This window comes from Pseudomonas sp. QC2, from assembly GCF_002859085.1.
GTDB lineage: Bacteria > Pseudomonadota > Gammaproteobacteria > Pseudomonadales > Pseudomonadaceae > Aquipseudomonas > Aquipseudomonas petroselini.
In genome coordinates this window covers 112,020-226,798 of sequence record NZ_PKKS01000024.1, presented here as the reverse complement: position 1 = coordinate 226,798, position 114,779 = coordinate 112,020, and the positions used below count along the sequence as shown (strand labels likewise).

The window sequence follows — 114,779 nt, the reverse complement described above, 5'->3', positions numbered from 1 at the left end:
AAGGCGCCCTTGCCTACCGCTGAGACCACAAAAACCTGTGGGAGCGGGCTTACCCGCGAAAGCGGTAGGTCAGTCAAAGAGGCTTTAACTTAACCACCGCATTCGCGAGCAAGCCCGCTCCCACAGTTGGATTGCTGTGTGCCTGAGCGTTATGCCGCGCTGAAGAGTTTGTGCGGGTCAATCACAAACTTCTTCGGCACACCCGCATCGAACTCGCCATACCCACGCGGGGCATCATCCAGGCTGATCACCTGCACGCCGACGATTTCGGCAATGTTGATACGGTCCCACATGATCGCCTGCATCAACTGGCGGTTGTACTTCATCACCGGAGTCTGCCCGGTGTGGAAGCTGTGGGATTTGGCCCAGCCCAGGCCGAAACGGATGCTCAGGCTGCCCATTTTCGCGGCGGCGTCCACAGCACCTGGGTCTTCGGTGACGTACAGGCCGGGGATGCCAATCTTGCCGGCCACGCGCACGACGCCCATCAGTGAGTTGAGCACCGTGGCCGGTGCCTCTGCCTTGACGCCGTCATGGCCGTGGCCGCGTGCTTCAAAGCCCACACAGTCAACAGCGCAGTCCACTTCCGGCTCGCCGAGCAGTGCGGCGATCTGTTCGTGCAGCGGCGTGTCTTGGGACAGGTCGGCAATTTCAAAGCCCTGGGCCTTGGCGTGAGCCAGGCGGATAGGGTTGACGTCGCCGATGATCACCACGGCAGCACCCAACAGGCGGGCGGAAGCCGCAGCGGCCAAGCCCACAGGGCCGGCACCGGCGATGTACACGGTGCTGCCAGGGCCAACGCCGGCAGTGACGGCGCCGTGGTAACCGGTCGGGAGGATGTCGGAGAGGCAGGTCAGGTCGCGGATTTTCTCCATGGCCTTGTCACGGTCCGGCAGTTTCAGCAGGTTGAAGTCGGCGTACGGCACCAGCACGTACTCGGCCTGGCCGCCGGTCCAGTCGCCCATGTCGACATAGCCGTAGGCGCCACCGGCACGCGCCGGGTTGACGGTGAGGCACACGCCGGTGTGTTGTTCTTTGCACGAGCGGCAACGGCCGCACGCCACGTTGAAAGGTACCGAAACCAGATCACCGATCTTCAGGTTTTCGACATCGCTGCCCTTCTCGATCACTTCACCGGTAATTTCATGACCGAGCACCAGGCCGGTCTGGGCAGTGGTACGGCCGCGCACCATGTGTTGGTCGGAGCCGCAGATGTTGGTGGAGACCACGCGCAGGATGACGCCGTGCTCAATCTTCCTGCCACGGGGGTCCTGCATTTTGGGATAGTCGATTTTCTGTACTTCGACCTTGCCGTTGCCGAGATACACGACACCACGATTACCAGACATGCTTTCACCTCGCTGTTGTTTTTATGGAACTGCGTTGCCCATTTGGGTGGGCAGCGCGTTTAAGTGCTCGGGTACAGATGCTGTTTTCTTGCGTTGTTTGTGAGGGCCTCATCGGGGGCAAGCCTCCTCCCACATTCGACCGCATTCCAAAGGCAGAACTTGGTCAACTGTGGGAGGGGGCTTGCCCCCGATTGGCGCCAGTCAGAGCACCACCGTCCGATTGGCGTTCAAAAACACCCGCCGCTCAATGTGATACCCCACCGCCCGGGCCAATGTCAGCCCTTCGATATCCCGCCCCTTGGCAATCAAATCCTCGGGATAGTGGCTGTGATCCACCACCTCCACACCTTGGGCGATGATCGGCCCTTCATCCAGATCGTTGTTGATGTAATGCGCCGTGGCGCCCACCAACTTCACCCCCTTGTTGTACGCCTGGTGGTACGGTTTGGCGCCCTTGAACCCCGGCAGCAACGAGTGGTGAATGTTGATCGCTTTGCCATCCAGCTTGCGGCACAGCTCCGGCGACAGCACTTGCATGTAGCGCGCAAGGATCACCAATTCGGCGCCGGTATCTTCCACCACTTGCCACACCTGACGCTCCTGGGACGGTTTGTCGTTGGGGTCGAGGGGGAAATGGTAGTAGGGAATCTGGTGCCAGTCGGCCAAAGGTTTCAAATCGGGGTGGTTGGACACTACCGCAACCACGTCCATCGACAGTTGGCCGATGCGCTGGCGGTACAGCAGGTCGTTCAGGCAGTGATCGGCCTTGGAGACCATGATCACCACTTTTGGCCGGTAGTTCGGCGCCGTCAGCTCGAAGATCATGCCAAAGGCTTCACCACGAGTGGCCAGGCCATCGCGGAAACCCTGCTCGTCAAAACCGTCGGGCTGGCGGAATTCCACGCGAATAAAAAATCGCCCGGAAAGCCGATCATCGAACGAATGGTGCTCGGTAACGTAGCAACCCTGCTCGAACAGATAGCGGGTGACCGCGTCCACCGTGCCGAGCACGCTGGGGCAATCGGCGGTCAAAATCCATGTATCGGGTGCGCGGCTCATGGGTGATTCCTCAGGCTTGGACGCTCAGGCCGAATTCAGCCGAGGCATCCTGCAGCCACAACCACCAGTAATCCGAGAAGCTGCGACGGATCACCAGCTCCCAGGTGTCTTCAGCCGTGTGGCGGATCACCAGTTGCGACTTGGCGAACACCGTGCCCACCGCCTTGCCCACCGGGAAGTTGTTGGGGTGCACGTCGTAGCTGGTGGATTTCATCAGCACATCGCGCACGTTCGGGCCACTGAGCTCAAGGATCTGCTGGCCGCCGCTGACGTTGACGATCTGGATATGCAGGTCGCCCAAGGCGGCACGCAGGTTTTGCTCGGCGGCGAATTCTTCACCGCTTGGCACGACCAGCAGCCACTCATCCGGGCCGAGCCATTGCAAGCTGGTTTCGCCTTTGACGATGACCTGCAGGGCGCCTGGAAGCTCAATACCGAGGGCTTTGTGTACGCCGGCGGCGAAGGCTGCATCGTGGCCATCGCCACGAAGGGTCAGGTGGCCAAGGAGTTTCTTTTCACGCACGGTCACGCCGGCGTTTTTGCGGCCCTTGCCGATCAGGCTGGCGAGGTCGGCATGGTGCAGCGACGACTCTGCTTTGGCGCCGGTGGTGGGGCGTTGTTGGTATACGTTGGCTGCTGTCATAGAGCACCTGTCCTGAATTCTATGGTGACTGTTCTGGCCTCATCGGGGGCAAGCCCCCTCCCACAGGGGAATGCATTTCAACATGTGGGAGGGGGCTTGCCCCCGATGCAGGCGACTCGGTCTATCAAATGTTCTGCCGTTCACCTTTCGGATCAAAGAACACCGAGGACACAATCTCCGCCTCGATCACGCTGCCATCCGCTTGCGGCGAGAACACCCGCTCACCGATGCGCTTCAAGCCGCCCTTCACCACCGCCATCGCAAACGAATAGCCGAGGGAGTTGTGGGCATAGCTCGAGGTGACGTGGCCGACCATCTTCATCGGGATCGTCTGCTTCGGATCGAACACCAACTGCGCGCCTTCCGGCAGCCACACGGTTGGGTCGATCGGCTTCAAGCCCACCAGTTGCTTACGCTCTTCACGCACGCAGTCTTCACGGTTCATCCCACGCCAGCCGATCCACGAGAACGGCTTGGTGCGGCCGACGCACCAGCCCATGTTCAGGTCGTCCGGGGTCATCGAGCCGTCGGTGTCCTGGCCGACGATGATGAAGCCCTTCTCGGCCCGCAGCACGTGCATGGTTTCGGTGCCGTACGGGGTCAGGTTGTACTTTTTGCCGGCCTCGACGATCTGTTCCAGCACGCCCATGGCATAGTCGGCCTGCACGTTGACTTCGTACGACAGCTCACCGGTAAACGAGATGCGGAACACTCGCGCCGGCACACCGCCGACCAGGCCTTCTTTCCAGGTCATGAACGGGAAGCCGTCCTTGTCCAGGTCGATGTCGGTGACCTCACTCAACAGCTTGCGGCTATTGGGGCCGGACAGGGTCATAGTCGCCCAGTGGTCGGTGACCGAGGTGAAGTACACCTTGAGGTCTGGCCATTCGGTCTGCTGGTAGATTTCCAGCCACTGCAGCACGCGGGCGGCGCCGCCGGTGGTAGTGGTCATCAGGAAGTGGTTGTCGGCGAGGCAGGCAGTGACGCCGTCGTCGAAGACCATGCCATCTTCTTTGCACATCAGGCCGTAGCGCGCCTTGCCCACGTCGAGCTTGGTCCAGGCGTTGCTGTAGATGCGGTTGAGGAACTCACGCGCGTCCGGGCCCTGGATGTCGATCTTGCCGAGGGTCGACGCGTCCAACAGGCCGACGCTGTCGCGCACGGCCAGGCATTCGCGTTTCACCGCGGCGTGCAGGTCTTCACCGTTGCGCGGGAAGTACCAAGGGCGTTTCCACTGGCCGACGTCTTCAAACTCGGCGCCGTTCTTGACGTGCCAGGCGTGCAGGGCGGTGTAGCGCACCGGTTCGAAGATGTGCCCACAGTGACGGCCCGCCACCGCGCCGAAGGTCACCGGCGTGTAGTTGGGGCGGAACATGGTGGTGCCCATCTGCGGGATGGTCACGTTCAGCGAGCGCGCAGCAATGGCCAGACCGTTAACGTTGCCCAGCTTGCCCTGGTCGGTGCCGAAGCCGAGCGCGGTGTAGCGCTTGACGTGCTCGACCGACTCGAAACCTTCGCGGGTCGCCAGTTCGATGGCGGCGGCGGTCACATCGTTTTGCAGGTCGACAAATTGCTTCGGTGCCCGTGCAGTCGGTTTGTCGTGCGGCACTTGGTACACCGCCAGCGTCGGCTCTTCCAGACGGCTCAAGGCTTTGGGCAGCGTGCCTTCCACCGGGGCGAAACCCGCTTCACTGGCCGCGCGCACGCCGCCTTCGAAACCATCGGCGAGCGAATCGCCGAGGCTATAGACGCCGTTGATACCGCCGACGCACACGCGTTTCTGCGGGGCTTCACCCGGTACGAAACCGAGGATGTCTTCACGCCAGGTCGGCTTGCCGCCAAGGTGCGAGGCCAGGTGGACCACCGGGCTGTAGCCGCCGGAGCTGGCCACCAGATCGCACTCCAGCCACTCGCCTGGGCTGGTGACTTTATGCGCTTTCACATCGATCGCGGCCACACGGGCAGCGGTGACGTGCTTGCTGCCACGGGCTTCGATCACGGCGCTGCCGGTGAGGATACGAATGCCTTTGGCGCGGGCTTCTTCAACCAGGGCGCCGCGTGGGTTGTGGCGCACATCAGCCACTGCCACCACTTGCAGGCCAGCGTCGAGCCAGTCCAGCGCAACGCGGTAGGCGTGGTCGTTGTTGGTCGACAACACCAGTTTCTTGCCCGGTGCTACACCGTAGCGGCGCACGTAAGTCGAGACTGCACCAGCGAGCATGTTGCCCGGCACATCGTTGTTGCCGTACACCAGCGGGCGCTCGCACGCGCCGGTCGCCAGCACCACACGCTTGGCGCGGACACGGTGGATACGCTGGCGCACCACGCCAATCGGCGCACGGTCACCGAGGTGGTCGGTAAGGCGTTCGTGAATGGTCAGGAAGTTGTGGTCGTGGTAGCCGTTGACGGTGGCGCGAGGCAACAGCACCACGTCCGGCAGCGCCTTGAGTTCCGCGATAACGCTGGCGACCCATTCCGCAGCCGGCTTGCCGTCGAGGCTTTCGCGCGAGTCCAGCAGCGAACCGCCGAACTCTTCCTGCTCATCGGCGAGGATCACGCGGGCACCGCTGCGCGCAGCCGCCAGGGCAGCGGCCAGGCCGGCGGGGCCTGCGCCCACCACCAGCACGTCGCAGTGACGGTTGAAGTTGTCGTAGGTGTCCGGATCGTTCTCGGTCGGCGAGCGGCCAAGGCCAGCCGCCTTGCGGATGTACTTCTCGTAGGTCATCCAGAACGATTGCGGGTACATGAAGGTTTTGTAGTAGAAACCCGGCGGCATCAGCTTGCCGCCGACCTTGCCGAGAATGCCCATCACGTCATTGTTGACGTTCGGCCAGCCATTGGTGCTGGTGGCGACCAGCCCCTGGTACAGCGCCTGTTGCGTGGCGCGCACGTTAGGGATTTGCGTGGCTTCGGTCGCACCGATCTGCAGCACGGCGTTCGGCTCTTCGGCGCCGGCGGCAAAGATGCCACGAGGGCGCGAGTACTTGAAGCTGCGGCCGATGATGTCGACGCCGTTGGCCAGCAGGGCTGCGGCCAGGGTGTCACCTTCAAAGCCTTTGTAGCTCTGGCCGTTGAAGGTAAACGTCAGGACTTTATTGCGGTCGATGCGGCCACCGTTGGACAGGCGATTGGTCTGGCTCATACCTTCTCTCCAGCAGCCTTGGCGGTGAATTGCGGCTTGGTGCCGATCTTGTAGGTTTCAAGAATTTCGTAGGTCAGGGTGTCGCGGGTCGCGTTGAAGTACTGGCGGCAACCGGCGGCGTGAATCCACAGCTCGTGGTGCAGGCCACGGGGGTTGTCGCGGAAGAACATGTAGTCGCCCCACTCTTCATCGGTGCAGGCGTTCGGGTCCAGCGGGCGCGGGATGTGCGCTTGGCCGGACGCGTGGAATTCCTCTTCGGAGCGCAGTTCGCCACAGTGAGGACAGAAGATATGCAACATAGGGAATTTCTCCTGTTAGTGGGCGACGGCCGCAGCGCCGTGTTCGTCGATCAACGCACCGTTGTGGAAACGGTCGATGGAGAATGGCGCGGCCAACGGGTGCATTTCGCCCTTGGCGAGGCTGGCGGCAAACACGTTGCCTGAGCCCGGCGTGGCCTTGAAGCCACCGGTGCCCCAACCGCAGTTGAAGAACATGTTCGGCACCGGGGTCTTGGAGATGATCGGGCACGCATCCGGCGTGGTGTCGACGATGCCGCCCCACTGGCGGTTCATGCGCACGCGGGACAGCACCGGGAACATCTCGACGATGGCCTGGATGGTGTGTTCGATCACCGGGTACGAGCCACGCTGGCCGTAGCCGTTGTAGCCGTCGATACCGGCGCCGATCACCAGGTCGCCCTTGTCGGACTGGCTGATGTAACCGTGCACGGCGTTGGACATGATCACGCTGTCGATAATCGGCTTGATCGGCTCCGACACCAACGCTTGCAGCGGGTGGGATTCGATCGGCAGACGGAACCCGGCGAGCGAAGCCATGTGCCCGGAGTTACCGGCGGTCACCACACCGACGCGCTTGGCGCCGATAAAGCCCTTGTTGGTTTCCACGCCGATGCACACGCCGTTTTCCTTGCGGAAGCCGATCACTTCGGTCTGCTGGATCAAGTCCACGCCGAGGGCGTCGGCGGCACGCGCAAAGCCCCACGCCACGGCATCGTGACGGGCGACGCCGCCGCGACGTTGTACGGTGGCGCCGAGTACCGGGTAGCGGGTGTTTTTCGAGCAATCGAGGTACGGGATCTCGTCGGCCACTTGCTTGGCGTTGAGCAGTTCGCCGTCCACGCCGTTGAGGCGGTTGGCGCTCACGCGGCGCTCGGAATCACGGATGTCCTGGAGGGTGTGGCACAGGTTGTAGACGCCACGCTGGGAGAACATCACGTTGTAGTTCAGGTCCTGGGACAGGCCTTCCCACAGTTTCATCGCGTGCTCGTACAGGTGGGCCGACTCGTCCCACAGGTAATTGGAGCGCACGATGGTGGTGTTGCGCGCGGTGTTACCGCCGCCCAGCCAGCCTTTCTCGACCACCGCCACGTTGGTGATGCCGTGTTCTTTTGCCAGGTAGTAGGCAGTCGCCAGACCATGCCCGCCGCCGCCGACGATGACCACGTCGTAAACCTTTTTAGGGGTCGGCGTGCGCCACATCTTCTGCCAGTTTTCGTGGTGGCTGAGTGAATGCTTGAAGAGGCCGAAGCCTGAGTAGCGTTGCATAGTCATTACTCCAAAACCGCGCTCAGCGATAAACCGGGAAATCAGCGCACAGGGCAGACACGTGCTTGGCCACGTTGGCCTCGACATCGGCATCACCGAGGTTGTCGAGGATGTCGCAGATCCAGCCGGCCAGTTCGATGCACTGCGGCACTTTGAAACCACGCGTGGTCACCGCCGGGGTGCCGATGCGCAGGCCCGAGGTCACGAACGGCGACTGCGGGTCATTCGGCACGGCGTTCTTGTTGACGGTGATGTGGGCGCGACCGAGGGCGGCGTCCGCCTCCTTGCCGGTGAGGCCCTGACGGATCAGGCTGACCAGGAACAGGTGGTTATCGGTGCCACCGGACACGACATCGTAGCCGCGCTTGATAAACACGCTGGCCATGGCCTGGGCGTTGTCGATCACTTGTTGCTGGTAGACCTTGAAGCCAGGCTCCTGGGCTTCCTTGAAGCACACGGCCTTGCCGGCGATGACGTGCATCAGCGGGCCGCCCTGGGCGCCAGGGAACACGGCAGCGTTGAGTTTCTTCTCGATTTCTTCGTTGGACTTGGCCAGGATCAGGCCGCCACGGGGACCGCGCAGGGTCTTGTGGGTGGTGGTGGTGACCACATCGGCGTACGGCAGCGGGTTCGGGTACAGGCCGGCGGCAACCAGGCCGGCAACGTGGGCCATGTCGACGAACAGCAGCGCACCGACCTTGTCGGCGATGGCGCGAAAGCGTGGGAAATCCAGGGTCTTGGAATAGGCAGAGAACCCCGCCACGACCATTTTCGGCTTGTGTTCGACGGCCAGGCGTTCGACTTCGTCGTAGTCGATCAGGCCGGTGTCGGTGTTGATGCCGTACTGCACGGCGTTGTACAGCTTGCCCGAGGACGACACCTTGGCGCCGTGGGTCAGGTGACCGCCATGGGCCAGGCTCATACCGAGGATGGTGTCACCGGCGTTCAGCAGCGCCAGGTACACCGCGCTGTTGGCGGAGGAGCCGGAGTGCGGCTGCACGTTGGCGTAATCGGCACCGAACAGCTGTTTGGCGCGCTCAATGGCCAGGGCCTCTACTTTGTCCACGTGCTCACAGCCACCGTAGTAGCGCTTGCCCGGATAGCCTTCGGCGTATTTGTTGGTGAGGCCGCTGCCTTGGGCTTCCATCACGCGTTTGCTGGTGTAGTTCTCTGACGCGATCAGCTCGATATGATCTTCCTGACGCTGCTCTTCGGCATTCATGGCCGCCAGCAGTGCGTCGTCATATCCCTGGATCTGGTCTTTTTTGCTGAACATCGCGTCTCTCCCAGCCTTTCGTATTGTTGAGGCCCATGCAGGGCCCTTTGATGCGATGGTAGGGCTGGTGCAGACAGGTCAAATGCCTACGGACGCCACGCAAAGGTGCGTTTACGACATGGCAGGAACAACGCGGAAAAAATGTGGGAGGGGGCTTGCCCCCGATAGCGGTGGATCAGCTTGCACATGCCGTGGCTGACACCACCCTATCGGGGGCAAGCCCCCTCCCACACCGCTTAGGCGATGATGTGACGGACGAGTAGCAGCAGCAGGAAATGCAGGGGATAGAGGGCATACGCCCAGCGGCGCATGGCCGGTGGCGAGGTGTTTTGGGTGTGTCGCAACAGGACCAGGCCGAGCAGCGGCGCAAGCAGGCAGGCGCTCAGTCCCATCAGCGCCACCGGCGTGCCGCTATCGAGCAAGATCTGCCATTGATTGGCAGCCACACACAGCAGCCCCGGCAACACGCTGAAATACCATGGCCGACGAAACACCCATAACATCGCCCACGGCAGCAATACACCGAAAAACCCGAACATAAGGTGTGTGGAAAATACAGCGCCGATCATGACGGCAATTACCGCCAATCCCCGATCAAAAAGCGTCTTCTGCTGCCATCCTCGGGCAACCAGTAACCCCAGCGCCAAGGTCGGCAACACATTCAACGTATCGGCATCGTCGATAAACATCCGATAGGGCACTTCGCTGATCACACTGAACAGCAGCAGCCATCCCAGGTAACGCCATTGGCCCGTGACAGGTGCGTTTCTCGCCCGATGCAAATTCGCCGCAATCGCCAGGCAAAACCACGGAAACGCCAAGCGGCCCGGCACATACAGGCCATCCAGGCTCAAACCGACATACCGCAGGTGGTCCAGCACCATGCTCACCAGCGCCAGCCACTTGAGCAGATCCAGAGCGCCATCACGGACGCGTCCGACAGGCATCGTTTCAGTACCGTGCATAATTCCCCAGTGACTTTGCATTTACAGTGCGTGCGCACCCGCGACAATCTTGGTTACAGTGCGCACCAACATCGACCACAGGAATGGGCCATGACCGACAAGAGCCAGCAATTCGCCAGTGACAACTATTCCGGTATCTGCCCGGAAGCCTGGGCCGCCATGGAACAAGCCAACCAGGGTCATCAGCGCGCCTACGGCGATGATGAATGGACCCACCGCGCCGCCGACGGTTTCCGCAATCTGTTCGAAACCGACTGCGAAGTGTTCTTCGCCTTCAACGGCACCGCCGCCAACTCCCTGGCGCTGTCCTCTTTGTGCCAGAGCTACCATAGCGTGATTTGCTCGGAAACCGCCCACGTCGAAACCGACGAATGCGGCGCGCCGGAGTTTTTCTCCAACGGCTCCAAGCTGCTCACCGCCCGCACCGAAAACGGCAAGCTGACCCCGGAATCGATCCGCGAGATCGCCCTCAAGCGCCAGGACATCCACTACCCGAAACCGCGCGTAGTCACCCTGACCCAGGCCACCGAAGTCGGCAGCGTGTACACCCCGGAAGAAATCCGCGCCATCAGCGTGACCTGCAAGGAACTGGGGCTGAACCTGCACATGGACGGCGCACGCTTCTCCAACGCCTGCGCGTTCCTCGGCTGCTCACCGGCGGACCTGACCTGGAAGGCCGGCGTGGATGTGTTGTGTTTTGGCGGCACCAAGAATGGCATGGCGGTGGGTGAAGCCATCTTGTTCTTCAACCACAAGCTCGCCGAAGACTTCGATTACCGCTGCAAACAGGCCGGCCAGCTGGCGTCAAAAATGCGCTTCCTGTCCGCCCCGTGGGTAGGCCTGCTGGAAAACGACGCCTGGCTCAAGCATGCCCGCCACGCCAACCACTGCGCCCAGTTGCTGAGCAGCCTGGTGGCGGATATTCCCGGTGTGGAGCTGATGTTCCCGGTGCAGGCCAACGGCGTGTTCCTGCAACTCTCGGAACCGGCCATCGCGGCGCTGACCGCCAAGGGCTGGCGCTTCTACACCTTCATCGGTAAAGGCGGCGCACGCTTCATGTGTGCGTGGGATACCGAGGAAGAGCGTGTAAGAGAATTGGCGGCGGATATTCGGAAAGTGATGGAGGCCTGAAACGACGGGCCTTTCAGCCTCTTAGCAGAGACTGTTTGTACGTGTTTCTGACAGTATCTATCTACCCCCTGCCTTGGATAGGATCTCTGCACCCCGAACGAACGGACGCGTTCTTTCGGGGCTGACTGCCTGCCGAATAGTCGGCTGGAAATGGAAATCCGATAGAGGGCAATATCATGGAATATCAAAACAACGGCAACACCCTTCAGAGCGACGGCACCGTCAGCACTACCGTCATTGATTGGGATGAGTTCAGGAAATATGCGAAAGTCGGTGACACCATCAAAGAGCCCTCAAGGACGCTGAGGATCTACGATAAAGTCTACGAACTGACAGCATCCGGCCAACATTTCGTGGTTCATATCTACGCGCAGTAACCGTTAACGCCTGAGACCCGCGCCGCAGGCTCATGACCTCCGACGCGGAACCGAAGTCTGCGACCTCATCAGATTAAAACCCGACCTTGGTACTGGCTCGCCAGGGTCGACTTACAGGGCCTTTGGCTTGAGCACTTGCCAGTCGTCGATGGGACCTCGGTTTTCAATAAAGGTACCCCCGCCGAACTTCACCGCCAGTTTGTTTACGGCGTTCAAGGCGGTGGTCACGGCACCTTCCCCCCAGCCTCCCGTGAAGGACACATCATCGCCGGCCAGAATGAAGCCATCGGGACTTCCATCAAACACACCGTTCATAAACTGCGAAAACAGCAGGCGCTGGTATTCGTACTGCCCCGGCAGGTTCATTTTGAAGGCACTCAGGAAAAACGGTTGTTCTTCCCAATTGATTTCGACAAATGGATCGGTCATACCGAACTCCGCCGCAAGGTTCAACTGATGGTGGGCATACACCGAATCCAACAAGGTTGAACATACCGCCACATGGGACGGTAATGGCGCAGCGCGATCACCCAGGAACTTGATGCTGTCGTCGTTCCAGGTGTAAGACAAAAACATCCCGCTGCCTTTGTAGGGGCCTTGACTCGCAGCGTAGTCCAGCAGGTATGTGCCGCGGGTAATTCGGTCCGACAACGTCACACTCATCTTGTATTGACGATCTGCACCGACATCGGTCCAGAAAGGCCGCTGGGTCTGCGCAAATATTTTGGCCGACTGCATGTAATGGGTGTACGTAACTGCCTCCCACTCTTTTATGGACAAGAGGCTATTCATTTGGTCAAAGCGGGCGACGCCATCCATAAAACGGAATTTGTCGAGGACTCGTTTGTGAGGCGTATAAACCACAGCAGCAAAGGTGTATTGACGCTCGCTTCCTCGATTATGATCAAACATCCACACATCAAATTCGCCATCCGGACGCCGTATGATCTGGCGCACTTCCTGGTTGAAAGGCTGAGCAATGACCTGGGCGGTCAGGCCCTGGACGGTAGTGCCCGCGGGCCAATAAGCCATGGGGTCGCCGAGGGCATCCGGAGCACGATTCCACAGTCGGGTAGGCAACTCGCTGGAACCGTCATACATTAGCTTGTGGTTGGTATCCAGCCCGGTATACAGCACCCGCAACACCTCCAGAAAGCAGTTCGGATAGTCGGTGTTCCATCCGCCGGTACCAAAGCCGATCTGGCCGAACAAGTCGATATCCTCACGACTCCAACCCGCCTCTTCCACCATGGCCGCGAAAAAGCTGAGATTGTCCCATCCTTTGTCCAGGATCGCGTTCCACAGGGTCTTGATCTTCGCCAGATCAGGATTGTCCCCGGACATCGCGGTTTCCATTTCAAGGAACTTGATCGGATCCTGCTCCAGGAAAACATCGAACAATTTGCTTTCGATATCTTCATATTCGGGAGGCAAGTTCTTGCCTTCGTAATAGACCTGTCGTTGTTGATAGTCGACCACTGTGCTGGGGGTTGCAGCCGACCCTGGGTTGGGAAAGTCCGCTGAATTGGCGGTCATACCCACTTTATCGAAATAGTGCATCAACGCCTTGCCGGAGACGGGAAAGCGCATAGCGCCCATTTCACAGATAACGCTGTTGGCGGAGTCTTGCGGATCGCCCGCCACATAGGAATAGAAACGCCCGCCAATACGGTCGCTGGCCTCCACCACCACCGGGTGCAAGCCCATGCGCATCGCTTCATAAGCAGCCACCAGTCCGGCCACTCCGGCACCAACAATCAGTACCTGGGTGCCCTGCTGACGTGTAGAAACACCCGCCAACGGTTTTCCATTGCTGACAGCCGAATTGAGGAACTTGGCGTAATGAAAAGGGAAGTCTGGAATAAGCGCAGTGACATCGTTGGTCAACAGGCGCGCCGCACCTTTAGAACGTGAAGGGATAGCAGACATATCAGTCATCCTTGGTGTGTCAAAGGACGTCCGCCTACGGCTTCACTGCGAAGGGCGACTACGACGAGTTCGATCCTAAGCGTAGACGCTTGTAGGAAATGTCTGCATCTAAATTGAAAATAGAAAGCGACTGCGTAAGGCAGGGCTTGCCCCATAAGGTTATGCGCCATCAGTTCAGAAATTCATGAAGTGATTATTTGCAAATGCCGATTCAATAGTTTTTTTAGTTACAAGACTCTGCGTAGTCTCACTCAATAAAAACAGACCGTGATGCCTATGAACACGCCCTCCGACCGATCGGCTGCTCCCACTTCCACCACGCTGAAAATCGAAACCCGCTCCATTGACTACGTGCCGCGCAATGAACGCCACGGTAAGGTCTGGCACCAGGCGCCGTTCTGGTTCACCGGCAACTTCGTTCTGACCACCATGGTCACCGGGTTTACCGGCGCAGCCTTGGGGCTGAGCCTGGTGTATGCCGTCCTGGCGATTGTCATCGGCGTGTGCCTGGGTACATTCGCCATGGCGTTCCACGCCAACCAGGGCCCACGCATGGGCTTGCCGCAGATGATCCAGTCGCGGGCACAGTTCGGTTTACGCGGGGCAATCGTGCCCTTTATCGCGGTGGTCTTCGTGTACATCGGCTTCAACGTGTTCAATGTGATTCTGGCGACGGACGCCATCAATACCGTGCTGCCCGGCAGCCGTGCCCCCTGGTACGCGTTGATGATCATCCTGGCGGTGGTGATTGCCGTGATCGGCCACGACCTCCTGCACACCGTGCAGCGCTGGCTGACCTACGTGATGATCAGTGTCTTCGCCGTACTCACAGTCGCAGCCGTGACGCACCTGCAGGCCGACACGGCAGTGGCCGACGCGCACTTTTCCTGGTCGGCCTTCCTGATCCAACTTTCAGCCGCTGCGGGCTATCAGATCAGTTACGCCGTCTATGTCTCGGATTACTCGCGCTACCTGCCCCATAACACGCCGTCGCGCAGTGTCATCACCTGGACATACCTGGGGGCTGCCGGCTCGGCGCTGTGGCTGATGTCACTGGGGGCGTTTCTCGCCTCGGCGTTGCCCTCACCCGACGCCATCGGCAGCGTGCAGGCAGTAGGCAACCAACTGCTGCCGGGGTTTGGCACCTTTACCGTGCTGATTGCCGTCCCGGCGTTGGTCGGCATCATGGCCGTCAACTGCTATGGCGCGATGCTCACCGGAATCAGTGCCATTGACGGTTTTGTGCCGATCAAGCCCAGGATCAAAAGCAGAATCCTCGGGATCAGCCTGGTGGCCGCGATCATTTTTGTGATCGCCTTGTGCATCCCCGAAAGCTACCTCAGCAGCTTTAACACCTTCGTGCTGTTGATGCTGTATTTCCTGGTGCCCTGGACAGCAGTCAACCTTGCCGACTTCTACGCCGTACGAAAAGGGCGCTACGCCATCAGCGACATTTTCAACCCAGCGGGCATCTATGGCCGTTGGTCGAGCACCGGACTCGTCGCCTATTTCCTCGGCCTGGCGGCAATGGTTCCGTTTATGTCGCTGGGTTTTTATCAAGGGCCGATCAGCTTCATGTTGGGCGGCGCCGACATTGCGTTCGTCGTCGGCCTGCTGGTCTCGGCATTGGTTTACTGCGTGATGAGTCGCCAACTCGACCACGCCGCCGAGTCGCAGGCCATAAAAGCCAGTGAACAAGCGCTGGAAGGAAACGTGTCATGACTCCGTTACGCGTCGTTTGTCACCAACTGGCGCCGCGTATCGGCGATACCGATTACAATCGGGCGCTGACCGAACGTGCGATTCGTCGAGCGGCGAGTCTCAACGCCCAGTTGATCGTCCTGCCGGAGCTGATTCAGAGCGGTTACGTATTTGCCGACCGGGAGGAAGCCTACACCGCCTCCGAGACATGTGACGGTCCAACCCTGGTCCTGTGGAAAAGCCTGGCGCGGGAGCTGGGGATCATCATCGTCGCAGGGTTCTGTGAGCGTCTGAGCGCGGGACAGGTCGCCAACAGTGCCGCACTGGTCGAACCCACGGGGCGGTTGACGGTGTATCGCAAGGCGCACTTGTGGGACCGTGAGAAACTGATCTTCACCGCTGGGGATGCGCCACCTCCGGTGATCGACACTGCCGTCGGGCGGATCGGCATGATGATCTGCTACGACTTGGAACTGCCCGAATGGGTGCGCCTGGCAGCGCTGGCGGACGCCGACCTGCTCTGCGTTCCGGTGAACTGGCCGGATGGCCCGCGCCCCGAGGGTGAACGGCCGGCAGAGATCGTGCGGGTACAGGCCAATGCGGCGGTCAACCGCATGTTCATCGCCGCGTGCGACCGCCATGGCGAGGAACGTGGCGTCAGGTGGGTGGGCGGCTCGGTCATCGTCGACGCCGATGGCTACCCGTTGGCCGGAGCAGCCTCCCACCCAGGGGAACAACCGTTGATGGCTGACCTGCCGTTGGCCGAGGCCAGGAACAAGTCAATCAGCGACCACAACCACGTTCACCAGGATCGTCGGCCCGGGCTGTACTGAGCGTCAGAACTCAATGCGCACATCACCCTTCGGCACACTGCAGCAGGATAGGATGTAGCCCTCGGCTTCGTCCTCCTCGGTGATCCCGCCGTTGTGGTCCATCTCGACCTCGCCCCCCAGCTTCATCACCTTGCATGTGCCGCAAATCCCCATGCCACAGGCTTTCGGGATCAACAGGCCGAGCTTGGCCGCCGCCGCATGCACGGTTTCGCCCGGTGCGACGCGAATGCTCTTGCCCGACGCAATGAATTCCACCTGGTGCAAATCCGCCAGATCGATTTCCGGTGCGTCGGCAGCTTGTTCGGCTTGCTCCACCGCATCGGCACGGGCTTCGGGTGGCGTGGCTCCGAAGGATTCTTCGTGGTAGCGCGCCATGTCGAAACCGGCGACTTCCAGCAGGCGCTTCACCGCGTTCATGTACGGCGTAGGCCCGCAGCAGAACACTTCGCGCTCCAGGAAGTCCGGCACCATCAGCTCGAGCATCTTGTGGTTCAGGTAACCGCGATAACCTGCCCATGGCTCACCCAACCCGTGTTTCTCGCAGATCAGGTGCAGGCTGAAGTTATCGATGCGCGACGCCATGTGCTCCAGCTCGCGGTGGTAAATGATGTCCTTGGGCGAGCGGGCGCTGTGGATAAACGTCATGTCGACATTGGCGTTGGTGTCGTAGAACCAGCGCGCCATGGACATGACCGGGGTGATCCCCACACCACCGCTGAGGTACAACACTTTCGGGCTCGGGTAATCGATGGCATTGAACAGGCCCACCGGCCCGTGCACCGCCAACTCCTGGCCTTCGTGCAGGGTGTCGTGCAGCCAGTTGGAGACCTTGCCGCCCGGCACGCGCTTGATCGTCACCGAGAAGCTGTACGGCACCGACGGCGAGCTGGAAATGGTGTACGAACGCATGATCGGCTGGCCTTCGATTTCCAGCTCCAGGGTGACGAACTGCCCCGGCTTGAAAAAGAACAGGATCGGCTGGTCGGCCATGAAGCAAAAGGTGCGCACGTCCCAGGTTTCCTGGATGACTTTGACGCAACGGACGATGTGCCGACCATTGGCCCAGGTCTGGGTCGTTACCGGATTCAGGAAATTGCTGGACATGTTCTTCTCCACCGCCGAGGTCGGCCTTATGGTGGCGATTCTGCGTAACGCGAGAACCACCCATTTACCTATCTGCGACATTCACATACTTATCGCGACCAGCCCCCATACCACGGGGGTTGCGCGTCGGGATCAGAGTGGGCCATGTCGCTCATGGATAAGGTTCGGCGCATCGGCGGCCCCACACTCGCTCCCAACACAGACGCTTTCTTTACGCCTTGCTGCAAACCTGATTAGCCACTTATCTCGGCCACACAGAATGGCCATGAGGACACACACGATGGACGTCACCGCAACTTTAAGCTTGGGCGATCCGCTGGAACCCGCACGCAAGGCCACCGCGCAGATGCTGCAAGAGCGCGAGCGCACCTTTTCGCTGCCACAGCCGTTCTACTCTGATGAGCGGTTGTTTGATATCGACATGCAGGAGATCTTCCAGAAAGAGTGGTTGATCGCCGGCATGACCTGCGAGATCCCCACCAAGGGCAACTACCTGACCCTGCAAGTGGGCAAAAACCCGATCATCGTGATCCGTGGCGCCGAAGGCGTGGTGCATGCCTTCCACAACGTGTGCCGCCACCGTGGCTCGCGCTTGTGCACCAGCGACAAGGGCAAGGTCGCCAAACTGGTGTGCCATTACCACCAGTGGACCTACGAACTGGACGGGCGCCTGCTGTTCGCCGGTACCGAGATGGGCGCCGACTTCGACATGAAGCAGTACGGCTTGAAGCCGGTGAACGTGAAGACCGCGGGTGGCTACATCTTCATCAGCCTGGCTGAGAACCCGCCGGCCATCGATGACTTCCTGTCGACACTGAACCACTACATGGAACCCTACGACATGGAGAACACCAAGGTGGCGATTCAGACCACCTTGTTCGAAAAGGCCAACTGGAAGCTGGTGCTGGAAAACAACCGCGAGTGCTACCACTGCAACGCTTCGCACCCGGAACTGCTCAAAACCCTGCTGGAATGGGATGACGTCACCGACCCGCGCGCCGACCAGGCGTTCAAGGACCACGTGGCCGCGTCTGCCGCTGCCTGGGATGCCGAGAAGATCCCTTACGCCCACGCGAGCTTCGGCTTGCGTAACCGCATCGTGCGCATGCCGCTGCTCAAGGGCACCGTGTCGATGACCCTGGACGGCAAGCAGGGCTGCGCCAAACTCATGGGTCGCATCAAGAACCCGGACCTGGGCTCGATGCGCATTTTGCACCTGCCGCACTCGTGGAACCACTGCATGGGTGACCACATCATCGTGTTCACCGTGTGGCCGATCAGCGCCCAGGAAACCATGGTCACCACCAAGTGGATCGTGCACAAGGATGCGGTCGAGGGCGTGGATTATGACGTGGAGCGCATGCGCCAGGTGTGGGACGCCACCAACGACCAGGATCGTCGCCTGGCCGAAGAGAACCAGCGCGGGATCAACTCCACCGCCTACCAGCCCGGCCCTTACTCCAAGACCTATGAGTTCGGCGTGGTGAACTTCGTGGATTGGTACAGCGAGCGCATGCTCAGCAACTTGGGTGCCGCCCCGGCGCCGTACCTCAAAGGTGTTGCCGTACACGAATAAAAAGGTGGGGCTTGCCTGCGATGGCGGTATGGGCTGATACAACGCCATCGCAGGCACCTCCCACATTAGCTTTCACCCATGATCAAAATTTGATCAACCCCCTTGCAGACCAATCGCATCCTGCCTTCCAGCCTTTCCCCAACAACTTATCCACAAAGCCACCCACAGCAATTGTGGGCAACTGCGCTATCCCCTAAAAATAAATGAAGAAAATCCGTGACTTATTCGTGCTGCCAGTTTTAACGCACAGCTGATCACTTTCTGACCAATACCGTGAAAGCCATGTAAACCGTGGCTTGTAGCGGTACGCAAACACCTTATCCACAGAAGCACCAACAGACTTTGGGGGCAACTTTGACGATGCTGTGGAAAACCGCTTCAAACCTTCATAAATCGCGGTTTACACGAGTTTTAGTCGAAAAAAATCGTGAATCGATCAGATTTTGACCAATCGAATGAAAGCCTTTATTTATAAGGGCTGCAGCCGGGAGCGAACACGTTATCCACAGAAGCGCCAACAGAGTATGGGGGCAAGTCGGCTGGGAAAAATGCACAGAGACAGGGAAAAACCCAAGTAAAAACCGTCAGTTAGCTTGGTTGTTTTTCGTACAGAGGGCTGCAGGGCTTGATTCACAGGGGCTGTGGACAACCGCGAACAGGTTATCCACAGACGGGTCAACAGGGATTGTGGGTAAGCTCAAGGGACTTCAAGTATGGGGGGGAGCTGGCTTCCCTGCTATAGCCATTGGAATCTACACATCGTTGTAGTGAGCGGGCTTGCCCCGCGCTGGGGGGCGAAGCCGCCCCAAACCAAACGACTTGGTTTTATCTGAAACTCAGCGGCGTATTTATTGGGGCGGCTTCGCCCCCCAGCGCGGGGCAAGCCCGCTCACTACAGGTACAGATACGCCAGCTCCCACAGGGGATCAGCGTACGACGCCTTCCTCAACCAGCAGCTTGAGAATGGCCTCGGCGCCCGCTTCCGGGCTGAGTCCCTTGAGCACTTGCCCACCGCCGCCGCTGGCCTTGGCCGTGGCGGCTTTCATACGATCGGCGCCGCTCTTGGCCTTGATCACCTTGAGCCGCTTGGGGCGAGGCTTGGCCGGTTGCAGCACGGCCCCTGTGTATAACGCGTCCTGCTCGACTTCAACTTCGTGAGCCGCCAGTTCACCGCGCTGCGCCGGGCCGTACGCACTTTGCCGAGACTTGGGCGCGGCGTTATCCACGGTCGCCAGGAACGGCAAACGCACCTTCAACCGGCGCCGCTGGCCGCGTGGCAGGGCTTGCAGCACATGGGCCACGCCCGCTTCGATCGATTCAACCTGCGCCAGCCCGACAATCAGCGGCCAGCCCAACTGCTCGGCCAGCAAGAACGGCAACATGCCCGAGCCTTCACCGGTTTCGGCCTGGCTGCCAGTGAGCACCACCTGGGCACCGGCATCGCGCAAGTACTCACTGAGTACCGGCAACGCATCGCTGCCAGCCGGTTGCTCCAGTACATGTAACTCTGGCAAGCCCATGCCCAGGTAACTGCGCAGTGTCGGTTCGGCGATGTTGCCGGCGTGCAGCACCTGCAACTTATCCCCAGCCATTTGCAGGCCCAGTTCGACGGCGCGCGCGTCCTGCTCAGCACGGCGCGGGCGCCCGGAGGTAGGGTGGGCACCGATGGACACCAGGCTGATTACATTCGTCGTCATGGTCATATCCTTAAGCAGCATCGCGCTTGGCGCCGTTGCGGTAGGTCTCGACCGCCGCGATCAAGGCTTGCAGTATCGCGGCGCTTTCGCCGATGACCGAGAGGTCGGCACGCTTGATCATGTCGCAGCCAGGATCCAGGTTGATCGCCACCACCTTGTCGCAGGCGCCGATGCCCTGCAGGTGCTGGATCGCCCCGGAAATGCCCACGGCCACATACACCCGCGCCGTGACCCAGGTGCCGCTGGCGCCCACCTGACGGTCACGCGCCATGAAGCCATCGTCCACCGCGACGCGGGAGGCGCCTTCGGTGGCACCCAACGCCGCAGCGGTCTGGTGGAACAGCGCCCAGTCCTTCACCCCATTGCCACCGGAGAAAATGAATTCGGCCTCGGCCATGGGAATAGCCCCCGGGTCCACCGCCACCGCGCCGAGGTCCTCGATACGCGGCAAGCTGCGCGCCAGGGCTGTGGATAACTCCACAGGCAACGCTTCGTGACGGGTTTCGCTGACGGGCTCCGCGCACTCTACGGCAGCCAGGATCAGGCGCGGCAGCGGCCGGGCCAAGTCTTCATGGCCAGCACCGGCGCGGCCGATGCACTCGTCGCCCTTGATCTGCCACACCCGCGTGGCCGGGCGCTCCTTGAGGCTCGCGGCAAAACGTCGGCCCAGTTCGCCGCCACCGCTGCGGCTGTCCGGCAGCAACCAATGACGCGGGTTGAACTGGTTATCCACAGCGCGCAAACCTTGAACCCGTTGCTCCGGTGAATAACCGTCGAATTCGTGGCCCTCAAGCACCAGCAGACGGTCGACGCCAGCGGTGGCAAACGTACTTTCCTTGTGCTCGCCAAACACCACCGCCAGCACCGCGCCGTCGCTGCCGGCGAGTTGCCGCGCCAGGCCAAGCAGGTCGCGGTCGTGGCTGCTCAAGCGGCCGCCCACCATGTCCGGCACCACGTTGATGTAGAAGGCAGGCGCAGGCACCTGATGCAGCGGCAACTGCACTTCCACCGCCGCCGTGCGCTTGGCCGCGCCGCCCTGCTGGGCACCGCTGCGGTCGATACGCTTGATGCCGTTGGGGCCGATAAAACCGACGCCGTGTACGTTCTTGCGAATGACACCGTTAGGTCCCATCCAACTGTGTTGTACCGGCTGCATGGCCGCGTGCAGCGGGTGCAAGCGGTTGCGGGCGATCCATTCGGCCCGTGGGTCGCGGCGGATAATGTCGCTCATCAATGCACCTCCGCAGGTTCAAGTTTGGCCGGGGCCTTGGCCGGTGCGGCGTCTTCCAGCAACGCATCAGCCACCAACTCCGCGATATCCTTGATCAATGGGCGCGGCTCGACCACACCTTCCAGCATCGCGGTACATTGCGGGCAACCCACGGCCACCAGCTCGGCGCCGGTTTCGCGGATGTCGTCCATGCGCATGTCCGGGATACGTTGCTTGCCGGGAATGTCAGTAATCGGCGCCCCACCCCCACCGCCGCAGCAGCGAGAACGGAAGCCCGAGCGTTGCATCTCCTTGACCTCGATGCCCAGCGCCCGCAGCACTTGGCGCGGCGCCTCGTATTCGCCGTTGTAGCGGCCCAGGTAGCACGGGTCGTGATAGGTCACGCTGTTGCCCTTGTGCTGGCCCAGGTTCAGCGCGCCCTCGCCGATCAACTCGGCCATGAAGGTACTGTGGTGCTGCACGAGGTAGTTGCCGTTAAAGGCGCCGTACTCGTTCTTCAGCACGTGGAAACTGTGCGGGTCGCACGTGACGATGCGCTTGAAGCTGTACTTGGCCAACGTCTGGATATTGCGCGTGGCCAGCAACTGGAATGTCGCTTCATCGCCCAGACGGCGGGCTACATCTCCGCTGTCGCGTTCTTCCAGGCCGAGCACGGCAAAGTCCACCTTGGCCGCTTTGAGCACTTTGACAAAGGCTCGCAGCGTGCGTTGGTTACGCATGTCGAAGGCGCCATCGCCGACCCAGAACAGCACCTCGGCACTGCCCTTGTCGCTGAGCAACGGCAGGTTCAGATCCGCCGCCCAGTTCAGGCGACCACCCGGTGCGAAACCGCCGGGGTTGTCGGTGGCGATCAAATTCTCGAGGACTTCGGCGCCCTTGTTCGGCGTGGCCCCTTTTTCCAGGGTGAGGTGGCGGCGCATGTCGACGATGGCGTCCACGTGCTCGATCATCATCGGGCACTCTTCCACACAGGCACGGCAGGTGGTGCATGACCACAGGGTCTCGGCGTCCACCAGGCCGTTGACGATGGGCTGGTGCGGGTTGCCGCTGTGTTCGCCGATCGGTTTGCCTGGATAGGGGCTGCCGGCAAATTTGGCATCGGTGCCGCCGGCCAGGCCGACCACCATATCCTGAATGAGTTTTTTCGGGTTCAGCGGCTGGCCGGCGGCGAACGCCGGGCACGCGGCTTCGCACTTGCCGCACTGCACGCAGGCGTCGAAACCGAGCAATTGGTTCCAAGTGAAATCCTTGGGTTTCTCCACGCCCAGCGGCGCGGACTTGTCGCTGAGGTCCAGCGGCTTCAAACCGGTGGAACGGCCACCGCCAAAGCGTTCGGCGCGGCGGTGCCAGGCCAGGTGCAAGGCACCGGCAAAGGCGTGTTTCATCGGGCCGCCCCAAGTCATGCCGAAGAACATCTCGGACACGCCCCACAACACACCGACGCTGAGCAGCGCAGCGAGCAGCCAGCCGCCGAAATCAGCCGGCAGGATTCCAGCCACCGGCAGCGTCACCAGGAAGAAACTCACCGAGAACGCCATGAGGCTTTTCGGCAGGCGCATCCACGGGCCCTTCGACAGGCGCGACGGCGGATTGCGCCGCCGCAGATAGACGAACGTGGCGCCGACAAACATCAGCACCGAGGCCATCAGCAAGGCGTAGCCGAGGATGCGGTTATGCAGGCCGAAACCGTGTACGAGGATCGCCAGCAGCGCCGACAGCACAAACCCCAGCGCGGTCGCGACGTGGGTGTTGGCGATGTATTTGTCGCGGGCGACCACGTGGTGCAGGTCGACCATGTAGCGCTTGGGCATGGCCAGCAGGCCGCCCAGCAGGTCAACCTTGGAAGCGCGGCCACGGCGCCACATGTTCACCCGGCGCAGGGCGCCGAGGACGGCCAGGCCCAACGCGGCAAACAACAGAATAGGCAGCAAGGTGTTCAACATGGTGAAGCTCCCACAGACCACACAGGTCTACTGTGAAACTGGCCTTAATGTGGGAGGGGGCGTGCTCCCGATGGCGGCGAATCAGCCACACATGCATCAACTGACACACTGCCATCGGGAGCAAGCCCCCTCCCACATTTGGACCGAGTCCACATTATTTCGGTGTCGGGTCAGAAATCCTTGCACAAGCGCAGGGCGTCATAGATCGCAGCGTGGGTATTACGCTGCGCCACACAGTCGCCAATGCGGAACAGCAAGTACCCGTCACCCGCCTCGCTCAAGCACGGCTGCGGCTTGATCGCGAACAAGGCTTCGACGTCGATCTGGCCCTTGTTGCGCGAGCCTTCCTTGAGCGCGTAGTAGATGGCTTCATCCGGACGCACGCCGTTTTCAACCACCACCTGGTCGACCACCCGTTCCTCTTTGGCACCGGTGTATTCGTTCTCCAGCACCGCCACCAGCTTGTCGCCCTCGCGGTAGACCTTTTCCAGCATCATGTCGCCAGTCATGATCACTTCCTTGGGGTACATGCTGCGGTAGTAGGTCGGGAACGACGTACCGCCGATGGCCACGCCCGGTTTGATATCGTCGGTGACGATCTCGACCTGGCAGCCTTTGTCCGCGAGGAAATCCGCGACCGACATGCCGGTGAATTCGCAGATGGTGTCGTACACCAACACGTTTTTACCCGGTGCGACCTTGCCGTCGAGCACGTCCCAACTGCTGACGACCAAGCCTTCGGCCGCGCCCCAGTGTTCGTTCTGCTCCACATTCGGGTGCCCGCCCACTGCCAGCACCACCACATCCGGGCGCAGGTCCAGGATGGTGTCGGCGTCGGCCGCCACGCCCAGGCGCAGGTCGACTTTCAAACGTGCCAGCTCCAACTGGAACCAGCGGGTGATCCCGGCAATCTGATCGCGCTGTGGCGCTTTCGAGGCGGTGGTGATCTGCCCGCCGATAAACTCTTTCTTTTCGAGCAGGGTCACGTCGTGGCCACGTTCGGCAGCCACGCGTGCGGCTTCCATCCCGGCCGGGCCGGCACCGACCACCACGACTTTGCGTTTGGGTCCGGTGGACTTCTCGATGATGTGGGGCACGCCCATGTATTCACGGGAAGTCGCAGCGTTCTGGATGCACAGCACATCCAGGCCCTGGTACTGGCGGTCGATGCAATAGTTGGCGCCGACGCACTGCTTGATCTGGTCGATCTGGCCCATCTTGATCTTGGCGATCAGGTGCGGGTCGGCGATGTGTGCACGGGTCATGCCGACCATGTCCACATAGCCGCCTTCCAGAATGCGCGTGGCCTGGTTCGGGTCCTTGATGTTCTGCGCGTGCAGCACCGGGACCTTGACCACTTCCTTGATACCGGCGGCCAGGTGCAGGAACGGCTCCGGTGGATAACTCATGTTGGGGATAACGTTGGCCAGGGTGTTGTGGGTGTCGCAACCCGAGCCCACCACGCCGATGAAATCGAGCATGCCAGTGTCGTCGTAATACTTGGCGATCTGCTTCATGTCCTCGTGGGACAGGCCGTCCGGGTGGAACTCGTCGCCGCACAGGCGCATACCCACGCAGAAGTCGTCACCGACCTCGGCACGCACGGCTTTGAGGACTTCCAGGCCGAACTTCATGCGGCCTTCAAAGCTACCGCCCCACTCGTCGGTACGCTTGTTGACCCGTGGGCTCCAGAACTGGTCGATCATGTGCTGGTGCACGGCCGACAGCTCCACACCGTCCAGGCCACCGGCCTTGGCGCGCTTGGCGGCGCTGGCGTAGTTACCGATCACGCGCCATATTTCCTCGGGCTCGATGGTCTTGCAGGTGGCACGGTGCACCGGCTCACGCACGCCGGACGGCGACATCAGGGTGGGCCAGTTGAAGCCGTCCCAACGCGAGCGACGGCCCATGTGGGTAATCTGGATCATGATCTTGGCGCCATGCTTGTGCATGGCGTCAGCCAGGTTCTGGAAGTGCGGGATGATACGGTCGGTGGACAGGTTGACCGAGCTCCACCACTCCTGCGGACTGTCGATGGCGACCACCGAGGAACCGCCGCAGATCGCCAGGCCGATGCCGCCCTTGGCTTTCTCTTCGTAATACTTCACATAGCGGTCGGTGGTCATGCCGCCGTCGGTGGCATACACCTCGGCGTGAGCGGTGCTGAGCACGCGGTTGCGGATGGTCAGTTTGCCGATCTGGATCGGCGCAAACATTGCTTCGAAAGCCATGGCACGGTCCTCGGCTTACAACGGCTTGACGGTGAACAGGCCGTCATCGTGGCCCTCTTCGGAGCCTCCGTAGACTTGTTCGGCGACGGTGCGGATCTTGCTTCCGCGCGCTTCGAGAATCTGGTCCATCGCGCCGGCAAACCAGCCAGTGAACATGTAGTCCACTTTGCGCCCGACCTTGCCGTACACGTAGACGAACGCCGAGTGTTCGAGCTTGACGCTGGCGGTGCCTTTGTCGAGGTCGATGTCTTGGATCTTGAACAGGCCCCAGCCGCGTTGCGACAGGCGCTTCATGTAATGCTCGAACACCGCGACGCCTTCCAGGCCGTGGCACTCGGCTTCTTTTTCACACCAGTGCCAGGCGGATTTGTAGCCGGCCTTGTAGAGGATCTCGGCATAGGCGTCGGCGCCCAGCACTTCTTCGATGCCGATGTGGTTATTCACGAAAAAATGACGTGGCACGTACAACATCGGCAGGGCGTCGGAAGTCCAGACACCGGTTTCGCTGTCAACTTCGATAGGCAATTGCGGGGCGATCTTGGCCATGGAAACTTAACTCCAGAAAATTCTTGGTAGTGCCCCCGACGCGAACGGCCGGGGGAGAAATGCGGTGGCTTATTCGCCCCAGACGTCCTTGAGCACGTTGACCCAGTTCTCGCCCATGATCTTGCGCACCACGCGCTCAGGATGGCCGCGCTTGAGCAGGGTCTCGGTGAGGTTGGGGAACTCGCCCACGGTGCGGATGCCCAGCGGGTTGATGATCTTGCCGAAGCTGGTCAGGCGGCGTGCGTAGCCCTTGTCATGGGTCAGCATTTCGAAGAAATCCTGGCCATGGCCCTGGGTGAAGTCGGTGCCGATGCCGATCGCGTCTTCACCGACGATGTTCATGGTGTATTCGATGGCTTCGGCGTAGTCGTCGATGGTCGAATCGATGCCCTTGGCCAGGAACGGCGCGAACATGGTCACGCCGACAAAGCCGCCGTGGTCAGCGATGAACTTCAGCTCTTCATCGGATTTATTGCGCGGGTGCTCTTTGAGCCCGGACGGCAGGCAGTGCGAATAGCACACCGGTTTCTTCGATTCGAGGATGACTTCTTCGGACGTCTTGGAGCCCACATGGGACAGGTCGCACATGATGCCGACGCGGTTCATCTCGCCGACCACCTCACGGCCAAAGCCCGACAGGCCGCCATCACGCTCGTAGCAACCGGTGCCGACCAGGTTCTGGGTGTTGTAGCACATCTGCACCACACCGACGCCGAGCTGCTTGAAGATCTCGACGTAGCCGAGCTGGTCTTCGAAGGCATGGGCGTTCTGGAAGCCGAAAATGATGCCGGTCTTGCCCTGTTCCTTGGCTTTGCGGATGTCCGCAGTGGTTTTCACCGGGATCACCAAGTCACTGTTCTCACGGATCAGGGTCTGGCTGGCCACGATATTGTTGATGGTGGCCTGGAACCCTTCCCACACCGACACCGTGCAGTTGGCAGCCGTGAGGCCACCTTTGCGCATGTCTTCGAACAGGTCGCGGTTCCACTTGGCAATAATCAGCCCGTCGATAACGATGCTGTCGGCGTGCAATTCGGCTGGGCTCATCAGGCGTCCCCTTATTGGCGATTCATGCGCCGAATCGTCTGCCGGCGCTTTGGGGCCAGCATATGCCCAGGGGCCGACAGAGCCGGGTGCAAAAACGACAGGGGAATTGCCGAAAGCGTCAATCCACGACAAAGGCTGTTAAGAGAGGTCTGACTGGCGACTGTTCATTGTCTTACGCTTGAGCCAGAATTCCCGCATCACCTGATATGAGACGGCGCAATGAAATCGATTTTCCTGGCTTTGGCACTCATCGCAACCGGCGTTCACGCGGCCGAAGACACCGATAGCACGCCGTGCGACGGCATCGAAAACGACAAGCAAACCCTGGAATGCGCCTCTTACAACAAAACCACCGCTGAGCAACTGCTCAAGGATAACTATCAGGGCCTGCTGGAACGCATGGGTTCGACCTATGGCAGCGACAAGACCAAACTGGCCGACATTACCGCTCGTCTGAAGGATGCGCAGCAGAAGTGGGAGAAATTGCGCGATGCCGATTGCGCCGTGGATACGTTCCCGGCCGTGAACGGCACCAAGGCCTATGCGATTGCGCAGAATGATTGTTTGGCGCGAATGAGTGATGAGCGGTCGGAGTTTTTGGAATCGATTGGGCAGGAGTGACGGCTAGAAGGCTTTCCATATTGAGTTGAAGGCCATTTGCAGATGATCACGCTGAATTTTGTCGATATGGAGGTCCGCGCAATGCTGGCTCCACTTCGACAAGGCCTCCATGGTCTGCTCGATGTAAAGCTCGGGTTCGAGAAAGCTGAAGGGTTCACAGACCTTCCTGATTGCCTGGCGTGATGGCTGGCCCGTACCTGCAAAGGCACAGGTATGTTCATTCCCGCGACCGCTGGTATTGGCAAACGTCAGGTCATAAGCTGGCGCCATCTGCCAGCCAGCCGAGGAGCCGAAGAACGAGAAGTTTTTCGCGTGATCGTCGCGATTGTGAGCCAACGCATTGAAGACCATCAGCCGAGCCATTTTCTGCACATCACCGGCGTTTTGGGTGATGGCGAAGGTCAGGCGCAACAGGTCGCCGTAGTCAAGGCTGGGCATGCGGAAATCGGCATACAGGATCGCCGCGCAGGTCAGCATATGGCGCTTGATGTGACCGGTTCGGTCAAAGCGTCGAGTGTTGAAAAAACGCTCTAGTCCGGTATCCGTCTGTACCTCGAGCAGGCTTGAATCCGAGACTTCGACCCCCGCGTTACGAGCGATCTCGGCGTAGGCTTGTTCGATAGCGCCACTGTCGCGATGCTCGCCCTGACTGCGGAATTTGATCAACCAGTGTTCATAGCCTTCAGGCATCTCACCAAATGAAGAAATGGCCTGCTGCTTGTCGGTCGAGAGCCCAATGACTGCCTTTGGCCGCGCACCACCGGGAGAGCCTCCCGCCAGGCGCAATGACTCGATCACCTCGTGCGTTTCGCCAGACAATACGTTTTGCGAAGCGTGGTAAAGGGACGCCAGATCCAGCTCGCCTTGCTCTGAATCTTTCTCGAGCATCGGCCTATACTCAAGCGCCCCCATGCCCCGATTGCCCATATAGGCCAGCCGGTCCAATGGGCGTATCGCACGCCGTTCAATTCCCAATTTCATGCGAAAGAAACGGTCCATCAGCAACAGCCCCCAGCCATCGGGCAACGAATCGCTGAACGCCCCCGGCAGGCCACCGAAAAGTAACTCGTCAGCTGCCAACTGAGGTGTGGAAGAAAAGTCCATGTACAACGGCGCCAGGTTGAAGCCGTTCGCCAACCAACTCGGATCATACGAAAAATAAATCCCCCTGCCGGGTGCATCCACCAGCTCACCGACGTGTGAGCCTTGCAACATAACGTGCAGTGCGGAGACTGTTTTCATCGACGCCCTCGAAGCCTGGTTTGACTTTTCAATTCCTGGAGACTGATCGGCGGCGGCGCACTGAACAGATTCGCCATTTGCGCCCCTACCCCCAGGCTCATCGCGATCAGCAGTAAGGCATCAAGGGAAACCTTTCCGGTCGTTTCAAAGCGCTTGAGCGTGGACTCGGCCACTCCCGACTGGGCTGCCAAGGCTCGGCGAGAAAGGTTCTTGCTCAGCCGCAGTGCCTTGGCATTTCCAGCGATCTGCAAAGCAATCTCGCCGGGGGCGTAGAGAATATGGGTAAGGGCCATGGTCCGACCTCAAATGAGTGTTAGCAAGTGTAGCACCCGCAGGAAGCCCACATAAAATAATGGACAACCTGCTATCCATTAATATGTTTTTCTTAGCATAAGAGACAACCTGGTATCTCTTATTAAAATATAAATCTGACCTGGATTGCCGCGCCTTTGACCCCCCTCGAAAGGTGCGCGACCATCTGCGTCATCTCACGTCCTTCAAGGCTAAACCATGAAAACCTGCGGCATCGAAATCAAAGGCAGCGAAGCCATCATCGCCGTCGCCTCCCTGGACAACCAGGCGCTGACCCATGTCGCCCTGGCGACCAAGAAAATCGCGCTGGACGACGACGATGAGGCCGCCAACGTCAAAGCCTTCGCCACCCAGGTGAAGGCGTTTGTGCAGGAAAATGCCATCGAGCGCATCGCCATCAAGAAGCGCAGCAAGAAAGGTGAGTTTGCCGGTGGGCCGACCACGTTCAAGATTGAAGGGGTATTTCAGTTGCTGGACGGTGTTGAGGTGACGCTGTTGTCGCCGCAGACCATCAATGCACAGAACAAGAAGCACACCTTTGACTTGCCGGTGACGCTGAACAAATATCAGCATGAGGCGTACAAGGCGGCGTGTTCGGCACTGGTCAAGAAATAAGCCACACCCTATATCAATGTGGGAGCTGGCTTGCCTGCGATGGCGGTGTATCAGCCAGCATCTACAGCGCTGCCCCACCGCTATCGCAGGCAAGCCAGCTCCCACATGTGCTCAGCGTTTGATTCAGTTAAGTGCTCGGCGCCGGTGCTGCAGCCAATCTCCGAAGGATTTGTCCTCCAGGGCATAGCCACCCCGGCTCGACTTCCATACCAGCTCTTTATCACGCAGGGCATCGATACAGGCCTGGATGGTCTGGGTGCCCGGCACTACGTCGCTGCCCATGTCTTCCAACGCCTTGCTGACGGCCGTGATGGTGCTGTCGGTAAACGGCGCGAACGGTTCGTTGTTCTGGGAGCGCTCCACCATCACTTCCAGCACCGCACGCTGGGGAATGGTGAGGGCGTTCCAGGCACTTTCGAATTCGGTCCAAACGCCGGCGCGCAGCAGTTCGGCGCGACTGTGCAGCAGTTGGCCGAGATTGCTCGCCTCCCCCAGTTCCAATGCCACTTCACCAATAATGGTGCGCAACATTTCCGGGCGACGGCCCACCAGCTCGAACGCTTCATCGATGTCGGCCGCATTGAACTGGTTGGTCTTGGCCAGAAGGCCGTTGAGGTACACGGTGTAGGCCTGTGTGAATGCTTTGCCCAACAGTGGAAATGGCGTGATGCTGGACCCGAAGAACGGCTGGCTTTTACCTAATACCAGATGGGCAAGCTTGTCGCGATTGGACCCCGTGAACACCAGGCGCAACCCGCTGCCCTCGCCTTCACGACCTTGGTTGAGCTGGTCCCGGGCGGCCTTGAGGGCAAACATCGCGTTAACACCCGCTTCGGTGGTGAGCGCGTGCTGGGCTTCGTCGATCACCAGCACGACGGTTTTCTCGGCAGCGCTGTGAAGCAGCTCCAGCGCTTGCGTCAGTGTCGCGCCTGCAGGCAATTGCGGCTTGGTGAAATCCCAGGACAAGGTGCGCAGGAAGCTGAGCTTTTCGATGCCGATATTTTTGGCCAGTTTGCGGATGCCCTTTTCAAAGGGCACCAGGGCACCGGCAATGGCACTGGAGATCAGGTCGGCGGGATCTTTTTCCTTGTCGGCCCACAGGTCGACATACACCGCCAGCCAACCACGTGCCTGGCATTCAGGAACAAGGTCCTCACGCAAAAAAGTACTTTTGCCCGTGCGACGCGGCGCCGCGAGAAATAGGCCAGAGGTGAAATCCTGAATACCGGCCCCCACCAGGCCATCGGCAATGCTGCTTGCCAGGTCGGGACGGCGGAATACAAAGCCGCTGTTCTTGGACATGCTTTTATACTCAATTATGGAAAGGACTATAAATTATAGTAACGAGTATAATTGACTATAATCAGCCGTCAAACCACCTCCCGTCGCCGATCCTCCCTCGGACACTTGGCAAACCTCGCCCGATAACTCCTAGTGAAATACGACGGCGACTCAAACCCACAGGCAATGCTCACCTCCAGCACGCTCAAATCACTCTGGCGCAGCAACTGTCGGGCTTTTTCAAGGCGCAGGCCGAGGTAGAAGTTGCTCGGTGTGTCGTTCAGATGCAGGCGAAACAGGCGCTCCAATTGCCGCCGAGTGACTTTGATCGCCTCGGCCAAGGCCAATGTGCTCAGCGGCGGCTCGGTGTGTTGCTCCATCTCGCCGATCACTTGCACCAATTTTTTGTTGTTGATGCCGTAGCGCGTGGCGATCTGCATGCGCTGGTGGTCTTTGCGTGGGCGGATACGGCTGAGCACGAATTGTTCGGAAACCTGGATCGCCAGCTCCGAGCCATGAGCCTGGGCGATCAGGTCGAGCATCAGGTCGATGGACGCCGTGCCGCCAGCGCAGGTGATGCGGCGGCGGTCGATTTCGAAGAGTTCCTGGGTCACTGTGAGCTGCGGGTAGGATTCCTTGAACGCGTCGATGGCTTCCCAGTGCAGGGTCAGGCGGTGGCCGTCGAGCAAACCGGCTTCGGCCAGTACACAGGCGCCGGTGTCGATGGCGCCGAGGGTCACGCCGTCATGGTCGAGGCGGCGCAGCCAGTGTTCCAGCGCAGGAGTGGCGAACTGCAGCGGCTCAAAGCCGGCCACCACCAGCAAGGTCGCGCCTTTTTTCAGCGGTTCCAGCGCTGCATCGGCGTTGACCGACATGCCATTGCTCGCAAGCACCGCGCCGCCGTCCGCGCTCAATATGTGCCAGCGGTACAACTCGCCGCGAAAGCGGTTGGCCACTCGCAGCGGTTCCAGCGCAGAGATAAACCCGATGGCCGAAAAACCCGGCATCAGCAGAAAGTAGAAATCCTGGGACATGGTGGCGCTCTCGTAATACGGGCAGCGTGCTCACTGTGATACGCCAGTTCAACGGGCCATTCAAGAGCACAGGTCGCTGCAGTGCAAGAGCGGGTCGCCGCCGTGCGTTTTGTCGCCCCTAAAGCTACGTAACGTGATCCCACGGCGCACAAAGACGCCGGACCCCACAATAACGACCTGCCGAGGGATCCACCATGAACCGACTGATTCGCCGCTGCATGCTCGCACTCAGCGCCAGCGCCATCTTGAGCACCCACGTAATGGCCGCCGATGCGGCGTCCTGCCAGAACGTGCGCATGGGCGTGGTGAACTGGACCGACGTAATCGCCACCAGCGCCATGACCCAAGTGTTGCTCGACGGCCTCGGCTACAAGACCAAACAGACCAGCGCCTCCCAGCAAATCATCTTCGCCGGTATCCGCGACCAGCGCCTGGACCTGTTCCTGGGCTACTGGAACCCGCTGATGACCCAGACCATCACGCCGTTCGTCGACGCCAAGCAAGTCAAGGTGCTGGACAAGCCCAGCCTGGAAGATGCCCGCGCCACCCTCGCCGTGCCGACTTACCTGGCGGACAAAGGCCTGAAAACCTTCGCCGACATCGCCAAGTTCGAGAAAGAGCTGGGCGGCAAGATCTACGGCATCGAGCCAGGCTCGGGCGCCAACACCCAGATCAAGGCGATGATCGCCAAGAACCAGTTCGGCCTGGGCAAGTTCCAGTTGGTCGAGTCCAGTGAAGCCGGCATGCTCGCCGCCGTCGACCGCGCGGTTCGCCGCAAGGAAGCCGTGGTGTTCTTCGGCTGGGCGCCGCACCCGATGAACGTCAACGTCGCCATGACGTACCTCACCGGCAGCGACGACGCCCTGGGCCCGAACGAAGGCATGGCGACCGTGTGGACCGTGACCGCGCCAACCTACGCCGAACAGTGCCCCAACGTGCACAAACTGCTGACCAACCTGACCTTCACCGCCGCCGACGAGAGCCGGATGATGCAGCCGTTGCTGGATCACAAGGACGCCCTCGAGTCCGCCAAACAGTGGCTCAAGGATCACCCGCAGGACCAGGCGCGCTGGCTGGAAGGGGTGACCACCTTCGACGGCAAACCGGCGGCAGCCAACCTGCAATTGACCAGCAAGTAACCCCCTTTCAATCACCGCTTCGCGGTCACTTTCGACCGCGAACGGCATCGCCACACCCTTGAAATCACGCCTGTAAGGAACCGCCTCATGAACCACGACGTCATCATCACCTGCGCACTCACCGGTGCTGGCGACACGACCAGCAGAAGCCCGCACGTGCCGGTCACCCCGAAACAAATCGCCGCCGCCGCCGTGGAAGCCGCCAAGGCCGGTGCCACCGTGGTGCATTGCCACGTGCGCGACCCCGAAACCGGCAAGTTCAGCCGCGACGTTGCCCTGTACCGTGAAGTGATGGAGCGCATCCGTGAGGCCGACATCGACATCATCGTCAACCTCACCGCCGGCATGGGCGGCGACCTGGAGATCGGCGGCGGCGAGCACCCGATGGAATTCGGCCCCAACACCGACCTGGTCGGCCCGCTGACTCGCCTGGCCCATGTGGAAGAGCTGCTGCCGGAAATCTGCACCCTCGACTGCGGCACCCTGAACTTCGGCGATGGCGACACCATTTACGTGTCCACCCCGGCGCAGCTGCGGGCGGGTGCCAAACGCATCCAGGCATTGGGCGTGAAAGCCGAGCTGGAAATATTCGACACCGGCCACCTGTGGTTCGCCAAACAGATGATCAAGGAAGGCCTGCTGGACGACCCGCTGTTCCAATTGTGCCTGGGCATCCCGTGGGGCGCGCCGGCCGACACCACCACCATGAAAGCCATGGTCGACAACCTGCCCGCCGACGCTGTGTGGGCCGGCTTCGGCATCGGCCGCATGCAAATGCCAATGGCCGCACAAGCGGTGTTGCTGGGCGGCAACGTGCGGGTCGGCCTGGAAGACAACCTGTGGCTGGACAAAGGCGTGCTCGCCACTAACGGTCAGTTGGTGGAGCGAGCGAGTGAAATCCTCAGCCGCCTGGGTGCACGGGTCATGACCCCGGCCGAAGGCCGCATCAAGATGGGTTTGACCAAACGCAGCTAATCAAAACGGTGGGAGGGGGCTTGCCCCCTCCCACAAGGGATCACCGAACTCTTTAGGACGTCGCCATGAGCTTTATCACTGAAATCAAAACCTTCGCCGCCCTCGGCAGCGGCGTTATCGGCAGCGGCTGGGTGGCTCGCGCGCTGGCCCACGGCCTGGATGTGGTCGCCTGGGACCCCGCGCCCGGTGCCGAAGCGGCGCTGCGCAAGCGCGTCGCCAACGCTTGGGACGCTCTGGAAAAACAAGGCCTCGCACCGGGCGCATCCCAGGACCGCCTGCGCTTTGTCGCGACCATCGAAGCGTGCGTGAAAGACGCCGACTTCATCCAGGAAAGCGCCCCGGAGCGCCTGGAACTCAAACTGGATCTGCACAGCCAGATCAGCGCCGCAGCCAAGCCGAACGCGTTGATTGGTTCTAGCACTTCGGGCTTGTTGCCAAGCGAGTTCTACGAAGGTTCGACTCACCCCGAGCGCTGCGTGGTCGGGCACCCGTTCAACCCGGTCTACTTGCTGCCGCTGGTGGAAGTGGTGGGCGGCAAGCACACTGCGCCAGAGGCGATCCAGGCGGCGATCAAGGTGTATGAATCACTCGGCATGCGCCCGCTGCATGTGCGCAAGGAAGTGCCCGGCTTTATCGCTGACCGCCTGTTGGAAGCGCTATGGCGCGAGGCGCTGCACTTGGTCAACGATGGCGTGGCCACCACCGGCGAGATCGATGACGCGATCCGCTTTGGCGCGGGCCTGCGCTGGTCGTTCATGGGCACCTTCCTCACCTATACCCTGGCGGGTGGTGATGCCGGCATGCGGCATTTCATGGCGCAGTTCGGTCCGGCGCTGCAGTTGCCGTGGACCTACCTGCCGGCGCCGGAACTGACCGACAAGTTGATTGACGATGTGGTCGACGGCACCAGCGATCAATTGGGCAAGCACAGCATTTCGGCGCTGGAGCGCTATCGTGATGATTGCCTGCTGGCGGTGCTGGAGGCGGTGAAAACCACTAAGGCCAAACACGGCATGAACTTCGCCGAATAACGGAAACCCTGACATGCCCGCACTCACCACCTACACCACCCAGGTCCACCCCGAGTGGGTGGACTACAACGGCCACTTGCGCGACGCGTTCTACCTGCTGATCTTCAGCTACGCCACCGATGCATTGATGGACACCCTGGGCCTGGACAGTGAAAACCGCGAAGCCAGCGGCCACTCGCTGTTCACCCTGGAACTGCACCTGAACTACCTGCACGAAGTGAAACGGGGCGCCGACGTCGAAGTGCATACGCAACTGATCGCGCACGATGCCAAGCGCCTGCACCTCTATCACAGCCTGCATCTTGTGGGTGAAGAACGGGAGCTGGCGGGCAACGAACAGATGCTCTTGCACGTTGACCTCGCCGGCCCGCATTCGGCGCCGTTCACCGAGGCCACGCTGGAAAAACTCGCGGCCATCAGCGCTGAACAGGCTGACCTCGCGCGCCCCGCACTCCTTGGCCGAGTGATAGGGCTGCCACCGTCGCAGGCAAAAAAAGCCCCGATCAAGCCGTGACAGGATCGGGGCAGAGTGCTTTGTGTGGCGTGACATCCCGAGGGTGACCAAACCTTCAAGTTGCTTGCCTGGCGTTCAGTGTGCCTATTACTTCTACCGGTCAATGCCTCGAAAACGACCTGTTCATAGCCATCTGAGGCATTCGTGCAATCTGCCCTTGCCGACCGGTTGAGCGGCTACCAGAATCCCAGTCAGACCCCGCTCCCTTCACCAGGATAAACGTCATGATGCATGCGGATTTGATTGACCAGGATGACCTGCTGGGCCAACTGCGCTCGCTGGGTTTCGACGTGTCCAGCGGCGCCACCGCCGAACAGGCTTGCGAGTGCGCGGTGCGCGGTTTGAACGAAGCACGGGCCAGGGCGCTCAAGGGCATGGTTGAGCAGATGTACAGCGGCAGTGCGACGATTTTGCCGGCAGTGCGGCAGGCGATCGATAAGCAGTTGTTGCCGGCACTGGTGCAGTTCAGGCAGAACTCTGGCGCCTGATAGATTGCTATCGGGGGCAAGCCCCCTCCCACAGGTTGATGTGTGAACACAGTCAAAGGTGGGAGGGGGCTTGCTCCCGATGCAGGCGACTCGGTCTACAGCCGTACGCTGGCAAACGTCGACTCATTACGCGCCTGGCTCAACGCCGACATCGGCCCCGACAACGGTGACAACACCAGCGCCTGCGGAATCGGCATCATCGCCACTTGCTGGGTGGTGTTGGAACCTACACGCTCATCCCGTGGCGGAATGCCGAAGTATTCGCGGTAGCACTTGGAGAAGTGCGGTGTAGAGACAAACCCACACACCGATGCCACTTCGATGATCGACATCGGCGTTTGCTTGAGCAACTGCCGCGCACGGATCAGGCGCAATTTGAGGTAGTAGCGTGACGGCGAACAATGCAGGTATTTCTGGAACAAGCGCTCCAGCTGGCGACGGGACACGGCGACGTACACGGCCAGTTCATCCAGGTCGATCGGCTCTTCCAGGTTGGCTTCCATCAGCGCCACGATTTCCTGCAGCTTGGGCTGGTTGGTGCCGAGCATGTGCTTGAGCGGCACCCGCTGGTGATCCTGTTCGTTGCGAATGCGTTCGTACACAAACATCTCGGAGATGGCGGCCGACAGTTCGCGACCGTGATCGCGGCTGATCAGGTGCAGCATCATATCCAGCGGCGCGGTGCCGCCAGAGCTGGTGAAGCGGTTGCGGTCGAGGGTAAACAGGCGTGTGCTCATTGCCACGCGGGGGAAGGCTTCCTGCATCGACGCCAGGCATTCCCAGTGCACGCTGCAATCAAAACCGTCGAGCAAACCGGCGCAGGCCAGGGCCCAACTGCCTGTGCACACCGCACCCAGGCGACGGGACTGGCGCGCCTGGCTTTGCAGCCACGACACATGTTCACGGGTAACGGTGCGCTGGATACCGACACCGCCGCACACGATCACCGTGTCCAGGGCTGGGGCTTTGTGCATGGAGGCATCGGGGGTGATTTGCAGACCGTCGCTGGCCCACACTTGGTTTCCATCGACGCTCAAGGTCGTCCAGCGGTACAGCTCACGGCCGGACAACTGGTTGGCCATGCGCAGCGGTTCGACTGCGGACGCCAGGGAAATCAGCGTGAAATTGTCCAGCAGCAAAAAGCCGATGGATTGAGGCGCACGGTTCTGGGGTTGAGCCCCTGAGTTGAACGACGTCATCGCAGTATCTCCTCACACAAAGCGGGTGGTGGCCTCAGGCGAGGCTCTTGTTATTGCGCTCAGCCTAAGGAAGGCGACGCTTTGAATTGATAGAGCAAATGCCATGCCTAAAATTGAATGGCCATTCAATAACTCCTGAAAACGACCTGATGACGCGTCTATATAAGCCCGCGCAGGAAGTGCGGGATATGACCTGAAAAGGACGTCAGAGCGAGCCTGCTCAAGCTGTGTGAGCAGTTCGGTAGCACTTGTGGGAAGGCGCTTTGAGGGCGTGGGAAACGTCTGTCACCACACGCACAGGTGACGGGTGGTCGAGAGTAAAATCGTTTGCAAGCTACTTATCTATTTGCGACGCGCCAAAAGGTGGCGCTTTTGGTTTGGGTGTTCACTTTATGCGCAGTCTGCCGACCCTTTGTGGCGAAGGAGCTTGCTCCCGCTGGAGTGCGCAGCGCTCCCAGGATCTTGGGGCCGCTACGCAGCCCAGCGGGAGCAAGCGCCCTCGCCACAAAAGCTGATCAGGTCAACACTCTACTGCGCTGACCGCCAGCCCACCCCGCGATGTCTCTTTGTACTTGTCATGCATATCCGCCCCGGTATCCCGCATGGTGCGGATCACCCGATCCAGGGAAATAAAGTGCTGGCCGTCGCCACGCAAAGCCATCTGCGCCGCATTGATCGCCTTCACCGCTGCAATGGCATTGCGCTCGATGCACGGCACTTGCACCAGCCCACCCACGGGGTCGCAGGTCAGGCCCAGATTGTGCTCCAGGCCGATTTCGGCGGCGTTGCACAGTTGCTCCGGCGTGGCGCCGAGGATCTCCGCCAGCCCGGCGGCGGCCATGGCACAGGCCGAGCCTACCTCCCCTTGGCAGCCGACTTCGGCGCCGGAAATCGAGGCGTTTTTCTTGCACAGGATGCCGACCGCCGCCGCGCCGAGCAGGTAGTCGACCACGTTGGCTTCCGTCACCTCCTCGCTGAATTTCATGAAGTAATGCAGCACCGCTGGAATAATCCCCGCCGCACCGTTGGTGGGTGCCGTGACCATGCGCCCACCGGCCGCGTTTTCCTCGTTCACCGCCAGGGCGAACAGATTGACCCATTCCATCGCGCTCAAGGTCGAGCCGATCACGTTCGGCTTGCCCAATTCCTGCAAACTGCGGTGCAGCTTGGCGGCGCGGCGGCGCACGTTCAGGCCGCCGGGCAGGATGCCTTCGTGCTTGAGGCCCTGCTCCACGCAATCCTGCATGGCGCGCCAGAGCTTCATCAGGCCACTGCGGATTTCTTCTTCCGAGCGCCAGGTTTTTTCGTTGGCCAGCATCAATTCGGCCACGCGCAGGTTGTGGGTCTTACACAGCTGCAACAGCTCCACCGCACTGGAAAAATCATAGGGCAACTCGGTGCGGTCCATATCGGCCACGCCGCTTTGCGCCTGGGCCTCATCCACCACAAAGCCGCCCCCCACCGAATAGTAGGTGTCGCGGTGCAACTCACCGTTATCGTCGTACACCACCAAGGTCATGGCGTTGGGGTGGAAGGGCAGGTTTTCGTCCAGCAGGCGCATGTCACGGGCCCACACGAACGGCACGGGCAAGCGCCCGTCCAGCAGCAGGGTGTCGGTCTCGCGCAGGGTGTGGATCCGCAAGCCGATTTGCGCCGGATCGATCGCGTCCGGCCACTCGCCCATCAGGCCCATGATGGTGGCCGTGTCGCTCCCGTGGCCAATGCCCGTGGCCGACAAGGAACCGTAGAGCTGAACTTCAACGCGCCGAACCTGTTCCAACCATTCACGTTCACGCAGTGCTTGAACGAACAACGCCGCGGCGCGCATGGGGCCGACGGTGTGAGAACTCGAAGGCCCGATGCCGATCTTGAACAGGTCGAAAACGCTGATAGCCATTGCCGTGAAACTCCTCGGTGAGTACGGGCCAGGCACCAAGGAGCTGCTACGCTCAGATCGCCCAGATGGCGGCATCATCAAGCTTTTATCCGCCCTCACGGCGTCTCACACCGACGTAACCATGCTCACCAGCGCCGCCCGTGCGCAATCACCTGTTTTGGCCGTTTTTGGCGGTGCAGATGGGCAAAAACTGCAGTTTTGCCTTGGGAAAAACCTGTAAGCGACGTCACCGACACTGGATGCGACCCTGCCTGTACTGGATACGACGCCCCCTGTAGGCGTCAGATTTTCACTGGTACATGATCAGTCTCGACTCGTTTGCAAGGCACCGTGCCAGAGCTGTTGTCGCACGCACCAACCGCAACACTTATAAAGCGCGGCGAAGGCCGCCAGAAAAAACACAGGAGTCTAGCCCCATGAAAGCTTCACCCTCGTTGTTGTTGGCCGCCATGCTGAGTCTGCCAGTCCTGGCGCACGCTGCAGAACCGGCACAATGTCAGACCGTCAACTTCTCCGATGTCGGCTGGACCGACATCACCGTCACTACCGCGACCACCAGCGAAGTCCTCAAGGGCCTGGGCTACAAGCCGCGCACCACGATGATTTCGGTACCGGTGACCTACAAGTCCCTGGCCGACGGCAAGAACATGGACATTTTCCTCGGCAACTGGATGCCGACCATGGAAAACGACATCAAGCAGTACCGTGATGCCGGCACCGTGGAAACCGTGCGCGCCAACCTGGAGAACGCCAAGTACACCCTCGCGGTCCCGGAAGCGCTGTACAACAAAGGCCTGAAGGACTTCGCCGATATCGCCAAATTCAAGGATGAGCTGGGCGGCAAGATCTACGGCATCGAGCCGGGTAACGACGGCAACCGCACCATCCAGACCCTCATCGACAAAGACGCCTTCGGCCTGAAAACCGCCGGTTTCAAAGTCGTCGAGTCCAGCGAAGCCGGCATGCTCTCCCAGGTTGAACGTGCCACCAAGCGTGACCAGGCCATCGTGTTCCTCGGCTGGGAACCGCACCCGATGAACACCCGCTTCAAGATGAAGTACCTGACCGGGGGTGACGATTCGTTCGGCCCCAACTACGGCCAGGCGACCATCTACACCAACACCCGCAAGGGCTACACCCAGGAATGCAGCAACGTGGGTCAGTTGCTGAAAAACCTGTCGTTCACCCTGAACATGGAAAGCACCCTGATGGGTAACGTCCTGGACGACAAGATGAAGCCCGACGCCGCCGCCAAGGCTTGGCTGAAGAAGAACCCGCAAGTCCTCGACACTTGGCTCGCCGGTGTCACTACCGTTGACGGCAAACCAGGTCTGGAAGCCGTAAAAGCCTACCTCGACAAGTAACGCAGCTGACCCCGGGCCGGTGCGCTGGCCCGGGATGTTTTCCCCTTCGCATGTGGACATTCACTACCATGCTGACTGAACAGAAAATCCCACTAGGCCAGTACATCGCTGCCTTCGTCGAATGGTTGACCCAACACGGCGCCAACTACTTCGACGCAATCGCATCGACACTGGAAACGATGATCCACGGCGTGACGTTTGCGCTGACCTGGTTCAATCCGCTGGCATTGATCGGTCTGATTGCGCTGCTGGCTCACTTTATTCAACGTAAATGGGGACTGACTGTTTTTGTCATCGCCTCCTTCCTGCTGATCCTGAACCTGGGGTACTGGCAGGAAACCATGGAGACCCTGGCGCAAGTGCTGTTCGCCACCCTGGTCTGCGTGGTGATCGGTGTGCCGCTGGGCATTGTTGCCGCGCACAAGCCGATGTTCTACACCCTGATGCGGCCGGTGCTCGATCTGATGCAGACCGTACCGACCTTCGTCTACCTCATCCCTACCCTGACCCTCTTCGGGCTGGGTGTGGTGCCTGGGCTGATTTCCACGGTGGTGTTCGCGATTGCCGCGCCGATCCGCCTGACCTACCTGGGTATCCGCGATGTACCGCAAGAGTTGATGGACGCCGGCAAGGCCTTTGGCTGCTCGCGCCGTCAGTTGCTCTCGCGCATTGAACTGCCCCACGCCATGCCGAGCATCGCCGCCGGCATTACCCAATGCATCATGCTGTCGCTGTCGATGGTGGTAATCGCGGCCCTGGTGGGCGCCGATGGCCTCGGCAAGCCGGTGGTCAACGCACTCAACACCGCCGACATTGCCCTGGGCTTCGAAGCCGGCCTGGCGATCGTGTTGCTGGCCATCATGCTCGACCGCATCTGCAAACAACCCGACGCTAAAGTAGGGGGTGATGCATGAGCATTATCCGATTCGACAATGTCGACGTGATCTTCTCCAAAGACCCACGCGAAGCGCTCAAGCTGCTGGACCAGGGCATGAGCCGTAACGAGATCCTGAAAAAGACCGGGCAGATTGTCGGCGTTGAAAAGGCCAGCCTGGACGTTGAGAAAGGCGAAATCTGCGTGCTGATGGGCCTGTCCGGCTCCGGCAAGTCCAGCCTGCTGCGTTGCATCAACGGCCTCAACACCGTGAGCCGTGGCCAGCTGTTCGTGGAGCATGAAGGGCGCCAGATCGACATCGCGTCCTGCACCCCCGCCGAGCTGAAAATGATGCGCACCAAACGCATCGCCATGGTGTTCCAGAAGTTCGCCCTGATGCCTTGGCTGACCGTGCGCGAGAACATCAGCTTCGGCCTGGAAATGCAGGGTCGTCCGGAGAAAGACCGGCGCAAGCTGGTGGATGAAAAACTCGAGCTGGTGGGCCTGACCCAATGGCGCAACAAGAAGCCGGACGAGCTTTCCGGCGGCATGCAGCAACGCGTCGGCCTGGCCCGCGCCTTGGCGATGGACGCCGACATCCTGCTGATGGACGAACCGTTCTCTGCGCTCGACCCGCTGATCCGCCAGGGCCTGCAGGATGAGCTGCTGGAACTGCAGCGCAAGCTGAGCAAGACCATCGTGTTCGTGAGCCACGACCTCGATGAAGCGCTGAAACTCGGCAGCCGTATCGCGATCATGAAAGACGGCAAGATCATCCAGTACAGCGTGCCGGAAGAGATCGTGCTGAACCCGGCGGACGACTATGTGCGCACCTTCGTCGCCCATACCAACCCGCTGAACGTACTGTGCGGCCGCAGCCTGATGCGCACGCTGGACAACTGCAAACGCGTGAACGGTTCGGTGTGCCTCGACCCGGGCGGCGACTCGTGGTTGGACCTGGCCGAAGGCAATACCATCCAGGGCGCGCGGCAGAATGGCGTGGTGATGAATTTGCAGAACTGGGCGCCGGGGCAACCGGTGGAAGGACTGGGCCGGGTGCCGACGCTGGTGGACTCGAATATCGGCATGCGTGATGCGTTGCAGATTCGGTATCACACCGGGAACAAGTTGGTGTTGCATGACAACAACCAAGTGGTGGGGATTCTGGGGGACAGCGAGCTGTACCATGCCCTGCTAGGCAAAAACCTGGGCTGACAAACACTGCACATCTCAATGTAGAAACTGCGTCAATGTGGGAGGGGGCTTGCCCCCGATTGCGGTGTATCAGTAACAGAAGTACTGACTGACACATTGCTATCGGGAGCAAGCCCCCTCCCACATTTAGTTCTGTTTACACATGTGGACCCGGTGGTGTCAGTGAGGACACCACCCGTCTTCACCTATCAGCTATAGACACGGCCAAGGAGCTGCCGATGGCTTTCAAACTGATCGAGCACATCCCGGGTGATCTGTTCCTGGGTGAAGCCCATCAGGTCGTATTCCTGAGGCCCGTTGTGCAAGTAGACCTCGGCGCGGTAATAACGCGTGCGTTCTTCCTCAGGCACATCGCTCGGCGCCGACGAATAAGCATCCAGGCTCACTTCATAAACGAAGGGGTTGCCCTCTTCCATCTCGATGCGCACACCGATGCAACGCTTGGACTTGCCCAACAGCGTCTGCACTTCCAACCCCTGGTCACGCAACGCGACCGCAGCCTCTTCCAGCGCCGGCGTGACGTGCTTGTCCATAAAGCGCTGCACGGTGCCCTGGCTCGGTTGCAGGTCCAGCGCGGTCAAACGCTCGCTGAAACCACGACGCCCGCGTTCGGCCAATTGCGCCTGCTCCTGTTCGATCGCCACATCCTGGCGCATGGCCTTGTGCAAACCGAACATGAAGAAGATCAGCACCACCGAGAACGGCAGCCCCGCCAGCACCACCATGGTTTGCATGGCCTCGAAGTTGCCAGCAAACAGCAAGCCGATGGTCACCAGGGTGATCACCGCCGACCAGAAGATCCGCAGCCAGTGCGGCGCATCTTCGTCCACATTGCCGCCTTTGCACGAAAGGTTGGCCATCATCACCGCACCGGAATCCGCCGGCGTCAGGAACAGCACAAAGCCCACGAAGATCGACACTCCGATGACGATTTTCGACGCCGGGTAGTGCTCAAGCAGTTGGTAGATGGCCATGGACGGCTGTTCCAGCGCCGTCTTGCCCAGCTCTACCGCACCGTGGTTCAGCACCAGGTCCAGCGCCGAGTTACCGAAGATCGACAACCACGCCAGGGTGAAGCCCAGCGGGATCAGCAGCACGCCGGCCACCAGTTCACGCACGGTGCGGCCACGGGAAATACGCGCGATGAACATGCCCACGAATGGCGCCCAGGAAATCCACCAGGCCCAGTAGAACAGGGTCCACAGGCCCATCCAGCGCTCGGTCTTGTCGGCGTCGCCTTCGTACACGTAGAGGTCGAAGGTTTTCAGGATGATGCCGTTGAGGTAGTCACCGGTGTTCTGCACCAGGCCGTTGAGCAAGTGCAGGGTCGGCCCGAACAGCAGTACGAAGATCAGCAAGCCGCTGAACAGCACGATGTTGAGGTTGGACAGGCGGCGAATACCGTTCTCCACGCCCGACACGGCAGCGATGGTCGCCACGGTGCTCATCACGATGATCACGATCAGCAAGTTGGTGTTGCTGTGCTGCATGCCGAACAGGTTTTCCAACCCGGACGACACTTGCATCGAGCCGATCCCCAGGTTGGTCACCAGGCCGAGCAGGGTCACGAACATGCCGAAGCCATCCACCGCATGGCCGGCCGCGCCTTTCACCCAACGCTCGCCTACCAGCGGGTACAGCGCCGAACGCAGGGCCAGCGGCTGGTTATGGCGGTACGCGAAGTACGCCACGGCCAGGCCGACCAGCGCATAGATCGCCCAGCCGTGCAGGCCCCAGTGCAGGAAGGTCAGTTGCAACGCCTGGCGGGCGGCGCCATTGCTGGCGGCGGCGCCTTCGGGCGGGTTGAAGTAGTGGTCCAGCGGCTCGGAGGCACCGAAGTACAGCAGCGAAATGCCGATGCCCGACGAGAACAACATGCCGGCCCAGGCGCCGTAGCTGAAGTCCGGGGTGTCGTCCTTACTGCCCAGTTTCAACTTGCCGTAGGACGAAAACGCCAGGCCGACCACGAACACCAGGTAGGCGGCGATGACCACCATGTAGTACCAGCCGAAGCTTTTAGACAGCCAGGCCTGGGCGACGCCGAGCATGCGCCCGGCCTCCTGCGGGGCGATGATCAGGATGGCGGTCAACAACAGAATCAGCGCGGTGGAGGTGTAGAACACCCAACCGTTGACCCGCACCTTTTCCGGCGGGGTCTTTATAAGAGAGGCAGAACTCATGGCGCAGATGCTCCAGGCAGTGCGAGAGAGAAACACAAGGCAACGGTTATCCCGGGACATCGATTTTTCGGCAGTCGACGGACGGGTGTTATAAAGACACCCCGAAAATCCCTGAACCCGCCGAAACGGTGGCCAGGCCCTGATACGGCCTGTTTCAAGGGTTTTTGCAGGTGTCAGATGTCACGGCCCACACGTAGGAAATACCTGTAGGCAGCGACCATTTGTCGCAGAGCTTATTCTTTGTTGATTGAACGTTCAATCAAAACAAAATAGACTGGCCACCAAGTCGACGAACGTTCATCGCCCGTCGCAGGCCTAAGGAGAGGTGCTACATGCCCAAGGTCGGTATGCAACCCATACGCCGCCAGCAGTTGATCGAAGCCACCCTGACGGCCATCGATCAGGTCGGGATGGGCGATGCCAGCATTGCGCTGATCGCCCGTTTGGCCGGTGTCTCGAACGGCATCATCAGTCACTACTTCAAGGACAAGAACGGCCTTATTGCAGCGACGATGCGCTATTTGATGAACGCATTGATCGATAACGTCCACGAACGCCGGCTGGCGCTTACGGACGACAGCCCACGGGCACATCTTCAGGTGATCATCGAGGGCAACTTCGACGCCAGCCAGGTCAACGGACCGGCAATGAAAACCTGGCTGGCCTTCTGGGCCACCAGCATGCATCACCCGTCATTGCACAGGTTGCAGCGGATCAACGATCAACGTCTGTATTCCAACCTGTGCTGCCAGTTCCGCCGAGTGCTGCCGCTGCCGCACGCACGCAAAGCAGCCCGAGGCCTGGCGGCCCTGATCGACGGTTTATGGTTGCGCGGCGCCCTGTCGGGAGACGCTTTCGACACGGCGCAGGCGCAACGGATCGCTTACGAATACATGGATTTCCAATTGGCCAAGCAGGTGAGTTAGAGCACTTATAAACGCTCAACCCCTGAACGTCTGCCGCTCAGTGTTGCCACACCCTCATGGCCCACTTTTCGGCGGGTAACGCCAACCACTTATGCACTTGCGAGGACTTTATGGCCCGTTTCGACCTGCAAAAACTCTACATTGACGGCGGCTACAGCGACGCTGGCAGCGATGCCACCTTCGAAGCCATCAACCCGGCTAACGGTGAAGTTCTCGCCCAAGTGCAACGCGCAACGAAAGAAGACGTTGAACGTGCCGTGGTCAGCGCTGAAAAAGGCCAGAAAATCTGGGCCGCCATGACCGCCATGGAGCGTTCGCGCATCCTGCGCCGTGCCGTCGACATCCTGCGCGAGCGCAACGACGAACTGGCCGCCCTGGAAACCCTGGACACCGGTAAAGCCTTCTCCGAAACCCAATACGTCGACGTCGTCACCGGCGCCGATGTCCTGGAATACTACGCAGGCCTGGTACCGGCCATCGAAGGCGAGCAGATCCCACTGCGCGACACGTCTTTCGTCTACACACGCCGCGAGCCGTTGGGCGTGGTCGCCGGTATCGGCGCGTGGAACTACCCGATCCAGATCGCCCTGTGGAAATCCGCACCGGCCCTGGCCGCCGGTAACGCGATGATCTTCAAGCCCAGCGAAGTCACCTCGCTGACCACCCTGAAACTGGCCGAGATCTACACCGAAGCCGGCGTTCCGGCTGGCGTGTTCAACGTGCTGACCGGCAGCGGCCGTGAAGTCGGCACCTGGCTGACCGAGCACCCGCGCATCGAGAAAGTCTCGTTCACCGGCGGCACCGACACCGGCAAGAAAGTCATGGCCAGCGCTTCCAGCTCCTCGCTGAAAGAAGTGACCATGGAACTGGGCGGCAAGTCGCCGCTGATCGTGTTCGAAGACGCCGACCTGGATCGTGCTGCCGACATCGCGATGATGGCCAACTTCTACAGCTCCGGCCAAGTCTGCACCAACGGCACCCGTGTGTTCGTGCCTAAGCACTTGCAGGCGGCTTTCGAAGCCAAGATCGTTGAGCGTGTTGCCCGTATCCGCGTTGGCGACCCGCAAGACGAAAACACCAACTTCGGCCCGCTGGTCAGCTTCGCCCACATGGAAAGCGTGCTGGGCTACATCGCCAAAGGTAAAGAGCAAGGCGCACGCCTGCTGTGCGGCGGCGACCGCCTGACCGACGGCGACTTCGCCAAAGGCGCCTACGTGGCCCCAACGGTGTTCACCGACTGCACCGACGAGATGACCATCGTCCGTGAAGAAATCTTCGGCCCAGTGATGAGCATCCTCACTTACGAGACCGAAGAAGAAGTGATCCGCCGCGCCAACGACACCGACTTCGGCTTGGCTGCCGGCCTGGTAACCAAGGACCTGAACCGCGCCCACCGCGTGATTCATCAGTTGGAAGCGGGCATCTGCTGGATCAACGCCTGGGGCGAGTCCGACGCGAAGATGCCGGTCGGCGGCTACAAGCAATCGGGTGTTGGCCGTGAGAACGGCATCAGCTCGCTGAACAACTTCACCCGCATCAAATCGGTACAGGTTGAGCTGGGCGACTACGCCTCGGTGTTCTAAGACTCGAGATTTGTATCGCCTTTGAGGCCGCCATCGGGGGCAAGCCCCTCCCACCTTTGACTGTGTAAACCCGATCAAATGTGGGAGGGGCTTGCTCCCGATGAGGCCCGACCTGACCACACTTCAAAGAGGGTGCATTTATGTCCCAAGAATACGATTACATCATTGTGGGTGCCGGCTCCGCCGGTAACACCCTGGCGACCCGTCTGACCGAAGACGAAGGCGTCACCGTCCTGCTGCTGGAAGCCGGCGGCCCCGACTACCGTCTCGACTTCCGTACCCAGATGCCCGCTGCCCTGGCCTTCCCGCTGCAGGGCCGCCGCTACAACTGGGCCTACGAGACCGATCCAGAGCCCCACATGGACGGCCGCCGGATGGAATGCGGTCGCGGCAAGGGCCTGGGTGGCTCTTCCCTGATCAACGGCATGTGCTACATCCGTGGCAACGCCATGGACTACGACAACTGGGCAAAACTTCCAGGGCTTGAAAACTGGACGTACCTGGACTGCCTGCCCTATTTCAGAAAAGCTGAAACCCGCGACATCGGCCCGAACGACTACCACGGTGGCGAAGGCCCGGTCAGCGTGACCACGCCAAAAGCCGGCAACAACCCGCTGTTCCACGCCATGGTCGAAGCCGGCGTGCAGGCCGGTTACCCGCGCACCGACGACCTGAACGGCTACCAGCAAGAAGGCTTCGGCCCGATGGACCGTACCGTGACCAAAAATGGCCGTCGCGCCAGCACTGCACGCGGTTACCTCGACACGGCGAAGAAGCGCTCGACCCTGACCATCGTCACCCACGCCCTCACGGACAAAGTGTTGTTCGAAGGCAAGCGTGCCGTTGGCGTGCGTTACCTGATCGGCGCCGCCGAAGAGCGCGTTGAAGCCCGCGCCCGCAAAGAAGTGCTGGTGTGCAGCGGCGCGATCGCCTCGCCGCAACTGCTGCAACGCTCCGGCGTCGGCCCGGCCAAATTGCTGGAAAGTCTCGACATCCCCGTGGTCCACGACCTGCCGGGCGTCGGCGAGAACCTGCAGGACCACCTTGAGCTGTACCTGCAATACGCCTGCACCCAACCGGTGTCGCTGTACCCCTCGCTGCTCTGGTACAACCAGCCGGCGATCGGTGCCGAGTGGCTGTTCAACGGCACCGGCATCGGCGCCAGCAACCAGTTCGAAGCCGGTGGTTTCATCCGCTCGCGTCCGGAATTCGATTGGCCGAACATCCAGTACCACTTCCTGCCGGTGGCGATTAACTACAACGGCAGCAACGGTGTGAAAGAGCACGGTTTCCAGGCGCACATGGGCTCCATGCGTTCACCAAGCCGTGGCCGCGTGCAACTGAAGTCGAAGAACCCACGGGACTACCCGAGCATCCTCTTCAACTACATGGCCACTGAGCAAGACTGGCAAGAATTCCGCGATGGCATCCGCCTGACCCGTGAAATCATGCAGCAGCCGGCGCTGGACCCGTACCGTGGTCGCGAAATCAGCCCTGGTATTGACGTGCAAACCGATGAGCAACTCGACAAGTTCATCCGCGAACACGCCGAAACCGCGTTCCACCCGTCCTGCTCGTGCAAGATGGGCACCGACGAGATGGCGGTTGTCGACGGTGAAGGCCGCGTGCATGGCATGCAGGGTCTGCGTGTGGTCGATGCGTCGATCATGCCGATCATTACCACCGGCAACCTGAACGCGCCGACGATCATGATCGCCGAGAAAATCGCCGACAAGATCCGCGGCCGCCAGCCTCTGCCGCGCAGCACCGCCGACTACTACGTGGCCGGCGATGCGCCAGTGCGTGGCAAGCCGCTGCGTGAAGTGGGCCCTACCGCACAGTAACTGAAACACCTTTGTAGTGAGCGGGCTTGCCCCGCGCTGGAGTGCGAAGCGCTCCCAAGATGTTGGGGCCGCTGCGCAGCCCAGCGCGGGGCAAGCCCGCTCACTACAATGATCCGCTTTCCTTGATCAGCTTCCAGCCCAGGCCTACTCTGTTTGCCTGCCCGCGCTGAGCCGCCCACAAGGAAGGCCCCATGTTCGACCACCACGCCACACTCAAAAAGCACTTCAGTGCCCTGCGCACCCGCGCCGAATTTTTCTCGCTGCGTTATGTACGCGAATCCGGCCACTACCTGGCCGTACGCAAGAACGTCGCCGAACCGCCACACCTGAACCACGACGAGGGCGCCATGCTCACGGTGCGTGTCAACGGGGTGGAAGCCTACGCCGCGACCCACGACATTTCCCTCTCCGGCCTGCAAGCCGCCCTTGAGCGTGCCGAACAGCAAGCCCGGTTGATCAAGCCCCACGCCCTGCTCGACCTGCGCGACCAACACGTCTCCAGTGACGTCGCGGACTACCTGTCACCCGACCTCGACCAACCCTTTCCGTCCCTGAGCGATTGCTACCAACTGCTGGGGAGCGAGTCGGCCGCCGTCCCCCAGGACGAACGCCTGGTGAACTGGGAAGTCAGCCTTGGCCTGACCCACGTCGAGCAGATTTACCTCAACAACGCAGGCGCCGAACTGCGCCAAGCCCAGCGCTTTGTATTCCCCGGCGTCAACGTCACGGCCTATGACGGCAACGACAGCCAGTCGCGCACGCTCGGCGGCAGCAACTTCGGCCAGCAAGGTGGCTTCGACGTGATCAGCCGCTTCGGCCTGATCGGCGCCGCGCCGCGTATCGCCGACGAAGCCCTGCAACTGCTGCTGGCACCCAACACGCCACAGGGCCCGCGCGACCTGCTGCTGATGCCCGACCAGATGATCCTGCAGATCCACGAATCCATCGGCCATCCGCTGGAACTCGACCGCATCCTCGGCGATGAGCGCAATTACGCCGGCACCAGTTTCGTCAAGGCCAGCGACTTCGGCCACCTGCAATATGGCTCAACGCTGCTCAACGTGACCTTCGACCCGGACATCCCCGAACAACTCGCCAGCTACAGCCATGACGACGACGGCACCCGCGCCAGCAAACAGTTCCTGATCCGCGAAGGGCTGCTGCTCAAACCGCTGGGTGGAGCGTTGTCGCAGTTCCGCGCCGGCATGGGTGGCGTCGCCAACAGTCGCGCGTGCAGCTGGAACCGCCCGCCGATCGACCGCATGGCCAACCTGAATATCGAACCCGGCGACCAGAGCCTGGCGCAACTGATCGGCGGCATCGAGCACGGTATCTTGATGTCGACCAACCGCTCCTGGTCCATCGACGACGCGCGCAACAAATTCCAGTTCGGCTGCGAATGGGGCCAACTGATCGAAAACGGCGAACTCAAAGGCGTGGTGAAAAACCCCAACTACCGGGCCATTTCCGCGCAGTTCTGGCGCAAGCTCAGCGCCGTCGGCGACGCCAGCACGTTCAAGGTCCTGGGGACGCCGAACTGCGGCAAGGGCGAACCCAACCAGGTGATCCGCGTGGGCCATGCCTCGCCTGCCTGTGTATTCAGTGATGTCGATGTATTTGGGGGAGATGCCTGATGAACAACTTCAAGGCACTGGTGGATTGGCTCAAGCACGCCATCACCGACGGTGAACGCTTCCATCTGGGCTACGCGGATGAGTCGTCCGAGTTCGTGCGTTTCAACCATGCGCACGTGCGTCAGGCCGGGCAGGTGCAACAGGCCAGCCTCACGCTGAAACTGATCAACGACGGCCGTCACGCCGACCTGGGTATCACCCTGGGCGGCCAACCGGAAGTCGACCGCCAACGCCTCGCCGAGGGCCTGCAACAGTTGCGCGAAACCTTGCCGCTGCTGCCGCAGGACCCGTACCTGCTGCTGAACCATAACGCCTGGCAAAGCCATAACGAACAGGCCCGCCCCCTGCCCGACCTGGCCCTGGTGTTGGAAGACATCAGCCGCGCCGCGCAAGGCGTGGACTTGGTCGGTTTCTACGCCGCCGGGCCGATCAGCCGTGGTTTTGCCAGCTCCGACGGCGCCTTTGGCTGGCATCAGGCGAACAGCTTCAACTTCGACTTCAGCCTGTTCCATGCCAATGGCGAGGCCGTTAAAGCCAGCTACGCCGGTGACCAATGGGACAGTGCCGAATTCGCCCGTCGCTTCCAACTCGCCCGTGAACAGCTGGAATTCCTTGGCCGCCCGCTGCACAAACTGGCACCGGGGCAATACCGCGCCTACCTCGCGCCGGCGGCACTGGAAGAAATCATCAGCATCATCACCTGGGGTGGGTTTTCCGCCCAGGCCATCGCCAGCAAAGGCAGCTCGCTGCAAAAACTGTATGCCGGTGAACAGTCCCTGAGCCCGTTGGTGACGGTGAAAGAGCAGATCAGCGGCTCATTGAGCCAGGCGTTTTCCACCGAAGGCTACCCACGGGGCGATGTCACGCTGATCAGCGCCGGCAAAGCCGACGGCCAATTGGTGAACTCACGCAGCGCCGCCGAATACGGCCTCAGCGCCAACGGCGCCAGCCGTGATGAATCGCCCAGCGCCCTGCAAATAGCGGCGGGCAACCTGGCCCAGGCCGACATCCTCAAACAGTTGGGCACCGGGCTGTACATCAGCAACCTGTGGTACCTGAACTACTCCGACCTCCCGGCGGCGCGTCTTACCGGCATGACACGCTTCGCCACCTTCTGGGTGGAAGACGGCGAGATCAAAGCGCCGGTCAGCACCATGCGCTTTGATGACAGCGTCTACCAACTGCTGGGGTCGCAGTTGGAAGCGCTGACAGCGGATCGGGAACTGCTGCTGTCGGCCAGTACTTACAGCCAGCGCAACACGGCCTCCAACCTGCTGCCGGGCGCCCTGGTCAAACGCCTGACCCTCACCCTTTAAACACAGCAGGTCCCTGTGGGAGGGGGCAAGCCCTCCCACATTGTTCCGTGCTGGGTTCATACACCTTCGCTTTACACTTTCCTACGGTCAATTCTCGTCTGCCCAGTCTGCACGGGGCAGCCTGTTGTCGCCTGCAAAAAACCTCGTTATAACGGTTGGTGGCACCCCGCCACTCCCCCCACGAGAGCACGACCTTGCCCGGGAAGGGCAAGCTGGAGCGTTGACATGAACCATGGAAGTTTTGTCATTGAAAAGCTGTTCAAGCACTACAACGTTCATGTTGAGCAGCTGGGAAACAATCCGCAAAGAAAGACCGTGCTGATGGTCAATGGCGCGCTGTCCACCACACGCTCCTTTGCCCGCACCAGCAAATGCCTGGCCGAGCATTTCAATGTGTTGCTGTTCGACCTGCCGTTCTCCGGCTATTCCCGCGAACACAATACTGACCTGGACCTGGTCACGAAGGACGACGAAGTGCAAATCCTGCGCGCCCTGGTGGAGCGCTTCCAGGTCAACCATCTGGTGTCGGCGTCGTGGGGCGGTATCTCGACCCTGCTGACCCTGGCGCATAACCCGCCCTCCATTGAAAGCTCGGTGGTGATGGCCCTGGCGCCCAACCTCAACCAGGCGATGCTCGACTATGTGGAGCGTGTACGCGTGCTGATCGAAGCGGATGACAAATCCGCCGTCGGCCACTTGCTCAACGAGACCGTGGGCAAATACCTGTCATCCCGGCTCAAGCGCAACAACCATCGGCACCTGTCGACCATGGCCACCACCGAATACCGCCAGGCGCGTTTTCATATCCATCAGGTGCTGGCCTTGGGCGATGGCAACTACCTGCCGGCACTCAAGCAGATTGAAACACCGGTGCACTTTCTCAACGGTGCACTGGACGAATACACCCCGGCCGCCGAGGCAAAGGTGTTCCAGCAATACGTGGGGCGCAGCAGCTTTGCCGTGGCCGAACATACCGGCCACTTGCTCGACTTGGAGTCCCGCGAGGCCGCGCTGGCGGTACACCGGGCGTTGTTGGATTTCCTGGTGGGTGAGCACGCCGCATTGTCGGATTTAGACGAATCGCCAGTGGGAAAAGGAGCGACGGATGGCGCATAATCGCCAACACATAGCCTGCTAACAAAAAGGTTTTCCATGCCGAATCGCGTCCCGCTCGATGCCAAGACCGCCCGCTGGCTCCCCTGGGTGGTCGCGATTGCCTTCTTCATGCAGTCGCTGGACGGGACGATCCTCAACACCGCTTTGCCGGCCATGGCCCGGGACCTCGCGGAAAACCCGCTGCGCATGCAAGGGGTGGTGATCGCGTACATGCTCACCGTCGCCTTGCTGATCCCGGCCTCGGGCTGGATCGCCGACCGCTTCGGCACCAAGAAAATCTTCTTTGGCGCAATCATGCTGTTCAGCATTGGCTCGCTGCTGTGCGCCTTGTCCAGCAGCTTGACCATGCTGGTGGGCGCACGGGTGATCCAAGGGTTGGGCGGCGCGCTGATGCTGCCGGTGGGGCGACTGGTGGTGCTGCGTGCCTACCCCCGCTCCGAGCTGGTGCGCATCATGGGGTTCATTACCATCCCCGGCCTGCTCGGCCCGTTGCTGGGCCCGACGATGGGCGGCTGGATGGTGCAATACCTGACCTGGCACTGGATCTTCCTGATCAACCTGCCGGTGGGCATGGTCGGTTGTTATGCCGTGTGGAAACTGATCCCCGACCTGCGGGGCAGTGAACGCACGCGCTTCGACGGTATCGGTTTTCTGTTGTTTGGCGCGGCGATGGTGCTGATCACCATCGCCATGGAAGGCCTGGGCGAACTGCACCTGCCGCACCTGCGGGTGATGTTGCTGCTGTTCGGTGGCCTGGCGTGCCTGGCGGCGTATTGGCTGCGCGCCGGGCATATCGACAACCCGTTGTTTTCGCCGGTGCTGTTCAAGACGCGCACCTTCGCCGTGGGCATTCTGGGTAACCTGTTCGCGCGCCTGGGCAGCGGCGCGCTGCCGTTCCTGGTGCCGCTGCTGTTGCAGGTCGCGCTGGGTTACTCGCCGTCCGAAGCGGGCATGAGCATGTTGCCCCTGGCAGCGGCGGCGATGTTTGCCAAATCCATCGCCCGCACGCTGATCGAACGCCTCGGCTACCGCATCGTGCTCACCGGCAACACCCTGGCGCTGGGCATCATGCTCGCCAGCATGGGCCTGGTCAGCGAGCACACGCCCTACCCGCTGCTGTTGTGCATGCTGGCGGTACTGGGGGCGATCAACTCCCTGCAATTTACCGCGATGAACACCGTCACCCTGATCGACCTCGATGATGCTCAGGCCAGCAGCGGTAACAGTTTGCTCTCGGTGGTGGCGCAATTGTCGCTGAGCCTCGGGGTGGCGTGCGCCGGTGCACTGCTGGGCGGATTTACCGCCGAAACGGGCAATGACGGGGTAGAAAGCGTGCTTGGCGCGTTCCAGTTAACCTTCCTCACAGTAGGCATCATGGCGATGCTGGCGGCGGCGATCTTCCTGCAACTGTCGCCAAAAGACGGCAAACGTGTGGTCAGCCGTGAGCACGACATTGAGCACTGACAGGCTTCTCGTCTAGAACTTGCAGGGAAATTCCCACGAGACTGGTACACTGCGCGACATTTTGTTTTGCAGAGCCAGTCCCGTGACTACCATCGCCACCGCTTTTAATACTTTGCCCCTGTCCGCCGCCATGCTGGCTAACCTCGACTCGCTGGGTTATGTCGAGATGACGCAGATCCAGGCGCAAAGCTTGCCGGTGATCCTCAAAGGGCTGGACCTGATTGCGCAGGCCAAGACCGGCAGCGGCAAGACCGCTGCGTTCGGCATCGGCCTGTTGAACCCGATCAACCCGCGCTACTTCGGCTGCCAGGCCCTGGTCATGTGCCCGACCCGTGAGCTGGCCGACCAGGTCGCCAAGGAAATCCGTCGCCTGGCCCGCGCCGAAGACAACATCAAGGTGCTGACCCTGTGCGGCGGCGTGTCCCTCGGCCCGCAGATCGCCTCCCTGGAACACGGCGCCCACGTCATCGTCGGCACGCCGGGCCGTATCCAGCAGCACCTGCGCAAGGGTTCGCTGGTGCTGGATGGCCTGAACACGCTGATCCTCGACGAAGCCGACCGCATGCTCGACATGGGCTTCTACGACGCCATCGAAGACATCATCAGCAAGACCCCGCCGCGCCGCCAGACCCTGCTGTTCTCGGCCACCTACCCGGTGAGCATCAAACAGCTGGCCTCGAAGTTCATGCGCGCGCCGCAGCAAGTGAAGGCCGAAGCGTTCCACTCAGATGACCAGATCGAGCAGCGTTTCTATGAGATCTCGCCGGAAGAGCGCATGGAAGCCGTGACCAAGGTCCTGGCGCACTTCCGCCCGGCCTCCTGCGTCGCCTTCTGCTTCACCAAGCAGCAAGTGCAGGAAACCGTGGATCACCTGACCGCCAAGGGTATTTCCGCCGTCGGCCTGCATGGTGACCTGGAACAGCGCGACCGTGACCAGGTACTGGCGATGTTCGCCAACCGCAGCACGTCCGTGCTGGTGGCCACCGACGTCGCCGCCCGTGGCTTGGACATCGACTCGCTGGACATGGTGATCAACGTCGAACTGGCCCGCGATTCGGAAATCCACATCCACCGCGTCGGCCGTACCGGTCGTGCCGGTGAGACCGGGATTGCCATCAGCCTGGTCGCCCCGTCCGAAGCACACCGCGCCCAGGCCATCGAGCAACTGCAGAAGTCGCCGCTGAACTGGGACCAACTGGACAACCTCAAGCCGCAAAGCGGTGGCCCGCTGCTGCCGCAGATGAGCACCTTGTGCATCGCTGCCGGGCGTAAAGACAAGGTTCGTCCGGGCGATATCCTCGGCGCCCTGACCGGTGAAGCCGGTATCCCCGGTGCCCAGGTCGGCAAGATCGCGATCTTTGACTTCCAGGCGTTCGTGGCCGTGGAACGCGGGATCGCCAAGCAGGCGTTGCAGCGCTTGAACGACGGCAAGATCAAAGGCCGGTCGTTGCGCGTGCGGATCCTGTAAATATCTCCGATTCAATGGAGATCTAATGTGGGGGCTGGCTTGCTGTGGTGAGCGGGCTTGCCCCGCGCTGGGTTGCGAAGCAGCCCCAAAAGCTTGGGAGCGCTACGCACTCCAGCGCGGGGCAAGCCCGCTCACCACAACAGCCCCCTCCCACATTTGACTGTATTTCAAATTAGAACGTGTATGAGGACATTGCAGTGCGCTCGACCGAAGTTGTGATCATTGGCGCCGGCGCCGCAGGCTTGATGTGTGCACTGACCGCCGCCGGGCGTGGGCGCAAGGTGATGTTGATCGACCATGCGAACAAGGCCGGCAAGAAGATCCTGATGTCCGGCGGTGGCCGCTGCAATTTCACTAACATGTACACCGAGCCGGCCAATTTCCTTTCGCACAACGAACACTTCTGTAAATCCGCCCTGGCCCGCTACACCCAGTGGGATTTCATCGGGCTGGTGGCCAAGCACGGCGTGCCGTACCACGAGAAGAAGCTCGGCCAGCTGTTCTGCGATAACAAATCCAGCGACATTCTCGGCATGCTGCTCGATGAATGCATTCAGGTCGGTGTGAGCATGCACCTGGACACGTCGGTCCAGGAGATTGCCAAGCTGGACGCCGGTTATCAGTTGCAAACCACCTTGGGTGAACTGCGCTGCGAATCCCTGGTGATCGCCACGGGCGGCCTGTCGATTCCGACCCTGGGCGCCACCGGCTTTGGTTACCAGGTGGCCAAGCAATTCGGCCATGAACTGCTACCGACCCGCGCCGGGCTGGTACCGTTCACCATCACTGACCAGCTCAAGGACCTGTGCGGCGAGCTGTCCGGTACGTCGGTGGATTGCCTGGTGAGCTGCAACGGCCAGAGCTTTCGCGAGAACATTCTGTTTACCCACCGTGGCCTGAGCGGGCCGGCGATCTTGCAGGTCTCCTCGTACTGGGAACCCGGCGACACCGTAGAGATCAACCTGCTGCCCGACCATGACGCTCACACCTGGCTGCAACAGCAACAGGCCGAGCGTCCGAACAGCGAGCTGAAAACCCTGCTGGGCGAGATCTTCACCAAGAAAATGGCCAACCTGCTGGCGGACAGCTGGTTTGTGTCCAAGCCGATGAAGCAGTACACCCACGCTGAAATCGCCGACATCGCGCAGAAACTCGGCAACTGGCAACTGGTGCCGGCGGGCACCGAGGGCTATCGCACCGCCGAGGTGACCCTGGGTGGCGTGGACACGCGGGAAGTGTCGTCCAAGACCATGGAATCGCTGAAAAGCCCGGGGTTGTACTTTATCGGTGAAGTGCTGGATGTGACCGGCCACCTGGGCGGGTTCAACTTCCAGTGGGCGTGGGCGTCGGGCTACGCAGCCGCGCAATACGCCTGACTGAAAGATGCACTCGGTCGAAATGTGGGAGGGGGCTTGCCCCCGATTGCGGTGTATCAGTAACAGATGTACTGACTGACACACTGCTATCGGGGGCAAGCCCCCTCCCACATTTGGTTTAGGGTGTGTCTGGGAGATATTTTGCGAATTGATGTGATCGCCACGCTTGCCGTGGCGTCCTTGATAGCTCAATTTAACGGCATCGTCCCGGAAGACTCCAGCCTTCATGTCATCGACCTCGTTCAAGCAGTCCATGCGGCGCCTGTGGGCGCTGGATAAATTCAGCTACAGCATTCGGGTATTCATCGCCCTCACCGGCAGCATGGCGCTGTGCTGGTACCAAGATGAAATGACGCTGCTGATCCCACTGTTCCTGGGGATTATCGCCAGCGCCCTGGCCGAGACCGATGACAGCTGGCAAGGTCGCCTCAACGCCCTGGCAGTAACGCTGGTGTGTTTCAGCATCGCCGCACTGTCGGTGGAGCTGCTGTTCCCTTATCCCTGGATCTTCGCGATCTCCCTGGCCCTGGCCACCTTCTGCCTGACCATGCTCGGCGCCTTGGGCGAACGCTATGGCGCGATTGCCTCGGCGACGCTGATTCTGTCGGTGTACACCATGATCGGCGTGGACCAGCGCGGTGGCGCGGTCTCCGATTTCTGGCATGAACCGCTGCTGCTGGTGGCCGGTGCCGCCTGGTACGGCGTGCTGTCGGTGCTGTGGCAGGCGCTGTTTTCCAACCAGCCGGTGCAACAGAGCCTGGCGCGGTTGTTTCGCGAATTGGGGCGTTACCTCAAGCTCAAGTCGTCGTTGTTCGAACCGATCCGCCAACTGGATGTGGAAGCGCGGCGCCTGGAACTGGCGCAGCAGAACGGCCGGGTGGTGGCGGCGCTCAACGCGGCGAAGGAAATCATCCTGCACCGCGTAGGCAATGGTCGCCCCGGCTCGAAAGTCAGCCGCTACCTGAAGCTGTATTTCCTCGCCCAGGACATCCACGAACGCGCCAGCTCGTCCCACTACCCCTACAACGCGCTGGCCGAGGCCTTCTTCCACAGCGACGTGCTGTTCCGTTGCCAGCGCCTGTTGCGCCAGCAGGGCAAGGCCTGCCAGGCCCTGGCCGAATCGATTCAATTGCGCCAGCCGTTCATCTATGACGACAGCTTCGCCGAAGCCCTGGGCGACCTGAACGCGTCCCTGGAACACCTGCGCATCCAGAGCAACCCAGCCTGGCGCGGCCTGCTGCGCTCGTTGCGCGCCCTCGCGGCCAACCTGTCCACGCTGGATCGCCTGCTGGGCGACGCCAGCAACCCCGACAGCCTGGCGGACGCCACCGACAGCAACCTGCTGGACCGCGCCCCGCGCAACCTCAAGGAAATGTGGACGCGCCTGCGCACGCAGATGACGCCGACCTCGCTGCTGTTCCGCCATGCGCTGCGCCTGTCGCTGGCGCTGACCGTCGGCTACGGCATGCTGCATGCGATCCACGCCTCCCAAGGCTACTGGATCATCCTCACTACGCTGTTCGTGTGCCAACCGAACTACGGTGCTACCCGGCGCAAGCTCGGCCAGCGGATCATCGGCACCGCCATCGGCCTCACCGTGGCCTGGGCGCTGTTCGACCTGTTCCCGAGCCCCCTGGTGCAGTCGATGTTCGCCATCGCCGCCGGCCTGGTGTTCTTTATCAACCGCACCACCCGCTACACCCTGGCCACCGCCGCCATCACCTTGATGGTGCTGTTCTGCTTCAACCAGGTCGGCGATGGCTATGGGCTGTTCCTGCCACGCCTGTTCGATACCTTGCTCGGCAGCTTGATTGCGGGCCTGGCGGTGTTCCTGTTCCTGCCGGACTGGCAAGGCCGGCGCCTGAACAAAGTGCTGGCCAACACCCTGACCTGCAACAGCATCTACCTGCGCCAGATCATGCAGCAATACGCCGCCGGCAAGAGCGACGACCTGGCCTACCGCCTGGCCCGGCGCAACGCACACAACGCCGATGCGGCGCTGTCCACCACCTTGGCGAACATGTTGATGGAGCCAGGGCACTTCCGGAAGGAGGCGGACGTAGGCTTCCGTTTCCTGGTGCTGTCGCACACATTGCTCAGCTACTTGTCAGGGTTGGGTGCGCATCGGGAAACCCAACTGCCGGCCGAGGTGCGTGAGCACTTGATCGAAGGCGCCGGTAATACCTTGGCGGCGAGCATCGATGACATTGCCAGCGGGCTGGCCAACAAGCAGCCGATTGCGATTCAGAGCGATGCCGAGGAAGCACTGGCGGCGGACCTGGAACAGATGCCGGATGAGATTGATGAAGGGCAACGGTTGGTGCAGACGCAACTGGCGTTGATTTGTCGCCAGTTGGGGCCGTTGCGCACGCTGGCAGCGCATTTGATCAAGGACACCCGCGCAGCTTAGAGCGCTATCGGGAGCAAGCCCCCTCCCACATTCGACTGCCTTCCCAATGGATGTACGCGGTTGAATGTGGGAGCGGGCTTGCTCGCGAAGAGGCCCTCAAGACCACTACATCCCGTGCTGCTTCATCAACCGCGCATAACTGCCATCAGCCTTCATCTTGACAATCTCTCGGTCAAAGGCAGCGACGATCTGCTCATGCTCCGGGTGTTTCAGGCTGACCAGGATATGCAGGCTGTTTTCGCTCAGCGGCTGGGGTAAAAACTCCACCGCATTGCGCACCCGCGCCGATTCACGGGACAGGTAATAGCGCGCCACATATTCATCCTCCAACGTCAGCCGCACCCGCTGCGCCGCGAGCATGCGCACCGCCATGGCGAAGTTATGCACAGGGACTTTCTGTAGCTGAGGGTCCCCGTCGAACGCCGCCGAATAGGCATACCCGCGCACCACGGCGATGGGGTAGTCGTGCAGTTGCGCGAGGTTCTGGAACTCGATGGGATCGTCGCGGCGCTTGATGAAGCGCACGCGGTTGAGCAGGTATTCGCCGGAGAACTGCCCCAGCTGTGTGCGGGCATCGTCATACCAGGCGTTGACCAGCACGTCATAGCGCCCATCGCCCACGCCCATCAGCGCACGGGCCCACGGCACCTGTTCAAAATCACTCGCATAGCCCGCACGGGCCAAGGCGGTGCTAACGATGTCCGTGGCCAGCCCGCCGTTGATCAGGGTGGAATCGGTAAACGGTGGCCAGGCATCCGCTACCAGGCGCAGGCGCTGTGCGAACGCAGGCGTCGCCAGCAACAACACTCCAATCAAAGCAACGGCACGAGAGAATCGCGGCATGCTCAAAATCCTTGACAGGCAGGCGGTGGCCTTAGCCCAGGCGGGGCCCGAGGTTCTAACAGTAGCTCAGATTACACAAAGAAGCCGACGGCAAACGCACTCAATGATGGCAATTTGATTTCACTCACAAAAATAGCTCACTTAGACAGCAGTGACGGCTGCGCTTACTATCCGGAACAGACATTGATAAGAGAACACGCCATGACAGTTGAATGGGTCTGCAAACATCACGATGACCTGGGCAAGGAACAGCTTTACGCCATCCTGCGCCTGCGCAACGAGGTCTTTGTCGTGGAGCAAAAATGCCTTTACCAGGATCTTGACGGGCAGGACTTGTCGGGCGACACCCACCACCTGATGGCCTGGCAGGATGATCAACTCGTGGCGTACCTGCGCCTGCTGGACCCGGAATCCCAGGGCGGCGATGTGGTGATCGGCCGAGTGATTGTGGCGCCCGTGGCGCGCGGCACCGGGCTGGGGCATCGGATGATGGAAGAGACGCTAGAGCGGATTGCCGATATATGGCCGCAGACGCCGATATTCCTCTCAGCCCAGGCGCATTTGCAGGGGTATTACGGGCGGTATGGGTTTGTGGTGGCGGGTGAGGAATACCTTGAGGATGATATTCCCCATATAGGGATGCGCCGCGCCTGAGGGCCTCTTCGCAGGCAAGCCAGCGCCCACATTCGAGAGTATTCACCGATCAAAGGTGGGAGTGGGCTTGCCCGCGATAGCGCCAGTTCACACACCGCCGAACTTCAGGGATACCCCAACACCTGCTTCACCGAAGCCAGATTCGCCTCGATCCACCGCCGATCAATCGCCCCCCAGCTGCGAATCCGATAGTGCCCGGCGTGGTTGCGGGCGCCGTCTTCCTGTTCGAACTCACACACGATATCCAAGTCGGCCAATGCCGCAATCGTATCCTGGGCCGTACGCCGAGGCATGCCCGTGGCGTCGGTCAGCGCCGGGACGCTGCTCGCCTGGCCACTGTCGATCAGGTACGCCACATACAGGCGGCGGTAGAAGCTGCTCTTGGTCTTGCTCACATCCATGGTCGGTCGCCTTGTGCGGTCAGGGTTTGCCCTGCAGGTCGCGATACGTGAGGTAGACCCGCAGGTCGAATTCCACCTGATGGTAGCCCGGCATCATGTACTCACAGAGTTTGTAGAACGCCTTGTTGTGGTCCGACTCCTTGAAGTGCGCCAGTTCGTGGACCACGATCATGCGCAGGAACTCGGGCGCGGCCTCCTTGAACAGCGCCGCAATGCGGATCTCTTTCTTGGATTTAAGATTGCCGCCCTGCACCCGCGAAATCGTAGTGTGCAGGCCGAGGGCGCGGTGGGTCAGGTCCAGGCGGTTATCAAACAGCACTTTGTCGATGGCCGGCGCGTTGCGCAGGTGCTCCTGCTTCAAGGCCAGGGCGTAGGCGTACAGGGCCTTGTCGCTCTGCACCGCGTGGCGCTCGGGGTAACGCTGTTCCAGGTAAGCGCCCAACTGATCCTTGGCGATCATCTGGCGCACTTGCTCTTGGAGGGCTGCAGGATAAGCCTGGAGGTATTTCAGCGCGGTCATGGGGCTCGGCAACAGGGTTCGGAGGGTCGCCAGTGTAACGAATTCAACGCACGCGGGCGCGTGACCAGTCCACCACGTCCTCGGCCACCATCGGCTGCGCCGCCCACGGGCCCTGGATATACGCGCAACCATTGGCCTTGAGCCATTGGGCTTGCTCCGAGGTTTCCACACCTTCGGCGACCACGAGCACATCAAAATGCCCGCACAGCTCGATGATACTGCGCGCCATCACCGCATCCCGTGCCGAGCCCGGCAGGCGGGCGATCAACTGCGGGTCGAGCTTGAGGGTGTCGAAGGCCAGGTCGCGCAGATGTGCCAGGGAACAGTTGCCCGAACCGAAGTCATCCAGGGCAATCCGCACACCGATCTGGCGCAATAACTTCAGCTGCTTGCCGGACTCTTCCAGGTTACTCGTCAGGCTGTCTTCGCTGATTTCCACCTCCAACTGGCGCCCCTGCAACCCATGGCGCTCAAGCACCTGCTGCAGTTGGGCCGCCAGGTTGGGCATATTGAACTGATGGCTGCTCAAGCTCACGCTCAGGACCAGTTCCTGATCGAAGGTGGCTTGCCAGGCCAGGCGCTGGGCGGCGACCTGTTGGTAAATCCAGCTACTCAGCTGGCTGATCAAGCGCGCCTCCTCCAGCAATGGCAAGAACAGCCCTGGCGGCACATCGCCGACACTCGGATGCTGCCAGCGCAACAGCGCTTCGACACCGCGCAAACGCCCGTCCGCCAGGGAAACCTGGGGCTGGTAGACCAGGGTGAAATCCTTGTTTTGAATCGCCGTGCGCACGCTGTCTTCCAGCATCAGGCGCGAACGGGCGCGGCCGTTCATTTCCTGGTCGTAATAGCGATATTGCTGACGGCCCGCACGCTTGGCTTCGTACATGGCGATGTCAGCCGCGCGCAGCAGGCCGTTCAAGTCCGAGCCGCAATCCGGGAACGTGGCGATGCCGATGCTGACGCCGAGCATCACATCCAGGCCCTCCACCTGCTGGCAGATCGACACGCGTTCGATCAGTTTTTCCGCGATCTTCGCCGCTTGCTCGGGGAACTCCAGCTCTAAAAGCGCGGTGAATTCGTCCCCGCCCATGCGCCCCAGAATGTCATAGGAGCGCAGGCAACCCTGTAACTGCTCCGAGACCCAGCGCAATACCCGGTCGCCGGCGTCATGGCCCAGGGAATCATTGACCCGCTTGAAGCCGTCAAGGTCCAGGTAGAGCAATACCAGCGATTGCTCTACCCGCTCGCTGCGCAGCAGGGTGTTCTCCACCGCCTGATAGAAACCACGCCGATTGAGCAGCCCGGTCAGCGGGTCAGTGACGGCCTGGAACTCCAGTTGTTGGTGCAGGTGGCGCACCTCGGACATGTCCAGCACCGTCACCACCATGGCCTTCTGTTCGGCGGGCAACGGTGCACAGGACAAGGCCACCGGCACCTGCTGGCCCCGGCCGGTGCGCAAGATCGCATCATGCAGGCGCCAGGTTTCGCCGTCGCGGTAACCGGCATACATCTGCGACTCCAGCCACGCGGGCACATGGGGTTTCTGCAGGAAGCTCAAGAACTCTTGCCCCTGCAGCTCATCCATCGTGGCATTGAGCAAGCGTGAAATCGCCGGGTTGGCGTACTCGATCACGCCCTCCTCACTCACCACCAGAATGCCCTCGGCGGCGTTGTCCAACACCGACGCATTAAAGGCGCGGGCAGACTCCAAATCATGACTCAGGCGCTGCAAGGCACGGCGATTACGCTGGTGCTCCAGCAACGCCTGGACCTTGGGCTTGAGGATATGCGGGTCGAAGGGTTTGAACAGGTAATCGATGGCACCGCTGGCGTAGCCCTCCAGCACAGCGGCCGGGGATTGCGCATTGGCACTGAGGAAGATGATCGGCGTCATGCGGGTGCGCTGGTTGCCACGCATCAGGCGGGCCACCTCGAAGCCGTCCATGCCGGGCATTTTCACGTCCAATAACACCAGGTCGACGTCATGCTTGAGTAGTAACTCCAGGGCTTCCACACCGGAACCGGCGGTGACCACTTGCCAGTCTTCGCGCTGTAAAAGTGCACGCATGCTGACCAGGTTTTCCGGATAGTCATCGACTACCAGCAAAACCGATCCGCCATCGCCTAGGTGTGGAGCGCAATCCATGCTACGTCTCTTCCTTGAAGGAGCTGCTCCGGTCACTTCTGGTATAAAACCCGGACAAATACTGAGGCCTCACTCTAGCCTCGGTTCCGGAAAATCAGAAGTGACCGCGGTGCCATCATCGCGCCAAAGTTCAGGAAGCCGACTAACGGTCAGGGTCTGGAGGCCACGGCGCATGGGAAACATGGCTTTTTGGCATTCCTTTGGCGCCAATAATTTGCCAGTGATTAATTAACAAGCGCAGGACTACCGCCTATAAAGAACCTGTCTGGCCCAAGGGCCATAGCCTATACCCCTCTGTAAAAAGGCCTACGCCATGATTGATCTTTCCACCTGGAACCTGAGCATTCCGGTCGGCTCCCCGCCCGCCACCATCGAGACCCCAAAGCTGATGAGCGGCTTCAAAGACCAGTATTTCCAGGCCGAAGGCAGCAATGTGCAATTCTGGACCCCCGTCACCGGCACCCGCACCGAAAATGCCGTGTACCCGCGCAGCGAATTGCGCGAGACCTACGCCGATGGGCGCCTGCGCAACTGGACCTACCCGGATGCGGACAACTTCCTGCGCGCCACCCTGACCGTCAATCAGGTGCCCTCTACCGGCAAAATCGTGATTGGGCAGATTCATGCGTACGACAGCCAGAAGCCGCTGATCAAGCTGGAATACCAATTCAAGGAAAAAACCCAGACCGGCAATATCGTCGCCAAGGTGCGCATGCGCCCGGATGACGGCGAAGGGCGGGTGATCACCGTGGCGTCGAATGTGCCGCTGGAGAAGAGCTTCACCTACGTGATCAACCTCAATAAGGCGGGGTTGCTGAGTGTGTACGCCGCGGACGGTGAGTGGAATGAGCGCATTGGTGCGGCGTGGGGCGCCAAGCCGCTGTACTTCAAGGCGGGGGCGTATGTGCAGGACAACAGTGGGGACAGCAAGGAAGGCGCGCGGGTGACGTTTGCCAAGTTGGACATTGATCACGACTGAGCATCGCCTCATCTCGTGTAGGCCTTGTCCTAACACGCCCAGAGATCATTCGCTTTCTTGAACACGCCAACGAACCCTGTGGGAGCCGGGCTTGCCCGCGATGGCGGTGTATCAGCCGAACTATTCGCTGACTGGCACACCGCCATCGCGGGCAAGCCCGGCTCCCACACGGGTTCTGTGTCCTACAGGGCCGTTGCGGCGAATCAGGTCGGCGCTTATAGTTCGCCCCGTCGCCGGCATTGAATGGCGATAGGGTTTCGCAGCCCTACCGAGTTAAAACCACAACCGTCAAAGCAGCCCCGGTATTCTTGCCGATGGCCGTCTTTGTTATGGCGGTTGTGCGTGGGAGACCTTCGGGTCTGCCGGGTCTTAACTCCTCGGTCTGCGAACCCGCGCACAGCTGCCACCCTATTTGTTTCGCAGCAAACGGTGGCCATTCTTCACTTGAGTTAAGGATTTGCCATGAAGAACCAACTACCGCCCCGCCGCTTCTACCCCTGCGCCGAAAACGCTACCGATAACCCCGTCCTATTGATCGACAGCGCCGCCCCATTGCTGGACCTCCACGCCTGCCTGCGAGAACGCCTTAACGCCGCCCTCGAGCATCTCAACCTGATGGCCTGCTCCAGCCTGCCGGACTTCGCCGAGCGTGACCTGAACAATGCGGCCAATACGGCGCGCATTCTGGTGCAGGACGTCAGCGATGTGTTCCGCGTCATCGAACACCGTGGTTTCGATACCCTCAACGCCGCCTGACCCAATCGCAGCCATAAAAAAGCCCGCATCGCTGCGGGCTCCTTTTAAACGTCCCAGGCTCAGTTCACCTTGGCGTTCAACTCACCTTTCAGGTAACGCTGGTACATCGCTTCCAACGAGATCGGCTTGATCTTCGAAGCGTTACCCGCAGTGCCGAACGCTTCGTAGCGTGCGATACACACATCCCGCATCGCAGTCACGGTAGCGCCGAAGAATTTACGCGGGTCGAACTCGCTCGGGTTGGTCGCCATCAAACGGCGCATCGCACCCGTGGACGCCAAACGCAGGTCGGTGTCGATGTTGACCTTGCGCACGCCGTACTTGATGCCTTCGACGATTTCTTCAACCGGTACGCCGTAGGTTTCTTTGATGTCGCCGCCGTACTGGTTGATGATCGCCAGCCACTCTTGCGGGACCGAGGAAGAACCGTGCATCACCAGGTGGGTGTTAGGGATGCGCTTGTGGATTTCCTTGATGCGGTCGATGGCCAGCACGTCGCCGGTAGGCGGCTTGGTGAACTTGTAGGCGCCGTGGCTGGTGCCGATGGCGATGGCCAGGGCGTCAACTTGGGTCTTCTTCACGAAGTCAGCCGCTTCTTCCGGGTCGGTCAGCATCTGGCTGTGATCCAGCACGCCTTCAGCGCCGATGCCGTCTTCTTCGCCGGCCATACCGGTTTCCAGGGAACCCAGGCAGCCCAGCTCACCTTCAACCGATACGCCGCAGGCGTGAGCCATGGCCACGGTTTGTTGGGTGACGCGGACGTTGTATTCGTAGTCGGTCGGGGTCTTGCCGTCTTCGCCGAGGGAGCCGTCCATCATGACCGAGCTGAAGCCCAGTTGGATGGAGCGCTGGCACACGTCAGGGCTGGTGCCGTGGTCCTGGTGCATGCACACCGGGATGTGTGGGAATTCTTCGATCGCAGCAAGGATCAGGTGACGCAGGAAGGGCGCGCCGGCGTATTTGCGCGCACCGGCCGAAGCCTGGACGATCACGGGGGAGTCGGTCTTGTCAGCGGCTTCCATGATGGCGCGCATCTGCTCAAGGTTGTTGACGTTAAAGGCTGGGACGCCGTAGCCGAACTCGGCTGCGTGGTCCAGCATTTGACGCATGCTGATAAGTGCCATTGTGTTGTCTCTCCCGGTCGAGGGTCGTTAATCGTGCAAGCCTGCCGTAGCGGCGGCTGCTATTCAAGTTATTGCGGGTCAGGGTTTGCATGCCTGGCCTGCTGAATCGTTATTGCTGATGAGGCTGACCCAAATTCCAGTCTGGAATCGAATCAATGTGGGAGGGGGCTTGCCCCCGATGGCTGCGGTTCACCCAACGAAGTCGGTGCCTGACACACCGCTATCGGGGGCAAGCCCCCTCCCACATTTGGATCTCATTAATTTCAAGACCCTGGTGTCTCTATTGGGCTTTACAGCCCCGCCCGATCAAATCATCGGTGGCGACCCAGTAAACCAGGCCTTCCTCACCTTTTGTGTGAAACGCCAGCTGATCGTTGGCATACAGCACACCCGAGGCGGCAACCTCCTGCTTGAGGCGATAAACCTGGTCGGAACCGCCGAGGCGTACATCCACCTCGCTACGAGCCTGGTTGGCAAAGCGCCAGTTGACCTCGGCCTTGCTGTCGCAGGTCCAGGTGGTCCATTTATCGGCAGGCTCTGCCTTATTGAACATGTTCATGCTGCTGCAGCCGGCCAACAGGGCCAGGGCTGCCAGGGCGAAAACGCCTTTCATTGCCAATCCTCACAGGGCGACCAGGGGGCCGCCGCTGCTGTCGGTTAGTTGATCAGACCCGTCAAGGGCAACCCTGTTCCTGACCGTTGGGCGCGGAGTCGTATTTCTCCAGCCGTTCGTTGCCGATGCGCTTGTTGATCACCGGCATGGTCTCGGCTTGCCAGTCCGCCTGGTAGCAGCTTTTTTTCTGCTGCGCCGCAGGCTTTCCAGCTTCCGGCTCTGCGTTTGGCGTGCTGCTGCAGCCGGCCAACAGGCCCGCTGCGATCAACAATGCCAACGACTTGATCATGGGAATACTCCTTTTCCGGATCACGCGCCTTAACCTTTGGCCCGGGTTTCCAGCACTTCAACGGCCGGCAGGACTTTGCCTTCGACGAATTCAAGGAATGCGCCGCCACCGGTAGAAATGTAGGAGATCTGGTCAGCAACGCCATATTTATCGATGGCCGCGAGGGTGTCGCCGCCGCCGGCGATGGAGAATGCAGAGCTTTCGGCGATGGCCTTGGCCAGCACTTTGGTGCCGTTGCCGAACTGGTCGAACTCAAACACGCCGACCGGACCGTTCCACAGGATGGTCTGGGAAGCTTTCAGCAGTTCGGCGAAGTTGGCCGCGGTTTGCGGGCCGATATCCAGGATCATGTCGTCGTCAGCCACGTCAGCGATCAGCTTGACGGTGGCTTCGGCGCTTTCGGCAAATTCCTTGGCGACGACCACGTCCACCGGCAGCGGCACGCTGACTTTGGCGGCGATAGCACGAGCGGTGTCGAGCAGGTCCGGCTCGTACAGGGACTTGCCCACCGGGTGACCGGCAGCGGCCAGGAAGGTGTTGGCAATGCCGCCGCCGACGATCAGCTGATTGCAGATCTGGCTGAGGCTGTTGAGCACGTCCAGCTTGGTGGACACCTTGGAGCCAGCGACGATGGCGGCCATCGGTTGCGCGGGAGCGCCCAGGGCCTTGCCCAGTGCATCCAGTTCAGCGGCCAGCAGCGGGCCAGCAGCGGCAACCTTGGCGAACTTGGCCACGCCGTGGGTCGAACCCTCGGCGCGGTGAGCAGTGCCGAACGCGTCCATCACGAACACGTCGCACAGCGCAGCGTATTGCTGGGCCAGTTCGTCGCTGTTCTTTTTCTCGCCTTTGTTGAAGCGCACGTTTTCGAACAGCACGATGTCGCCGGCCTTCACGTCAACGCCACCCAGGTAGTCAGCCACCAGCGGCACGTCGCGGCCCAGGGCTTTGCTGAGGTACTCGGCTACCGGCTTGAGGCTGTTTTCGGCGGAGAACTCACCCTCGGTCGGACGACCCAGGTGGGAGCAGACCATCACGGCCGCGCCTTTTTCCAGGGCCAGCTTGATGGTCGGCAGCGAGGCCAGGATTCGCGCATCGCTGGTGACAACACCGTCCTTGACTGGGACGTTGAGGTCTTCGCGAATCAGTACGCGCTTACCTTGCAGATCGAGGTCGGTCATCTTCAACACGGTCATGGGTGGCAGTTCCTGAATTACTGTTGAGGTTGTTTAGAGGCGATATGCAGATAATGTTCCGCAACGTCGAGCATTCGGTTGGCAAAACCCCATTCGTTGTCGAACCAGGCCAGGATGTTCACCAGCCTCGGGCCGGAAACGCGGGTCTGGCTGGCATCGACAATGGCCGAATGCGGATCATGGTTGAAATCACAACTGGCGTGGGGCAACTCGGTGTAGGCCAGCAAGCCTTTGAGCGGCCCGCTGGTGGCGGCGTCGCGCAGGATCCGGTTGACCTCCGTCGCATCGGTGTCGCTGACGGTTTGCATGGTGATGTCCAGGCAGGACACGTTCACCGTCGGCACCCGTACGGCTTTGGCCTGGATTCGCCCGGCAAGTTCCGGCAACAGTCGCTCGATACCGCGTGCCAGCCCGGTGGACACCGGAATCACTGACTGGAACGCCGAGCGCGTGCGGCGCAGGTCTTCGTGATGGTAGGCGTCGATCACCGGCTGGTCGTTCATCGCCGAGTGAATCGTGGTGATCGACACGTAGTCCAGCCCGATCGCCTGATCCAACAGGCGCAACAATGGCACGCTGCAGTTGGTGGTACACGAGGCGTTGGACACCAGCAGCTCGTTGCCGGTCAGGCAATCCTGGTTGATGCCGTAGACGATGGTGGCGTCGACATCCGCCTCGCTTGCCATCGGCTGGGAAAACAGCACACGCGGTGCGCCAGCGTCGAGGAAACGCTGGCCATCGGCACGGGTGTGATAAGCGCCGGAGCATTCCAACACCAGGTCGACGCCCAGCGCCGCCCAGTCGATGCCCTCGGGGGTGGCACTGCGCAGGACTTTCACGCAGTCGCCATTGATATGCAGACAATCGCCCTCGACCCGCACTTCACCGGGGAACCGGCCGTGTGTGGAGTCAAAGCGTGTCAGGTATTCGATGCTGGCCATGTCGGCCAAATCGTTGATCGCGACAATTTCAAACCCGGCAGCCGCCCCTCGCTCGAACAGAGCACGCAAGACGCAACGACCAATGCGGCCGTAGCCGTTGAGTGCAACTTTGTAGGGACGCGGTTGGGGCATGGGGTTCTCGATCAATGTTAGTTCGGTGTTGAATGTTCTGACGCCATCGCGGGCAAGCCCGCTCCCACATTAGACCGCGATCCAAATGTGGGAGCGGGCTTGCCCGCGATGGCACCAGTACAGACAACGCAGACTGACTTAGTCTTCCAGCAGCTCTTCAGCCTGACCCAGGATATTTTCCAGGGTGAAGCCGAACTCTTCGAACAACGCTGGCGCCGGCGCCGACTCACCGTAGGTGGTCATGCCGATCACGCGGCCTTCCAGGCCCACGTACTTGTACCAGTAGTCGGCATGCGCCGCTTCGATGGCGATACGCGCGCTGACCTGCAACGGCAGCACCGATTGCTTGTAGCCGGCGTCCTGGGCTTCGAACACGCTGGTGCATGGCATGGACACAACACGCACGTTGCGGCCTTGGGCGGTCAGCTTGTCGTAGGCCTGGACGGTCAGGCCCACTTCGGAACCGGTGGAGATCAGGATCAGCTCAGGCTCGCCGATGCAGTCCTTGAGCACGTAGCCGCCACGGCTGATGTCGGCGATCTGTGCGTCGGTACGCACTTGGTGCTGCAGGTTCTGGCGCGAGAAGATCAGCGCCGAAGGGCCGTCCTTGCGTTCGATGGCGTGCTTCCAGGCCACGGCGGATTCGACCGCGTCGGCTGGGCGCCAGCAATCCAGGTTCGGCGTGGTACGCAGGCTGGTCAGTTGCTCGACCGGCTGGTGCGTCGGACCGTCTTCGCCGAGGCCGATGGAGTCGTGGGTGTACACGTGGATGACGCGCTTCTTCATCAGCGCGGCCATGCGTACGGCGTTGCGGGCGTATTCCATGAACATCAGGAAGGTCGCGCCGTAAGGCACCAGGCCACCGTGCAGGGACACGCCGTTCATGATGGCGCTCATGCCGAACTCGCGTACGCCGTAGTACATGTAGTTGCCGCTGGCGTCTTCAGCCGAAACACCCTTGCAGCCTTTCCACAGGGTCAGGTTGGAACCGGCCAGGTCGGCGGAACCGCCGAGGAACTCAGGCAGCAGCGGGCCAAAGGCGTTCAGGGTGTTCTGGCTGGCTTTACGGCTGGCGATGGTCTCGCCCTTGGCCGCGACTTCGGCGATGTAGGCCGAGGCTTTTTCCGAGAAGTCGGCAGGCAGGTCACCGGCCAAGCGGCGTACCAGTTCGTTGGCCAGCGCCGGGAATTCGGCGGAGTAGGCCGCAAAACGCTGGTCCCACTCGGCTTCGGCGGCCAGGCCTTTTTCCTTGGCATCCCACTCGGCATAGATGTCGGCCGGGATTTCGAACGGGCCATGGTTCCACTTCAGTGCTTCACGGGTCAGGGCGATTTCCGCGTCACCCAGCGGGGCGCCGTGGCAGTCTTCTTTGCCCTGCTTGTTCGGCGAACCGAAACCGATGGTGGTCTTGCAGCAGATCAGGGTCGGCTGAGCGCTCTTGCGGGCGGTGTCGATGGCGATCTTGATTTCTTCCGGATCGTGGCCGTCGACGTTGCGGATCACCTGCCAGTTGTAGGCTTCGAAACGCTTAGGGGTGTCATCGGTGAACCAGCCTTCGACTTCGCCGTCGATGGAGATGCCGTTGTCATCGTAGAACGCGATCAGCTTGCCCAGGCCCAGGGTACCGGCCAGGGAAGCGACTTCGTGGGAAATGCCTTCCATCATGCAGCCATCACCCAGGAACACGTAGGTGTGGTGGTCGACGATGTCGTGGCCGGGACGGTTGAACTGCGCGCCCAGGACTTTTTCCGCCAGCGCGAAGCCCACGGCGTTGGCCAGGCCTTGGCCCAGGGGACCGGTGGTGGTCTCGACGCCTGGGGTGTAGCCGAATTCAGGGTGGCCGGGGGTGCGGCTGTGCAGCTGGCGGAAGCTCTTGAGGTCATCGATGGTGACGTCGTAGCCGGTCAGGTGCAGCAGCGAATAAATCAGCATCGAGCCGTGGCCGTTGGACAGCACGAAGCGGTCACGGTCGGCGAACGATGGGTTGCTCGGGTTGTGTTTCAGGTAGTCACGCCAAAGTACCTCGGCGATATCCGCCATGCCCATCGGGGCACCGGGATGGCCGCTGTTGGCTTTTTGCACGGCATCCATGCTGAGGGCACGAATGGCGTTGGCACGCTCACGACGGCTGGGCATCGCTGATCTCCTGGGGTTTGCTGAAAAGAAACGGAAAAAAGGACCGGCATTTTCCCTCAGCCACCGCCTGCGGGCAATGACAGATAGTCACTTGTGGGTGTTTTTCCTGTGCTTTGGGCGGCATTCGCTTGCAGAAACCGTTAACCGGTTCGTCTAAAGGTTATAGCGGCTGCTTATAACCGCCACTTATCGATCAATATCAAAACTTTTTGATATTGGCCTTGCGAGGACTCCCACCCGTCTCTAGACTGCTGGCCTTATGAACCTACCCATGCCCTCCCTGCGTCCTGACGACGGCGATGAACTGGCAGCCTTATGCAAGGCCGCTGGCGACCCGTTGCGTTTGAACGTATTGCGCGCACTGGCCAACGATTCCTTCGGCGTATTGGAACTGGCGCAGATCTTCGCCATCGGCCAATCCGGCATGAGTCATCACTTGAAGGTGCTGGCCCAGGCCGACCTGGTGGCTACCCGCCGCGAAGGCAATGCGATTTTCTACCGTCGCGCCCTGCCCCACACCGAGTTGCTTGGCGGCAAGCTGCACGCCGCGCTGCTCGAAGAGGTGGACAACCTGGGTCTGCCGGGCGATGTGCAGTCGCGCATCGGCCAAGTCCATGGGCAACGCGCCGCCGCGAGCCAGGACTTTTTCGCACGGGTCGCCGAGAAATTTCGCGCCCAACAGGACTTGATCGCCGGTTTGCCGCAATACCGCGACAGCGTACTGGCGCTGCTCGACAAGCTGAGCTTCAGTGAGAAGGCCACCGCGCTGGAGGTCGGCCCAGGCGACGGCGGTTTCTTGCCGGACCTGGCGCGGCGCTTCCAGCAGGTCACCGCGCTGGACAACAGCCCGGCGATGCTCGAACTGGCGCGCCAGCTGTGCGAACGCGAAGCGCTGGGCAATGTCAGCCTGCAGCTGGCGGACGCATTGAATAGCACGGCGTTAAAGGCCGACTGCGTGGTGTTGAATATGGTCTTGCACCATTTCGCCGCCCCCGCCGACGCCCTCAAGCAAATGGCCGGGCTGCTGCACCCCGGCGGTAGCCTGCTGGTGACAGATTTATGCAGCCACAACCAGAATTGGGCCAGGGAGGCCTGCGGTGATCTCTGGTTGGGTTTTGAACAGGACGATCTGGCCCGTTGGGCCACCGCTGCGGGACTCGTTCCCGGGGAAAGCCTCTATGTAGGTTTACGTAATGGTTTCCAGATCCAGGTCCGCCATTTTCAGCGGCCGGCTGGCGACACTCACCATCGGTAAATATCAGGAAAACATCGAGATGAGCGAATACTCCCTTTTCACCTCCGAGTCCGTGTCTGAAGGGCATCCGGACAAAATCGCCGACCAGATTTCTGACGCGGTGCTGGACGCCATCATTGCTGAAGACAAGTTCGCCCGTGTGGCGTGCGAGACTCTGGTGAAAACCGGTGTAGCGATCATCGCTGGCGAAGTGACCACCACCGCCTGGGTCGACCTGGAGCAGATCGTCCGTGACGTGATCACCGACATCGGCTACACCAGCTCCGACGTCGGTTTCGACGGCGCGACCTGCGGCGTGATGAACATCATCGGCAAGCAGTCCCCAGACATCAACCAAGGCGTCGACCGTGCCAAGCCGGAAGACCAGGGCGCCGGCGACCAGGGCCTGATGTTCGGCTACGCCAGCAACGAAACCGACGTGCTGATGCCTGCACCGATCACCTTCTCGCACCAACTGGTGCAACGTCAGGCCGAAGCGCGTAAGTCCGGCCTGCTGCCGTGGTTGCGCCCGGACGCCAAGTCCCAGGTCACCTGCCGTTACGAAGGCGGCAAAGTCGTGGGTATCGACGCCGTTGTATTGTCGACCCAGCACAACCCGGACGTTTCCTACGCCGACCTGCGTGAAGGCGTGATGGAGCTGATCGTCAAGCACGTGCTGCCGGCCGAGCTGCTGAGCAAGGACACCCAGTTCCACATCAACCCGACCGGCCAGTTCATCATCGGTGGCCCGGTAGGCGATTGCGGCCTGACCGGACGCAAGATCATCGTCGACAGCTACGGTGGCATGGCCCGTCACGGCGGTGGCGCGTTCTCGGGTAAAGATCCTTCCAAGGTTGACCGTTCCGCCGCTTACGCCGGTCGTTACGTGGCCAAGAACATCGTCGCCGCCGGCCTGGCCGAGCGTTGCGAGATCCAGGTGTCCTACGCTATCGGTGTGGCCCAGCCTACGTCGATCTCACTGAATACCTTCGGCACCGGCAAGATCAGCGATGACAAGATCGTCAAGCTGGTGCGTGAGATCTTCGACCTGCGCCCTTACGCGATCACCACCATGCTCGACCTGCTGCACCCGATGTACCAGGAAACCGCAGCCTACGGCCACTTCGGTCGTACCCCTGCGCAGAAGACGGTCGGCGACGACACCTTCACCACCTTCACCTGGGAAAAAACCGACCGCGCCAACGACCTGCGGATTGCCGCCGGCCTGTAATCGCTCTCGGTACACAAAAGCCCCGCCGGGTTCGCCCGGCGGGGCTTTTTATTGCGCCGTCATTTGCGCGATGGCCTTCACGTTTTTTGGATCCAAACCTTGCAGGCTCAATGATGGCCCTCTAGAATCCGCGCCCTCTCGGGCCCGTCACCTTATTTGGATATTGCCCTGCGCCAGCCCGGGACTCATCAGCGCGCAGGCAATCGAACATTGAGGTTTTCCATGCGCATCTCCACGCTCGCCCCTGCCGCCCTCCTGCTCAGCCTGTTTGCCCTGCCGGCAAACGCCGCCGACCTGAGCGCACTGAGTGGTGCCCTGAGTTCCCAACTGGGCGGCGGCAACTCCGGCGACTGCCAGAAGCAAGCCAACGACCTGCAAGCCAAGATCGATGCAGCCGAGGCCCAGAAGGACAGCTTGAAAGTGAAAGCCTTCAAAGCGGCGCAGGACCAGATCAACAAAGGTTGTAACAAACTCACTGAGGCCCAGGCCAAAGCCGACGCCAAGCAGCAAACCCAAGAGGCCAAGGCCGATAAGCCCGACGCGGTGAAAGCCCTGGGCGGCCTGTTCAAGTAAATAGAAACACCCCGTAAAGAGCCCCGCACTGCCGGGGCTTTTTTGTGGCCGGGTGGATCATTTAGGCTGGGCACCCTTTCCGAGCAAGGATGCTCATGATGCACTTACTGTTTGCCCTTTTACTCAGCGCCCTACCCTGCTGGGTGTGGGCCCAAGCGTGCTCCGATGAAGCCCGAGCACACGTCAGTACCCTGGCCGAACAGATACGCCAATGGGATGACAGTTACCACCGGCTTGGCCAATCCCCGGTGAGCGACGAACTCTACGACCAGGCGCGCCAGCGCCTGGCTCAGTGGCATCAGTGCTTCCCCGCCCCCACCGCCACACCCAACAACCCACTGGCGAGTTCACGTGGCGCCCAGCCTCACCCCGTTGCGCATACAGGCCTGGAGAAACTGCTGGACGAACACGCAGTCGACGCCTGGCTGGGCACACGAAAGGATGTCTGGATTCAACCCAAGGTGGACGGAGTGGCGGTAACCCTGGTGTATCAACAGGGTCGCCTGCGCCAAGTCATCAGCCGAGGCGATGGTGTCATGGGCCACGACTGGTCTGCCTCCGCGCGCAAAATCCCCGGCATTGTCCAGCAGTTGCCCGACCCCATCGACCTGGTGCTGCAAGGCGAACTCTATTGGCGCCTCGACGACCATGTGCAATCGGCCAGCGGCGGGCTCAATGCCCGCAGCAAGGTGGCCGGGTTGATGAACCGCAAACACTTGGGCGACACCGATGCCGCCGGTATTGGCCTGTTCGTCTGGGCTTGGCCACAAGGGCCGGCAGCCTTTACCGAGCGCCTTTCCACACTGAAACGTTGGGGGTTCACTGACACCCAGCGCTTCAGCCAGCCCATCCGGAACATCAGCGAAGCCGCGCACTGGCGCGCCTATTGGTATGGCCATCCACTGCCGTTCGCCAGCGATGGGGTGGTGTTGCACCAGGCGCAGCACGCCCCTGCCGAGCGTTGGCAGGTCAGTACACCCTACTGGGCGGCCGCCTGGAAGTACCCGACGACCAAGGCCCTGGCGCTGGTGCGCGACGTGCAATTCAAGATCGGCCGTACCGGGCGCATCACACCCATGCTGGAATTGGAACCGGTGCGCTTGGATGACCGGCAGATCAGCCGGGTGAGCGCCGGCTCATTGAAGCGCTGGCAATCGCTGGATATCCGCCCTGGCGACCACGTCTCCATCAGCCTGGCGGGCCAGGTGATCCCTCGGCTGGATGAGGTCATCCTGCGCAGCAGCACAAGGGCGGACTTGCCCGTGCCCAATCCGGGGAAATTCCATGCCTTGAGTTGCTGGCAACTGGACCCCGGTTGCGAGGAGCAGTTGCTGGCGCGCCTTTCCTGGCTGAGCGGCAACCAGGGCCTCGCCTTGCCACACATAGGCCGCGAAACCTGGAGCGTATTGATCCAGGCCGGTCTAATCGCAGGCTTTCTCGATTGGTTAACCCTGGATACGGCAGAGCTTGCTAACATTGATGGCTTCGGTGATCGCACCCGTGCGCGCGTGGTCGACAGCTTCCACAGCGCGCGGCAACGGCCCTTCGCACAATGGCTCAAGGCCTTGGGTGTACCGCCTGCGGCACGTAATAACCTGGAAGGCGACTGGCAGACGCTGGTCGCCAGAGACACCCAGGCCTGGCTGGCCATCGATGGCATCGGCCCGGGCCGCGCAGCGCAACTGAGCGCTTTTTTTCGCGACCCGCACGTACAGGCCTTGGCTGAAACATTACGCGTGGCGGGGATAGACGGTTTTTGAACCCGCTGTCCGCGCCATCAGATTGCGACTTTGGAGCCCCACATGAAATTTCTAGCCCCCTTTGCCTTGCTGACCGTCGCAAGCTTCATGGCCACGCCGCTGATGGCCGCCGAAGAAGCCCCTCAGCTCACCGGCTGCGCGGCCAAGCGCCAAGCCATCAGCACCCAGATCGAACAAGCCAAGGTCCACGGCAACAGCGAACAACAAGCCGGCCTGGAAAAAGCCCTGAGCGAAGTCACTGCCAACTGCACCGACGCCTCCCTGAGGAAAGAGCGGGAAAACAAGGTGCTCGACGCCAAGCATGAAGTCAGCCGCCGTCAGGCCGACCTCGACAAGGCCATGAAAAAAGGCGACGCGGACAAGATCAACAAGCGTAAGGACAAACTCGCCGAGTCCCGCAAGGAACTGCAGGACGCCGTGGAAGAACTCGACCAGTAAAACCAGTCAGTGGTCCCGGAACTGTTTATGGCAGGCGCTGCAGGCATCTTCGACTTTCTGCACCGCAGGCCCCAGGTTGCTGGCCTTGTAAGGCTGCACTTGGCTGGCGGTCACCAATTCACCGGTGGCCGCTTCAAGGTTGCGGGCCAGTTGCTGGAATTGCGCCTGTTTCTGCCAGACATCGTCCTTTGCGCTGGTGTGATCCTCTTCACGCACGCTCGGAAAATGTTTCCATGGTTCATGGGACAACGCGTCCAGCTTGACCGCGCCGTCGGCGAATTTCGCGCCGTCGAACGGGATGCGTCCGCGCAGCATGCCGCCCAGGTCTTCGCCGGTCTTGAGCATCTGCTTGAAGATCGCCTTGCGCTGGCCCAGCGGCGAATTCGGATCAACGCCGCCACAGGCGGACAACGTCAGGCAGGCCAGCAGTACAACGGTCAGTCGTTTAAAAGTCATGGTGGCTTCGAGGTCACGGAAAACGGCGGCCAGTATCCTCGCCCCGCCCGCAAAGACCAATAGCCCTATTATTAATAAGGGTTGCCCAACAGCGCTGCTACGCGGGCAATCGCTTCAGGAAGTGTTTGTATGAATGTCAGCTTGAAACCCTGGAGCCGCCGCCTGGCGTGGGCTCTGCCGATGATCGCACTGCTGGCCGGCTGCGACGCGGGCAAAGAAACAGCCAAAGATGAAACTTCCAAACCCCACGCCGTCGCCACCTATGTGAGCGCACCGTGGGAAGCCTTGCCGACGGTGTCCGACAGCGATCTGCTGGCCGGTTTTGAATCCTGGCGCAGCGCCTGCCAACGGCTCAAGGCCGACCCGGTGTGGGGCGCGACCTGTGCGGCAGCCGCCACAGTGCCGAACAATGCCGTGGCGGTGCGCGGATTCCTCAAGGAGCGCCTGGATGTGTTCGGCCTGCGCTCGGCCGACAACACCCCGAACGGCTTGATCACCGGCTACTACGAACCGGTCTACCCCGGCAGCCTGACCAAGACCGCCAAGGCCAACGTGCCGGTGTACGGCGTGCCGGACGACCTGATCATCGTCAACCTGGAAAGCATCTACCCCGAGCTCAAGGGCAAGCGCCTGCGCGGTCGCCTGGAAGGTCGCGTGCTCAAGCCCTACGACGACGCCAGCGCCATCAACGGCCAGGGCTCCACGGCCAAGCCGATCGCCTGGCTGACGAACCCGATGGACCTGCAATTCCTGCAAATCCAGGGCTCGGGCCGCATTCAACTGGCCGGTGGGCGCCAACTGCGCGTCGGTTATGGCGACCAGAACGGCTACCCCTACCGCCCGATCGGTCGCTGGCTGGTGGAACAAGGCGAGCTGAAGAAGGAAGACGTGACCATGGGCGCCATCAGCGCTTGGGCCAAGGCGCATCCGCAGCGTATTCCGGAGCTGCTGGCGAGCAACCCAAGCTATGTGTTTTTCAGCGCACGGCCCGACAGCAATGAAGGCCCGCGCGGTTCCTTGAACGTACCGTTGACCGCCGGCTACAGCGTCGCGGTGGATCGCAAGGTGATTCCGCTGGGCAGTCTGCTGTGGCTTTCGACTACCAAGCCGGATGGTTCGCCCATCGCCCGCCCGGTAGCGGCACAGGACACCGGCGGTGCAATCACGGGTGAAGTGCGCGCGGACTTGTTCTGGGGCACTGGCGATGCGGCGGGTGAACTGGCGGGGAACATGAAGCAGCAGGGGCAAATCTGGATGTTGTGGCCCAAGGGCGCAGCATTGCCGCAAGTGCCGGATGCACCTGTCGGGAGCTGAAAAACGCTCCGCCGGGCTCGGTTCACCGTAGTGAGCGGGCTTGCTGTGGTGAGCGGGCTTGCCCCGCGCTGGGCTGCGCAGCAGCCCCCATCAGCCTCACCCCATTTATTCAGGCACACCGAGGCGTATGGTTCCGGGGCGGCTTCGCCACCCAGCGCGGGGCAAGCCCGCTCACTACAAACACCGCCCCCACAGTGGCTCTGCTTCAGCCTTCAGATCGAGACGAAGAAGAAACTCGCAATCAGCGCCATACCCACGAACCACACCAGTGAGCGAGCGATCGCCCAGTCGGCCAGGTAGCAGATGATGTACAGCAGGCGACTGGTGATAAACAGCACAGCCAGCACATTGATGGTGACCAACTCAGCCGTACCGGCCAAGTGCGCGATAATCACTGCCGCCGCAAATGCCGGCGTCACTTCAAAGCTGTTGAGTTGAGCACTGTGGGCACGCTTGGCAACCCCTTCGAGGGTGTCCAGGAACGCGCGAGGGTCGTGGTTCTGCCGCGGCCCGAACTTGCCACCGCTGAACTTGGCCACGCCTGTGCACAGATAAGGCAGAAAAATTGCGATCAACACACACCAGAAGGCCACCGTCATCACTGATTCCTTTTTTAGTTTGCTTTTTAGTTTGAAGCAGAATTTAGAGTTTTAGCACTCAACATGAAACGCCGCACCCATCGCTATGAGCCGCCAGCCCCGCAAAAGGTTCTATCGGTGATTTGCCCCCAGCCCTGCAACATTGTGCAGGGGTTGCGGTCCATCCCCCAATTAACGCTCTTCCACCCAACTTCCAAGGACCCCGGATGCTTGAACTTGTCGCCGCCTTCATTTGCCTCACCACCCTGCTCACCTATGTGAACTTCCGCTTCATTGGCCTGCCGCCCACCATCGGCGTGATGGTCACGGCCCTGCTGTTTTCGCTGATCCTGCAAGGCTTGAGTTTTCTCGGATATCCAGGCCTGGAAGAGCGCATCCAGCAACTGATTGGCCAGATCGACTTCGGCGATCTGCTGATGAACTGGATGCTCTCATTCTTGCTGTTCGCCGGTGCCTTGCACGTAAACCTCAACGACCTGCGCAGCTACCGCTGGCCCATCGGCCTACTGGCGACCTTCGGCGTATTGATCGCGACCGTGGTGATCGGCAGCCTGGCGTATTACATCTTTGCCCTGTTCGGCTGGCACGTCAGCTTCCTCTACTGCCTGCTGTTCGGTGCGCTGATTTCCCCCACCGACCCGATCGCGGTATTGGGCGTGCTGCGTACCGCCAACGCCTCCAAGCCATTGAAGACCACCATTGTCGGCGAGTCGCTGTTCAACGATGGCACGGCCGTCGTGGTGTTTACCGTTTTACTGGGCATTGCACAGTTAGGCGAAACGCCGACGGTGGGCGCCACCGCCATGCTGTTTGCCCATGAGGCGATTGGCGGCGTGGTGTTCGGTGGCCTGATCGGCTACCTGGTGTACCTGATGATCAAGAGCATCGAGCAGCACCAGATCGAGGTGATGCTGACCCTCGCCCTGGTCATCGGCGGCTCGGCGATGGCCACCGAACTGCACGTCTCGGCACCGATTGCGATGGTGGTCGCCGGGCTGATCATCGGCAACCTGGGGCGCAAACTGGCAATGAACGACATGACCCGGCGCTACCTGGATGGCTTCTGGGAATTGCTCGATGACATGCTCAATGCGCTGCTGTTCGCACTGATCGGCATGGAGCTGCTGCTGTTGCCGTTTAACTGGCTGCACGTGTTCGCCGCCAGCTTGCTGGCCGTGGCGATCCTGCTGTCGCGTCTGTTGACGGTTGCACCGGCCATCCTGCTGCTGCGGCGCTGGCGCACAGTGCCACGCGGGACCATCCGCATCCTGACGTGGGGTGGCCTGCGTGGCGGGGTGTCCGTGGCACTGGCATTGGCCCTGCCGCTGGGCCCGGAGCGCGACTTGCTGCTGAGCATCACCTACATCGTGGTGCTCTCGTCGATCCTGCTGCAGGGGTTGAGCATCGGCAAGCTGGTCAAGCGCGTGACCCGGGACGAACCCCAGGCCGCGCCGGACGCTCACTGAGCCTTGTCGATCTGCTGCGGATGCCTCGGGTCCGCAGCTTTCTTGCCCGGCAGACTGCTTTCGCTGCGAATCTGCGCATGGCTGATCAGCGCAAAGATAAAGCTGCCGCCAATGATATTGCCCGCCAGGGTCGGCCCGGCGAACACCAGCCAGAAATCCTTCCACGGCAACTCGCCAGCGAATACCAGGTACGACACCTCGGCGGAGCCGACGACGATATGGGTGAAGTCACCCAGAGCCATCAGGTAGGTGATCAGAATAATGATCCACATCTTGGCGCTTTCCATGGAGGGGATCATCCACACCATGGTGGCGATCATCCAGCCGGAGACGATGCCCTTGGCAAACATCTGGCCGGCGTCGTTTTCCATGATCTTGCGGCCGATTTCCAGGAAGGCCAGGTCGGTCTTGGTGTCGAAGATCGGCAGGTGCAACATCACATAAGCCACCAGCAAGGTGCCGCACAGGTTGCCCACCAGCACCACTGTCCATAGCCGTAACAATCGCCCGGCATTGCCTAGCGTGGGTTTGCTCATCACCGGCAAAACAGCGGTCAGGGTGTTCTCGGTGAACAGTTGCTGGCGCGCCAGGATCACTGCCAGGAACCCTGCGCAGTAGCCGAAGCTGGCGATAACCTTAAAGCTCTCGCCATCCGGCAGCCGAGAGTTGAGCAACCCCATGGCCATCAGCGAAAGGCCCATGGTCAACCCGGCCGCCAATGCCGACCACCACAAGGCAGCAACACTGCGCTCCAGTTCCTGGTCACCCTGTGTACGGATGATTTCATGCAACACCGCCGCACGGGGTGGTTGGTTCTTGTCCACGTCCTGTTGCTCTTCCTGCGACAGGTTTGGGGTCTTGCCGTCTGCTTGAGTGGCCATGATGTTCCAGAGTCCTAGGGGTGCCTGTAGCTACGACACGCCGCCACAGTAGCTGTTCAGTGGCCACACAACTAAACCTGCACCTTCCAGGCCTTTGCCATCTCCACGGTGGTTGAGCGGCGCGCCTTGTCCCAGGGTTTGTTACGCGCTTTGTAGTGACCACTGATGGTGTCGAGTACCTGGTTGAATTCGCTGGGGGTAGTAGCCCGAGCCAGGTCCTGAGCCGCACGGTGCAACAGTTCAACGTTAGACTTGGGCTGGCCTGGCCGAAACAACGAGGGGTAGATCACTTCCCGTGTGAAGTTTTCAGCTTTCATCGAAATATCGCGTACTTTCATTTCGGTCACTGCACCGCCGATGACTTTGGACAGAGGCATTGCATCACTTTCGATCTGTTTGGCCGCCACTTGCAGCAATTGCTGAAAGTTGCGCTGACTTGCAACATTGAGGCTGCGCCCCAACCAGTCGATGTGCTCTGGCCGTCGGGCAAGGGCATCCAAGTTACGCAGGGCCGATGAAATGTTCGGCGTGAACACCAGCGAGCCCTGTGACTGATTAGCCTGGGTGATCGCACCATCCAGGTTTCGCAACGCCTGTTGCGCGTTTTTTCGAAACATCAGCACATCCGCGACCGCCGGGTCGCTTTGCAGCGTGGGTTGCACGCTGGCGAGCATTTCATCATCCATGGCCAGCACGGCTTCATTCAGTGATTGGAACGAATGATGCTCAAGTGCCTTGGTCCGTCGCTCCAAATGCGTCTCCACCGCTTGTCGCGCTTTCGTCTGCAGGAGTTGCTTCTGCTCATCCTGCATAGTGAAGTTGACCGTGCCATTGAGCAGACCCGTAAAGTCGCCTTTTTCGGTCTTCAGGGGCAGTGTCACAATCTGATCGGCGAACGCTTCGAGCCTTTTATCCTGAAACGCTCCAGCGGCCGAATGCTCAACGCCCACGAGATGGTCGGCCAGACTGCTGAAAAAACTGCCACTGCGAGCGGATGCAGCAGAAGAGCTGGACTCAAATTTAACGATCAGCGATTCAGGCTTGTTCAGCGGACTATCGGGACATGGCCGCGCCACAACACCTGGCGCCGGAGTGTTGAGCAGCAACCCACCATCCTTGAATGCGGTTTTTTCAGCTGATGCCTGGAAGGCATGACCTTGCTCCACCGGATTTTTGAACACCACCGGTAACGAACCCGAAATATGCGCGGCCCGGGCAATATCCATCGCTGGAGTCAGGCTGGCATTGAACATCACTAATTGCGGGCGGCCATCAAACATGCCGCTACCGGTGATACTGAGTTGCTTGATCGCAGGAATATACCGGCTCAACACCTCGAGATCACCAAACGTGGGTGCGCCACCCGCAGTCAGCTTGTCAGCAATGCTCATGACTTCGGTCGGCCTGGTTTCTCGAGGGCTTTGCGCGATATGACCAAGAATCGACGCGCGCGACTCGTTGCGGATCAGTTCCTCAAGGGGAAGGGCTTCAGTCTGCAGGCGCGGCGCCAAGGTCATCAACAAACGGGAAATAGTGCCGACACCACCGGGCAAACGCCCCGCACATTTGCCAAGTGTCGTACAGGCATCCTGCATCCAGGCCGTCACGGCGTCCTGGCTGTTCAGTAGGCTCGGTAAATCGATGCTGTCCGACAACCGGTCAAATGCCGCAGCGCCCATTCCGCTGGCAATCAACGCCGCCGAAATCGCACCGGCGGATGAGCCGGATATCGACTGAATACCGTTCAGCTTCCGGGCGTCCTCAAGCGCCTGCACCACCCCCGAAAAGGCGACGCCCTTGGCGCCTCCACCGCTCAACACCAGGCTCGTGACGGGCGGCGCCGATAAAATCACCTCCACCCGCCCCTTACTATCGCGTAGAAGCGTCACATTGCGCTCGCCCACGCCCTCCACCAGCGCCGTCTTCACAGTGTGCTGGGTCGGGGAATGAGCCTTATCACTCCATGCGGGTTGATTCCGGGCGATCGAGTTAATCACTTTCATACGCAGGCTCTCTACAGGGTGTGGTCCTGAGTGATGAGAGAGCCTGGCAGAGATCCATACGGAATGATTTGGTAAAGCAAATCACGCCGAGGGTTTGTTACTCAGGAAGACTGTCGTCCTTGAACTGGTCCTTCACGTACCGGATCTCGGTACGGCCATGAGGCGCTGGCAGACCATCTTCACCGAGGTTGACGAAGACCATTTTCTCTACCGTGAGGATGCTCTTACGCGTGATCTTGTTGCGTACTTCACAGGTCAGGGTGATGGAGGTGCGGCCGAACTCGGTGGCGGTGATGCCCAGTTCGATGATGTCGCCCTGGCGCGAGGCGCTGACGAAGTTGATTTCGGAGATGTACTTGGTGACCACCCGCTGGTTGCCCAGCTGGACGATGGCATAGATCGCCGCTTCTTCATCGATCCAGCGCAACAGGCTGCCGCCGAACAGGGTGCCGTTGGGGTTGAGGTCTTCGGGTTTTACCCATTTGCGGGTGTGGAAGTTCATGGTCACTCCAAAGCGTGTTGCGAAATGATGGGCAACATCATGGCAGAGCCCGGCCCCAAGCTCTATGAGCCATTGCCTATCACGCCTATGTGCGATCTTCATGTTGCCGACAGAAAGGCTTGGGAAGTCTGGCGCACACGGCTATAATCGCCCCCGCTTCAAAACGGTCATCTTCAGTTGATACCGTTCTCCCGCCACCTGTCCGAGGGGCGCTGCAGCAGGTTCAACCTGTCAGGCTCGGATGGGGCGTTGTCCGGCCTGGTACACCTGGCCTGATACTAAACGCACAACGGCGCCCATTCGCACACTACGAATGGAGGCTCTTCATGAGCGCAGTAAACACGCCTGCAGATTTCAACGACTACAAAGTCGCCGACATGTCCCTCGCCGCCTGGGGCCGTCGTGAAACCTTTATCGCCGAATCCGAAATGCCTGCCCTGATGGGCCTGCGCCGCAAGTATGCCGCTGAGCAACCGCTCAAGGGTGCGAAGATCCTCGGCTGCATCCACATGACCATCCAGACCGCCGTGCTGATCGAAACCCTGGTTGCCCTGGGTGCCGAAGTACGCTGGTCGTCCTGCAACATTTTCTCGACTCAAGACCAGGCCGCTGCCGCCATCGCTGCTGCCGGTATCCCGGTATTCGCCTGGAAAGGCGAGACCGAAGAAGAGTACGAGTGGTGCCTGGAGCAAACCATCCTGAAAGATGGCGCGCCTTGGGATGCCAACATGATCCTCGACGACGGCGGCGACCTGACCGAGCTGCTGCACAAGAAGTACCCAGCAATCCTGGACCGCGTCCACGGCGTGACCGAAGAAACCACCACGGGCGTACACCGCCTGTTGGACATGCTGGCCAAGGGCGAGCTGAAAATCCCGGCCATCAACGTCAACGACTCGGTGACCAAGAGCAAGAACGACAACAAGTACGGCTGCCGTCATAGCCTGAACGATGCCATCAAGCGCGGCACCGACCACCTGCTGTCGGGCAAGCAAGCCCTGGTGATCGGCTACGGTGACGTGGGCAAGGGCTCGTCCCAGTCCCTGCGTCAGGAAGGCATGATCGTCAAGGTCTCCGAAGTCGACCCGATCTGCGCCATGCAAGCCTGCATGGACGGCTTCGAAGTGGTTTCGCCGTTCATCGATGGCGTCAATGACGGCACCGAAGCGAGCATCGACAAGGCCCTGCTGGGCAAGATCGACCTGATCGTGACCACCACCGGTAACGTGAATGTTTGCGACGCGAACATGCTCAAAGCCTTGAAGAAGCGTGCTGTTGTCTGCAACATTGGTCACTTCGACAACGAAATCGACACCGCTTTCATGCGCAAGAACTGGGCATGGGAAGAGGTGAAGCCACAGGTACACAAGGTTCACCGTACCGGTGCTGGCGCGTTCGACGCCCAGAACGACGACTACCTGATCCTGCTGGCTGAAGGCCGCCTGGTTAACCTGGGCAACGCCACCGGCCACCCTAGCCGCATCATGGACGGTTCGTTCGCCAACCAGGTCCTGGCCCAGATCTTCCTGTTCGGCCAGAAGTACGCCGACCTGTCGCCCGCCCAGAAAGCCGAGCGCCTGACCGTGGAAGTATTGCCGAAGAAACTCGACGAAGAAGTGGCCCTGGAAATGGTCCGCGGCTTCGGCGGCGTGGTGACTCAACTGACCAAGACCCAGGCCGACTATATCGGCGTGACCGTTGAAGGTCCGTTCAAGCCGCACGCTTACCGTTACTGAGTAACAGCCCCCTGCTTTGCTGGGGCGGGCTTGTTGTGGCGAGGGAGCTTGCTCCCGCTGGGCTGCGAAGCGGCCCCAAGATTTTGGGAGCGCTTCGCACTCCAGCGGGAGCAAGCTCCCTCGCCACATCAAGCTCGCTCCTACAGGGGGGCACCGTCGGCATTCTGAGTTTCAAAGGGTATTACCATGTCCCAAGACCGTCGCTACAGCTTCGAATTCTTCCCGACCAAGACCGATGCTGGGCATGAAAAACTGATGGCGACTGCCAAGCAGTTGGCCAGCTACAACCCCGACTTCTTCTCCTGCACCTACGGCGCCGGCGGTTCGACCCGTGATCGCACGATCAACACCGTGCTGCAGCTGGAAAGTGAAGTCAAAGTTCCCGCCGCTCCGCACTTGTCGTGCGTGGGCGACAGCAAAGCCGACCTGCGCAGCCTGCTGACCCAATACAAGGCAGCCGGCATCAAGCGCATCGTCGCCCTGCGCGGCGACCTGCCGTCCGGCATGGGCATGGCCAGCGGTGAGCTGCGCTACGCCAATGACCTGGTGAGCTTTATCCGTGAAGAAAGCGGCGACCACTTCCACATCGAAGTGGCGGCGTACCCGGAGATGCACCCCCAGGCCCGCAACTTCGAAAACGACCTGCAGAATTTCGTGCGCAAGGCCAACGCCGGCGCCGACAGCGCGATCACCCAATACTTCTTCAATGCCGACAGCTACTTCTACTTCGTCGAGCGTGTACGGGCCATGGGGGTGAACATCCCGATCGTGCCGGGCATCATGCCGATCACCAACTACAGCAAGCTGGCGCGCTTTTCCGACGCCTGCGGGGCCGAAATCCCACGCTGGGTGCGCAAACAACTGGAAGCCTATGGCGACGACGTCAAGAGCATCCAGGCGTTCGGCGAACAGGTCATCAGCACAATGTGTGAAGAATTGTTGCAAGGTGGCGCGCCAGGCCTGCACTTCTATACCCTGAACCAGGCTGAACCCAGCCTTGCCATCTGGAACAACCTCAAGCTGCCACGCTGAAGCTTGTCCGGCTGTGCCAAGGCCCTCGTCTCGACGAGGGCCTTTGTCGTTTTACATGCCCACGGAACCCAGCAGTCCATGAATACAGTGTCCACGACTTCCCGCCCGCAACTGGTCTACCTGGTCTTCGGCTCCGAGACCTACCACCAGGAAGCGGTGTTCAGCATCGCCAGCGCGCTGGCCTTCCTGAACGACACCCCGGACGCCGCCGTGGATATCCAGGTATTCAGCGATAACCCCGAGCCCTATCGCCTTTTGCCGGTGCGCGTGCGCCCGCTGGACGAAGCCACTCGCAAACGCTGGAGCGAGCCCCACGGCTATCACTTCCGCACCAAACATGTGGTGCTGCGCCAAGTGCTGGAAGAGTCGCCGGTGGCCATGCTGATCGACACCGACACGTTCTTCCATCATTCACCGATGGACCTGTTCGAGCGCGTGCAACCCGGCACCCTGCTGTGCAACGCCTTCTACACCCGGTACGGCGACAACCCCGAAAGTATTCTGTACACCGCGCTGCGCCAGCGCCTGCTGGACATGGGCGTCGCCGACGATGACATGATGACCCTCAATTCCGGGGTCATGGGCCTGACGCAACAGGACGCGCACATCCTCGACCGCTCCATCGCGTTGATGGACGAACTGTTTCCCTATGCCGAGGGCGCCTACACCCTCGAAGAGTTCTGCCTGTCGATTGCCGCTTATCGCAGCGTCAACGTGCGCGAGTGCCCCGACCTGATCCATCATTACTGGAGTCGCAAGCAACTGTTTCGCGCCAAGGTCAAGGCCTGGATCGCCAAGCATGCGGCCGCCCCTACCAGCGCATTGGCACTGGCCGACACCCGCCAGGTCTCCTCGCACCTGCCGCGCCCTCCCCGCCCGCAGCGCTTGCTGTACAAGCTGATCACACTGCTGTTACCCAAGCACCAGCAGCAGTTCATCCGCGAAATCCTCTACGGCTGCTACGAGCACGAGAACGAATTCGATCAGGCATGTGGCCCGGTTTGGTGGGACAAAGCCCGACAAAACCAAGAGGAACGTCAAAAGCGCCCGCTTGACGCGCATCAGTTGGAACACTGGTTCGCCAACCCCGTGGTACGCCTGATTCTCGGCGAGCGGCGCACAGCGATCTACGAACACTTGATGACCTCACCCGCCAAATAGCCCCGCCCGCGGATGCGCGTGCCAGAGCTTCTCTTTAAGGCAGGAGCGTCGTAACCTCAGGGCATGCCTGTCATTCTGAAGTTGCTGACTGCTGCCCTCTTTACTTGCCTGAGCCTGGCGGCTTATGGCGAGAAATTGCGCATTGTCACCGAGCCATGGGCGCCTTATGTGTACGACGACAACGGCACGATGCGCGGGCTGGACTACGAAACCACGGTGATCGTGTTCCAGCGCCTGGGTATTGAGGTGCAATGGCAATTCCTGCCTTGGAAGCGCTGCCTGGCCATGCTCGACCAAGGCCATGCCGACGGGGCGCTGGACATTTTCCACAGCCACGAGCGCGACGCCGTGCTTCTATACCCCAGCGAACCGCTGTCGGAAGTGAATTTCGTGCTCTTCTATGCCAATGATCGCCCCCACCCTGTCCAGGGCCTCGAAGACCTGCGCGACCTGACCGTTGGCACGTCGCCGGGTTACTTGTACGGCGCAGCATTCAGCGACTCCACCCTGTTCAACCGCGAAGCGGCCCCCAGCCATGAGGCCAACTTCGGCAAATTAATGTTGGGACGCATCGATTTGGTGATCACCGACCGCCGGGTAGGCCAGCATGTGATCAAGGCACTGGGCCTGGAGGACAAGGTCAGCCAGGCGCCGGCTGTGGTCAGCCGCCAGCCGCAGTTCCTTGCGGTGCGCCGTGGCGCGGGCATGGATCTGCTGGTACAACGCTTTGCCGCCGAGCTCAAACGCTTCAAACAAGAACCTGCGTACACCGCTTTGAGCATCAAATATGGTGGAATCCAAGCAATTACGGGGGTTGGACACACCGTTGAGCAGCAGGAAAGCAGCGTACCGTGATTGCTCTGTTATACTCCGGCCTTTCCGCCAGGCTCACGCCCGGCCGCTGAGGTCTTGAAAAAGGCACCCAACCCCGCTACAGCGCAGCTTTCAGCCCGCGCGAGCCGGTGGAGTGCCCGCCAGACGCAGCAGGACCGGACGGGGTTGCGCTCCCCTAAGCGCCATTCACGCCCGGCAAGATTATCCCTTTGGGCCAAGCCCTAACTAAAACAGGATTACTCATGTCCTTTGCTTCCCTCGGTCTCTCCGAGGCTTTAGTCCGCGCCATCGAGGCAGCGGGCTATACCGAGCCTACTCCGGTGCAACAGCGGGCCATTCCCGCCGTGTTGCAAGGTCGCGACCTGATGGTTGCGGCTCAGACAGGTACTGGTAAAACCGGCGGTTTCGCCCTCCCGATTCTGGAGCGGTTGTTTCCCAACGGTCACCCGGACAAATCCCAGCGTCACGGCCCGCGCCAACCGCGCGTATTGGTCCTGACCCCAACCCGCGAACTCGCCGCCCAGGTGCACGACAGCTTCAAGCTGTATGCCCGCGACCTGAAGTTCGTCAGCGCCTGCATCTTCGGCGGCGTCGGCATGAACCCACAGGTTCAGGCCATGTCCCGTGGTGTGGACGTGCTGGTGGCGTGCCCCGGTCGTTTGCTCGACCTGTGCGGCCAAGGCAGCGTCGATTTGTCCCACGTGGAAATCCTCGTGCTGGACGAAGCCGACCGCATGCTCGACATGGGCTTTGTCCATGACGTGAAAAAGGTCCTCGCCCGCCTGCCGGCCAAACGTCAGAACCTGCTGTTCTCGGCAACGTTCTCCCAGGACATCACTGCCCTGGCCGGCAAGCTGCTGCACAACCCTGAGCGCATTGAAGTCACGCCACCGAACACCACGGTCGAGCGTATCGAGCAACGCGTCTTCCGCCTGGCCGCCAGCCACAAGCGTGCGCTGCTGGCCCACCTGATCACCGCCGGCGCGTGGGAACAGGTGTTGGTGTTCACCCGTACCAAGCACGGCGCCAACCGTCTGGCCGAGTACCTGGACAAGCACGGCCTCACCGCTGTCGCCATCCACGGTAACAAAAGCCAGAACGCGCGCACCAAAGCCCTGGCCGACTTCAAGGCCGGTTCCGTGCGCATACTGGTGGCCACCGATATCGCCGCCCGCGGCCTGGATATCGACCAACTGCCACACGTGGTCAACTTCGAGCTGCCAAACGTCGATGAAGACTACGTGCACCGTATCGGCCGTACCGGCCGTGCCGGTCGTTCGGGTGAAGCCATTTCCCTGGTTGCACCGGACGAAGAAAAACTGCTGAAAAGCATCGAGCGCATGACCAAGCAGAAAATCGCCGACGGCGACCTGATGGGCTTCGATGCCAGCGCCGTAGAGGCTGAGAAGCCTGAAGTGCGCGAGCGTCCGGACGTGCGCAACCCACGCAACCCACGCGGTCCGAAGGGTGATGGCCCGAACGGCGGCGGTGGTGGCGGTGGTCGTCGCGACAAGGGCAAGGACAAGGGCGGCAAGGAAAAAGCGCCTACCAACGGCCGTGGCGAACGCCCAGCCCGCGAGCAGAAGCCCCGTGAAGGCACCCCGGCCCGCGAACAGCGCCAGCCGAGTCAGCCGCCACGCGCCGCCGCTGACCGTGCCCCGGACGAGTTCCTCGACGACGACGTGGATAACTTCGGCAACCGCGTTGACTACGTGCCTCAGGCCAAGCCGGCCCAAGGCCGTGGCCGTCGTCCCGGCGCGCCTGCACAAGGTGCGGGCGCAGGCGCTCCACGTGGCGGTCAGCCACAAGGCGCTCGCCAGAACGGCCCACGCAACAGCAGCGGCGGCACCACCGGCACTCCACCGGCCAAGCGCAGCGGCCCGCGTAATGGCGCACCGCGTGACGGCCAAGCCCGTCGCGAAGACTCGCGCAGCAACAACCGCCGCCCAGCCCGTGACGACCAGCCTCGCTTGTCCGAACCGGCCGTGCAGAACCCGCGCGGTGGCCCAGCGCCGAAGATCATCCACAAGGAGTCGAAAGCGGATCGCTTCCCGACACCCGAGCAACTGGATCAGTTGCCAGGCCGTCCTCGTGGTGAAAAGCCAGCATTGCTGACTCGCAACCGCTGAGTTTTTAGCCCCATAAAAAATGCCCCGTATCTTTCGATGCGGGGCATTTTTTTTGGACTCAATAACGATCCAATGTGGAAGGGGCGGTGCGACGATTCGACTTGCCCCCGATAGCTGAGTGTCAGCTGACCTACTTTTAACTGACACACCGCTATCGAGGGCAAGCCCTCTCCCACAAGGACCGCATTGCCAAGCCAGACATTACTTCTGCTTGACGCCTTCCAGCGAGATGTCCAGGTCCACGGTCTGCGAGGACGGGCCGGGGCCTTTGATGCCGAAGTCGTTCAGGTTGACGGTGGTCTTGGCGTTGAAGCCAGCACGTTCGCCGCCCCATGGATCCTTGCCTTCACCATTGAAGGTCGCCTTGAAGGTCACAGGCTTGGTCACGCCGTGAAAGGTCAGGTCGCCCGTTACGTCAGCGGTTTTCTCGCCGGTAGATTTAACGGCGGTGGACACGAACTTGGCGTCGGCGAACTTGGCAACGTCCAGGAAGTCTTTGCTGGCGATGTGCTTGTCACGCTCTGCGTGGTTGGACCACAGGCTGGCGGTTTTCACGTCGACCGCGATTTTGCTGGCTTCCGGCTTGGCGGCATCCCAGCTGAAGGTACCATCCCAGTCCTTGAAGGTACCGTGGATGTAGCTGTAGCCCAGGTGGCTGATTTTCCAGTCGATGAAGGCGTGCTGGCCTTCTTTGTCGATCTTGTAGTCAGCCGCCATCACCTGACCTGCAGACAGCAGGGCAGTACCGATGGCCAGAGCAGCGAGAGTCTTTTTCAACATGCTTTCTATTCCTTGTGAGTCGAGGTTGAACATCAGGCTTTGCGCCCCAGCATTCGCGTAAGGGTCACATCACGATCAATAAAGTGGTGTTTCAACGCAGCCACGCCGTGCAAGCCGGCAAAGACCACCAACACCCAAGCGAGGTACAAGTGCACCACGCCCGCAGTGTCTGCCTGGTCCGGTAGACCGGAAACCACGGCAGGAATTTCAAACAGGCCAAACACCGGGATACCGACACCGTCTGCGGTGGAAATCAGGTAACCGGCGATCATCACGGCGAACAGCCCGAGATACAGGAACGCGTGGCCGAACGCCGCACCGATACGGGTCAGGCGGCTGTAGCTGGCCAGCGGTGGTGGTGGCGGGCTTACCAGGCGCCAGACGATACGCACCAGCATAATGGCGAACAGCGTGATGCCAATGCTCTTGTGCAGGTCCGGCGCGTCTTTGCGCCAGGCGCTGTAGTAGTCGAGGCCGACCATCCACAAGCCCAGGGCGAACAAGCTGAACACCACCAGGGCCACGCCCCAATGCAAAACAATGCTGACCCAACCATAGCGGGCCGAAGAATTACGTAGCTGCATGTCCCAAATCCCGTAAGAGCTGCGCCCAAGACTAGCGATTTACCTATCGAATTAAAGCGGAAAATTTCGCTTTGAAATATCGAGAAATACGATCAAGAGCCTATGCACAATAAGTTAACCAAGGATTAAGGACTATTCCTAAGAAACGTGACAGACCGTCCTGTGTTTACCGCGAATTCCCTCACAATAGGTTGTGACACGCGCCACCATTGCATAGGCTTGCGCGATTGTTTTACCTGCGCTCGCCGCAGGACCGCTTCGAGGAGAGAACCGATGGGCTTGAACAACCAGTGGATGCAACGCGACCTCGCGGTGCTGTGGCATCCCTGCACCCAGATGAAAGACCACCAGCAACTGCCGCTGATCCCGATCAAGCGCGGCGAAGGCGTGTGGCTGGAAGACTTCGAAGGCAAGCGCTACCTCGACGCCGTCAGTTCCTGGTGGGTCAACGTGTTTGGCCATGCCAACCCGCGCATCAACCAGCGCATCAAGGACCAGGTCGACCAACTGGAACATGTGATCCTCGCCGGTTTCAGCCATCAACCGGTGATCGAACTGTCCGAACGCCTGGTGCAAATGACGCCCGAAGGCCTGACCCGCTGCTTCTACGCCGATAACGGCTCGTCGTGCATCGAAGTCGCGCTGAAAATGAGCTTCCACTATTGGCTCAACCGCGGCCTGCCGAACAAAAAGCGTTTCGTCACCCTGACCAACAGCTACCACGGCGAAACCATCGCCGCGATGTCGGTGGGCGACGTGCCGCTGTTTACCGAGACCTACAAGGCGCTGCTGCTGGACACCATCAAGGTGCCAAGCCCGGACTGCTACCTGCGCCCCGAGGGCATGAGCTGGGAAGACCACTCGCGCACGATGTTCCTGGCCATGGAACAGACCCTGGCCGAGAACCACGACACCGTCGCCGCCGTGATCGTCGAACCGCTGATCCAGGGCGCCGGCGGCATGCGCATGTACCACCCGGTTTACCTCAAGCTGCTGCGCGAGGCCTGCGACCGCTACGGCGTGCACCTGATCCACGACGAAATCGCCGTAGGCTTCGGCCGCACCGGCAGCATGTTCGCCTGTGAACAGGCGGGTATCCGCCCGGACTTCCTGTGCCTGTCCAAGGCCCTGACCGGCGGCTACCTGCCACTGGCGGCCGTGGTCACCACCGATGACGTCTACGACGCCTTCTACGACGACTACCCGACCCTGCGCGCCTTCCTGCACTCCCACAGCTACACCGGCAACCCGCTGGCGTGTGCGGCCGCGTTGGCGACCCTGGATATATTCGAAGAAGACAACGTCATCGAAAACAACAAGGCCCTGGCCCAGCGCATGGCCACGGCCACTGCGCACCTGGTGGACCACCCGCATGTGTCGGAAGTGCGCCAGACTGGCATGGTGCTGGCCATCGAGATGGTCCAGGATAAAGCCACCAAGACCGCCTACCCGTGGCAGGAACGTCGTGGCCTGAAGGTATTCGAGCACGCCCTGGAACGTGGTGCGCTGTTGCGGCCACTGGGCAGTGTGGTGTATTTCCTGCCGCCGTATGTGATCACGCCGGAGCAGATCGACTTCCTCGCCGAAGTCGCCAGCGAGGGCATTGATATCGCCACCAACAGCAAGGTCAGTGTGGCGGTGCCGAAGGACTTCCACCCAGGTTTCCGCGATCCGGGCTAATACCAGCCCCTGTAAGAGCTCGCGCTTGAAAAACCTTTTCAGAGAACAGAAATGAGACTGTCCCGCTTTTTTACCGACACCCCGCTGAGCCTCGGCGACCACGAGCTGCCTGAAGCCCAGGCGCATTACATCAGCCGCGTGCTGCGCATGGGCGAAGGCGATGCCGTGCAATTGTTTGACGGCTCCGGCCAGGAGTTCCTGGGCAGCTTGCTCGAAGTCGGTAAAAAGCGCGTCACTGTGCAACTCACCGAAAGCGTTGGGGGCCAGGCCGAATCGCCGCTGCATATCCATCTCGGCCAGGGCCTGTCCCGTGGCGAGCGCATGGATTGGGCGATTCAGAAAGCCACCGAACTGGGCGTCAACGCGATCACGCCGATTTTCAGCGACCGCTGCGAAGTGCGCCTCAAGGATGAACGCGCCGACAAACGCCTGCTGCACTGGCGCCAGGTGGCCATCAGCGCCTGCGAGCAATGCGGGCGTTCGACGGTGCCGCTGATTCACCCACCGCTGTTGCTGGCGGACTGGTTGAAGCAGACCGAGGCAGATTTGAAGCTGGTGCTGCACCCGGTGGCCGAGCCGCTGGTCAGCCATGCCAAGCCCTCGAGCCTGGCCTTCTTGATCGGGCCTGAGGGTGGGTTGACCGACGCAGAAGTCCAAGCGGCCCAAGGTGCCGGCTACCACGCCGCCCGCCTCGGCCCGCGCGTCTTGCGTACCGAAACGGCGCCGGTGGTGGCGCTGGCTGTGGCCCAACAACTCTGGGGCGACTTCTAACCCTCTTGATTGGGTGACCAAGCCGTTACATCACTCCACCGGATCACTCACTGGCTTGGCAATAATCGCCTTCAACTCACGGGTCATCGGGAATTCCAGGTTCAAGCCCTTGGGCGGAATCGGTGATTCAAACCAGCGCTGGTAAATCCCGTTGATCTCCCCACTGCGATAAAGGTCGCCAAGAGTCTCGTTGACCACTGCGAGAAATTGCGGGTCGTCCTTGCGCACCATGCAGCTGTAGATTTCCCGCGACTGCTCCTCCCCCACCACCACCCAATTGTGCGGGTCCTTGGCCTTGGCGCGCTCGCCGTAAAGCAACGCGTCATCCATGTAGAATGCCGCCGCGCGGCCGGTCTCGAGCATCTTGAATGCTTCGCCATGGTCCTTGGCGCTGATCACGAACATATTGGCCTTGTGCTCGGCGTTGTAGCTTTTGAGGAAACGCTCATTGGTGGTACCGGCGGTGGTCACTACGTTCTTGCCCGCAAGATCGGCAAAGCCTTGGATGCCACTGTCCTTGGCCGTCAACAATTGCCCCTTCACGTAGATAAACCCGTAGGAAAACGCCACCTGCTTCTGCCGCTCGGCCGTCACGCCTGTAGAACCGCATTCCAGGTCGACAGTGCCGTTCTGCACCAGCGGAATACGCGTTTGGGACGTCACCAGGGTGTACTTCACATTGAGCGTGGCCACCCCGGTTTTCTGCCGAATGCGCTCAACGATCTTATCGGCCAGCTCCACCGAATAGCCCATGGGTTTGCCGCTGTTATCCCCGACGTAGGAAAACGGCACCGACGCATCGCGATAGCCCAATGTGATGGACTGGGCGTTAGCGATCTTGCCCAGCGTGCCGTCCAACGGCGCTGGGTTCGCATGGGCTTGAGCGCCCAGCAAAAGCCCCAGGGTGCAGCCGGCCAACAGGATTTTTTTCATTGTTATTCTCCGTGGGTCTTTCGGTTATTTTCGTACCGCAATCACGCTGATTTCCACCAGCACACTCGGCCGCGCCAGTTCCGCTTGCAGGGCCGTGCGCGTCGGCGCCATGCCCGGTGACAGCCAGGCGGACCACACCTCGTTCATCGGTGCAAAACCGCTGCCGATATCTTTCAAATAGATCGTTGCGTTGAGCAGATGATCCTTATCGCTGCCCGCCTGGGCCAACAGTGCATCGATCCTGGTCAGGACCTCCCGGGTTTGTGTCGCCACGTCCTGGCCATCACCGGGCACCTGGCCCGAGAGGAACACCAGGTCCTTGAAGGTCACTGCGCCCGAGAGGCGCTCATTGCTGCTGATTCGGGTGATGGTCATCAATACATCCTCATGCGGCGCGGGGCGCAAGGCCCTGCATATCAATGGAAGGCGCGTGTTGCCCGATCAACTCAGCGAGCAACTGGCCACTGCCGCACGCCAGGGTAAAGCCGAGTGCACCATGGCCCAGGTTCAGCCATAGGTTGCGATAGACACTGGCACCAATCAGCGGCACGCCCGTCGGGGTGGCCGGGCGCATACCCGCCCACTCCACCGCATGGGCGTAAGCGCCCGCCAAAGGAAATGTCTCCAGCGCCTGGCGCTTCATCAGCGCCAGGCGCTTGGGTTCAAGGCTGGCGTCGAAGCCGACGATATCCACCATGGCCGCCACCCGCAGTTGTTCGCCGATGCGCGCATAGACGATCTTGCGGTCGTAGTCGGTGATGCTCACGTTCGGCGCCTGGTGCTGCGCGCCAATCGGCACACTAAGGCTGTAACCCTTGAGCGGGTACAGCGGCAGCGGCACACCCAACGCCGCGCTGCGATACCCGGCCGCCAGTACCAGATGCTCGACCGGCATCACCTCTGCGCCCAGTTCGATAGCCTGCACCACACCGTCAGCGTGGCGAATGCCGGTGACCTTGCGCCCCAGCAAAAAGCGGCAGCGGCCGGACGCTTCAAGCCGCGCCGCCAAGCGCTGGCAGAAGGCATGACAATCCGCCACCTCCTCATTCGGCGTGTAGATCCCGCCGACAAAACCACCGCCCGCCAGCGCCGGCTCCAGGCGTGCGCAATCGGCGGCCGACAGCACCTGCTGCTGAAGAATATCGGTGACCTTGCTGCGGGCATGCGCAAAGGAACTGGCGTTGCGGAAAGTGACCAGCTTTCCGTTGCGCCGCCAGTCGAAGCCGTCCAGGTGATCATCCTCGCGCCATTGCTGCAAAGTGTCCTGGCTCAGGGAGGCAAGTCGCAGCAGGTGGGCGGTATTACGTGTGTTTACCGAGCTACGGCAGGCGCCGAGGAACGCGGTCATCCAGCGCCATTGCTGAGGGTCGAGGCGGGGGCGCAGCTTCAACGGCGAGTCACCGCGCAACAGCCAACCGATGGCCTGAAGCGGCACGCCGGCATCGGCCAGCGGCGCCACATAGCGATAGGACAATTGCCCGCCATTGGCAAAACTGGTTTCTCTGCCCAGGGTCTCGCACGCATCGATCACCGTCACCTCGTGGCCCGCACGCACCAGCGCATACGCGCTGGCCAGACCAATCACCCCACCCCCAATGATGTGCACCATTCCCGCCGCCCGCCGTTGAATCAAGAGGCCTCAAGCCTAGGGGCAGGTGACAGGCCGCCGACAATGAATAAAGATGGGTCACCTATAAACAAAGGTTATGGACTTGCCATGCGCTTGCGTCATATCGAAATTTTCCAGGCCATTCGCCAGACCGGCTCCGTCAGCGCCGCCGCACAACTGCTGCATGTGTCGCAACCGGCGGTGACCAAGGTGTTGCAGCACGCCGAATTGCAGCTGGGCTTCCCTCTGTTTCTGCGCGTACGCGGCAAGTTGCAGCCCACGCCGGAAGCCCTGGCGCTGGAAAGCGAAGTGGAGAAAGTCACCGAAAGCCTGCAAGGCGTACGCCGCCTGGCCAAGAGCCTGCGCCGTGCACCGGGCCACAGTGTGCGCATCGGCGCGATCCCGGCGCTGGCCCTGTCGCTGCTGCCGCCAGCTATTCTTGAGTGGAAGCGCGATTACCCGGATATGGCCTGTGAGTTGTCCAGCGACCACAGCCGCGAGCTGGTACAGAAGCTGCTGATGCGTGAGATTGACCTGGCGCTGACGCTCAACTTCTCTGGTCATCCAGGGCTGACCACGCAAGTGCTGGCCAACGGCGTGTTGGTGGCATTGGCGTCCAAAGGCTATTGGTCTGATGCGGAGCTGAGCAGCCCACTGCCCTTGGCTGATCTGGCGGGTACGCCGCTGATAGGTCTTTCCAGCGCCGACCCGCTGGCGGCTAAACTCGACAGTTACCTGGAACACGTCGACCCGCCGCCAAGGGTGACGATCTCGGTGCAAACCTACTCGCTGGCCCGTGCGATGGTGGAATCCGGCGCCGGCCTGACGGTTATCGACCCCTTCACCGCCCTGGGTGCTTCGACCGCCACCACCTGCATCCGCACGCTCACCCCGCCGCTGCCGATCACGCTGTACGCCCTGACCCGCGCCGATGAACCGCCGCCGCATATGCTGGCTAATCTGCTGGAGATCTTCGGCCACCGTGCCCGGGAGTTATTGGAGCGCCTGTAAAAACACAATTCCAAAACCACCGAAGATCCATTTTTCAACCGCATTATCAGCTAAAGCACGTAATGCATGATCGCCACAAAGTGCAGCAGGCTCCCGCCAATCACAAACAAATGCCAGATCCCATGGGAATGCCGCAGGCGGTCCTCCAGGGCAAAAAAGATGATGCCGACGGTGTACAACACCCCACCCGATGCGAGCCATACAAACCCCGCCATGCCCAGTGCGGCGATCAGCGGCTTGACCGCCACCAGCACGATCCAACCCATCACCGCGTAGATCACGATCGACAGGATGCGCGCCTCGGAGCGCGGCTTGATCTCCTGCAGGATGCCGATCACCGCCAGCCCCCACACAATCCCGAACAACGTCCAGCCCCATGGCCCGCGTAACGTCACCAGGCAAAACGGCGTGTAACTGCCGGCGATCAACAGGTAGATCGAAAAGTGATCGACCTTCTGCATGATCGCTTTTCGCCGCCCCTGCACGCTGTGGTAAACCGTCGACGCGCTGTACAGCACCATCAGCGTAAAGCCATAAATCGCCACGCTGACGATCTTCCAGGGGCTGCCATCCAGGCTCGCCACCACCAACATCCACACGGCGCCAATACACGCCGCGACTGCACCGAGCAAATGGCTCCAGGCGTTGAACCGTTCCCCGTGATACATCTGTCACTGACCTCCTGTAACCGTTAAACACTGGCTGGCAAGCGTCCAGCCTTGCGCATAAGAGTGCAAGCAGGTTATGACGTTCCGAGGACGCCAGACGGTTTTGCGGGCACAATCGACCGCATTCGAACAAGAGCCCATGGCCATGCTGATCGACGAAGAATTCACCCTCAAGAAACTGGAAATCTTCCTGGCGTTCATGCGCACCGGCAACCTGGCCCGCGCCGCCGCCGAGCTGCAGACCAGCAACGTCAGTGTGCACCGCGCCATCCACTCCCTGGAAAACGCCCTGCGCTGCCCGCTGTTCAAGCACGAGGGGCGCAACCTCACGCCGCTGGAAAGCGCTTACGTATTGGAAGAGCGCGCGCAGAAACTGGTGGCCGACGTGGTCGACAGCGTACGCCTCACCCGTGAAGCCGCCGGGTTCTCCGCCGAGCGCTTCAAACTGGGCTCACTGTATTCGCTGACCGTGAAGACCGTGCCGCAACTGATCATGGGCCTGAAGATCCGCCGCAGCGAACTCAATATCGACCTGATCCTGGGCTCCAACTTCGACCTGCTCTACAAGCTCAAGAACATGGAAGTGGACGCGATCCTCATCTCCCTGGACGAACACGCCAACGACCCCGATTGCGAGCAGATCGCGCTGTTTTCCGACGACATCTTCCTCGCCACCCCGGCCGACTCGCCCTTCGACCGCGAACACGAAATCGACCTCGCCGACGTGCGCGACGCGACCTTCATCACCCTCACCCAAGGCTTCGCCACGCACCAGGATGGCAATCGCGTGTTCAAGCAAGCGGGGTTCGAGCCTAAGGTGGCGATGCAGGTGAATGACATCTTTACGCTGCTGAGCATGGTCAGTTCGGGGGTGGGTTACGCGCTGTTGCCGGGGAGGATTGCGGCGGTGTATGAAAACCGGGTGAAGTTGATACCGCTGCAACCCAGGTATCGGTTGCAGCAGCATATTGGGGTGGTGTTTTTGAAGGCCAAAGAAAGGGATCCAAACCTGCTGGCGTTGCTGGCAGAGTGTCGGATGTATGCCAACCGCCAGGTGCCGGCCTGACACACCGCTATCGGGGGCAAGCCCCCTCCCACACTGGGTACGATTCCAAGCCTACATTTGAAATGCCATCAAATGTGGGAGGGGGCTTGCCCCCGATGGCGCCACGCGAGGCACCGCGAAAGCTAACCGACCAGACCACGCACAATGAAATAGAGCAGCGAAGGCCCAAGCAGGCAGCCCAGCCCGGTGTGGAACGTCGCCGTCAGCGCACCATACGGCACCAACCGCCGATCCGTCGCCGCCAGCCCCGCCGTCACCCCACTCACCGTACCGGCCAAGCCACCAAACACCATCGCCGAACGCGGGTTATCCAACCCCATCCAACGCGCCGCGACCGGCGTGCCGACCATCACCAGAATCGCCTTGATCAACCCGGTGGCAATCGACAGCGCCATCACATCCGAGGTCGCGCCAATGGCCGCACCGGTCACCGGGCCGACGATGTAAGTCACGGCACCCGCGCCGATGGTGGTCATGCTGACGGCATCGCGATAACCGAACACCCAGGCCATGCTCGCGCCGACGATAAACGGCAAGATCGTGCCCAACAGCAGCGCGATCACGCCAATCATTCCGGCCTTGCGGGCTTCGGTGGCTTGCACTTCAAACGCCGTGGCGACGATGGCAAAGTCGCGCAGCATCGCGCCGCCCATCAGGCCGATGCCGGAGAACAGCGCCAGGTCAGCGAGGCCTTTCTGGCCGCCCGTAACGGTGCCGCCGACCCAGGCCAGGACCAGACCGATGACGATGGCAATCGCCGAGCCATGAATGCGCCCAAACGTCAGGCGCTTGGACAGCACCACGGAAATCCACATGACCACGCCAACGAAGGCAAACGCGGTGATCAGGCCGTTATGTTCCAAGCCTTTTTCAATGAGATCCCACATATCAGCGACCTCCCACTGGCGCGATCAGCGGCTCTTCATCGGGTAACGGCTCACCCTTGTGAGTGCGGCTGATCAGGGCGATGGTGCAACCACAGACCACCACCGAACCAATCGCGGCGAGCACCGCCACCGGGCCGCCGTGCAGGGCCGTCACGACGTTTTGTTGCGCGGCCATTGCCACGACCACGGGGATGTACATGGCGCCCCAGAAGCCGACGCCCATTTCGCAATCCTTGGTCATGCCGCCGCGTTTTTGCATCCACAAGCGGGCGCAGATCAGCAGGATCATCGCGATCCCCACCCCGCCCACGTTGGATTTGACGCCCAGCAACACACCGAGCATGTCGCCCATGATCACACCCGCAAGCGTGCAGATCGCCAGCAGTGCCACACCGTAAATAATCATTGTTGTTGTCCTCAAAGTGCTCGATCGAAATTGTTGTTTTTGTGCTTCGAAAGCCTTGGGTGGTGCTTTATCGGTGGCGGCGTTCCTCCTCTTGCAGCAGGGCCTGCAAGGTATCCAGGCGTGCGCCTTCGCAGGCGATCACCGTGCCCTGTTCAAACACCCGGCGTGACAGGCCCGTGAGCACCGCGCCCGGAGGCAGTTCGATTTGCAGGCGCACACCGCGCTCATAGGCGCTTTGCACGGTGCCGCGCCAGTCGACGACGCGGCACATGTTGAAGGCCAGGTCATCGCGCAATTGCTCGGGGTGATGGATCGGCCGCGCGCGGGTACTGCTCAGGTAGGTGATGCGCGGCGCCTTGAGCGGCACGAAGGCGTGCGCCAGGGCCTGGGCAGGCGCTTCCAGCAACGCGCAATGCGACGGCACGCTGACAGCCAGGCGCTTGGCGATGCCGTTGCCTTTGATGCGGTCGGCGACACGCTGCATGGCCGCGTTGCTGCCGGCGATGACGGTCTGGTTGTCGGCATTGATATTGGCCAGGTACACCGGGGTTTCAGCACTGTGTATGTCGGCCAGCACGCTTTCGACGGTGGATAACTCAGGGCCAATCAGAGCGGTCATGCCGTAGCCCTGTGGATAAGCATTTTGCATCAGCTCACCGCGCAGGCTGACGAGTTTGATGGCATCGTTGAAGTCCAAAGCACCGGCGACCACCGCCGCCGGGTAGGCACCGATGGACAGGCCCGCGACGTAATCCGGGGCGTGTTGCAGCAGGCGGGCGTGGGCCACGCCGACGATCAACAGGCAGAGTTGTACCGCGCGGGTATTCGCCAGGGCCTCAGTTGAATCCAATGCACGAACATCTTCACCCAGCGCATCGCTGGCCTGCTCCAACACCTCGGCCGGCAACGCCTGGAGCATGCCCGGCCGTTGGGCGCCCTGCCCCGGGAACACCAGAAGGCTGCTCATGCCACGGCCTGCCAAGGATCAAGCACCAAGTGCGCGCCGCTGGCGGTTTTAAGCAGCACGCGGCGTGAGCCACTCGCCCATTCGCGCAAGGCAACGGCGCCAAATGGAGTCTGCAGTTGCAGGTCCACGGCGCACGCCGCCGTCTCCAGGATCGCCAGCAGGTCGTTTGCATCACCTCGAGCCAAAGGCTCGGGTGTGCGCAGAATTAAATCCAAGTCGCTCTGAGCATGCAGCGCTTCGATCCCGCTGGCCAATTCGAAACCCGCGCTGCCCGTGACGCCCCAGGTCTCCTGCGTCAGCACCCGCCGCAGGGCTGCGAGCGCTCGCAACGCCGGCAAATCCCGTGGCGAGATCACACCGCGCAACGCTTCGGGTATCACGCGCCGCTGCACCGCTGCCATGGGCATCTCGGCGGCGAAACGCTGCTCCCGCAGGCGCCCGCGCACGCCGACCGCCACGTAGCCCGGTGCGGCGATGGCGCGACGCACCACCACCGGGTGTCCGGCGCTGATCGCTTCCACCGCCCAGGCCGGAGCCTCGGCAGGCAGATGCGCCGGGGTCATGCCCCAGAGCAAATCGTGGGCGTTCACCATTGCTCCCGCAGCAACTGGCGTACGTGGCTGGAGGCTGCGCGATGGGTTGCACCGAGGCGCCCGCTCAAGTCGGTGCTGCCGATATCCTTGATTGCATGCACCAGGCAATCGCTGACCCGCGCCACGTCGTCCGCCGTGGGCTGTTCGATCTGGCTGACCGACAAGGTCTCCCAGAGCAAACCGAGGCTGGCATAACTGTCGATGTCATAGGCCATGGGCGGCACGCTGGCGGCCAGGGCTTCCAGTTCTTCAACACTGCGCAACGTCACCCGCGCGGCCGAAGCCTTGCCCATGGCGTGCACCATCACGCCGGGGTCGCGCAAGGCGATCAGGCGGTTGGCCTGGTAGCCGTGGGCGAGGAAGGCGCCGGACATGGCCTTGCCCACCAACAGCGCAATCACCGGGTGCCCGGCGAGGCGAGCGCGGGCGTAGCTATCGGCGGCGGCGGCCAGGGCCTGGTGGATGCCGAGGGCTTCTTCGCGACGGCCATAGGCTTGGCTGGGCACGTCGACGATGGCGATGATCGGGCGTTTGTCGCCTCGGGCGATGGCCTCATCCACCGCGCTGGCCAAGCCCCAGCCTTCGAGCAAGCCGACTTCGCCATTACGCGCACGCGGGAAGCGGTTTTGCGCGTCAGTGACCACGGCAATAAAGCGCACGGCGTGCTCGCCCAACAGGCCGTCGGCCACTTTCAGGGAGTTCGGCAACCCCTCGACAGACGTCGCACCCGCGCTCAGCGCGTCGAACCACTGCAAACCTCTCATGAGCGTTCTCCTTGATACAGCTCGCGCACCGTCGCCGGGTCGATCTGCGCCGTGGCATCCAGTTCGGCCAGGCGCGCCAGGTAGTACGCGGGCTGGCGGCTGCGTTGTTGGGTGGGCAGGCCTTGTTGCAGCAATGCGCTGACGGTCTGTTGAATTTCGGCCACATCGTCCGCCACATAACGGTCGGCCAGGTCACTGTTGAAACGTTGCTCACCGCCCGTAAGGCTCCAGATGAAAGGCCGGTCGCGGGAGTCGTACTCCTCCAGGCCGGCCTCCTGTTCGATGACTTGCGGGCCATTCAGGCCCAGGCGGGCTTCGCGCGTGACCACCAGGTAACTGCACAACCCGGCGGCGATGGACATGCCGCCAAAACAACCGACGCTGCCGGCCACCACGCCGATCACCGGCTGGTACTGGCGCAGGTCGACAATCGCCGCGTGGATATCCGCGATGGCGGCCAGGCCGAGGTTGGCTTCCTGCAGGCGCACGCCACCGGTTTCCAGCAGCAACACCGCGCGAGTCGGGATGCCTTTGCGGTTGTCTTCGGCTGCCAGCTCCAAGGCGCCGGCGATTTTCGCGCCGCCCACTTCGCCAAGGCTGCCGCCCTGGAAGTTGCCTTCGATGGCAGCAATGACCACAGGTTTTCCGTCGATAACGCCCTTGGCAATCACCACGCCGTCATCGGCCTGCGGCACCACGCCTTGGCGGCTGAGCCACGGTGACATGACGCGCTGGAACGGGTCGATCAATTCGCGGTAAGAGCCCGCGTCCAGCAAGGCCTTGGCGCGCTGCCGAGCGCCCAGTTCAACGAAGCTGTGTTTGGCGAGTAAGTCAGTCATGGCCGATCTCCTCGAAACCCTGCTCCAGGCGCAAGCGCACCACGCCGGGGGTGGCGCCGAAGTCGTGGATATCAATGTTCAAGGCCGGTGGGGTTTGCTCTTGGAAGATGCGTTCGAACAGGTGCTGCCAGCGCTGTTCGGCGCCATTCACCGAAGTCTGTACCTGAATGGTCAGGGTGCCAGGCGTGCCCGGTTCCAGCAGCACTTCCAAGTCGCCCGAGCCGACGCAACCCACCAACGCACGGCCTTTTGGCGGCTGCCCGGCGGGGAATTCAAAGGATAAGGTTTCCATCACAACGCTCCGTCGAGGCGGTCGATAAACAGGCAGGCGGCCAACAGGTCGGCGGCGCCGCCCGGGGAGGCATTCAGGGCCAGCAGTTGGAGGTCCAGCGCGTGCAACTGGCGGCGACCGGCCAAGGTTGCGCTGCCGCCGGCATCCAGCACGGCCTGGGCGCCGTATTGCATGGCTTGGAGGCCTTCGGTGCCGGCGCGGTAGAGCACGCAGGTGTCTGCCAGGTCCGTCATGATCGCGAGCAAGGCGTCCAGGCGGGCGTTCTGTTCGCCAGCGTTTTGCTGGCGGCTTCTGTGCAGTTGCGGCAAGCCGCGTTGCACCACCGACGGGAAGCCCAGTTGCGCTTCTTCACGGGCGCCGCGTGCGCCATAACGTTGGGCGACCTGGGCACCGTGGCTCATGGGCTGCGGGGAGTAGCGGTCGTTGAGCAAGGCCAGTTTGGCCGCCGTCAACGTGACGGCGCGTGGTTCCAACGCGGCAGCCGCCGTCAACAAGCCAAGGGCCCAGATCGCGCCGCGATGGGTGTTCACGCCGTGGGTGGTGATGAGCATCGCTTGCTCACCTTCTCGGCCAATACGCCCGAGCGCTTCACGCAGGGGCAAGCCGACTTCACCGTGTTCAATCGCGGCCTCGGCCATTTCCTTGAACATCGGCCACAGCGACAACGCCGAGGCGTGCATCAGGCCCAGGTGCAAATCGCTGTGGGCGCCGTTGCCACGCCGGTCCACCAAGGCGGGTTTGGGCGACAGGTCCGCTTCATCGATCAGTGCATCGACAGCCCTATCCGCCAGGCGATCCGCGAGGCTGAGTTCATGCAGTTTGAGGGCGCGCATTTACCAGCTCCTGAATTTGGCGGGCGGGTTGTACAGGCCACCGGACCATTCCACCAGGTCGGCCACGCTCTTGGCGGCCAACAGCTCGCGGGTGGCGTCGGTGCGGCGGATGCCCAAGTCTTCGGGCAAGGCGATCAGGCCTTCGCGGCGCATGCGCGCGGTGTCTTTAGGGTTGTGGCGCATGCCGATGGCCGTGACGCCTGCGACAGCGGCGATCATCGCCTGGCGCTCTTCGAGGGAGCGCGCCTTGTACAGGTAGGCGATGCCCTCTTCGGTGAGCAAGTGGGTGACGTCATCGCCGTAGATCATGATCGGTGCCAGCGGCATGCCGCTTTTGCGCGCGACTTCGACGGCGTCGAGGGTGTCGACAAAGGTGGGTTTGCCGCCTTCCTGGAAGGTCTCGACCATTTGCACCACGAGTTTTTTACCGCGTTCCAACAAGGCTTCGGGCGCATCGTCGTGGCGCATATCCAGCCAGGCCGGCGTGCCGTGGCGGCGACCGCGTGGGTCATGCCCCATGTTCGGTGCGCCGCCAAAACCGGCGAGTCGGCCACGGGTCACGGTGGAGGAATGGCCGTCGCCGTCGACCTGCAGGGTGGCACCGATAAACAGGTCCACCGCGTATTGACCGGCGAGCTGGCAGAACATCCGGTTGGAGCGCATCGAGCCGTCGCGACCGGTGAAGAACACATCCGGCCTCGCGGCGATGTAGTTCTCCATGCCCAGTTCGGTGCCGAAGCAGTGCACGCTTTGCACCCAGCCGCTTTCAATCGCGGGGATCAACGTGGGGTGCGGGTTGAGGGTCCAATTGCGGCAAATTTTGCCCTTGAGACCGAGGGATTCGCCGTAGGTGGGCAGGATCAGCTCGATGGCGGCGGTGTTGAAGCCGATGCCGTGGTTGAGCGACTGCACATTGTGTTTTTCGTAGATGCCACGGATCGCCATCATCGCCATCAACACATGCACCGGCTTGATGTGGCGTGGGTCGCGGGTGAACAACGGCTCGATGTAGAAAGGCTTGTCAGCCACCACCACGAAATCCACCCAACTGGCGGGGATGTCGACACGGGGCAAATCGGTGACGTCGTCCACCAACTGGTTGACCTGCACGATCACGATGCCATCGCTGAAGGCGGCAGGCTCGATCAGCGCCGGCGTGTCTTCGGTGCTGGCGCCGGTGTAGATATTGCCGGCGCGGTCGGCCATGAAGCCGGCCGAGAGCACCACGTTGGGAATCAGGTCCACCACCAGCCGCGCATAGAGCTCGATGTAGGTGTGGATCGCGCCGATTTCCAGCAGGCCGTCTTCGAGCAACTGGCTGATGCGCAGGGATTGGGTGCCGGCGAAGGAGAAGTCCAGCTTGCGCGCGATGCCTTTTTCAAACAGGTCCAGGTGCTCGGAACGGCCAACACTGGGCATGATCATGTGCAAATCGTGGAGCTTGGCCGGGTCGGCTTTGGCCAAGGAGCGCGAGAGGAAGTCGGCTTGCTTTTGGTTGTTGCCTTCCAGCACGACGCGGTCGCCGGGGAGGATCAGGGCTTCGAGCGCCTCAACGATTTTGTCGCTGGGCAGCACGGCCCCGTCTGCGTACTTTTTGACCAGCCCGAGCCGCCGCTGCTTCTCGTCGCGCCGCCGCGTCCAGCGCGAGTCGGGGGTAATTGTTGTTGTCATGGTCGCTCCACGAGGTTTGCTGTCGTGGGACTACCTTAGGGATGACCAACCGGACGATCAATCACGCTGGTTGAGCAACAGTTACGGTGAGAGTAACGATGCTTACTTTCTTAAACTTCAACGGGAACCCGACCGCCTCAAATATTCACCCATCTAACGGCATGCGAAGAAAGTAGTTATTACTGCACAATCACCTTGTGAGATGTCTTTATGACCCAAACTGCTCGATTGATGGAAACCCGCCCCCCCGAATCGCCTCCGCCCCCCTCACAGCCCGTTACCCCGTCTGCGGCACAGACTATTACCCAACAGCAGCCTGCCCTCGCTTCACCCAGGTCAACCTATTTACCCAACGGCTATCACTTACCCACATCACCGGGCATACCGCCGGTCACGGTGGATCGTCCCAATCTAGCAATACGCCACAATATCAGCGACGAGGAACTTCTCATCCGTCAACATGAAAGTCTGAGTGCCCAGATTCAACGCCTACACAGCCAGCAACCCAGCCTCAAAGCCTTTGTGCAGACGCAACTTGAGCAAGCCTTTCCAGACGTCAGGCCGCTCAATGCCGAAACGACGCAGCACGCCATCACCAAGGACATCGCCACCCAATACCCCAAGAGCCTGCAGGCGTTCTGGACCACGCCCCGTCCGAAGGAGAGAGAACCGCGCACTCTGGAGGCGCCGCAAAACCAGCTACTGACCCTGCACAAGCAACAACTGTCGGTCCTGGCGGCGCTGCGCGTGAGCGACGGCACATTGACCCCGGCCAGCAAACAGCTGATTGATGCCGCGCTGCAACACCCCACGCTGGCCGAACGCGAGCATGCCTTCGCCAACGGCGCCCGACCTGGGGTTTACCCGATCACCGTCGATGACGGCACCGAACGGGGTGCGCTGCTGGCCGGCGCTTTTCTCATCACCAAGACCGATAATTCCTGGGCCACAGAACCCACATGGCCGAACGGCCGCGCGCTCCCGCTCAACGATGCCAATGGCCCCGTGGTGTTGTATACACCCGGTGAAGGTTTCGAGGAGTTCACCACTCCCGCCCAGGCACGTCAGGCATTGGCCGATCGCCTTGAACAAGCGGGTGCCACTGCCGACCGGCTGTTGCAACAGATGCCACTGGCCATGCAAAACCGTGACGCTCCCCCCACCGGGGATGACCTGATGCTCAGCGCTGAACCGCTGACCGGGGATGTCCTGGCCGAAGGGATACCCTGGATGCTCAAGCGTCAGCAAGAGGAAATCCAGGCAAAAGCTGCCCAAGCATTCACGCAATCCGGTGGCAACCCGCTGACAGAGCCGACTGCGTTGGAGGCTCTCGAGGAATCCGCCGACTGGTCGTACTTGCTCGACGGTAGCAATGCGCTGTCAGCACGCGACGCCAAGCTGGCCGATAAGCTGCAACCCCAGTGGCTGAAAAACCTGAGCCCGAAACAAATAGCACTGTTCGACCACCTGGAGCATGCCGAAAAACAAAGCACGCGCACGCTGGCGTCCCTGCTGGAAAAGATCCCTGACCTCGCATCCTTCGCCCGGGACAGGATCACGGCGGCCATCCAAAGGCTATCTCCGCCTGGACGGTTGGATGCAGACCAGTTAAAGGTAACGGTTACAACGAAGACCCGGATTAATCTCAGTCGACCCAGCAGCAATGAAACGCCGTTTATCAAAACCCACAACGTGTCGCTGACAGATCTGGCGCTGAAAAACCCCACCGAGTTCCCAACCGCTGAAAGCAGTCACTTCACCGAAACTACCTTTACGTTGCCGCTCACCGATTCCCAAGGCAAACCTATCCTGGACGTTAGCGGCAAGCAGGTCATCTGGACCACCGAGCAGCTTAAGACGCTGTTCAATACCGCAGATGTCGGTGGCGAATACACCAAGCTGCTCAAGGAAACGCTGGCCACGGATACCGAGTCAGGGCCCGCGAGCGAGATTCGCAAAGCGTGGAAAGCCAACCTGAGCGATAGCCTGGAAAAGGATGCGCTTCTGGCAGAACTCAACCCGGATGTTTACAAGGCAAAAGCAACGCTCGACACCACCACCCAGCGAGGCGCGCAATGGGTTGCCGCCGTGCTGGGCAATCCCGACTCGGCCGACCGGCCTCAGGTCGATGGAAAAACCATCACCGCCAATGCCCTTATCCAGCGCGGGATACCGGTACGGGGGGTGATGGTGATTGGCAATCAGACGGATGACGCGCTGGTCCTGTACACACCGGGTGCGCCCGACGGCATGTCGTTTCGTGAAGTAGCAGACCAGGATTCGCTGAATACCTTGCTGGAGAAAAACGAATGGCGGGTCTACACCGCAAGCAGGAAATCACCCGTCAATAAAGATGACGTGGCCAAAGCCTATGATGCGCTCAAGCAGCAAGCAACCGGCCAGCTGACGAACCCCTTCAAGGCCATTGATTTGCTCGTCAAGGTGCTCAAGCTGACGGGCGCCGGCACGACACTCCAGCCCATAGAAGGTAACGTTCAGGATGAGCTGTACAAACAGCACGTGCAGTTGCTCATCGACAAAGCGGACCACCAATCTGTGAGCAGCGCGGAAGTCGCGGCTCAATCGACAATCAACAAAGTCCTGTTCGGCGTTGAAGTGGGCTTTGCACTGCTTGATCTGTTGCCCGTGGTTGGCAAAGGCCTTTCGGCGGGAGCGCGATTGGCAAAGACTGGCCTGAGGACCCTGCGTGCCAACGGGAAAACGCTGCCGCGGCTGATCAAGGGTCCCGGCCTGGGGCCAGCGGTGTATGCCGATGGTACCGGGGCGCCGACACGTCTCTCGAGTGTTCGCACAGCGCCTTTACGCCCAGCATCCAGCCACACGCCGCCACCCAGACCGCTACGCCCTTCCGTGGTTGACACGCCAGCCCCAAAGCGAGACCTGAGCGCTTTCAGCGTTCCGGACGACGTCATCAAAGGCGTCCCGATGAAGGCGAATGGCACCTATCAGGTTGGCGAAAATTGCTACGTGCGTTATACCGACGCGACTGAGGTCAGCAAGGTGTACCTGATCGATTCAAGCTTTCATGCACGGTCCGGAAGGGTTTCCATCCTGGACCCCAATGAGCCTGCGACGAGATCAACGTTCTTTCGACGAAGGGAGAACCTGGTGCGTGCCACCAACGGTGAATGGCGAGCGAGCAGATTGCCAGCAGGCACCCCAATAAAACGCCCGCTGGAGCCCGCTGTTTCGACTTCAGGACACACGCCAAACGGTCAACCACTCACTAAACGCCCCCGAGTGCCAGAGGCCTTCCCCGGTGAAAAAGCGCAGCTGGAACCGCCTGTCAAAGGCAAAACCGTTTTCTACAAATATGTAGCGAAAGATCGCCATGCCAAGTTCAACGCCGACCGCGCTTTTAGCCCTTCAGATACCAATTTGAAGGGTGACCCCCTTCCCCGAGGAAAAGGCCGGCACTACTTTACGGACCTGGCGCCAGAAGATATGCCCAGCAAACAGCTGTCCGAGACCATCTTCGGGCGGCGTAAATTCGGCAATTGGCAGGATAAAATGACGTATCACTACGAAGTGAATACATCGGGACTGAACCTCATCCAAAGCCCTGACAACCCTCATATCTTTTACCTGGAAACACCGTTTTCCATACCAACGACCTATCGAAGCGGACCGAACGCTGATTTGACCCAGCGCATTATTTCGCATGGGAGAACACCTTTGACAACCTGACCCCGCTTTGCAGGCAGACGCATGGCGGCGGCCAATGAGTCCCAAAAAGGGAACGATAGGTTAATGCCAGTCAGTTAAGACGTAGAAAGGGTAAAAAATAACCTGTGGCGAGGAAGCTTGCTCCCGTTGGGCCGCGAAGCGACCCCAGCTCTTTGTTTCAAAAGACTGGGACTGCTGCGCAGTCCAACGGGAGCAAGCTCCCTCGCCACAGGTACAGTGTTTGCCCTTAACTGACTGGCATTAATCGATAGGTCCCTTTTTTTGGAACGATAAAGTTTTATGCCGCCATGGACGGGGAAATTTGTTCCAGTGTTTGATCCACCAACAGTTGCCCCAACGCTGCCATTTGCTGAATCCCAAGCATGATGGCGCGCTGGGTAGTGTCCAGGTCGAAGGCTAGATTGCAGGTGAGTGCGTTGAGGGAGGACAGGGTTTCGCTGGCGTTGACCAGCAAGGTTTCGGTGTCTTGGTGAGGGTTTACGGTGAAGAGGGGCGGATTGGGGGTAGGTTTGATCATGATTTACAGCTCCGATATGGGATGGAGACTGCCATCTGCCGCTTGCACGCGAACTAAGGTGGCAGCTGTGCGCAGGTGTGCAAGACCGGGCATATCGGACCCCGGCAGACCCCGAGGGATCTCCCACGCACAGCCGCCATAACAAATACAGCAGGCATAAAAACGCCCGTTGAATGGCTATGGGCGCCGGTGCGCCGACATGTAACCGGACTTGCACGTCCGTGTCACCGTTTTTTGCGATGACGGGACGAAGACTAGGCGCGCTGGCTGCACGCGACAAGTTCATGCACGGCCCAAAATCTTGCAGGAAAAATCCGAAGGCCCAGCAACACCCCCCCTGTGGCGAGGGAGCTTGCTCCCGCTGGGCTGCGCAGCAGCCCCAGTACAAACACCGCGTTTCTACAGGCAGAAAGCGGCGGTAGGTTTTGGGGCCGCTTCGCGCCCCAGCGGGAGCAAGCTCCCTCGCCACAAACGAGGTCTGCAGGCAGCGGTTTATGCGGGTTGAGTGAGTATCTGAGATGAGCGCGATCCCGTGTGGGAGCGGGGGATTCAAGCTAATCCGGATTCGACCAGCAACGCTTCCAACCCCATCAAGTCCGGCACCTTCGCCACATGCTCCCCTACCTGCACCGCCGCCAACTCCAACGGGCACAGCGGCACGTCCACATAACTCAACTCGCTGTCGAGCTTGTAAGACCGTGGAATCCCCTGAATCACCAGTGCGATAAACTTCAACGTCGGTCGCCCGCCCAACGCGTTCAACACTACGATTCGCGAGCGTTCGCCGGTCACACTCGCCTCGCCGCACACCGCTTCAAAGCTGATCAGCGGTATCTGCCGATCGCGCCAGGTTACTTGCCGCAAATACCACGGCGGCGCATCACTGGCGGGCTCACCGCGCTGGAAGTCGATCAGCTCGGCAATGGCGACGTTGGGCAGCACCAGGTGGCGGTCGGCCAGCGGCAGCAGCAGGCCGGTGAGTTGGCTGGTGCGGTGGTCAAGCATGGGACTTGCTCCAGTAGGCGATGCTTTCGAGCAGCACCGATTCCTGGTACGGCTTGCCGAGGTAGTCGTTGACGCCGATGGCCATGGCGCGATCGCGGTGTTTCTGGCCGGTGCGCGAGGTGATCATGATAATCGGCAGGCGCATCAGCCGGGGGTCGTTGCGCACCTGGGTGGCGACTTCGAAGCCGTCCATGCGCGGCATTTCGATGTCGAGCAGCATCAGGTCCGGGGTGTGTTCTTCGAGCACAGCGAGGGCGTCGATGCCGTCTTTGGCGGTGAGCACGTTCATGCCGTTGCGCTCCAGCAGGCGGCTGGTGACTTTGCGCACGGTGACGGAGTCGTCCACCACCAGCACCAGCAACGGGCGTTTTTTCAAGGGGTCGTTGAGGATCAGCGGCGCATCGACCGACTGGGCCGGCAAGGCCGGCTGGCGGGCGCGGATATGCGCGAGCAAATCGATGATCAGCACTACGCGACCGTCGCCCAGAATCGTCGCGCCCGACAGGCCCTGCACCCCGGCAAACTGCGGGCCCAGCCCCTTGACCACAATCTCCCGCGTACCGGCCATGGCGTCCACATGGATGGCCACACGCCGCTCGTTGCACTGCACCAATAGCACCGGCACCGGCTGGTACTGGCCCAGCAGTTTCGGG

Annotated in this window: 103 protein-coding genes and 1 riboswitch (2 of these 104 cut by a window edge); of the genes, 47 read left to right on the top strand and 56 right to left on the bottom strand. The window is 61.0% G+C overall.

Features of this window, described 5'->3' with window-relative positions; all coding sequences use genetic code 11:
* Positions 1-23, top strand: partial view of an anti-sigma factor domain-containing protein gene (locus QCBJ_RS26120; protein ID WP_043206004.1) — the 3' end only. It extends 436 nt beyond the left edge of the window; only the last 23 of its 459 coding nucleotides appear in the window; its start codon lies off the left edge, out of view; its stop codon occupies positions 21-23.
* Positions 24-149: 126 nt separating this feature from the next.
* On the opposite strand, the gene fdhA is transcribed toward QCBJ_RS26120, so the two are convergent.
* From fdhA to QCBJ_RS26080, 8 genes are all read right to left on the bottom strand, one after another.
* A complete protein-coding gene (gene fdhA, locus QCBJ_RS26115) occupies positions 150-1,349 on the bottom strand; it encodes a formaldehyde dehydrogenase, glutathione-independent (RefSeq protein ID WP_015886239.1) in 1,200 nt (399 codons plus the stop codon).
* Between the two features lie 201 nt (positions 1,350-1,550).
* The gene (purU, locus tag QCBJ_RS26110; RefSeq protein WP_016977808.1) at positions 1,551-2,408 is read right to left on the bottom strand and encodes a formyltetrahydrofolate deformylase; all 858 of its coding nucleotides are present in this window, start codon (positions 2,406-2,408) and stop codon (positions 1,551-1,553) included.
* 10 nt (positions 2,409-2,418) lie between these two features.
* Positions 2,419-3,051, bottom strand: a complete 633-nt coding sequence (locus QCBJ_RS26105) for a sarcosine oxidase subunit gamma (RefSeq protein ID WP_064054269.1) — start codon at positions 3,049-3,051, stop codon at positions 2,419-2,421.
* Positions 3,052-3,175: 124 nt separating this feature from the next.
* On the bottom strand, positions 3,176-6,193 hold the full coding sequence (locus QCBJ_RS26100; RefSeq protein WP_102061891.1) for a sarcosine oxidase subunit alpha: 3,018 nt from the start codon (positions 6,191-6,193) through the stop codon (positions 3,176-3,178).
* The gene (locus QCBJ_RS26095) at positions 6,190-6,492 is read right to left on the bottom strand and encodes a sarcosine oxidase subunit delta (protein ID WP_015886243.1); all 303 of its coding nucleotides are present in this window, start codon (positions 6,490-6,492) and stop codon (positions 6,190-6,192) included. Before QCBJ_RS26095 ends, QCBJ_RS26100 begins: the two co-directional genes overlap by 4 nt.
* A gap of 15 nt (positions 6,493-6,507) precedes the next feature.
* The gene (locus QCBJ_RS26090; RefSeq protein ID WP_010207084.1) at positions 6,508-7,758 is read right to left on the bottom strand and encodes a sarcosine oxidase subunit beta; all 1,251 of its coding nucleotides are present in this window, start codon (positions 7,756-7,758) and stop codon (positions 6,508-6,510) included.
* Between the two features lie 22 nt (positions 7,759-7,780).
* A complete protein-coding gene (glyA, locus tag QCBJ_RS26085) occupies positions 7,781-9,034 on the bottom strand; it encodes a serine hydroxymethyltransferase (RefSeq protein ID WP_015886244.1) in 1,254 nt (417 codons plus the stop codon).
* A 236-nt stretch (positions 9,035-9,270) separates the two neighbouring features.
* Positions 9,271-9,999 (bottom strand): TraX family protein, encoded by a 729-nt coding sequence (locus QCBJ_RS26080; protein ID WP_046034981.1) that lies wholly within the window; start codon positions 9,997-9,999, stop codon positions 9,271-9,273.
* Positions 10,000-10,089: 90 nt separating this feature from the next.
* Here QCBJ_RS26080 and QCBJ_RS26075 point away from each other — a divergent pair, with 90 nt between their 5' ends.
* Positions 10,090-11,130, top strand: a complete 1,041-nt coding sequence (locus QCBJ_RS26075) for a low specificity L-threonine aldolase (protein WP_015886246.1) — start codon at positions 10,090-10,092, stop codon at positions 11,128-11,130.
* Positions 11,131-11,306: 176 nt separating this feature from the next.
* Positions 11,307-11,507 carry a hypothetical protein gene (locus tag QCBJ_RS26070; protein ID WP_046034980.1) on the top strand — a complete coding sequence of 67 codons (201 nt, stop codon included), beginning with the start codon at positions 11,307-11,309 and terminating at the stop codon, positions 11,505-11,507.
* A 111-nt stretch (positions 11,508-11,618) separates the two neighbouring features.
* On the opposite strand, the gene QCBJ_RS26065 is transcribed toward QCBJ_RS26070, so the two are convergent.
* Positions 11,619-13,436, bottom strand: coding sequence for an NAD(P)/FAD-dependent oxidoreductase (locus tag QCBJ_RS26065; protein ID WP_046034979.1), 1,818 nt, complete (start codon positions 13,434-13,436; stop codon positions 11,619-11,621).
* A 276-nt stretch (positions 13,437-13,712) separates the two neighbouring features.
* On the opposite strand from QCBJ_RS26065, the gene QCBJ_RS26060 reads away from it, so the two are divergent.
* Positions 13,713-15,158 (top strand): cytosine permease, encoded by a 1,446-nt coding sequence (locus QCBJ_RS26060; protein ID WP_102061890.1) that lies wholly within the window; start codon positions 13,713-13,715, stop codon positions 15,156-15,158.
* Positions 15,155-15,970 carry a nitrilase-related carbon-nitrogen hydrolase gene (locus tag QCBJ_RS26055; RefSeq protein ID WP_102061889.1) on the top strand — a complete coding sequence of 272 codons (816 nt, stop codon included), beginning with the start codon at positions 15,155-15,157 and terminating at the stop codon, positions 15,968-15,970. Before QCBJ_RS26060 ends, QCBJ_RS26055 begins: the two co-directional genes overlap by 4 nt.
* A 3-nt stretch (positions 15,971-15,973) precedes the next feature.
* Here the strand turns inward: QCBJ_RS26055 and gbcB are convergent, their stop codons facing one another.
* On the bottom strand, positions 15,974-17,074 hold the full coding sequence (gbcB, locus tag QCBJ_RS26050) for a glycine-betaine demethylase subunit GbcB (protein ID WP_015886250.1): 1,101 nt from the start codon (positions 17,072-17,074) through the stop codon (positions 15,974-15,976).
* Positions 17,075-17,354: 280 nt separating this feature from the next.
* Between gbcB and gbcA the strand changes: the two genes are divergently transcribed.
* Positions 17,355-18,650: a glycine-betaine demethylase subunit GbcA gene (gene gbcA, locus QCBJ_RS26045; protein WP_015886251.1), complete on the top strand. Its 1,296-nt coding sequence runs from the start codon at positions 17,355-17,357 to the stop codon at positions 18,648-18,650.
* Positions 18,651-19,576: 926 nt separating this feature from the next.
* Here the strand turns inward: gbcA and QCBJ_RS26040 are convergent.
* From QCBJ_RS26040 to QCBJ_RS26015, 6 genes are all read right to left on the bottom strand, one after another.
* A complete protein-coding gene (locus QCBJ_RS26040) occupies positions 19,577-20,347 on the bottom strand; it encodes an electron transfer flavoprotein subunit beta (RefSeq protein WP_102061888.1) in 771 nt (256 codons plus the stop codon).
* A 10-nt stretch (positions 20,348-20,357) separates the two neighbouring features.
* Positions 20,358-21,578, bottom strand: coding sequence for an electron transfer flavoprotein subunit alpha/FixB family protein (locus QCBJ_RS26035; protein ID WP_102061887.1), 1,221 nt, complete (start codon positions 21,576-21,578; stop codon positions 20,358-20,360).
* Positions 21,578-23,521 carry a dimethylglycine demethylation protein DgcB gene (gene dgcB / locus QCBJ_RS26030; RefSeq protein ID WP_046034975.1) on the bottom strand — a complete coding sequence of 648 codons (1,944 nt, stop codon included), beginning with the start codon at positions 23,519-23,521 and terminating at the stop codon, positions 21,578-21,580. Before dgcB ends, QCBJ_RS26035 begins: the two co-directional genes overlap by 1 nt.
* A 170-nt stretch (positions 23,522-23,691) precedes the next feature.
* A complete protein-coding gene (gene dgcA, locus QCBJ_RS26025; protein WP_093542477.1) occupies positions 23,692-25,752 on the bottom strand; it encodes a dimethylglycine demethylation protein DgcA in 2,061 nt (686 codons plus the stop codon).
* A gap of 15 nt (positions 25,753-25,767) precedes the next feature.
* Positions 25,768-26,298, bottom strand: a complete 531-nt coding sequence (locus QCBJ_RS26020) for a DUF5943 domain-containing protein (RefSeq protein WP_015886256.1) — start codon at positions 26,296-26,298, stop codon at positions 25,768-25,770.
* Between the two features lie 69 nt (positions 26,299-26,367).
* Positions 26,368-27,345 (bottom strand): dipeptidase, encoded by a 978-nt coding sequence (locus QCBJ_RS26015; protein WP_015886257.1) that lies wholly within the window; start codon positions 27,343-27,345, stop codon positions 26,368-26,370.
* A gap of 219 nt (positions 27,346-27,564) precedes the next feature.
* Between QCBJ_RS26015 and QCBJ_RS26010 the strand changes: the two genes are divergently transcribed.
* The gene (locus QCBJ_RS26010) at positions 27,565-27,966 is read left to right on the top strand and encodes a lysozyme inhibitor LprI family protein (RefSeq protein ID WP_015886258.1); all 402 of its coding nucleotides are present in this window, start codon (positions 27,565-27,567) and stop codon (positions 27,964-27,966) included.
* A gap of 3 nt (positions 27,967-27,969) precedes the next feature.
* Here QCBJ_RS26010 and QCBJ_RS26005 read toward each other — a convergent pair whose 3' ends face one another.
* Entirely contained in the window at positions 27,970-29,208 is a 1,239-nt protein-coding gene (locus QCBJ_RS26005) for a type II toxin-antitoxin system HipA family toxin (RefSeq protein ID WP_015886259.1), read from the bottom strand.
* Positions 29,205-29,501: a helix-turn-helix domain-containing protein gene (locus tag QCBJ_RS26000; protein WP_015886260.1), complete on the bottom strand. Its 297-nt coding sequence runs from the start codon at positions 29,499-29,501 to the stop codon at positions 29,205-29,207. The genes QCBJ_RS26005 and QCBJ_RS26000 overlap by 4 nt, the downstream gene beginning before the upstream one ends.
* A 217-nt stretch (positions 29,502-29,718) precedes the next feature.
* Between QCBJ_RS26000 and QCBJ_RS25995 the strand changes: the two genes are divergently transcribed.
* Positions 29,719-30,135, top strand: coding sequence for a DUF3010 family protein (locus QCBJ_RS25995; RefSeq protein ID WP_015886261.1), 417 nt, complete (start codon positions 29,719-29,721; stop codon positions 30,133-30,135).
* A 123-nt stretch (positions 30,136-30,258) separates the two neighbouring features.
* Here QCBJ_RS25995 and QCBJ_RS25990 read toward each other — a convergent pair whose 3' ends face one another.
* Positions 30,259-31,437: a hypothetical protein gene (locus QCBJ_RS25990; protein WP_015886262.1), complete on the bottom strand. Its 1,179-nt coding sequence runs from the start codon at positions 31,435-31,437 to the stop codon at positions 30,259-30,261.
* A 68-nt stretch (positions 31,438-31,505) separates the two neighbouring features.
* A complete protein-coding gene (locus QCBJ_RS25985) occupies positions 31,506-32,450 on the bottom strand; it encodes a GlxA family transcriptional regulator (RefSeq protein WP_102061886.1) in 945 nt (314 codons plus the stop codon).
* Between the two features lie 194 nt (positions 32,451-32,644).
* Between QCBJ_RS25985 and QCBJ_RS25980 the strand changes: the two genes are divergently transcribed.
* From QCBJ_RS25980 to QCBJ_RS25960, 5 genes are all read left to right on the top strand, one after another.
* Positions 32,645-33,589 (top strand): choline ABC transporter substrate-binding protein, encoded by a 945-nt coding sequence (locus QCBJ_RS25980; protein WP_102061885.1) that lies wholly within the window; start codon positions 32,645-32,647, stop codon positions 33,587-33,589.
* 87 nt (positions 33,590-33,676) lie between these two features.
* Complete coding sequence (locus QCBJ_RS25975; RefSeq protein ID WP_015886265.1) at positions 33,677-34,564, top strand: 3-keto-5-aminohexanoate cleavage protein; 888 nt, start codon at positions 33,677-33,679, stop codon at positions 34,562-34,564.
* A gap of 65 nt (positions 34,565-34,629) precedes the next feature.
* Positions 34,630-35,595 carry an L-carnitine dehydrogenase gene (locus tag QCBJ_RS25970; protein ID WP_102061884.1) on the top strand — a complete coding sequence of 322 codons (966 nt, stop codon included), beginning with the start codon at positions 34,630-34,632 and terminating at the stop codon, positions 35,593-35,595.
* 13 nt (positions 35,596-35,608) lie between these two features.
* A complete protein-coding gene (locus QCBJ_RS25965; RefSeq protein ID WP_093542485.1) occupies positions 35,609-36,109 on the top strand; it encodes a thioesterase family protein in 501 nt (166 codons plus the stop codon).
* Between the two features lie 224 nt (positions 36,110-36,333).
* Positions 36,334-36,597 (top strand): hypothetical protein, encoded by a 264-nt coding sequence (locus QCBJ_RS25960; RefSeq protein ID WP_015886268.1) that lies wholly within the window; start codon positions 36,334-36,336, stop codon positions 36,595-36,597.
* A gap of 95 nt (positions 36,598-36,692) precedes the next feature.
* Here the strand turns inward: QCBJ_RS25960 and QCBJ_RS25955 are convergent, their stop codons facing one another.
* Both QCBJ_RS25955 and QCBJ_RS25950 read right to left on the bottom strand, forming a co-directional pair.
* Positions 36,693-37,796: a GlxA family transcriptional regulator gene (locus QCBJ_RS25955; protein WP_005792167.1), complete on the bottom strand. Its 1,104-nt coding sequence runs from the start codon at positions 37,794-37,796 to the stop codon at positions 36,693-36,695.
* A 520-nt stretch (positions 37,797-38,316) separates the two neighbouring features.
* Positions 38,317-39,693 (bottom strand): L-serine ammonia-lyase, encoded by a 1,377-nt coding sequence (locus QCBJ_RS25950; protein WP_046034970.1) that lies wholly within the window; start codon positions 39,691-39,693, stop codon positions 38,317-38,319.
* 4 nt (positions 39,694-39,697) lie between these two features.
* Here QCBJ_RS25950 and QCBJ_RS30090 point away from each other — a divergent pair, with 4 nt between their 5' ends.
* From QCBJ_RS30090 to choV, 4 genes are all read left to right on the top strand, one after another.
* Complete coding sequence (locus QCBJ_RS30090; RefSeq protein WP_145994247.1) at positions 39,698-39,913, top strand: hypothetical protein; 216 nt, start codon at positions 39,698-39,700, stop codon at positions 39,911-39,913.
* A gap of 196 nt (positions 39,914-40,109) precedes the next feature.
* Complete coding sequence (locus QCBJ_RS25945) at positions 40,110-41,057, top strand: choline ABC transporter substrate-binding protein (protein WP_015886270.1); 948 nt, start codon at positions 40,110-40,112, stop codon at positions 41,055-41,057.
* 68 nt (positions 41,058-41,125) lie between these two features.
* Entirely contained in the window at positions 41,126-41,971 is an 846-nt protein-coding gene (gene choW / locus QCBJ_RS25940) for a choline ABC transporter permease subunit (RefSeq protein WP_015886271.1), read from the top strand.
* Positions 41,968-43,146, top strand: a complete 1,179-nt coding sequence (gene choV, locus QCBJ_RS25935) for a choline ABC transporter ATP-binding protein (protein WP_015886272.1) — start codon at positions 41,968-41,970, stop codon at positions 43,144-43,146. Before choW ends, choV begins: the two co-directional genes overlap by 4 nt.
* Before the next feature lie 188 nt (positions 43,147-43,334).
* Here the strand turns inward: choV and QCBJ_RS25930 are convergent, their stop codons facing one another.
* Complete coding sequence (locus QCBJ_RS25930) at positions 43,335-45,269, bottom strand: BCCT family transporter (RefSeq protein ID WP_224265943.1); 1,935 nt, start codon at positions 45,267-45,269, stop codon at positions 43,335-43,337.
* 389 nt (positions 45,270-45,658) lie between these two features.
* Between QCBJ_RS25930 and betI the strand changes: the two genes are divergently transcribed.
* From betI to yccS, 10 genes are all read left to right on the top strand, one after another.
* Positions 45,659-46,252: a transcriptional regulator BetI gene (gene betI / locus QCBJ_RS25925; protein WP_015886274.1), complete on the top strand. Its 594-nt coding sequence runs from the start codon at positions 45,659-45,661 to the stop codon at positions 46,250-46,252.
* Between the two features lie 110 nt (positions 46,253-46,362).
* Positions 46,363-47,835: a betaine-aldehyde dehydrogenase gene (betB, locus tag QCBJ_RS25920; protein WP_015886275.1), complete on the top strand. Its 1,473-nt coding sequence runs from the start codon at positions 46,363-46,365 to the stop codon at positions 47,833-47,835.
* 140 nt (positions 47,836-47,975) lie between these two features.
* Entirely contained in the window at positions 47,976-49,679 is a 1,704-nt protein-coding gene (betA, locus tag QCBJ_RS25915) for a choline dehydrogenase (RefSeq protein ID WP_015886276.1), read from the top strand.
* A 191-nt stretch (positions 49,680-49,870) separates the two neighbouring features.
* On the top strand, positions 49,871-51,313 hold the full coding sequence (locus QCBJ_RS25910; protein WP_093542487.1) for a TldD/PmbA family protein: 1,443 nt from the start codon (positions 49,871-49,873) through the stop codon (positions 51,311-51,313).
* Positions 51,313-52,629, top strand: a complete 1,317-nt coding sequence (locus QCBJ_RS25905) for a TldD/PmbA family protein (RefSeq protein WP_015886278.1) — start codon at positions 51,313-51,315, stop codon at positions 52,627-52,629. The genes QCBJ_RS25910 and QCBJ_RS25905 overlap by 1 nt, the downstream gene beginning before the upstream one ends.
* A gap of 225 nt (positions 52,630-52,854) precedes the next feature.
* The gene (locus tag QCBJ_RS25900) at positions 52,855-53,745 is read left to right on the top strand and encodes an alpha/beta fold hydrolase (protein WP_015886279.1); all 891 of its coding nucleotides are present in this window, start codon (positions 52,855-52,857) and stop codon (positions 53,743-53,745) included.
* A gap of 36 nt (positions 53,746-53,781) precedes the next feature.
* Entirely contained in the window at positions 53,782-55,209 is a 1,428-nt protein-coding gene (gene mdtD, locus QCBJ_RS25895; RefSeq protein WP_015886280.1) for a multidrug transporter subunit MdtD, read from the top strand.
* A gap of 130 nt (positions 55,210-55,339) precedes the next feature.
* Complete coding sequence (dbpA, locus tag QCBJ_RS25890; protein ID WP_231809651.1) at positions 55,340-56,677, top strand: ATP-dependent RNA helicase DbpA; 1,338 nt, start codon at positions 55,340-55,342, stop codon at positions 56,675-56,677.
* A gap of 197 nt (positions 56,678-56,874) precedes the next feature.
* Positions 56,875-58,053, top strand: coding sequence for an NAD(P)/FAD-dependent oxidoreductase (locus tag QCBJ_RS25885; protein ID WP_102061883.1), 1,179 nt, complete (start codon positions 56,875-56,877; stop codon positions 58,051-58,053).
* Positions 58,054-58,279: 226 nt separating this feature from the next.
* Entirely contained in the window at positions 58,280-60,463 is a 2,184-nt protein-coding gene (gene yccS, locus QCBJ_RS25880) for a YccS family putative transporter (RefSeq protein ID WP_015886283.1), read from the top strand.
* 105 nt (positions 60,464-60,568) lie between these two features.
* Here yccS and QCBJ_RS25875 read toward each other — a convergent pair whose 3' ends face one another.
* Entirely contained in the window at positions 60,569-61,306 is a 738-nt protein-coding gene (locus QCBJ_RS25875; RefSeq protein ID WP_093542493.1) for an ABC transporter substrate-binding protein, read from the bottom strand.
* 201 nt (positions 61,307-61,507) lie between these two features.
* On the opposite strand from QCBJ_RS25875, the gene QCBJ_RS25870 reads away from it, so the two are divergent.
* Positions 61,508-61,960, top strand: coding sequence for a GNAT family N-acetyltransferase (locus tag QCBJ_RS25870; protein WP_015886285.1), 453 nt, complete (start codon positions 61,508-61,510; stop codon positions 61,958-61,960).
* 104 nt (positions 61,961-62,064) lie between these two features.
* On the opposite strand, the gene QCBJ_RS25865 is transcribed toward QCBJ_RS25870, so the two are convergent.
* The 3 genes from QCBJ_RS25865 to QCBJ_RS25855 are packed head-to-tail and all read right to left on the bottom strand — an operon-like array spanning position 62,065 to position 65,030.
* The gene (locus QCBJ_RS25865) at positions 62,065-62,361 is read right to left on the bottom strand and encodes a helix-turn-helix domain-containing protein (protein ID WP_015886286.1); all 297 of its coding nucleotides are present in this window, start codon (positions 62,359-62,361) and stop codon (positions 62,065-62,067) included.
* A gap of 19 nt (positions 62,362-62,380) precedes the next feature.
* The gene (locus tag QCBJ_RS25860; RefSeq protein WP_015886287.1) at positions 62,381-62,881 is read right to left on the bottom strand and encodes a M48 family metallopeptidase; all 501 of its coding nucleotides are present in this window, start codon (positions 62,879-62,881) and stop codon (positions 62,381-62,383) included.
* Positions 62,882-62,924: 43 nt separating this feature from the next.
* The gene (locus QCBJ_RS25855) at positions 62,925-65,030 is read right to left on the bottom strand and encodes a bifunctional diguanylate cyclase/phosphodiesterase (RefSeq protein WP_046034963.1); all 2,106 of its coding nucleotides are present in this window, start codon (positions 65,028-65,030) and stop codon (positions 62,925-62,927) included.
* Between the two features lie 313 nt (positions 65,031-65,343).
* On the opposite strand from QCBJ_RS25855, the gene QCBJ_RS25850 reads away from it, so the two are divergent.
* Together QCBJ_RS25850 and QCBJ_RS25840 are read left to right on the top strand one after the other, a co-directional pair.
* Positions 65,344-66,009 (top strand): polysaccharide lyase family 7 protein, encoded by a 666-nt coding sequence (locus QCBJ_RS25850; RefSeq protein ID WP_043206023.1) that lies wholly within the window; start codon positions 65,344-65,346, stop codon positions 66,007-66,009.
* A gap of 462 nt (positions 66,010-66,471) precedes the next feature.
* Positions 66,472-66,765 carry a fructose-bisphosphate aldolase gene (locus QCBJ_RS25840; protein ID WP_102061881.1) on the top strand — a complete coding sequence of 98 codons (294 nt, stop codon included), beginning with the start codon at positions 66,472-66,474 and terminating at the stop codon, positions 66,763-66,765.
* A gap of 59 nt (positions 66,766-66,824) precedes the next feature.
* Here QCBJ_RS25840 and fba read toward each other — a convergent pair whose 3' ends face one another.
* The 6 genes from fba to tkt all read right to left on the bottom strand — a co-directional run bounded on the left by fba (position 66,825) and on the right by tkt (position 73,193).
* Entirely contained in the window at positions 66,825-67,889 is a 1,065-nt protein-coding gene (gene fba / locus QCBJ_RS25835) for a class II fructose-bisphosphate aldolase (protein ID WP_003177554.1), read from the bottom strand.
* Positions 67,890-68,169: 280 nt separating this feature from the next.
* Positions 68,170-68,502, bottom strand: a complete 333-nt coding sequence (locus tag QCBJ_RS25830; RefSeq protein WP_015886291.1) for an MliC family protein — start codon at positions 68,500-68,502, stop codon at positions 68,170-68,172.
* A 61-nt stretch (positions 68,503-68,563) separates the two neighbouring features.
* Positions 68,564-68,791, bottom strand: a complete 228-nt coding sequence (locus QCBJ_RS25825) for a hypothetical protein (RefSeq protein ID WP_102061880.1) — start codon at positions 68,789-68,791, stop codon at positions 68,564-68,566.
* A 29-nt stretch (positions 68,792-68,820) separates the two neighbouring features.
* Entirely contained in the window at positions 68,821-69,984 is a 1,164-nt protein-coding gene (locus QCBJ_RS25820) for a phosphoglycerate kinase (RefSeq protein WP_015886293.1), read from the bottom strand.
* A gap of 17 nt (positions 69,985-70,001) precedes the next feature.
* A complete protein-coding gene (epd, locus tag QCBJ_RS25815) occupies positions 70,002-71,057 on the bottom strand; it encodes an erythrose-4-phosphate dehydrogenase (RefSeq protein ID WP_058415149.1) in 1,056 nt (351 codons plus the stop codon).
* Positions 71,058-71,195: 138 nt separating this feature from the next.
* Positions 71,196-73,193, bottom strand: a complete 1,998-nt coding sequence (gene tkt, locus QCBJ_RS25810) for a transketolase (RefSeq protein WP_101219845.1) — start codon at positions 73,191-73,193, stop codon at positions 71,196-71,198.
* A 259-nt stretch (positions 73,194-73,452) separates the two neighbouring features.
* Here tkt and QCBJ_RS25805 point away from each other — a divergent pair, with 259 nt between their 5' ends.
* The 5 genes from QCBJ_RS25805 to QCBJ_RS25785 all read left to right on the top strand — a co-directional run bounded on the left by QCBJ_RS25805 (position 73,453) and on the right by QCBJ_RS25785 (position 78,429).
* Positions 73,453-74,448 (top strand): metalloregulator ArsR/SmtB family transcription factor, encoded by a 996-nt coding sequence (locus QCBJ_RS25805; RefSeq protein ID WP_102061879.1) that lies wholly within the window; start codon positions 73,453-73,455, stop codon positions 74,446-74,448.
* A gap of 19 nt (positions 74,449-74,467) precedes the next feature.
* The gene (gene metK, locus QCBJ_RS25800; protein WP_015886297.1) at positions 74,468-75,658 is read left to right on the top strand and encodes a methionine adenosyltransferase; all 1,191 of its coding nucleotides are present in this window, start codon (positions 74,468-74,470) and stop codon (positions 75,656-75,658) included.
* A gap of 222 nt (positions 75,659-75,880) precedes the next feature.
* A complete protein-coding gene (locus QCBJ_RS25795) occupies positions 75,881-76,231 on the top strand; it encodes a hypothetical protein (RefSeq protein ID WP_043206029.1) in 351 nt (116 codons plus the stop codon).
* A gap of 95 nt (positions 76,232-76,326) precedes the next feature.
* Positions 76,327-77,991, top strand: a complete 1,665-nt coding sequence (ligB, locus tag QCBJ_RS25790; RefSeq protein ID WP_102061878.1) for an NAD-dependent DNA ligase LigB — start codon at positions 76,327-76,329, stop codon at positions 77,989-77,991.
* A 42-nt stretch (positions 77,992-78,033) separates the two neighbouring features.
* Positions 78,034-78,429 carry a DUF1090 domain-containing protein gene (locus QCBJ_RS25785; protein WP_102061877.1) on the top strand — a complete coding sequence of 132 codons (396 nt, stop codon included), beginning with the start codon at positions 78,034-78,036 and terminating at the stop codon, positions 78,427-78,429.
* 6 nt (positions 78,430-78,435) lie between these two features.
* Here QCBJ_RS25785 and QCBJ_RS25780 read toward each other — a convergent pair whose 3' ends face one another.
* Entirely contained in the window at positions 78,436-78,885 is a 450-nt protein-coding gene (locus QCBJ_RS25780; protein WP_015886301.1) for a cytochrome c, read from the bottom strand.
* A 129-nt stretch (positions 78,886-79,014) separates the two neighbouring features.
* On the opposite strand from QCBJ_RS25780, the gene QCBJ_RS25775 reads away from it, so the two are divergent.
* A complete protein-coding gene (locus tag QCBJ_RS25775) occupies positions 79,015-80,199 on the top strand; it encodes a murein transglycosylase A (RefSeq protein WP_102061876.1) in 1,185 nt (394 codons plus the stop codon).
* A gap of 212 nt (positions 80,200-80,411) precedes the next feature.
* Here QCBJ_RS25775 and QCBJ_RS25770 read toward each other — a convergent pair whose 3' ends face one another.
* On the bottom strand, positions 80,412-80,798 hold the full coding sequence (locus tag QCBJ_RS25770; RefSeq protein WP_043206031.1) for an MAPEG family protein: 387 nt from the start codon (positions 80,796-80,798) through the stop codon (positions 80,412-80,414).
* 206 nt (positions 80,799-81,004) lie between these two features.
* On the opposite strand from QCBJ_RS25770, the gene QCBJ_RS25765 reads away from it, so the two are divergent.
* On the top strand, positions 81,005-82,264 hold the full coding sequence (locus tag QCBJ_RS25765) for a sodium:proton antiporter (protein WP_046034962.1): 1,260 nt from the start codon (positions 81,005-81,007) through the stop codon (positions 82,262-82,264).
* Here QCBJ_RS25765 and QCBJ_RS25760 read toward each other — a convergent pair.
* The 3 genes from QCBJ_RS25760 to QCBJ_RS25750 all read right to left on the bottom strand — a co-directional run bounded on the left by QCBJ_RS25760 (position 82,258) and on the right by QCBJ_RS25750 (position 85,650).
* Positions 82,258-83,145 carry a formate/nitrite transporter family protein gene (locus tag QCBJ_RS25760; protein ID WP_015886305.1) on the bottom strand — a complete coding sequence of 296 codons (888 nt, stop codon included), beginning with the start codon at positions 83,143-83,145 and terminating at the stop codon, positions 82,258-82,260. The two genes, QCBJ_RS25765 and QCBJ_RS25760, sit on opposite strands and share 7 nt — an antisense overlap.
* 71 nt (positions 83,146-83,216) lie before the next feature.
* Positions 83,217-85,148 (bottom strand): patatin-like phospholipase family protein, encoded by a 1,932-nt coding sequence (locus tag QCBJ_RS25755; RefSeq protein WP_093542502.1) that lies wholly within the window; start codon positions 85,146-85,148, stop codon positions 83,217-83,219.
* 97 nt (positions 85,149-85,245) lie between these two features.
* Positions 85,246-85,650 carry an acyl-CoA thioesterase gene (locus QCBJ_RS25750; RefSeq protein WP_010207175.1) on the bottom strand — a complete coding sequence of 135 codons (405 nt, stop codon included), beginning with the start codon at positions 85,648-85,650 and terminating at the stop codon, positions 85,246-85,248.
* 198 nt (positions 85,651-85,848) lie between these two features.
* Positions 85,849-85,955, top strand: a riboswitch (S-adenosyl-L-homocysteine riboswitch).
* A gap of 21 nt (positions 85,956-85,976) precedes the next feature.
* On the opposite strand from QCBJ_RS25750, the gene ahcY reads away from it, so the two are divergent.
* The 5 genes from ahcY to QCBJ_RS25725 all read left to right on the top strand — a co-directional run bounded on the left by ahcY (position 85,977) and on the right by QCBJ_RS25725 (position 92,542).
* The gene (gene ahcY, locus QCBJ_RS25745) at positions 85,977-87,386 is read left to right on the top strand and encodes an adenosylhomocysteinase (RefSeq protein WP_015886307.1); all 1,410 of its coding nucleotides are present in this window, start codon (positions 85,977-85,979) and stop codon (positions 87,384-87,386) included.
* A gap of 186 nt (positions 87,387-87,572) precedes the next feature.
* On the top strand, positions 87,573-88,418 hold the full coding sequence (metF, locus tag QCBJ_RS25740) for a methylenetetrahydrofolate reductase [NAD(P)H] (protein WP_015886308.1): 846 nt from the start codon (positions 87,573-87,575) through the stop codon (positions 88,416-88,418).
* Between the two features lie 78 nt (positions 88,419-88,496).
* Entirely contained in the window at positions 88,497-89,579 is a 1,083-nt protein-coding gene (locus QCBJ_RS25735) for a hypothetical protein (protein ID WP_093542504.1), read from the top strand.
* 63 nt (positions 89,580-89,642) lie between these two features.
* Positions 89,643-90,434: an ABC transporter substrate-binding protein gene (locus QCBJ_RS25730; RefSeq protein WP_093542506.1), complete on the top strand. Its 792-nt coding sequence runs from the start codon at positions 89,643-89,645 to the stop codon at positions 90,432-90,434.
* A gap of 221 nt (positions 90,435-90,655) precedes the next feature.
* Positions 90,656-92,542, top strand: a complete 1,887-nt coding sequence (locus tag QCBJ_RS25725) for a DEAD/DEAH box helicase (RefSeq protein ID WP_015886311.1) — start codon at positions 90,656-90,658, stop codon at positions 92,540-92,542.
* 201 nt (positions 92,543-92,743) lie between these two features.
* Here QCBJ_RS25725 and QCBJ_RS25720 read toward each other — a convergent pair whose 3' ends face one another.
* Both QCBJ_RS25720 and QCBJ_RS25715 read right to left on the bottom strand, forming a co-directional pair.
* A complete protein-coding gene (locus tag QCBJ_RS25720) occupies positions 92,744-93,322 on the bottom strand; it encodes a YceI family protein (RefSeq protein ID WP_046034960.1) in 579 nt (192 codons plus the stop codon).
* 32 nt (positions 93,323-93,354) lie between these two features.
* The gene (locus tag QCBJ_RS25715; RefSeq protein ID WP_015886313.1) at positions 93,355-93,906 is read right to left on the bottom strand and encodes a cytochrome b; all 552 of its coding nucleotides are present in this window, start codon (positions 93,904-93,906) and stop codon (positions 93,355-93,357) included.
* 273 nt (positions 93,907-94,179) lie between these two features.
* On the opposite strand from QCBJ_RS25715, the gene QCBJ_RS25710 reads away from it, so the two are divergent.
* Positions 94,180-95,586 (top strand): adenosylmethionine--8-amino-7-oxononanoate transaminase, encoded by a 1,407-nt coding sequence (locus QCBJ_RS25710; protein WP_015886314.1) that lies wholly within the window; start codon positions 94,180-94,182, stop codon positions 95,584-95,586.
* A gap of 51 nt (positions 95,587-95,637) precedes the next feature.
* Entirely contained in the window at positions 95,638-96,357 is a 720-nt protein-coding gene (locus QCBJ_RS25705) for a 16S rRNA (uracil(1498)-N(3))-methyltransferase (protein WP_102061875.1), read from the top strand.
* A 30-nt stretch (positions 96,358-96,387) separates the two neighbouring features.
* Here QCBJ_RS25705 and QCBJ_RS25700 read toward each other — a convergent pair whose 3' ends face one another.
* Genes QCBJ_RS25700 through QCBJ_RS25690 form a run of 3 tightly spaced genes read right to left on the bottom strand, consistent with a single transcriptional unit; the run spans position 96,388 to position 98,899 of the window.
* Complete coding sequence (locus tag QCBJ_RS25700; protein WP_102061874.1) at positions 96,388-97,290, bottom strand: transporter substrate-binding domain-containing protein; 903 nt, start codon at positions 97,288-97,290, stop codon at positions 96,388-96,390.
* A 24-nt stretch (positions 97,291-97,314) separates the two neighbouring features.
* Entirely contained in the window at positions 97,315-97,665 is a 351-nt protein-coding gene (locus tag QCBJ_RS25695; protein WP_015886317.1) for a RidA family protein, read from the bottom strand.
* Between the two features lie 10 nt (positions 97,666-97,675).
* Positions 97,676-98,899 carry a D-amino acid dehydrogenase gene (locus QCBJ_RS25690; protein WP_102061873.1) on the bottom strand — a complete coding sequence of 408 codons (1,224 nt, stop codon included), beginning with the start codon at positions 98,897-98,899 and terminating at the stop codon, positions 97,676-97,678.
* 108 nt (positions 98,900-99,007) lie between these two features.
* Between QCBJ_RS25690 and QCBJ_RS25685 the strand changes: the two genes are divergently transcribed.
* Entirely contained in the window at positions 99,008-99,910 is a 903-nt protein-coding gene (locus tag QCBJ_RS25685; RefSeq protein WP_102061872.1) for a LysR family transcriptional regulator, read from the top strand.
* Between the two features lie 50 nt (positions 99,911-99,960).
* On the opposite strand, the gene QCBJ_RS25680 is transcribed toward QCBJ_RS25685, so the two are convergent.
* The gene (locus QCBJ_RS25680) at positions 99,961-100,578 is read right to left on the bottom strand and encodes a hemolysin III family protein (protein ID WP_102061871.1); all 618 of its coding nucleotides are present in this window, start codon (positions 100,576-100,578) and stop codon (positions 99,961-99,963) included.
* A 145-nt stretch (positions 100,579-100,723) separates the two neighbouring features.
* Here QCBJ_RS25680 and QCBJ_RS25675 point away from each other — a divergent pair, with 145 nt between their 5' ends.
* A complete protein-coding gene (locus tag QCBJ_RS25675) occupies positions 100,724-101,644 on the top strand; it encodes a LysR substrate-binding domain-containing protein (RefSeq protein WP_015886321.1) in 921 nt (306 codons plus the stop codon).
* Positions 101,645-101,766: 122 nt separating this feature from the next.
* Here the strand turns inward: QCBJ_RS25675 and madM are convergent, their stop codons facing one another.
* The 9 genes from madM to mdcA all read right to left on the bottom strand — a co-directional run bounded on the left by madM (position 101,767) and on the right by mdcA (position 108,896).
* Positions 101,767-102,531, bottom strand: coding sequence for a malonate transporter subunit MadM (gene madM / locus QCBJ_RS25670; protein ID WP_015886322.1), 765 nt, complete (start codon positions 102,529-102,531; stop codon positions 101,767-101,769).
* Position 102,532: 1 nt separating this feature from the next.
* The gene (madL, locus tag QCBJ_RS25665; RefSeq protein WP_015886323.1) at positions 102,533-102,937 is read right to left on the bottom strand and encodes a malonate transporter subunit MadL; all 405 of its coding nucleotides are present in this window, start codon (positions 102,935-102,937) and stop codon (positions 102,533-102,535) included.
* Positions 102,938-103,004: 67 nt separating this feature from the next.
* Positions 103,005-103,904, bottom strand: coding sequence for a malonate decarboxylase subunit epsilon (mdcH, locus tag QCBJ_RS25660; protein ID WP_102061870.1), 900 nt, complete (start codon positions 103,902-103,904; stop codon positions 103,005-103,007).
* Positions 103,901-104,497, bottom strand: a complete 597-nt coding sequence (locus QCBJ_RS25655; protein ID WP_093542514.1) for a malonate decarboxylase holo-ACP synthase — start codon at positions 104,495-104,497, stop codon at positions 103,901-103,903. Before QCBJ_RS25655 ends, mdcH begins: the two co-directional genes overlap by 4 nt.
* Complete coding sequence (gene mdcE, locus QCBJ_RS25650) at positions 104,491-105,261, bottom strand: biotin-independent malonate decarboxylase subunit gamma (protein ID WP_093542516.1); 771 nt, start codon at positions 105,259-105,261, stop codon at positions 104,491-104,493. The genes QCBJ_RS25655 and mdcE overlap by 7 nt, the downstream gene beginning before the upstream one ends.
* Complete coding sequence (locus QCBJ_RS25645; RefSeq protein ID WP_102061869.1) at positions 105,258-106,100, bottom strand: biotin-independent malonate decarboxylase subunit beta; 843 nt, start codon at positions 106,098-106,100, stop codon at positions 105,258-105,260. Before QCBJ_RS25645 ends, mdcE begins: the two co-directional genes overlap by 4 nt.
* Entirely contained in the window at positions 106,093-106,392 is a 300-nt protein-coding gene (locus QCBJ_RS25640) for a malonate decarboxylase subunit delta (RefSeq protein ID WP_015886328.1), read from the bottom strand. Before QCBJ_RS25640 ends, QCBJ_RS25645 begins: the two co-directional genes overlap by 8 nt.
* The gene (locus QCBJ_RS25635) at positions 106,392-107,225 is read right to left on the bottom strand and encodes a triphosphoribosyl-dephospho-CoA synthase (protein WP_102061868.1); all 834 of its coding nucleotides are present in this window, start codon (positions 107,223-107,225) and stop codon (positions 106,392-106,394) included. Before QCBJ_RS25635 ends, QCBJ_RS25640 begins: the two co-directional genes overlap by 1 nt.
* Positions 107,226-108,896, bottom strand: a complete 1,671-nt coding sequence (gene mdcA / locus QCBJ_RS25630) for a malonate decarboxylase subunit alpha (RefSeq protein WP_102061867.1) — start codon at positions 108,894-108,896, stop codon at positions 107,226-107,228.
* Positions 108,897-109,106: 210 nt separating this feature from the next.
* On the opposite strand from mdcA, the gene QCBJ_RS25625 reads away from it, so the two are divergent.
* The gene (locus tag QCBJ_RS25625; RefSeq protein WP_256581566.1) at positions 109,107-112,604 is read left to right on the top strand and encodes a dermonecrotic toxin domain-containing protein; all 3,498 of its coding nucleotides are present in this window, start codon (positions 109,107-109,109) and stop codon (positions 112,602-112,604) included.
* Positions 112,605-112,881: 277 nt separating this feature from the next.
* Here the strand turns inward: QCBJ_RS25625 and QCBJ_RS25620 are convergent, their stop codons facing one another.
* The 3 genes from QCBJ_RS25620 to QCBJ_RS25605 form a co-directional block, all read right to left on the bottom strand.
* The gene (locus QCBJ_RS25620) at positions 112,882-113,121 is read right to left on the bottom strand and encodes a DUF6124 family protein (RefSeq protein ID WP_102061866.1); all 240 of its coding nucleotides are present in this window, start codon (positions 113,119-113,121) and stop codon (positions 112,882-112,884) included.
* Positions 113,122-113,670: 549 nt separating this feature from the next.
* The gene (locus tag QCBJ_RS25610; RefSeq protein ID WP_010207210.1) at positions 113,671-114,126 is read right to left on the bottom strand and encodes a chemotaxis protein CheW; all 456 of its coding nucleotides are present in this window, start codon (positions 114,124-114,126) and stop codon (positions 113,671-113,673) included.
* Positions 114,119-114,779, bottom strand: the end of a protein-coding gene (locus QCBJ_RS25605) for an Hpt domain-containing protein (protein ID WP_102061865.1). It continues 5,159 nt past the right edge of the window; only the last 661 of its 5,820 coding nucleotides appear in the window; the start codon falls outside the window, past its right edge; its stop codon occupies positions 114,119-114,121. Before QCBJ_RS25605 ends, QCBJ_RS25610 begins: the two co-directional genes overlap by 8 nt.

Bases quoted from the DNA above. Each gene is read 5' to 3' on its own strand.
- QCBJ_RS25865 (WP_015886286.1), bottom strand. From the start codon at position 62,361: ATGGATGTGAGCAAGACCAAGAGCAGCTTCTACCGCCGCCTGTATGTG.
- QCBJ_RS25850 (WP_043206023.1), top strand. From the start codon at position 65,344: ATGATTGATCTTTCCACCTGGAACCTGAGCATTCCGGTCGGCTCCCCG.
- QCBJ_RS25860 (WP_015886287.1), bottom strand. From the start codon at position 62,881: ATGACCGCGCTGAAATACCTCCAGGCTTATCCTGCAGCCCTCCAAGAG.
- fba (WP_003177554.1), bottom strand. From the start codon at position 67,889: ATGGCACTTATCAGCATGCGTCAAATGCTGGACCACGCAGCCGAGTTC.
- QCBJ_RS25795 (WP_043206029.1), top strand. From the start codon at position 75,881: ATGCGCATCTCCACGCTCGCCCCTGCCGCCCTCCTGCTCAGCCTGTTT.
- QCBJ_RS26080 (WP_046034981.1), bottom strand. From the start codon at position 9,999: ATGCACGGTACTGAAACGATGCCTGTCGGACGCGTCCGTGATGGCGCT.
- QCBJ_RS25965 (WP_093542485.1), top strand. From the start codon at position 35,609: ATGCCCGCACTCACCACCTACACCACCCAGGTCCACCCCGAGTGGGTG.
- QCBJ_RS25775 (WP_102061876.1), top strand. From the start codon at position 79,015: ATGAATGTCAGCTTGAAACCCTGGAGCCGCCGCCTGGCGTGGGCTCTG.
- QCBJ_RS25690 (WP_102061873.1), bottom strand. From the start codon at position 98,899: ATGGTGCACATCATTGGGGGTGGGGTGATTGGTCTGGCCAGCGCGTAT.
- QCBJ_RS25875 (WP_093542493.1), bottom strand. From the start codon at position 61,306: ATGCCGCGATTCTCTCGTGCCGTTGCTTTGATTGGAGTGTTGTTGCTG.
- QCBJ_RS26075 (WP_015886246.1), top strand. From the start codon at position 10,090: ATGACCGACAAGAGCCAGCAATTCGCCAGTGACAACTATTCCGGTATC.
- ligB (WP_102061878.1), top strand. From the start codon at position 76,327: ATGATGCACTTACTGTTTGCCCTTTTACTCAGCGCCCTACCCTGCTGG.
- betI (WP_015886274.1), top strand. From the start codon at position 45,659: ATGCCCAAGGTCGGTATGCAACCCATACGCCGCCAGCAGTTGATCGAA.
- yccS (WP_015886283.1), top strand. From the start codon at position 58,280: ATGTCATCGACCTCGTTCAAGCAGTCCATGCGGCGCCTGTGGGCGCTG.
- QCBJ_RS25735 (WP_093542504.1), top strand. From the start codon at position 88,497: ATGAATACAGTGTCCACGACTTCCCGCCCGCAACTGGTCTACCTGGTC.
- mdcH (WP_102061870.1), bottom strand. From the start codon at position 103,904: ATGAGCAGCCTTCTGGTGTTCCCGGGGCAGGGCGCCCAACGGCCGGGC.
- QCBJ_RS26035 (WP_102061887.1), bottom strand. From the start codon at position 21,578: ATGAGCGACATTATCCGCCGCGACCCACGGGCCGAATGGATCGCCCGC.
- madM (WP_015886322.1), bottom strand. From the start codon at position 102,531: ATGTGGGATCTCATTGAAAAAGGCTTGGAACATAACGGCCTGATCACC.
- QCBJ_RS25900 (WP_015886279.1), top strand. From the start codon at position 52,855: ATGAACCATGGAAGTTTTGTCATTGAAAAGCTGTTCAAGCACTACAAC.
- QCBJ_RS25980 (WP_102061885.1), top strand. From the start codon at position 32,645: ATGAACCGACTGATTCGCCGCTGCATGCTCGCACTCAGCGCCAGCGCC.
- QCBJ_RS25785 (WP_102061877.1), top strand. From the start codon at position 78,034: ATGAAATTTCTAGCCCCCTTTGCCTTGCTGACCGTCGCAAGCTTCATG.
- QCBJ_RS25755 (WP_093542502.1), bottom strand. From the start codon at position 85,148: ATGAAAGTGATTAACTCGATCGCCCGGAATCAACCCGCATGGAGTGAT.
- QCBJ_RS25645 (WP_102061869.1), bottom strand. From the start codon at position 106,100: ATGACTGACTTACTCGCCAAACACAGCTTCGTTGAACTGGGCGCTCGG.
- QCBJ_RS26015 (WP_015886257.1), bottom strand. From the start codon at position 27,345: ATGAGCCCAGCCGAATTGCACGCCGACAGCATCGTTATCGACGGGCTG.
- betA (WP_015886276.1), top strand. From the start codon at position 47,976: ATGTCCCAAGAATACGATTACATCATTGTGGGTGCCGGCTCCGCCGGT.
- QCBJ_RS25720 (WP_046034960.1), bottom strand. From the start codon at position 93,322: ATGTTGAAAAAGACTCTCGCTGCTCTGGCCATCGGTACTGCCCTGCTG.
- QCBJ_RS25685 (WP_102061872.1), top strand. From the start codon at position 99,008: ATGCGCTTGCGTCATATCGAAATTTTCCAGGCCATTCGCCAGACCGGC.
- QCBJ_RS26105 (WP_064054269.1), bottom strand. From the start codon at position 3,051: ATGACAGCAGCCAACGTATACCAACAACGCCCCACCACCGGCGCCAAA.
- QCBJ_RS25855 (WP_046034963.1), bottom strand. From the start codon at position 65,030: ATGGATTGCGCTCCACACCTAGGCGATGGCGGATCGGTTTTGCTGGTA.
- QCBJ_RS26070 (WP_046034980.1), top strand. From the start codon at position 11,307: ATGGAATATCAAAACAACGGCAACACCCTTCAGAGCGACGGCACCGTC.
- QCBJ_RS25610 (WP_010207210.1), bottom strand. From the start codon at position 114,126: ATGCTTGACCACCGCACCAGCCAACTCACCGGCCTGCTGCTGCCGCTG.
- QCBJ_RS26055 (WP_102061889.1), top strand. From the start codon at position 15,155: ATGACTCCGTTACGCGTCGTTTGTCACCAACTGGCGCCGCGTATCGGC.
- QCBJ_RS26060 (WP_102061890.1), top strand. From the start codon at position 13,713: ATGAACACGCCCTCCGACCGATCGGCTGCTCCCACTTCCACCACGCTG.
- QCBJ_RS25760 (WP_015886305.1), bottom strand. From the start codon at position 83,145: ATGGCCACTCAAGCAGACGGCAAGACCCCAAACCTGTCGCAGGAAGAG.
- QCBJ_RS25715 (WP_015886313.1), bottom strand. From the start codon at position 93,906: ATGCAGCTACGTAATTCTTCGGCCCGCTATGGTTGGGTCAGCATTGTT.
- QCBJ_RS25635 (WP_102061868.1), bottom strand. From the start codon at position 107,225: ATGCGCGCCCTCAAACTGCATGAACTCAGCCTCGCGGATCGCCTGGCG.
- QCBJ_RS26020 (WP_015886256.1), bottom strand. From the start codon at position 26,298: ATGGCCAAGATCGCCCCGCAATTGCCTATCGAAGTTGACAGCGAAACC.
- QCBJ_RS25640 (WP_015886328.1), bottom strand. From the start codon at position 106,392: ATGGAAACCTTATCCTTTGAATTCCCCGCCGGGCAGCCGCCAAAAGGC.
- mdtD (WP_015886280.1), top strand. From the start codon at position 53,782: ATGCCGAATCGCGTCCCGCTCGATGCCAAGACCGCCCGCTGGCTCCCC.
- QCBJ_RS25780 (WP_015886301.1), bottom strand. From the start codon at position 78,885: ATGACTTTTAAACGACTGACCGTTGTACTGCTGGCCTGCCTGACGTTG.
- epd (WP_058415149.1), bottom strand. From the start codon at position 71,057: ATGCCCCAACCGCGTCCCTACAAAGTTGCACTCAACGGCTACGGCCGC.
- metK (WP_015886297.1), top strand. From the start codon at position 74,468: ATGAGCGAATACTCCCTTTTCACCTCCGAGTCCGTGTCTGAAGGGCAT.
- ahcY (WP_015886307.1), top strand. From the start codon at position 85,977: ATGAGCGCAGTAAACACGCCTGCAGATTTCAACGACTACAAAGTCGCC.
- QCBJ_RS25705 (WP_102061875.1), top strand. From the start codon at position 95,638: ATGAGACTGTCCCGCTTTTTTACCGACACCCCGCTGAGCCTCGGCGAC.
- glyA (WP_015886244.1), bottom strand. From the start codon at position 9,034: ATGTTCAGCAAAAAAGACCAGATCCAGGGATATGACGACGCACTGCTG.
- QCBJ_RS25680 (WP_102061871.1), bottom strand. From the start codon at position 100,578: ATGTATCACGGGGAACGGTTCAACGCCTGGAGCCATTTGCTCGGTGCA.
- QCBJ_RS25830 (WP_015886291.1), bottom strand. From the start codon at position 68,502: ATGAAAGGCGTTTTCGCCCTGGCAGCCCTGGCCCTGTTGGCCGGCTGC.
- gbcB (WP_015886250.1), bottom strand. From the start codon at position 17,074: ATGTCCAGCAATTTCCTGAATCCGGTAACGACCCAGACCTGGGCCAAT.
- QCBJ_RS25625 (WP_256581566.1), top strand. From the start codon at position 109,107: ATGACCCAAACTGCTCGATTGATGGAAACCCGCCCCCCCGAATCGCCT.
- purU (WP_016977808.1), bottom strand. From the start codon at position 2,408: ATGAGCCGCGCACCCGATACATGGATTTTGACCGCCGATTGCCCCAGC.
- QCBJ_RS25820 (WP_015886293.1), bottom strand. From the start codon at position 69,984: ATGACCGTGTTGAAGATGACCGACCTCGATCTGCAAGGTAAGCGCGTA.
- madL (WP_015886323.1), bottom strand. From the start codon at position 102,937: ATGATTATTTACGGTGTGGCACTGCTGGCGATCTGCACGCTTGCGGGT.
- QCBJ_RS25825 (WP_102061880.1), bottom strand. From the start codon at position 68,791: ATGATCAAGTCGTTGGCATTGTTGATCGCAGCGGGCCTGTTGGCCGGC.
- QCBJ_RS25750 (WP_010207175.1), bottom strand. From the start codon at position 85,650: ATGAACTTCCACACCCGCAAATGGGTAAAACCCGAAGACCTCAACCCC.
- QCBJ_RS25805 (WP_102061879.1), top strand. From the start codon at position 73,453: ATGAACCTACCCATGCCCTCCCTGCGTCCTGACGACGGCGATGAACTG.
- fdhA (WP_015886239.1), bottom strand. From the start codon at position 1,349: ATGTCTGGTAATCGTGGTGTCGTGTATCTCGGCAACGGCAAGGTCGAA.
- QCBJ_RS25990 (WP_015886262.1), bottom strand. From the start codon at position 31,437: ATGTCCAAGAACAGCGGCTTTGTATTCCGCCGTCCCGACCTGGCAAGC.
- QCBJ_RS25725 (WP_015886311.1), top strand. From the start codon at position 90,656: ATGTCCTTTGCTTCCCTCGGTCTCTCCGAGGCTTTAGTCCGCGCCATC.
- QCBJ_RS25675 (WP_015886321.1), top strand. From the start codon at position 100,724: ATGCTGATCGACGAAGAATTCACCCTCAAGAAACTGGAAATCTTCCTG.
- dgcB (WP_046034975.1), bottom strand. From the start codon at position 23,521: ATGTTGAACACCTTGCTGCCTATTCTGTTGTTTGCCGCGTTGGGCCTG.
- QCBJ_RS26005 (WP_015886259.1), bottom strand. From the start codon at position 29,208: ATGAAAACAGTCTCCGCACTGCACGTTATGTTGCAAGGCTCACACGTC.
- QCBJ_RS26090 (WP_010207084.1), bottom strand. From the start codon at position 7,758: ATGCAACGCTACTCAGGCTTCGGCCTCTTCAAGCATTCACTCAGCCAC.
- QCBJ_RS25960 (WP_015886268.1), top strand. From the start codon at position 36,334: ATGATGCATGCGGATTTGATTGACCAGGATGACCTGCTGGGCCAACTG.
- QCBJ_RS25910 (WP_093542487.1), top strand. From the start codon at position 49,871: ATGTTCGACCACCACGCCACACTCAAAAAGCACTTCAGTGCCCTGCGC.
- QCBJ_RS25730 (WP_093542506.1), top strand. From the start codon at position 89,643: ATGCCTGTCATTCTGAAGTTGCTGACTGCTGCCCTCTTTACTTGCCTG.
- QCBJ_RS26000 (WP_015886260.1), bottom strand. From the start codon at position 29,501: ATGGCCCTTACCCATATTCTCTACGCCCCCGGCGAGATTGCTTTGCAG.
- QCBJ_RS25950 (WP_046034970.1), bottom strand. From the start codon at position 39,693: ATGGCTATCAGCGTTTTCGACCTGTTCAAGATCGGCATCGGGCCTTCG.
- QCBJ_RS25995 (WP_015886261.1), top strand. From the start codon at position 29,719: ATGAAAACCTGCGGCATCGAAATCAAAGGCAGCGAAGCCATCATCGCC.
- QCBJ_RS25700 (WP_102061874.1), bottom strand. From the start codon at position 97,290: ATGAAAAAAATCCTGTTGGCCGGCTGCACCCTGGGGCTTTTGCTGGGC.
- dgcA (WP_093542477.1), bottom strand. From the start codon at position 25,752: ATGGCTTTCGAAGCAATGTTTGCGCCGATCCAGATCGGCAAACTGACC.
- QCBJ_RS25870 (WP_015886285.1), top strand. From the start codon at position 61,508: ATGACAGTTGAATGGGTCTGCAAACATCACGATGACCTGGGCAAGGAA.
- QCBJ_RS25955 (WP_005792167.1), bottom strand. From the start codon at position 37,796: ATGACGTCGTTCAACTCAGGGGCTCAACCCCAGAACCGTGCGCCTCAA.
- QCBJ_RS26065 (WP_046034979.1), bottom strand. From the start codon at position 13,436: ATGTCTGCTATCCCTTCACGTTCTAAAGGTGCGGCGCGCCTGTTGACC.
- QCBJ_RS25840 (WP_102061881.1), top strand. From the start codon at position 66,472: ATGAAGAACCAACTACCGCCCCGCCGCTTCTACCCCTGCGCCGAAAAC.
- QCBJ_RS25655 (WP_093542514.1), bottom strand. From the start codon at position 104,497: ATGGTGAACGCCCACGATTTGCTCTGGGGCATGACCCCGGCGCATCTG.
- QCBJ_RS25710 (WP_015886314.1), top strand. From the start codon at position 94,180: ATGGGCTTGAACAACCAGTGGATGCAACGCGACCTCGCGGTGCTGTGG.
- QCBJ_RS25945 (WP_015886270.1), top strand. From the start codon at position 40,110: ATGAAAGCTTCACCCTCGTTGTTGTTGGCCGCCATGCTGAGTCTGCCA.
- tkt (WP_101219845.1), bottom strand. From the start codon at position 73,193: ATGCCCAGCCGTCGTGAGCGTGCCAACGCCATTCGTGCCCTCAGCATG.
- QCBJ_RS25620 (WP_102061866.1), bottom strand. From the start codon at position 113,121: ATGATCAAACCTACCCCCAATCCGCCCCTCTTCACCGTAAACCCTCAC.
- dbpA (WP_231809651.1), top strand. From the start codon at position 55,340: ATGCTGGCTAACCTCGACTCGCTGGGTTATGTCGAGATGACGCAGATC.
- QCBJ_RS25770 (WP_043206031.1), bottom strand. From the start codon at position 80,798: ATGACGGTGGCCTTCTGGTGTGTGTTGATCGCAATTTTTCTGCCTTAT.
- choV (WP_015886272.1), top strand. From the start codon at position 41,968: ATGAGCATTATCCGATTCGACAATGTCGACGTGATCTTCTCCAAAGAC.
- QCBJ_RS26095 (WP_015886243.1), bottom strand. From the start codon at position 6,492: ATGTTGCATATCTTCTGTCCTCACTGTGGCGAACTGCGCTCCGAAGAG.
- QCBJ_RS25985 (WP_102061886.1), bottom strand. From the start codon at position 32,450: ATGTCCCAGGATTTCTACTTTCTGCTGATGCCGGGTTTTTCGGCCATC.
- QCBJ_RS26040 (WP_102061888.1), bottom strand. From the start codon at position 20,347: ATGACGACGAATGTAATCAGCCTGGTGTCCATCGGTGCCCACCCTACC.
- QCBJ_RS25765 (WP_046034962.1), top strand. From the start codon at position 81,005: ATGCTTGAACTTGTCGCCGCCTTCATTTGCCTCACCACCCTGCTCACC.
- mdcA (WP_102061867.1), bottom strand. From the start codon at position 108,896: ATGACAACAACAATTACCCCCGACTCGCGCTGGACGCGGCGGCGCGAC.
- QCBJ_RS25970 (WP_102061884.1), top strand. From the start codon at position 34,630: ATGAGCTTTATCACTGAAATCAAAACCTTCGCCGCCCTCGGCAGCGGC.
- QCBJ_RS25905 (WP_015886278.1), top strand. From the start codon at position 51,313: ATGAACAACTTCAAGGCACTGGTGGATTGGCTCAAGCACGCCATCACC.
- metF (WP_015886308.1), top strand. From the start codon at position 87,573: ATGTCCCAAGACCGTCGCTACAGCTTCGAATTCTTCCCGACCAAGACC.
- mdcE (WP_093542516.1), bottom strand. From the start codon at position 105,261: ATGAGAGGTTTGCAGTGGTTCGACGCGCTGAGCGCGGGTGCGACGTCT.
- QCBJ_RS25695 (WP_015886317.1), bottom strand. From the start codon at position 97,665: ATGACCATCACCCGAATCAGCAGCAATGAGCGCCTCTCGGGCGCAGTG.
- QCBJ_RS26100 (WP_102061891.1), bottom strand. From the start codon at position 6,193: ATGAGCCAGACCAATCGCCTGTCCAACGGTGGCCGCATCGACCGCAAT.
- gbcA (WP_015886251.1), top strand. From the start codon at position 17,355: ATGGACGTCACCGCAACTTTAAGCTTGGGCGATCCGCTGGAACCCGCA.
- QCBJ_RS25975 (WP_015886265.1), top strand. From the start codon at position 33,677: ATGAACCACGACGTCATCATCACCTGCGCACTCACCGGTGCTGGCGAC.
- QCBJ_RS26010 (WP_015886258.1), top strand. From the start codon at position 27,565: ATGAAATCGATTTTCCTGGCTTTGGCACTCATCGCAACCGGCGTTCAC.
- choW (WP_015886271.1), top strand. From the start codon at position 41,126: ATGCTGACTGAACAGAAAATCCCACTAGGCCAGTACATCGCTGCCTTC.
- betB (WP_015886275.1), top strand. From the start codon at position 46,363: ATGGCCCGTTTCGACCTGCAAAAACTCTACATTGACGGCGGCTACAGC.